The organism is Thauera butanivorans NBRC 103042, assembly GCF_001591165.1.
GTDB lineage: Bacteria > Pseudomonadota > Gammaproteobacteria > Burkholderiales > Rhodocyclaceae > Thauera > Thauera butanivorans.
The window spans coordinates 1-108286 of the sequence record NZ_BCUG01000002.1; the positions used below are offsets into that span (position 1 = coordinate 1).

General features: G+C 66.7%; 124 protein-coding genes, 2 tRNA genes and 1 pseudogene (1 of these 127 cut by a window edge). 75 read left to right on the forward strand and 52 right to left on the reverse strand.

The window, feature by feature from the left end; translation table 11 throughout:
* The 9 genes and pseudogenes from TBU01S_RS00100 to TBU01S_RS00140 form a co-directional block, all read right to left on the reverse strand.
* Nucleotides 1-215 (reverse strand): annotated as a pseudogene (locus TBU01S_RS00100) (siroheme decarboxylase subunit beta); the annotation flags it as partial.
* Entirely contained in the window at nt 215-724 is a 510-nt protein-coding gene (locus tag TBU01S_RS00105; RefSeq protein ID WP_068634611.1) for an Lrp/AsnC family transcriptional regulator, read from the reverse strand. The pseudogene TBU01S_RS00100 and the gene TBU01S_RS00105, both read right to left, overlap by 1 nt.
* Nucleotides 717-1775 (reverse strand): siroheme decarboxylase subunit beta, encoded by a 1059-nt coding sequence (gene ahbB / locus TBU01S_RS00110; protein ID WP_068634612.1) that lies wholly within the window; start codon nt 1773-1775, stop codon nt 717-719. The genes TBU01S_RS00105 and ahbB overlap by 8 nt, the downstream gene beginning before the upstream one ends.
* Nucleotides 1775-2989, reverse strand: coding sequence for a cytochrome D1 domain-containing protein (locus tag TBU01S_RS00115; protein ID WP_068634613.1), 1215 nt, complete (start codon nt 2987-2989; stop codon nt 1775-1777). The genes ahbB and TBU01S_RS00115 overlap by 1 nt, the downstream gene beginning before the upstream one ends.
* A 49-nt stretch (nt 2990-3038) precedes the next feature.
* On the reverse strand, nt 3039-3440 hold the full coding sequence (locus TBU01S_RS00120) for a c-type cytochrome (RefSeq protein WP_068634614.1): 402 nt from the start codon (nt 3438-3440) through the stop codon (nt 3039-3041).
* 106 nt (nt 3441-3546) lie between these two features.
* Nucleotides 3547-3879: a cupredoxin domain-containing protein gene (locus TBU01S_RS00125; RefSeq protein ID WP_068634615.1), complete on the reverse strand. Its 333-nt coding sequence runs from the start codon at nt 3877-3879 to the stop codon at nt 3547-3549.
* Nucleotides 3880-3985: 106 nt separating this feature from the next.
* The gene (locus TBU01S_RS00130) at nt 3986-4858 is read right to left on the reverse strand and encodes an ethylbenzene dehydrogenase-related protein (protein ID WP_068634616.1); all 873 of its coding nucleotides are present in this window, start codon (nt 4856-4858) and stop codon (nt 3986-3988) included.
* Between the two features lie 67 nt (nt 4859-4925).
* The gene (locus TBU01S_RS00135; RefSeq protein WP_068634617.1) at nt 4926-5489 is read right to left on the reverse strand and encodes a NapC/NirT family cytochrome c; all 564 of its coding nucleotides are present in this window, start codon (nt 5487-5489) and stop codon (nt 4926-4928) included.
* A gap of 107 nt (nt 5490-5596) precedes the next feature.
* Complete coding sequence (locus tag TBU01S_RS00140; RefSeq protein ID WP_068634618.1) at nt 5597-7279, reverse strand: cytochrome D1 domain-containing protein; 1683 nt, start codon at nt 7277-7279, stop codon at nt 5597-5599.
* A 339-nt stretch (nt 7280-7618) separates the two neighbouring features.
* Between TBU01S_RS00140 and cobA the strand changes: the two genes are divergently transcribed.
* Complete coding sequence (cobA, locus tag TBU01S_RS00145; RefSeq protein ID WP_245650812.1) at nt 7619-8416, forward strand: uroporphyrinogen-III C-methyltransferase; 798 nt, start codon at nt 7619-7621, stop codon at nt 8414-8416.
* A gap of 59 nt (nt 8417-8475) precedes the next feature.
* Nucleotides 8476-9918, forward strand: coding sequence for a putative nucleotidyltransferase substrate binding domain-containing protein (locus TBU01S_RS00150; RefSeq protein WP_068634620.1), 1443 nt, complete (start codon nt 8476-8478; stop codon nt 9916-9918).
* Between the two features lie 24 nt (nt 9919-9942).
* On the opposite strand, the gene TBU01S_RS00155 is transcribed toward TBU01S_RS00150, so the two are convergent.
* Entirely contained in the window at nt 9943-10860 is a 918-nt protein-coding gene (locus TBU01S_RS00155; protein ID WP_068634621.1) for a YihY/virulence factor BrkB family protein, read from the reverse strand.
* 138 nt (nt 10861-10998) lie between these two features.
* On the opposite strand from TBU01S_RS00155, the gene TBU01S_RS00160 reads away from it, so the two are divergent.
* On the forward strand, nt 10999-11436 hold the full coding sequence (locus TBU01S_RS00160; RefSeq protein ID WP_068634622.1) for a GatB/YqeY domain-containing protein: 438 nt from the start codon (nt 10999-11001) through the stop codon (nt 11434-11436).
* Between the two features lie 13 nt (nt 11437-11449).
* On the opposite strand, the gene uvrC is transcribed toward TBU01S_RS00160, so the two are convergent.
* The 17 genes from uvrC to rpoE all read right to left on the reverse strand — a co-directional run bounded on the left by uvrC (nt 11450) and on the right by rpoE (nt 26663).
* Nucleotides 11450-13270, reverse strand: coding sequence for an excinuclease ABC subunit UvrC (gene uvrC / locus TBU01S_RS00165; protein WP_068634623.1), 1821 nt, complete (start codon nt 13268-13270; stop codon nt 11450-11452).
* A 56-nt stretch (nt 13271-13326) separates the two neighbouring features.
* Entirely contained in the window at nt 13327-14472 is a 1146-nt protein-coding gene (nagZ, locus tag TBU01S_RS00170; protein WP_068634624.1) for a beta-N-acetylhexosaminidase, read from the reverse strand.
* Nucleotides 14473-14485: 13 nt separating this feature from the next.
* Nucleotides 14486-15619, reverse strand: a complete 1134-nt coding sequence (locus TBU01S_RS00175) for a Fic family protein (protein ID WP_068634625.1) — start codon at nt 15617-15619, stop codon at nt 14486-14488.
* Between the two features lie 113 nt (nt 15620-15732).
* Nucleotides 15733-16128, reverse strand: coding sequence for a holo-ACP synthase (acpS, locus tag TBU01S_RS00180; RefSeq protein WP_068634626.1), 396 nt, complete (start codon nt 16126-16128; stop codon nt 15733-15735).
* A gap of 14 nt (nt 16129-16142) precedes the next feature.
* A complete protein-coding gene (locus tag TBU01S_RS00185; RefSeq protein ID WP_068634627.1) occupies nt 16143-16895 on the reverse strand; it encodes a pyridoxine 5'-phosphate synthase in 753 nt (250 codons plus the stop codon).
* Nucleotides 16895-17665 carry a DNA repair protein RecO gene (gene recO / locus TBU01S_RS00190; protein WP_068634628.1) on the reverse strand — a complete coding sequence of 257 codons (771 nt, stop codon included), beginning with the start codon at nt 17663-17665 and terminating at the stop codon, nt 16895-16897. Before recO ends, TBU01S_RS00185 begins: the two co-directional genes overlap by 1 nt.
* A 22-nt stretch (nt 17666-17687) precedes the next feature.
* Nucleotides 17688-18617, reverse strand: coding sequence for a GTPase Era (gene era / locus TBU01S_RS00195; protein ID WP_068634629.1), 930 nt, complete (start codon nt 18615-18617; stop codon nt 17688-17690).
* On the reverse strand, nt 18614-19285 hold the full coding sequence (gene rnc, locus TBU01S_RS00200) for a ribonuclease III (protein WP_068634630.1): 672 nt from the start codon (nt 19283-19285) through the stop codon (nt 18614-18616). Before rnc ends, era begins: the two co-directional genes overlap by 4 nt.
* 4 nt (nt 19286-19289) lie before the next feature.
* Complete coding sequence (locus tag TBU01S_RS00205; RefSeq protein WP_068634631.1) at nt 19290-19652, reverse strand: DUF4845 domain-containing protein; 363 nt, start codon at nt 19650-19652, stop codon at nt 19290-19292.
* 11 nt (nt 19653-19663) lie between these two features.
* Nucleotides 19664-20452 carry a signal peptidase I gene (gene lepB, locus TBU01S_RS00210; RefSeq protein WP_068634632.1) on the reverse strand — a complete coding sequence of 263 codons (789 nt, stop codon included), beginning with the start codon at nt 20450-20452 and terminating at the stop codon, nt 19664-19666.
* Nucleotides 20453-20462: 10 nt separating this feature from the next.
* Entirely contained in the window at nt 20463-22259 is a 1797-nt protein-coding gene (gene lepA / locus TBU01S_RS00215; RefSeq protein ID WP_068634633.1) for a translation elongation factor 4, read from the reverse strand.
* Between the two features lie 52 nt (nt 22260-22311).
* The gene (locus tag TBU01S_RS00220; RefSeq protein ID WP_245650800.1) at nt 22312-22617 is read right to left on the reverse strand and encodes a glutaredoxin family protein; all 306 of its coding nucleotides are present in this window, start codon (nt 22615-22617) and stop codon (nt 22312-22314) included.
* Nucleotides 22614-24035 carry a Do family serine endopeptidase gene (locus TBU01S_RS00225; RefSeq protein WP_068634634.1) on the reverse strand — a complete coding sequence of 474 codons (1422 nt, stop codon included), beginning with the start codon at nt 24033-24035 and terminating at the stop codon, nt 22614-22616. The genes TBU01S_RS00220 and TBU01S_RS00225 overlap by 4 nt, the downstream gene beginning before the upstream one ends.
* Nucleotides 24032-24529: a SoxR reducing system RseC family protein gene (locus TBU01S_RS00230; protein ID WP_068634635.1), complete on the reverse strand. Its 498-nt coding sequence runs from the start codon at nt 24527-24529 to the stop codon at nt 24032-24034. Before TBU01S_RS00230 ends, TBU01S_RS00225 begins: the two co-directional genes overlap by 4 nt.
* Nucleotides 24529-25497 carry a MucB/RseB C-terminal domain-containing protein gene (locus tag TBU01S_RS00235; protein WP_068634636.1) on the reverse strand — a complete coding sequence of 323 codons (969 nt, stop codon included), beginning with the start codon at nt 25495-25497 and terminating at the stop codon, nt 24529-24531. Before TBU01S_RS00235 ends, TBU01S_RS00230 begins: the two co-directional genes overlap by 1 nt.
* Nucleotides 25494-26054, reverse strand: coding sequence for a sigma-E factor negative regulatory protein (locus TBU01S_RS00240; protein WP_068634637.1), 561 nt, complete (start codon nt 26052-26054; stop codon nt 25494-25496). The genes TBU01S_RS00235 and TBU01S_RS00240 overlap by 4 nt, the downstream gene beginning before the upstream one ends.
* 9 nt (nt 26055-26063) lie before the next feature.
* Nucleotides 26064-26663 carry an RNA polymerase sigma factor RpoE gene (gene rpoE, locus TBU01S_RS00245; RefSeq protein ID WP_068634638.1) on the reverse strand — a complete coding sequence of 200 codons (600 nt, stop codon included), beginning with the start codon at nt 26661-26663 and terminating at the stop codon, nt 26064-26066.
* A gap of 227 nt (nt 26664-26890) precedes the next feature.
* Between rpoE and nadB the strand changes: the two genes are divergently transcribed.
* Entirely contained in the window at nt 26891-28483 is a 1593-nt protein-coding gene (gene nadB, locus TBU01S_RS00250) for an L-aspartate oxidase (RefSeq protein ID WP_068634820.1), read from the forward strand.
* Here nadB and TBU01S_RS00255 read toward each other — a convergent pair whose 3' ends face one another.
* The 9 genes from TBU01S_RS00255 to TBU01S_RS00295 form a co-directional block, all read right to left on the reverse strand.
* On the reverse strand, nt 28484-28978 hold the full coding sequence (locus TBU01S_RS00255; RefSeq protein WP_068634639.1) for a protein YgfX: 495 nt from the start codon (nt 28976-28978) through the stop codon (nt 28484-28486).
* A gap of 23 nt (nt 28979-29001) precedes the next feature.
* Nucleotides 29002-30237 (reverse strand): beta-ketoacyl-ACP synthase II, encoded by a 1236-nt coding sequence (gene fabF / locus TBU01S_RS00260; protein WP_068634640.1) that lies wholly within the window; start codon nt 30235-30237, stop codon nt 29002-29004.
* A 92-nt stretch (nt 30238-30329) separates the two neighbouring features.
* Nucleotides 30330-30569 carry an acyl carrier protein gene (acpP, locus tag TBU01S_RS00265; protein WP_002930040.1) on the reverse strand — a complete coding sequence of 80 codons (240 nt, stop codon included), beginning with the start codon at nt 30567-30569 and terminating at the stop codon, nt 30330-30332.
* Between the two features lie 90 nt (nt 30570-30659).
* Nucleotides 30660-31409, reverse strand: a complete 750-nt coding sequence (gene fabG, locus TBU01S_RS00270) for a 3-oxoacyl-ACP reductase FabG (protein ID WP_068634641.1) — start codon at nt 31407-31409, stop codon at nt 30660-30662.
* 2 nt (nt 31410-31411) lie between these two features.
* On the reverse strand, nt 31412-32341 hold the full coding sequence (gene fabD / locus TBU01S_RS00275; RefSeq protein WP_068634642.1) for an ACP S-malonyltransferase: 930 nt from the start codon (nt 32339-32341) through the stop codon (nt 31412-31414).
* 35 nt (nt 32342-32376) lie between these two features.
* On the reverse strand, nt 32377-33342 hold the full coding sequence (locus tag TBU01S_RS00280; RefSeq protein WP_068634643.1) for a beta-ketoacyl-ACP synthase III: 966 nt from the start codon (nt 33340-33342) through the stop codon (nt 32377-32379).
* Nucleotides 33339-34355, reverse strand: coding sequence for a phosphate acyltransferase PlsX (plsX, locus tag TBU01S_RS00285; RefSeq protein ID WP_068634821.1), 1017 nt, complete (start codon nt 34353-34355; stop codon nt 33339-33341). The genes TBU01S_RS00280 and plsX overlap by 4 nt, the downstream gene beginning before the upstream one ends.
* Nucleotides 34356-34457: 102 nt before the next feature.
* Nucleotides 34458-34637, reverse strand: coding sequence for a 50S ribosomal protein L32 (gene rpmF / locus TBU01S_RS00290; protein WP_068634644.1), 180 nt, complete (start codon nt 34635-34637; stop codon nt 34458-34460).
* A gap of 29 nt (nt 34638-34666) precedes the next feature.
* The gene (locus TBU01S_RS00295; RefSeq protein WP_068634645.1) at nt 34667-35212 is read right to left on the reverse strand and encodes a YceD family protein; all 546 of its coding nucleotides are present in this window, start codon (nt 35210-35212) and stop codon (nt 34667-34669) included.
* A gap of 228 nt (nt 35213-35440) precedes the next feature.
* Between TBU01S_RS00295 and TBU01S_RS00300 the strand changes: the two genes are divergently transcribed.
* A complete protein-coding gene (locus TBU01S_RS00300; RefSeq protein ID WP_068634646.1) occupies nt 35441-36016 on the forward strand; it encodes a Maf family protein in 576 nt (191 codons plus the stop codon).
* The gene (locus TBU01S_RS00305) at nt 36013-36756 is read left to right on the forward strand and encodes an SAM-dependent methyltransferase (protein ID WP_068634647.1); all 744 of its coding nucleotides are present in this window, start codon (nt 36013-36015) and stop codon (nt 36754-36756) included. The genes TBU01S_RS00300 and TBU01S_RS00305 overlap by 4 nt, the downstream gene beginning before the upstream one ends.
* 136 nt (nt 36757-36892) lie before the next feature.
* Here TBU01S_RS00305 and TBU01S_RS00310 read toward each other — a convergent pair whose 3' ends face one another.
* Both TBU01S_RS00310 and TBU01S_RS00315 read right to left on the reverse strand, forming a co-directional pair.
* The gene (locus TBU01S_RS00310) at nt 36893-37549 is read right to left on the reverse strand and encodes an HAD-IA family hydrolase (protein ID WP_068634648.1); all 657 of its coding nucleotides are present in this window, start codon (nt 37547-37549) and stop codon (nt 36893-36895) included.
* Between the two features lie 4 nt (nt 37550-37553).
* A complete protein-coding gene (locus TBU01S_RS00315; protein ID WP_068634822.1) occupies nt 37554-38513 on the reverse strand; it encodes an RluA family pseudouridine synthase in 960 nt (319 codons plus the stop codon).
* Between TBU01S_RS00315 and TBU01S_RS22810 the strand changes: the two genes are divergently transcribed.
* Together TBU01S_RS22810 and TBU01S_RS00320 are read left to right on the forward strand one after the other, a co-directional pair.
* Nucleotides 38512-38850 carry a hypothetical protein gene (locus TBU01S_RS22810; protein ID WP_245650801.1) on the forward strand — a complete coding sequence of 113 codons (339 nt, stop codon included), beginning with the start codon at nt 38512-38514 and terminating at the stop codon, nt 38848-38850. The two genes, TBU01S_RS00315 and TBU01S_RS22810, sit on opposite strands and share 2 nt — an antisense overlap.
* A 108-nt stretch (nt 38851-38958) precedes the next feature.
* Entirely contained in the window at nt 38959-42012 is a 3054-nt protein-coding gene (locus TBU01S_RS00320) for an Rne/Rng family ribonuclease (RefSeq protein ID WP_068634649.1), read from the forward strand.
* Nucleotides 42013-42102: 90 nt separating this feature from the next.
* On the opposite strand, the gene TBU01S_RS00325 is transcribed toward TBU01S_RS00320, so the two are convergent.
* Both TBU01S_RS00325 and uvrB read right to left on the reverse strand, forming a co-directional pair.
* Nucleotides 42103-42573, reverse strand: a complete 471-nt coding sequence (locus TBU01S_RS00325) for a low molecular weight protein-tyrosine-phosphatase (protein WP_068634650.1) — start codon at nt 42571-42573, stop codon at nt 42103-42105.
* Nucleotides 42574-42590: 17 nt separating this feature from the next.
* The gene (uvrB, locus tag TBU01S_RS00330) at nt 42591-44687 is read right to left on the reverse strand and encodes an excinuclease ABC subunit UvrB (RefSeq protein ID WP_068634651.1); all 2097 of its coding nucleotides are present in this window, start codon (nt 44685-44687) and stop codon (nt 42591-42593) included.
* A gap of 144 nt (nt 44688-44831) precedes the next feature.
* On the opposite strand from uvrB, the gene TBU01S_RS00335 reads away from it, so the two are divergent.
* The 5 genes from TBU01S_RS00335 to TBU01S_RS00355 all read left to right on the forward strand — a co-directional run bounded on the left by TBU01S_RS00335 (nt 44832) and on the right by TBU01S_RS00355 (nt 48726).
* Entirely contained in the window at nt 44832-46040 is a 1209-nt protein-coding gene (locus tag TBU01S_RS00335; RefSeq protein WP_068634652.1) for an amino acid aminotransferase, read from the forward strand.
* Between the two features lie 90 nt (nt 46041-46130).
* Nucleotides 46131-46206, forward strand: a tRNA-Asn gene (locus TBU01S_RS00340).
* Nucleotides 46207-46280: 74 nt separating this feature from the next.
* Nucleotides 46281-46356: transfer RNA gene (locus tag TBU01S_RS00345), tRNA-Asn, on the forward strand.
* 288 nt (nt 46357-46644) lie between these two features.
* Entirely contained in the window at nt 46645-47493 is an 849-nt protein-coding gene (locus TBU01S_RS00350; RefSeq protein ID WP_068634653.1) for a hypothetical protein, read from the forward strand.
* A gap of 273 nt (nt 47494-47766) precedes the next feature.
* Complete coding sequence (locus TBU01S_RS00355) at nt 47767-48726, forward strand: TerC family protein (RefSeq protein ID WP_068634654.1); 960 nt, start codon at nt 47767-47769, stop codon at nt 48724-48726.
* Between the two features lie 6 nt (nt 48727-48732).
* On the opposite strand, the gene TBU01S_RS00360 is transcribed toward TBU01S_RS00355, so the two are convergent.
* On the reverse strand, nt 48733-49647 hold the full coding sequence (locus tag TBU01S_RS00360) for a LysR family transcriptional regulator (RefSeq protein WP_068634655.1): 915 nt from the start codon (nt 49645-49647) through the stop codon (nt 48733-48735).
* 172 nt (nt 49648-49819) lie between these two features.
* Between TBU01S_RS00360 and TBU01S_RS00365 the strand changes: the two genes are divergently transcribed.
* From TBU01S_RS00365 to TBU01S_RS00375, 3 genes are all read left to right on the forward strand, one after another.
* On the forward strand, nt 49820-50929 hold the full coding sequence (locus TBU01S_RS00365) for an S-(hydroxymethyl)glutathione dehydrogenase/class III alcohol dehydrogenase (protein WP_068634823.1): 1110 nt from the start codon (nt 49820-49822) through the stop codon (nt 50927-50929).
* Nucleotides 50930-50948: 19 nt separating this feature from the next.
* Complete coding sequence (fghA, locus tag TBU01S_RS00370) at nt 50949-51797, forward strand: S-formylglutathione hydrolase (RefSeq protein WP_068634656.1); 849 nt, start codon at nt 50949-50951, stop codon at nt 51795-51797.
* A gap of 142 nt (nt 51798-51939) precedes the next feature.
* Nucleotides 51940-52635 (forward strand): 2'-5' RNA ligase family protein, encoded by a 696-nt coding sequence (locus tag TBU01S_RS00375; protein ID WP_068634657.1) that lies wholly within the window; start codon nt 51940-51942, stop codon nt 52633-52635.
* A gap of 13 nt (nt 52636-52648) precedes the next feature.
* On the opposite strand, the gene TBU01S_RS00380 is transcribed toward TBU01S_RS00375, so the two are convergent.
* On the reverse strand, nt 52649-55090 hold the full coding sequence (locus TBU01S_RS00380; protein WP_068634658.1) for a Lon protease family protein: 2442 nt from the start codon (nt 55088-55090) through the stop codon (nt 52649-52651).
* A gap of 50 nt (nt 55091-55140) precedes the next feature.
* On the opposite strand from TBU01S_RS00380, the gene TBU01S_RS00385 reads away from it, so the two are divergent.
* Entirely contained in the window at nt 55141-55998 is an 858-nt protein-coding gene (locus TBU01S_RS00385; RefSeq protein WP_157659062.1) for a hypothetical protein, read from the forward strand.
* Between the two features lie 40 nt (nt 55999-56038).
* On the opposite strand, the gene TBU01S_RS00390 is transcribed toward TBU01S_RS00385, so the two are convergent.
* Nucleotides 56039-56266 carry an AbrB/MazE/SpoVT family DNA-binding domain-containing protein gene (locus tag TBU01S_RS00390; RefSeq protein WP_068634660.1) on the reverse strand — a complete coding sequence of 76 codons (228 nt, stop codon included), beginning with the start codon at nt 56264-56266 and terminating at the stop codon, nt 56039-56041.
* 220 nt (nt 56267-56486) lie between these two features.
* Here TBU01S_RS00390 and TBU01S_RS00395 point away from each other — a divergent pair, with 220 nt between their 5' ends.
* The 5 genes from TBU01S_RS00395 to TBU01S_RS00415 all read left to right on the forward strand — a co-directional run bounded on the left by TBU01S_RS00395 (nt 56487) and on the right by TBU01S_RS00415 (nt 61994).
* Complete coding sequence (locus tag TBU01S_RS00395) at nt 56487-56708, forward strand: type II toxin-antitoxin system Phd/YefM family antitoxin (RefSeq protein ID WP_068634661.1); 222 nt, start codon at nt 56487-56489, stop codon at nt 56706-56708.
* 4 nt (nt 56709-56712) lie between these two features.
* Nucleotides 56713-57111 (forward strand): PIN domain-containing protein, encoded by a 399-nt coding sequence (locus TBU01S_RS00400; protein WP_068634662.1) that lies wholly within the window; start codon nt 56713-56715, stop codon nt 57109-57111.
* Nucleotides 57112-57600: 489 nt separating this feature from the next.
* The gene (gene moaA, locus TBU01S_RS00405) at nt 57601-58689 is read left to right on the forward strand and encodes a GTP 3',8-cyclase MoaA (RefSeq protein ID WP_068634663.1); all 1089 of its coding nucleotides are present in this window, start codon (nt 57601-57603) and stop codon (nt 58687-58689) included.
* Nucleotides 58690-58870: 181 nt separating this feature from the next.
* A complete protein-coding gene (gene ribA / locus TBU01S_RS00410; protein ID WP_068634664.1) occupies nt 58871-60037 on the forward strand; it encodes a GTP cyclohydrolase II in 1167 nt (388 codons plus the stop codon).
* Nucleotides 60038-60065: 28 nt separating this feature from the next.
* Entirely contained in the window at nt 60066-61994 is a 1929-nt protein-coding gene (locus TBU01S_RS00415; protein ID WP_083953387.1) for a sensor domain-containing diguanylate cyclase, read from the forward strand.
* A 17-nt stretch (nt 61995-62011) separates the two neighbouring features.
* On the opposite strand, the gene purT is transcribed toward TBU01S_RS00415, so the two are convergent.
* From purT to TBU01S_RS00430, 3 genes are all read right to left on the reverse strand, one after another.
* Nucleotides 62012-63211, reverse strand: a complete 1200-nt coding sequence (gene purT, locus TBU01S_RS00420) for a formate-dependent phosphoribosylglycinamide formyltransferase (RefSeq protein ID WP_068634665.1) — start codon at nt 63209-63211, stop codon at nt 62012-62014.
* Between the two features lie 94 nt (nt 63212-63305).
* Nucleotides 63306-63593, reverse strand: a complete 288-nt coding sequence (locus TBU01S_RS00425) for a hypothetical protein (RefSeq protein ID WP_068634825.1) — start codon at nt 63591-63593, stop codon at nt 63306-63308.
* A 76-nt stretch (nt 63594-63669) separates the two neighbouring features.
* Nucleotides 63670-64860, reverse strand: a complete 1191-nt coding sequence (locus tag TBU01S_RS00430; RefSeq protein WP_174524490.1) for a DNA recombination protein RmuC — start codon at nt 64858-64860, stop codon at nt 63670-63672.
* 110 nt (nt 64861-64970) lie between these two features.
* Here TBU01S_RS00430 and TBU01S_RS00435 point away from each other — a divergent pair, with 110 nt between their 5' ends.
* The gene (locus tag TBU01S_RS00435; RefSeq protein ID WP_068634667.1) at nt 64971-65747 is read left to right on the forward strand and encodes a ferredoxin--NADP reductase; all 777 of its coding nucleotides are present in this window, start codon (nt 64971-64973) and stop codon (nt 65745-65747) included.
* A 100-nt stretch (nt 65748-65847) separates the two neighbouring features.
* Here TBU01S_RS00435 and TBU01S_RS00440 read toward each other — a convergent pair whose 3' ends face one another.
* Genes TBU01S_RS00440 through TBU01S_RS00450 form a run of 3 tightly spaced genes read right to left on the reverse strand, consistent with a single transcriptional unit; the run spans nt 65848 to nt 70500 of the window.
* Nucleotides 65848-68346, reverse strand: a complete 2499-nt coding sequence (locus tag TBU01S_RS00440; protein WP_068634826.1) for an ABC transporter permease — start codon at nt 68344-68346, stop codon at nt 65848-65850.
* Between the two features lie 8 nt (nt 68347-68354).
* Entirely contained in the window at nt 68355-69527 is a 1173-nt protein-coding gene (locus tag TBU01S_RS00445; RefSeq protein WP_068634668.1) for a M20 aminoacylase family protein, read from the reverse strand.
* A gap of 46 nt (nt 69528-69573) precedes the next feature.
* A complete protein-coding gene (locus TBU01S_RS00450; protein ID WP_068634669.1) occupies nt 69574-70500 on the reverse strand; it encodes a LysR family transcriptional regulator in 927 nt (308 codons plus the stop codon).
* Nucleotides 70501-70602: 102 nt separating this feature from the next.
* Here TBU01S_RS00450 and TBU01S_RS00455 point away from each other — a divergent pair, with 102 nt between their 5' ends.
* The 5 genes from TBU01S_RS00455 (at nt 70603) to ettA (ending at nt 74918) form a co-directional block, all read left to right on the forward strand.
* Complete coding sequence (locus TBU01S_RS00455) at nt 70603-71379, forward strand: ferredoxin--NADP reductase (RefSeq protein ID WP_068634670.1); 777 nt, start codon at nt 70603-70605, stop codon at nt 71377-71379.
* A 70-nt stretch (nt 71380-71449) separates the two neighbouring features.
* Entirely contained in the window at nt 71450-71932 is a 483-nt protein-coding gene (locus TBU01S_RS00460; protein ID WP_068634671.1) for a glutathione peroxidase, read from the forward strand.
* A gap of 213 nt (nt 71933-72145) precedes the next feature.
* Nucleotides 72146-72601, forward strand: coding sequence for a hypothetical protein (locus tag TBU01S_RS00465; protein ID WP_068634672.1), 456 nt, complete (start codon nt 72146-72148; stop codon nt 72599-72601).
* Nucleotides 72602-72618: 17 nt separating this feature from the next.
* Nucleotides 72619-73128, forward strand: coding sequence for an ankyrin repeat domain-containing protein (locus tag TBU01S_RS00470; protein ID WP_068634673.1), 510 nt, complete (start codon nt 72619-72621; stop codon nt 73126-73128).
* A 125-nt stretch (nt 73129-73253) separates the two neighbouring features.
* The gene (ettA, locus tag TBU01S_RS00475) at nt 73254-74918 is read left to right on the forward strand and encodes an energy-dependent translational throttle protein EttA (RefSeq protein WP_068634674.1); all 1665 of its coding nucleotides are present in this window, start codon (nt 73254-73256) and stop codon (nt 74916-74918) included.
* A gap of 278 nt (nt 74919-75196) precedes the next feature.
* Here ettA and TBU01S_RS24420 read toward each other — a convergent pair whose 3' ends face one another.
* Nucleotides 75197-75802, reverse strand: a complete 606-nt coding sequence (locus TBU01S_RS24420; protein WP_083953388.1) for a helix-turn-helix domain-containing protein — start codon at nt 75800-75802, stop codon at nt 75197-75199.
* Between the two features lie 113 nt (nt 75803-75915).
* Between TBU01S_RS24420 and TBU01S_RS00485 the strand changes: the two genes are divergently transcribed.
* The 33 genes from TBU01S_RS00485 to TBU01S_RS00640 all read left to right on the forward strand — a co-directional run bounded on the left by TBU01S_RS00485 (nt 75916) and on the right by TBU01S_RS00640 (nt 94884).
* Nucleotides 75916-76137 (forward strand): DNA-binding protein, encoded by a 222-nt coding sequence (locus TBU01S_RS00485; protein ID WP_068634676.1) that lies wholly within the window; start codon nt 75916-75918, stop codon nt 76135-76137.
* 29 nt (nt 76138-76166) lie between these two features.
* Nucleotides 76167-76952, forward strand: a complete 786-nt coding sequence (locus tag TBU01S_RS00490; RefSeq protein ID WP_068634677.1) for a hypothetical protein — start codon at nt 76167-76169, stop codon at nt 76950-76952.
* A 17-nt stretch (nt 76953-76969) separates the two neighbouring features.
* Nucleotides 76970-79123: a Mu transposase C-terminal domain-containing protein gene (locus TBU01S_RS00495; RefSeq protein WP_157659063.1), complete on the forward strand. Its 2154-nt coding sequence runs from the start codon at nt 76970-76972 to the stop codon at nt 79121-79123.
* Between the two features lie 112 nt (nt 79124-79235).
* Nucleotides 79236-79907: a TniB family NTP-binding protein gene (locus TBU01S_RS00500; RefSeq protein WP_083953390.1), complete on the forward strand. Its 672-nt coding sequence runs from the start codon at nt 79236-79238 to the stop codon at nt 79905-79907.
* Nucleotides 79907-80500 carry a hypothetical protein gene (locus tag TBU01S_RS00505; RefSeq protein ID WP_068634680.1) on the forward strand — a complete coding sequence of 198 codons (594 nt, stop codon included), beginning with the start codon at nt 79907-79909 and terminating at the stop codon, nt 80498-80500. Before TBU01S_RS00500 ends, TBU01S_RS00505 begins: the two co-directional genes overlap by 1 nt.
* Complete coding sequence (locus TBU01S_RS00510) at nt 80497-80823, forward strand: hypothetical protein (RefSeq protein WP_068634681.1); 327 nt, start codon at nt 80497-80499, stop codon at nt 80821-80823. The genes TBU01S_RS00505 and TBU01S_RS00510 overlap by 4 nt, the downstream gene beginning before the upstream one ends.
* Nucleotides 80820-81059: a hypothetical protein gene (locus TBU01S_RS00515; RefSeq protein WP_068634682.1), complete on the forward strand. Its 240-nt coding sequence runs from the start codon at nt 80820-80822 to the stop codon at nt 81057-81059. The genes TBU01S_RS00510 and TBU01S_RS00515 overlap by 4 nt, the downstream gene beginning before the upstream one ends.
* Nucleotides 81056-81250, forward strand: coding sequence for a hypothetical protein (locus TBU01S_RS23645; protein WP_068634683.1), 195 nt, complete (start codon nt 81056-81058; stop codon nt 81248-81250). The genes TBU01S_RS00515 and TBU01S_RS23645 overlap by 4 nt, the downstream gene beginning before the upstream one ends.
* Nucleotides 81247-81666 (forward strand): PEP-CTERM sorting domain-containing protein, encoded by a 420-nt coding sequence (locus TBU01S_RS23650; protein ID WP_068634684.1) that lies wholly within the window; start codon nt 81247-81249, stop codon nt 81664-81666. Before TBU01S_RS23645 ends, TBU01S_RS23650 begins: the two co-directional genes overlap by 4 nt.
* Nucleotides 81663-82076, forward strand: coding sequence for a hypothetical protein (locus TBU01S_RS00530; RefSeq protein ID WP_068634685.1), 414 nt, complete (start codon nt 81663-81665; stop codon nt 82074-82076). Before TBU01S_RS23650 ends, TBU01S_RS00530 begins: the two co-directional genes overlap by 4 nt.
* 19 nt (nt 82077-82095) lie before the next feature.
* Complete coding sequence (locus TBU01S_RS00535; RefSeq protein WP_068634686.1) at nt 82096-82692, forward strand: hypothetical protein; 597 nt, start codon at nt 82096-82098, stop codon at nt 82690-82692.
* On the forward strand, nt 82692-82979 hold the full coding sequence (locus TBU01S_RS00540; RefSeq protein ID WP_068634687.1) for a hypothetical protein: 288 nt from the start codon (nt 82692-82694) through the stop codon (nt 82977-82979). Before TBU01S_RS00535 ends, TBU01S_RS00540 begins: the two co-directional genes overlap by 1 nt.
* A 131-nt stretch (nt 82980-83110) precedes the next feature.
* Complete coding sequence (locus TBU01S_RS00545) at nt 83111-83401, forward strand: HU family DNA-binding protein (RefSeq protein ID WP_068634688.1); 291 nt, start codon at nt 83111-83113, stop codon at nt 83399-83401.
* Between the two features lie 154 nt (nt 83402-83555).
* Nucleotides 83556-83990, forward strand: a complete 435-nt coding sequence (locus TBU01S_RS00550) for a phage protein GemA/Gp16 family protein (protein ID WP_068634827.1) — start codon at nt 83556-83558, stop codon at nt 83988-83990.
* A 3-nt stretch (nt 83991-83993) separates the two neighbouring features.
* Complete coding sequence (locus tag TBU01S_RS00555) at nt 83994-84434, forward strand: Mor transcription activator family protein (protein WP_068634689.1); 441 nt, start codon at nt 83994-83996, stop codon at nt 84432-84434.
* A 23-nt stretch (nt 84435-84457) separates the two neighbouring features.
* Nucleotides 84458-84688, forward strand: a complete 231-nt coding sequence (locus TBU01S_RS00560) for a hypothetical protein (protein WP_068634690.1) — start codon at nt 84458-84460, stop codon at nt 84686-84688.
* 29 nt (nt 84689-84717) lie between these two features.
* Nucleotides 84718-85341, forward strand: coding sequence for a DUF4124 domain-containing protein (locus tag TBU01S_RS00565; protein WP_068634691.1), 624 nt, complete (start codon nt 84718-84720; stop codon nt 85339-85341).
* Between the two features lie 258 nt (nt 85342-85599).
* The gene (locus TBU01S_RS00570; RefSeq protein ID WP_083953391.1) at nt 85600-86322 is read left to right on the forward strand and encodes a BRO family protein; all 723 of its coding nucleotides are present in this window, start codon (nt 85600-85602) and stop codon (nt 86320-86322) included.
* A gap of 3 nt (nt 86323-86325) precedes the next feature.
* Nucleotides 86326-86535 carry a hypothetical protein gene (locus tag TBU01S_RS00575; RefSeq protein WP_068634693.1) on the forward strand — a complete coding sequence of 70 codons (210 nt, stop codon included), beginning with the start codon at nt 86326-86328 and terminating at the stop codon, nt 86533-86535.
* A complete protein-coding gene (locus TBU01S_RS00580; protein WP_068634694.1) occupies nt 86532-86741 on the forward strand; it encodes a hypothetical protein in 210 nt (69 codons plus the stop codon). The genes TBU01S_RS00575 and TBU01S_RS00580 overlap by 4 nt, the downstream gene beginning before the upstream one ends.
* Before the next feature lie 287 nt (nt 86742-87028).
* Nucleotides 87029-87496 carry a lysozyme gene (locus TBU01S_RS00585; protein ID WP_068634695.1) on the forward strand — a complete coding sequence of 156 codons (468 nt, stop codon included), beginning with the start codon at nt 87029-87031 and terminating at the stop codon, nt 87494-87496.
* Nucleotides 87493-88002: a hypothetical protein gene (locus TBU01S_RS00590; RefSeq protein WP_068634696.1), complete on the forward strand. Its 510-nt coding sequence runs from the start codon at nt 87493-87495 to the stop codon at nt 88000-88002. The genes TBU01S_RS00585 and TBU01S_RS00590 overlap by 4 nt, the downstream gene beginning before the upstream one ends.
* A gap of 4 nt (nt 88003-88006) precedes the next feature.
* On the forward strand, nt 88007-88282 hold the full coding sequence (locus TBU01S_RS00595; protein ID WP_068634697.1) for a hypothetical protein: 276 nt from the start codon (nt 88007-88009) through the stop codon (nt 88280-88282).
* Complete coding sequence (locus tag TBU01S_RS00600) at nt 88279-88677, forward strand: hypothetical protein (protein WP_068634698.1); 399 nt, start codon at nt 88279-88281, stop codon at nt 88675-88677. The genes TBU01S_RS00595 and TBU01S_RS00600 overlap by 4 nt, the downstream gene beginning before the upstream one ends.
* Complete coding sequence (locus TBU01S_RS00605; protein WP_068634699.1) at nt 88674-88949, forward strand: hypothetical protein; 276 nt, start codon at nt 88674-88676, stop codon at nt 88947-88949. The genes TBU01S_RS00600 and TBU01S_RS00605 overlap by 4 nt, the downstream gene beginning before the upstream one ends.
* Before the next feature lie 162 nt (nt 88950-89111).
* Nucleotides 89112-89612 (forward strand): DUF1804 family protein, encoded by a 501-nt coding sequence (locus TBU01S_RS00610; protein WP_068634700.1) that lies wholly within the window; start codon nt 89112-89114, stop codon nt 89610-89612.
* Nucleotides 89613-89699: 87 nt separating this feature from the next.
* Nucleotides 89700-91346 carry a phage terminase large subunit gene (terL, locus tag TBU01S_RS00615; RefSeq protein ID WP_068634701.1) on the forward strand — a complete coding sequence of 549 codons (1647 nt, stop codon included), beginning with the start codon at nt 89700-89702 and terminating at the stop codon, nt 91344-91346.
* On the forward strand, nt 91346-91591 hold the full coding sequence (locus TBU01S_RS00620) for a hypothetical protein (RefSeq protein WP_174524487.1): 246 nt from the start codon (nt 91346-91348) through the stop codon (nt 91589-91591). Before terL ends, TBU01S_RS00620 begins: the two co-directional genes overlap by 1 nt.
* Nucleotides 91591-91785 carry a hypothetical protein gene (locus TBU01S_RS00625; RefSeq protein WP_068634703.1) on the forward strand — a complete coding sequence of 65 codons (195 nt, stop codon included), beginning with the start codon at nt 91591-91593 and terminating at the stop codon, nt 91783-91785. The genes TBU01S_RS00620 and TBU01S_RS00625 overlap by 1 nt, the downstream gene beginning before the upstream one ends.
* Nucleotides 91782-91955 (forward strand): hypothetical protein, encoded by a 174-nt coding sequence (locus TBU01S_RS23655; protein WP_157659064.1) that lies wholly within the window; start codon nt 91782-91784, stop codon nt 91953-91955. Before TBU01S_RS00625 ends, TBU01S_RS23655 begins: the two co-directional genes overlap by 4 nt.
* On the forward strand, nt 91952-93559 hold the full coding sequence (locus TBU01S_RS00630) for a DUF935 domain-containing protein (protein WP_068634704.1): 1608 nt from the start codon (nt 91952-91954) through the stop codon (nt 93557-93559). Before TBU01S_RS23655 ends, TBU01S_RS00630 begins: the two co-directional genes overlap by 4 nt.
* Before the next feature lie 24 nt (nt 93560-93583).
* A complete protein-coding gene (locus tag TBU01S_RS00635) occupies nt 93584-94372 on the forward strand; it encodes a phage head morphogenesis protein (protein ID WP_068634705.1) in 789 nt (262 codons plus the stop codon).
* Nucleotides 94369-94884, forward strand: a complete 516-nt coding sequence (locus tag TBU01S_RS00640) for a phage virion morphogenesis protein (protein WP_068634706.1) — start codon at nt 94369-94371, stop codon at nt 94882-94884. Before TBU01S_RS00635 ends, TBU01S_RS00640 begins: the two co-directional genes overlap by 4 nt.
* Nucleotides 94885-94966: 82 nt before the next feature.
* Here TBU01S_RS00640 and TBU01S_RS00645 read toward each other — a convergent pair whose 3' ends face one another.
* On the reverse strand, nt 94967-95527 hold the full coding sequence (locus tag TBU01S_RS00645) for a hypothetical protein (protein ID WP_068634707.1): 561 nt from the start codon (nt 95525-95527) through the stop codon (nt 94967-94969).
* Complete coding sequence (locus TBU01S_RS00650) at nt 95524-95778, reverse strand: hypothetical protein (protein ID WP_068634708.1); 255 nt, start codon at nt 95776-95778, stop codon at nt 95524-95526. Before TBU01S_RS00650 ends, TBU01S_RS00645 begins: the two co-directional genes overlap by 4 nt.
* Nucleotides 95779-96186: 408 nt before the next feature.
* On the opposite strand from TBU01S_RS00650, the gene TBU01S_RS00655 reads away from it, so the two are divergent.
* From TBU01S_RS00655 to TBU01S_RS00720, 14 genes are all read left to right on the forward strand, one after another.
* Nucleotides 96187-96597, forward strand: a complete 411-nt coding sequence (locus TBU01S_RS00655; RefSeq protein ID WP_068634709.1) for a hypothetical protein — start codon at nt 96187-96189, stop codon at nt 96595-96597.
* A 66-nt stretch (nt 96598-96663) separates the two neighbouring features.
* Nucleotides 96664-97722, forward strand: a complete 1059-nt coding sequence (locus TBU01S_RS00660; protein WP_083953392.1) for a phage protease — start codon at nt 96664-96666, stop codon at nt 97720-97722.
* A 1-nt stretch (nt 97723) separates the two neighbouring features.
* The gene (locus TBU01S_RS00665) at nt 97724-98131 is read left to right on the forward strand and encodes a hypothetical protein (protein WP_068634710.1); all 408 of its coding nucleotides are present in this window, start codon (nt 97724-97726) and stop codon (nt 98129-98131) included.
* A gap of 22 nt (nt 98132-98153) precedes the next feature.
* Complete coding sequence (locus TBU01S_RS00670; protein ID WP_068634711.1) at nt 98154-99032, forward strand: Mu-like prophage major head subunit gpT family protein; 879 nt, start codon at nt 98154-98156, stop codon at nt 99030-99032.
* A gap of 159 nt (nt 99033-99191) precedes the next feature.
* The gene (locus TBU01S_RS00675; RefSeq protein ID WP_068634712.1) at nt 99192-99425 is read left to right on the forward strand and encodes an HI1506-related protein; all 234 of its coding nucleotides are present in this window, start codon (nt 99192-99194) and stop codon (nt 99423-99425) included.
* Nucleotides 99418-100398: a hypothetical protein gene (locus TBU01S_RS00680; RefSeq protein WP_068634713.1), complete on the forward strand. Its 981-nt coding sequence runs from the start codon at nt 99418-99420 to the stop codon at nt 100396-100398. The genes TBU01S_RS00675 and TBU01S_RS00680 overlap by 8 nt, the downstream gene beginning before the upstream one ends.
* A complete protein-coding gene (locus TBU01S_RS00685) occupies nt 100395-101600 on the forward strand; it encodes a M14 family zinc carboxypeptidase (protein ID WP_068634714.1) in 1206 nt (401 codons plus the stop codon). Before TBU01S_RS00680 ends, TBU01S_RS00685 begins: the two co-directional genes overlap by 4 nt.
* 66 nt (nt 101601-101666) lie before the next feature.
* Complete coding sequence (locus tag TBU01S_RS00690; RefSeq protein WP_068634715.1) at nt 101667-102083, forward strand: gp436 family protein; 417 nt, start codon at nt 101667-101669, stop codon at nt 102081-102083.
* Nucleotides 102080-102535, forward strand: coding sequence for a phage tail terminator protein (locus TBU01S_RS00695; RefSeq protein ID WP_068634716.1), 456 nt, complete (start codon nt 102080-102082; stop codon nt 102533-102535). The genes TBU01S_RS00690 and TBU01S_RS00695 overlap by 4 nt, the downstream gene beginning before the upstream one ends.
* A gap of 24 nt (nt 102536-102559) precedes the next feature.
* Nucleotides 102560-103342, forward strand: a complete 783-nt coding sequence (locus TBU01S_RS00700; RefSeq protein ID WP_068634717.1) for a phage tail tube protein — start codon at nt 102560-102562, stop codon at nt 103340-103342.
* A 3-nt stretch (nt 103343-103345) separates the two neighbouring features.
* Nucleotides 103346-103930 (forward strand): hypothetical protein, encoded by a 585-nt coding sequence (locus TBU01S_RS00705; RefSeq protein WP_068634718.1) that lies wholly within the window; start codon nt 103346-103348, stop codon nt 103928-103930.
* 30 nt (nt 103931-103960) lie between these two features.
* Nucleotides 103961-106273: a tape measure protein gene (locus TBU01S_RS00710; protein ID WP_157659065.1), complete on the forward strand. Its 2313-nt coding sequence runs from the start codon at nt 103961-103963 to the stop codon at nt 106271-106273.
* Complete coding sequence (locus TBU01S_RS00715) at nt 106270-106794, forward strand: hypothetical protein (protein WP_068634720.1); 525 nt, start codon at nt 106270-106272, stop codon at nt 106792-106794. Before TBU01S_RS00710 ends, TBU01S_RS00715 begins: the two co-directional genes overlap by 4 nt.
* Nucleotide 106795: 1 nt before the next feature.
* A protein-coding gene (locus TBU01S_RS00720; RefSeq protein ID WP_068634721.1) for a hypothetical protein crosses the window boundary here: on the forward strand, nt 106796-108286 show its 5' portion. It continues 1248 nt past the right edge of the window; 1491 of the gene's 2739 nt are visible here — the first part of the coding sequence; its start codon is at nt 106796-106798; its stop codon lies off the right edge, out of view.

Here is a 108286-nt window from a genome sequence, read left to right on the forward strand (position 1 = left end):
AAGCGCGCGCGCAGCGTTTCCTCGTCGCAGCCGAGCTGCTCGGCCAGCGCCGCATAGGGACGCGCCACCAGCGGCAGGCCGTCCTGGGTGGCGAGGACGATGCGGCGGTCGAGTTCGTCCAGCGGCGCGACATGGGCTGCAGCATCGGACGCAACAGCAACCGATGGAATGGCAGCGCGGGCGGGAGACCTGGCCTTGGATTTGGGCATCGTCATCAGGCCTCCAGCTTCATCTCGACGAAGTATTCGCGCTCCTTCGGGAACAGGCGCACCGGCAGGCCGGTGGCCGCCTCGATGCGGCGTGCCGCGTCGGCGATGCCCTCCGGCCGCTCGGTGGCGAGCACGAACCACATGTTCAGGCGGTGTTCGCGCCGGTAGTTGTGCGCGACTTCGGAGAAGGCATTGACCGCCTCGGTCGTGGCCTCCCACTGTGCTTCCGGCACCGCCATCGCCGCCAGGCAGAAGGCGCCGCCCATGCGTTCGATCTGGAACATCGGTCCGAAGCGGGTCAGCACGCGGTCGTCCAGCATGGCGCGGATGCGGTCGATGACTTCAGCCTCGTCCAGTCCGAGAGCGGCGGCAACGTCGGCGAAAGGCGTGGCGGTGAGCGGGAATTCACCCTGCAGGGCGTTGATCAGGCGCCGGTCGACCGCGTCGGGCTCGCGCGCGGCGGCGACGCCACGGCCGCCTCTGGCGCCGCCAGCGGAAGCGGGCCGTTCAGACATGGGCGTTTTCCTTTTCCGGCAGGTAGCGCGCGCCGGTCTGCTTGAAGCGGCGGCAGCTGAACAGCACGTCGTGCGGCGCCATGTCGAGACCCAGGCGGGCGGCGATGTCGTCGCGGGCGGCGAGCACTTCTTCCCGCGCGCTGCCGTGGATCATGCAGAACAGGTTGTAGGGCCAGCCGGGCAGGATGCGGCGGCGGCGGTAGCACAGCGTCACCGCCGGCTCGCGCGCCAGGCGGCGGCCCAGTTCGCCGACCTGCCCGTCCGCGATGTCCCATACGCACATGGCGTTGGCACCGAGGCCGAGTTCGTGGTGGCGCACCACGACGCCGAGGCGGCGGATGAGTCCTTCGTCCAGCCAGCGTTCGATCAGCTCGATCGCCATGCCTTCGCCCACGCCCGCTTGCTCGCCGAGTGCCGCATAGGGCCGTGCCACCAGCGGCAGACCGCCCTGCAGCACCGTGACAACCTTGCGTTCGATGTCGGGCAAGGCACAGGCACCACCCGCTGCCACAGCCGCAGCGTGCGGAACCGGGCCGGAAAGGTGGGGCGACGCCCGCTTCTGCTCGGAGCCGAGGTCGAAGCCGAGGTCGAAGCCGAGGTCGATGTGGTATTCCTCTTCCAGCGGCAGCACGATGACGGCGCAGCCGGTATCGCGCTCGATGCCTTCGACCACCTCATGCAGATGCTGCTCCGACGCGGCGGTGACGACGAACCACAGGTTGTAGTGGTGTTCGCGCTGGTAGTTGTGGTTGATCGCCGCTTCGCGGCTGACGCGGGCGGCGACCGCTTCGAGCCGTTCGGGCGGCGCAGCCAGCGCGGCCAGCGCGCTGGCACCCAGCCGGCGCGGCGCGAACACCGCACCGACGCGGCTCACCACGCCTTCGCCGATCAGGCGGCGGTAGGCGGCGATCACCTCGGCTTCGTCCAGGCCCACCGTTTCGCCGATGCGGGCGAAGGGGCGCGGTTCGCATGGAAAGCCGCGCTGCCATTCGTTGAGCAGGCGAAAGGCGGTCGCGTCGACCGCGCCGGGCAGGGTGATGGCGCGCGGCATCAGAAGCCCGTCCGCGCGGCGCGCGTGGTGAAGAAGATGCCGCTCGGGCTGGCGGATTCGAAGCCGCCTACTTGCTGCTTGGTGGCGGTGTCGTAGATGACGACCTTGTTGTCGTCGCGCGCCGACAGCCAGACCTCATGGCCCTTGGACAGGAACTCCATGTGCAGGATGCCGCGCCCCGGCTGCAGCGTGTGCGTCACCTTGCCGCTGACGGTGTCGATGACCTGCACCCAGCCGTTGTCGGGGAAGGCGAAGTTCACCCAGATCTCGCGCCCGTCGGGCCGCGCCATGACGAACACCGGCTGGCTGCGGACCGGCACGCGGGCCACTTCCTGCCATGTGCCGGTATCGACCACCAGCACCTCATGGCGGCCGATGGCCGGCAGGTAAGCCTTGCCGCCCGCCACCGACCAGCCGCGCAGGTGGGGCATCTTGAACACCGGCAGGGGCTCTTCGCCCTTGCCGTAGCCGGCGAGGATCTTGCGGCTGCCCTGCTCCGGATTCCACAGGTCGAGCATCGCCAGCCCGTCCTCGCCGAACAGGCCGGCGATGTAGTGGCGGCCACTGGGCGTGACCAGCGCGTCATAGGGCTGATTGCCGCCGGCGAAGCGCTGCGTCTGCGGCTTCTTCGGGTCGGAGAAGTCGGTGATCCAGATCTCGCCCGCCTCGAACAGCGAATAGATGAAGCGCCTGCCCGGCAGGTCGGCCAGGCCGACGACCTTGGAGCGCAGGCCGCCTTCGGTGACGGCCGGCACTTCGGCGAGCAGTTCGAGGGTGTCGGCGTCGAAGGCCTTGACCCCGCCCGGCGCGTAGTTCTGCGCGACCACGAGCCGCCCGTCGTGCGAGATCGAGCCGCCGATGGAATTGCCCGCCTGCAGCACGCGGCCGACGATCTTCGCCTGCAGCAGGTCGACCTTGGTCAGCCCGCCGTCGCGGCCGAACACGAAGGCGTAGCGCGCGTCGCGCGAGAACACCACCGAAGCGTGCGACAGGTCGCCCAGGCCCTCGACCGTGGCAAGCACCGAGCGGCCGCTGGTCTCGACGATCTTGACCCGCCCGTCGGCACGCTCGATGACCACGCCCAGGTCGCCGGTGCCACGCAGTTCGGCAGTGGGCGCGACGGAGGAGCAGGCAGACAGCAGCCAGACGATCGCCGGCAGGATCGCCGCCCACAGGAGGGGTGGCGCGAGACGTACCGTGCTTTGCGAGGACATCGGAAGACTCCGTTTGCGAGATGAATGCTGCGGTTGCAAGGCCAGTGGCTCAGCGCGCCGGCGGCAGGCCCGCGTCGGGCGGGAAGCCGCGCATCAGTTGGTCGACGATCCATTCGGCCTCGGCCTCGCTGACGATGCTGCGGAACGGCGGCATCGGCGTGCCCGGCCGGCCGCTGAAGACGGTGGCGACGAGGCCTTCGAAGGGCTTGTCGGCCAGCACCTCGGGCGTCAGCGCGGGGCCGAGTCCACCGGCCAGGGTCAGGCCATGACAGGAGCCACAGTCCTGGCGCACGATGTGGATCAGTTCGCGCGCACGCTGGGCCTCGGGCGCGGCCAGCTCGGGCGCGGCCGCGGCAGGCCGTGCTTCCTGCGCCGATGCCGACGCGAACGCGGCGACCAGCGCGGCACCGATGAAGACGGCGACATGGGCAAACAGTGGTGGGATTCTCATCACGCATTCCGTTGGCGAGGCAGTGCGTGAAAGGATGGCGCCGGAGGCGCGGCGATGCCTTGACTCGCATCAACCCTGACGCTGCCACGGTCTTGGCATGGCGGCATCAGGGCTCGACGACGATGAGGCCCTTCATTTCCGGATGCGGACCGCAGGTGTATTCGTAGCTGCCGGGCTGCTCGAACTTGCGCGACCAGCGCTCGCCGGGAAAGAAGCGCTCGGACTCCTCTCCGCTCCCCCTGAACAGCACCGAATGGCTGACGCGCTTCTCGTCGTTGATCCAGGTCACGGTGTCGCCGGCCTTGATCGTGAGTTCGGCGGGCGTGTAGGCGTATTGGACGATACGCACCTCATGCTCGGCCGCCCATGCTCCGCCCGCAGCCAGCGCTCCAGCCAGCATGCCCGCGCGCAGGCTGCGTGCAATCCATTTCGTCTTCATGCTTTTCTCCGGTCCGGGAAACGCACAACGGGAACCCGCGCACATGCACGGGTTCCCGTCCTCCTGCCGTGCGTGCGGCACCGACGCCGCACGCTGCCGTCCTGTCTTACTGCTTGGCGGCAGTGATGTCGGCCTTGGCGTCGATGCCGAGCTTGTAGCCCAGCGAAACGTGGTGGAAGCGGCCAGCCGCGCTGTCGTCATGGATGGCGAAGCCGAAGTTGTAGGTCTTGCCCGCTTCGAGGGCGACGTCGCCCTGCCCGCCACCCGCCAGCTTGCGAGTGAATACCACGGTCCAGTTGTCGCCGTCCTGCTTGCCTTCGGCGCTGACCAGCGCGCTGCCGCCTTCCATCACGCGGGTGTCGGCGACGTGGCCGTCGAAACCCTTGTTCTCGCCGCTGCGCCACTGATACAGGTCGTAGAACTTGCCACCGGCCAGCGATGCGTCCTTGACGTACTTGGTCTTGGTGTCGGCCGCACCCGGCATGGTGCGCGAATCGGTGTGGCAGGTCGCCCAGCAGCCGCTCTGATCGGCGAGTTCAACCTGGCCGGCTTCGAGCATGAACGCAATCTTGACCGGGTTCTTGTCGTCCATCTTGGCCGCGCCCGAGGCCGCGGGCTGCTTCCAGGAGAAGCGCAGATAGAGATTGTCGGCGTCATGCGCGGCCTGCACCTTCACCGGAATGAAGGCCGCCTTGCCGGCGATCGGGCTGGGTTCGATCTTCTGGCCGCTGGCGATCTTCTTGCCCATGTCGGCGGTTTCTTCATGGTGGCAGTCGGCACAGGTCTCGCCTTTTCGCAGCGCACGCGCACCGCCGTGCGCACTGCCTTTCTGGATCCATTCCAGCGGCGACACGCCCGGGTAGAACAGCGTGATGTCCTTGGCCTCGACCTTGCCCCAGTCGGGCGCCGCGGCCAGTGCCGATCCGGTGCCAAGGGCGAGAACGGTGCCGACGGCAGCTGCGATCATCGTCTTCTTCATGTTCGTTTCCTCACTGTGGATGGGTCGGGAAGAAAGCCGGGCGCCTGCAGCGCAGGCGCTCGCCGGATCATTCCTCGTCTTCGTCGGTCATGCCCTCGGGCTTGTGGTGGGCGATGCCCTTGTGGCAGTCGATGCAGGTCATGTTGTCTTCGATGGCCATCTCGTGCTGCTTGCGCGCACGCTGCTTCTGCTTTTCGGGATCCATGCTCTCGAAGCCGTGGCAATTGCGGCATTCGCGCGAATCGGCGGCCTTCATCCGTGCCCATTCGCTGCGCGCCAGCGTCAGGCGCTTGGCTTCGAACTTTTCGGGCGTGGAAATGCTGCCGGTGATCTTGCCCCACACCTCCCGCGAGGCCTGGACCTTGCGGATCATCTTGTGCGTCCACTCCTTGGGCACGTGGCAGTCCGGACAGGTCGCACGCACGCCGGTGCGGTTGTTGTAGTGGATGGTCTCTTTGTATTCCTGGTAGACGTTCTCCTCCATCTCATGGCAGGAGATGCAGAAGGTCTCGGTGTTGGTGGCTTCCAGCACGGTGTTGAAGCCGCCCCAGAAAAGCACGCCGAGCAGAATGCCGACAGACAAAAGGCCACCCAGCGAATACTTCGTGGAAGGCCGGCGCAGGCGAGCCATCAGGCCGCCGGAATCTTGTTGTTTGGAGCTGTCTCGATCTGTCATGGAAGTTCCCTCTCACCCCCGCGCCGAGGCGCGGGGGTCCGAGTCAATGATCGGCTAGGCGATCAATAGACGTCGTGCATCGTGTTATAGACGTTGAACTTGCCGGTCGGCGTGACGACTTCCGGATCGGTGATGACCTTCTTCACCTTCAGCGTCTTGTCGTCGTAGATGACGATTGCCGACTGGTCGACCTTGCCGCCCCACAGCGAGATCCACACTTCGTCGCCCGCCTGGTTGTACTCGGGCTGCACCGCACGGCGGATCGCCTTGCTCTCCGGCAGGCCGGAATCCTTGGCGACGTTGAGCTGCACCGGTGCCTTGGTGAGGTCGTTCATGTCGAACACATACACCGACTCGGCGATCTCGCGCTCGGGGTTCATCGGCGCATCGGCCCAGAAGTGCTTGGACTTCGGATGCGTCTTGACGAACAGGTTGCCCGCGCCCGGCATCTTCAGTTCCTGCACGACCTTCCAGTTGTTCTCCTTGAACTTGGCGAACTTGGGATCGTCGGACGGCGTCGAGATCAGCGACACCACTTCGTCGCCGAGGTGGCCGGTCGACCACACGGGGCCATACTGCGGATGGACGAAGTTGGCGCCGCGGCCCGGGTGCGGAATCTTGGCGGTATCGACCAGGGCCGCCAGCTTGCCGGTCTTGGTGTCGACCGCAGCGACCTTGTTCGAGGCGTTCGCCGCAACCATGAAGTAGCGGCCCGACGCATCCCAGCCGCCGTCATGCAGGAACTTGGCCGATTCGATCGTGGTGGTCTTCAGGTTCTTGATGTCGCTGTAGTCGACCAGCAGGATCATGCCGGTTTCCTTGACGTTGACCACCCACTCGGGCTTCTGCAGCGAAGCGACGATGGAGGCCACGCGCGGCTCGGGGTGGTAGTCGCCATCCACCGTCTGGCCGCGGGTCGAGACGACCTTGATCGGTTCGAGCGTCTCGCCGTCCATGATCGAGTACTGGGGCGGCCAGTAGGTGCCGCCGATCAGGTACTTGTCCTCGTAGCCCTTGAACTTCGAGGTATCGACCGAACGCGCATCCGAACCCAGGCGCACCGTGGCGACGGTGGTCGGTTCTTCGTACCACATGTCGATGATGGTGGTCAGGCCGTCGCGGCCGACGGTATACACGTAGCGGCCCGAAGCCGACAGGCGCGAGATGTGAACCGCGTAGCCGGTGTCGAGGATCTTCCAGATCTTGTGCGTGTCGCCATCGACCAGGGCCAGCTTGCCGGCGTCGCGCAGCGTGATCGCGAACACGTTGTTCAGGTTGACCTTGTTCATCTGCTTCTTCGGACGCTGATCAACCGGAACGATGAGCTTCCAGCTATCCTTCATGTCCTTGAGCGAGAACTCGGGCGGAATCGGCGGCTCGTTCTGGATGTAGCGCGCCATCAGATTGATTTCTTCCGGCGTCAGGATGTCGTCGTAGTTGACCATGCCGCCTTCGGTGCCGTAGGCGATGATCTTTTCCAGACGGTCGGTGCCCAGCTTCAGCGTGCCGCCTTCCATCTTGGTGCCATCGTCCAGCGTCTTGCTCCAGTGCGGCTCCAGGTTCTTGCCCGTGGCGCCCTTGCGCAGCACCCCGTGGCAGCCCGCACAGCGTTCGAAATAGATCTGTTTCGCCTGGTCCATCTCTTCCGGCGTCATTTGGGGCGCCGTCTGCGCCCAGGCGCTTCCCAGCGCCATCGGCAGAATCGCCAGCGCCAGGCCTTTGCCAATCCAGCTTCTGTCTTGCATTTCCCTCTCCTTAAGCACGGGACGTCGAAGTAGCACTGCGGCGCCAGTATCGAATCGCACCTGCTCCCCGATCCTTGATTTGAGTTAATTTTCCCTACGCCTTGTACGGATAAAGTGCCGTCACACGTTCAGCAGCGCCAAACCGTTGAGCGAATAAGCAAAATGGAATGTTGAGGCCGCGCATACACGCGGCTGTCGATCCCCTGCACAAGACGGAGTCGTCCCATGCACGCAGCCACTCTCGCCCCCGCGGCCACCTCCCAATCCGTTCAGGCCGCATCCGCTCGCCAGCCGGGCGGATACGAGGCACCAGGCCGGCCCGGTGCGCTGGCGCCGCAAATGGAAGACGAGCACGATGCCGCCACGTGCGGCTGTGTGTATCTGGTGGGCGCGGGTCCGGGCGACCCGGAGCTGCTGACGCTGAAGGCCGCACGCCTGATCGAGTCGGCCGAGGCGGTGGTCTACGACCATCTCGTCAGCCAGGCCGTGCTCAAGCTGATTCCGCCGACGGCGCGGCGCGTCTATGCCGGCAAGGAGGCCGGCAACCACGCCCTGCCCCAGCACGAGATCAACCGCCTGCTGGTCGAACTGGCCAGCGAAGGCCTGCGCGTAGTGCGGCTCAAGGGCGGCGACCCTTTCATCTTCGGCCGCGGCGGCGAGGAAATGCAGGCGGTACAGGCCGCCGGCCTGCACTGCGAGATCATCCCCGGCATCACCGCCGCGGCCGGCGCAGGCGCCACCAGCGGCATCCCCCTGACCCATCGCGAACATGCACAGACGCTGGTTTTCGCCACCGGGCACCTGAAGGACGACACCGTCGATCTCGACTGGGAAGCGCTCGCGCGCCCCAACCAGACCGTTGTCATCTACATGGGCCTGGGCGCGCTGGACATCATCTGCCGCGAACTGGCCGCCCACGGCCTGCCGGCCTGCACGCCCGCGGCAGTCATCCACGGCGCCACCACCGCCGAGCAGCGCAGCGTCTACAGCACGCTCGGCAAGCTGCCGGCAGCCGTGCTCGAAGCCGGCCTGCGCCCGCCGGCGCTGATCATCATCGGCGATGTCGTCACCATCGGCCGGAACGCGCTTCAGTCCGCCTGTACCCTGGCCGGCCAGGGCATTGCTGCGATGCAATGACTGCACTGCGGCCATGGGTATAATCCGCGTTTCATGACCCTGTCCCACGGATATCGCCCATGGCCGAAGAGAACCAGTTTTTCCGTCCCGTAAGAGACTTCTGCCAGCGCCAGGTCATGACCTGCGGCGCGGGCGACAGCCTGGTGTCGGCCGTCGCCGTGATGCGCGAGCGCAACATTTCCAGCATGGTGGTACTCGGCGACGGCATGCCCGAAGGCATCTTCACCGACCGCGATCTGCGCAACAAAGTCGTCGCCCCGGGGCGTTCACCGGTCGAGCTGACGGTGGGCGACGTCATGCACTCGCCGCTGGCCACGATCGGCGAGGACGACATGCTGTACGAAGCGCTGTACCGCATGTCGCGCCTGAAGATCCACCGCCTGGTGGTGGTCGATGAGCAGGGCGCGCTGGCCGGCATCATCACCGACACCGACATCCTTCGCCTGCAGGCGCACTCGCCGCACCAACTGGTGCTCGACATCGAGAAAGCCGCTTCGGTCGAAGACCTGCGCGCGCTGCACATCCGCATCCAGAACCTGGTGCTGCATCTGTCCGGCACCGGCGTGCCGATCCGCGACATGGTCAAGCTGATCGCCCACCTCAACGACCAGGTGCTGATCCGGCTCATCGCGCTGCTGCGCGCCGAGCGCTACGCCGATCTCACCGACGATTTCGCCTTCGTCGTCATGGGCAGCGAAGGCCGCGGCGAGCAGACACTGACCACCGACCAGGACAACGCCATCATCTACGCCGACGATCTGCCGGCTGCCGACGTCGCCCGCCTGGAAGCCTTCTCGCACGACCTCATCGGCGCCCTGATCTCGATCGGCGTGCCCGCCTGCAAGGGCGGCATCATGGCGCGCAATCCGGAATGGCGGCGCAGCCTGTCGGGCTGGAAAACGGAACTCAACCGCTGGCTGACGACGCCGAAGCCCGAGAACGTCATGACCGGCAGCATGTTCATGGATCTTCGCGCACTGTACGGCCGCGACGATCTGGTGCGCTCGCTCAGGGAGCACGCCTTCACCATGCTGAGCACCGATCAGGGCTTCCTGATGCGCATGGCACAGAACATGACCAACTTCCGGCCACCGCTGGGCTGGTTCGGCAAGATCAAGCTGGAAAAGAACGGCCCCCATCGCGGCAAGCTCGACATCAAGAAGGCCGGCATCTTCGCCATCACCGACGGCGTCAAGGCTCTGGCGATGGAAGCGCGCAGGCTCGAGGGCAGCACCCACGACCGCATCGAGATGCTGGTCGAGACCCAGGTTATGAATCCACAGGACGCCCGCAACCTGATCGCGAGCTTCGATTTCCTGGTCGCGACGCGCCTTCGCGGCCAGGTCGACGCCCTGCGCGCCGGCGCCGAGCCCAGCAACTACGTCGCCCTGGAAAGCCTCAACACCATGCAACAGGGCGAACTGCGGCTGGCGCTCGAGCAGGTGGCCCGCTTCCAGGACTTCATCAAGCACCACTTCCGCCTGCACCTGTTGCGCAACTGAGCGCGCCCGGCCGCGGGGCAGCGCTCAGGCCACCGGGTCGGCGTCCTGCACCGGAGCGCGCACCACGCACACCGCCGTCGCCCGCGGCACGATGCAGCGCCCGCTCGCCTCGACCGTCGCCCGGGTGAACGCGGCGCCGAGCAGCAGGATCAGCGACGAGTAATTCACCCACATCAGCAGCAGCACCAGCGAGCCCGCCGCGCCGTAGGACGACGCGGTGGCGGTGGTCGACAGGTACAGCGCGATCAGCGATCGCCCCAGCACGAACAGCAGCGCAGTCACCAGCGCCCCCAGCCAGACGTCGCGCCAGCCCAGCACCACGTCCGGCAGCACGCGGAAAATGGCGCCGAACAGCAAGGTTATGACAACGAGCGACACGATCCAGTCCGCCCCCAGCAGCACGAAGCCCGGCACCGGCAGCCAGTCCTGCGCAAAGGCCACCACCGTCCGCATCGCCACGCTCAGCGCCAGCGACACCAGCAGCACGAAGCCGATCGCCAGCACCACGGTCAGCGACAGCAGCCGTGTCTTCAGGTAATTGAGCACGCCGCTGCGCGTGGGCTGCGGCGCCACGCTCCAGATCGCGTTCAGCGCGCCCTGCATCTGCGCGAACACCGTCGTCGCGCCGAAGATCATCGCACCGAAGCCGGCGATGGTCGGCAGCAGGCCGCTGTGCTGGATGCGGCTGTTCTCCACCGCGGTCTGCACCGCGGTCGCCGCCTCGACCCCGATCGCCGCTTCGAGCTGCTGCACGATCTCGCCCTGCGCCGCACGTTCCCCCAGCACCAGGCCGACGATGCTCACCGCCACGATCATCACCGGCGCCACCGAGAACACGGTGAAGAACGCCAGCGCCGCCGCATGCACGAACACCTGCGCCTCCAGCCACACGCGCACCGTGGTTTTCGCCACAGCGACCCAATACTGCACCCAAGCCTTCATCGGGGGATTTCCATCGAGTTGAGCATGGAGTCATTTAGCGCATGACGGCGGCAGGAGGCAAGCTTTCGCTGCTCTTCCGCCAGCCGTCGACTGCGGTAAACTCCCGCGCACTGGAACACCTTACAACCGGAGCCCCCGATGAGCCTGCTGGCCCAACTGAAGAAAGATTCCCTGCTCGCGCGCAAAGCCGCCGACAGCGCGCGCGTCACCCTGCTGAGCACCCTGATCGGCGAAGCCGAGATGGTCGGCAAGAACGCAGGCAACCGTGAAAGCACCGACGACGAAGTGCAGCAGACCATCCGCAAATTCCTGAAGAACAACCAGGAAGCCCTCGGCGTGATCAAGGACGCCGAGCGCCGCGCGGCGCTCGAACAGGAGTCGACCATCCTGACCGCCTACCTGCCGCCGATGGCGAGCGAGGAAGAAGTGAAGGCCTTCATCGCCGGCACCGTGGCCGGCCTGGCCGACCGCTCACCCAAGCAGATGGGCGTGGTGATGGGCGCGCTGAAGGCAAAGTTCGGCACCAGCTTCGATGCCAAACAAGCAAATGCCTGGGTGAAGGAAGCGCTGGGCTGAACGCCTCCCCTGATCAATGCAGCGCAGCGTGGATCTGCTCGGCGAGCTTGCGGCTGACGCCGTCCACGCGGCACAAGTCTTCCACCGTGGCTTCGCGCACGCCGTCCAGGCCGCCGAAGGCGGCGAGCAGGTTGCGGCGGCGTGAGGGGCCGACGCCGGGAATGTCTTCCAGCTTCGAGCCGACACGCGCCTTGCCGCGCTTGGCGCGATGGCCGGTGATGGCGAAGCGGTGGGCCTCGTCGCGGATTTCGACGATCAAGTGCAGTGCCGCCGATTCGCCGCCCAGCGCGAGGCCTTCGCGGCCGTCGGGGAAGATCAGCGTCTCCAGGCCGGCCTTGCGGCCCTCGCCTTTCGCCACGCCGACCATCGCCACCGCCTCCAGGCCGATGTCGGCAAGAGTTTCGCACGCGGCGCCGACCTGGCCCTTGCCGCCGTCGATCAGGATCAGGTCGGGGCACACGCCCTCCCCGGCCGCGACCTTGCCGTAGCGCTTCTCCAGCGCCTGGCGCATCGCGGCGAAGTCGTCGCCGGGCGTGATGCCACTGATGTTGTAGCGGCGGTATTCGGCCCGCTTCATGGCGCCGGCCTCGCACACCACGCATGAAGCCACCGTGGCCTCGCCCATGGTGTGGCTGATGTCGAAGCATTCGATGCGCTGCGGCGCTTCGTCCATGCCGAGCGCCACCCGCAGGGCTTCGAGGCGTTGTTCGATGCGGCCGGCGTCGCGCGCCCGCGCCTGGATCGCCAGCCGGGCGTTCTTCTCGGCCATCTCCATCCAGGCCTTTTCCGCGGCGAAACGCGGCGAGACGATACCGGGCGGGCGCTCGGTGATCTCGGCCAGCGCTTCACGCACCGGCTCCGGCGGCAGGTTGACCAGGATGCGGGCCGGGATCGGATGCAGGCCATAGTGCTGTTCGACGAAGGCCAGCAGGCAGTCTGCCGCGCCCGACGACGCGCCTCCGCTGGGGAATTGCGGCCGGTCGCCGAGGTGGCGGCCGCCGCGCACCATGGCGATGTTCACACAGGTGAGGCCGTCTTCCTCGACGGCAGCGAGGATGTCGACGTCCTCGTCCTTGCGGCTGTCGACGAACTGCTTGTGCAGCACCGCCTGCAGCATGCGCACCTGGTCGCGGCAGGCGGCGGCCTCCTCGAAGGCCAGGCGCTCGGAGGCGGCGTGCATGCGCGCGGTGAGGTCGTCGATGACTTCGCTGGTCTGGCCGTCGAGAAAACCGGCGGCAAGCCTGACGTCGGCGGCATAGGCTTCGGGCTCGATCAGGCCGACACAGGGCGCGGTGCAGCGCTTGATCTGGTGCAGCAGGCAGGGGCGCGAGCGGTTGGCGAAGACGGAATTCTCGCAGGTGCGCAACTGAAAGGTCTTCTGCAGCAGATGGATGCTTTCGCGCACCGCCCAGGCGTTGGGAAAAGGCCCGAAGTAGCGCGCACCCTTGGCGAAGGCGCCGCGGTGGTAGGCCAGGCGCGGGAAGGCATCGTCGGAGAGTTCGATGTAGGGGTAGGTCTTGTCGTCGCGGAACAGGATGTTGTAGCGCGGCGCCAGGCTCTTGATGAGGTTGTTCTCGAGGAGCAGCGCCTCGGCCTCGGAGCGCGTGGCAGTGATGTCGACGCGCTGGATCTGCGCGACCATCATCGCGATGCGCGGGCTGGAAAGGGTCTTCTGGAAGTAGCTGGAGACGCGGCGCTTGAGGTTCTTGGCCTTGCCGACGTAGAGCACCTTGTCGTCCGCGCCGATCATGCGATAGACGCCCGGCTCCTCGGTGAGGGTGCGCAGGAAGGACTTGGCGTCGAAGGCGGGAGGGGTGGGTGTCGGATCGGTCATGCGGGTGGCTCAAGCGCCAGAGGTGTTCGACGGGCGACAAGAAGGGCGCTTCGGGATTATCCGTCCTTGCGCAGCATTTCGGTGCGCTGCTCGCCGATGCTGGCGGCGGTCATCGCCGGCGCAGTGCCGGCATCGTCGGCGATCGCGATCACCACCTGCCGTGCCTGGACGTAGGCGGGGTGGAGTTCGAGCCCGAAAGGGTCGGCCAGCCAGGCGGGAGACTCGGCGGCGGGGACGATCGCGGCCAGCCGGGCGAGGTTTTCCGCGTCGGGCACCGGCGCCCAGCGGTCGAGCAGTTCGGCGGCGAGGTCGGGCCGGTTGCAGACGAGCAGCATGTCGCAGCCGGCTTCATGCGCAGTACGGGCACGGCCGACGATGTCACCGGCGACGCGGGCGCCTTCCATGTTGAGATCGTCGCTGAAAATCACGCCCTGGAAGCCGAGGCGCGTGCGCAACACCTCCTTCAACCAGAACGGCGAGAAACCAGCCGGCTGCGGCGCCGGGCTGGGGTCGGCCCTGGGGTAGATGACGTGGGCGGGCATCACGCCGGCGAGCTGGCGGCCGAGGCGGTGGCGGTAGGGAGCGATGTCCTCGTTCCAGAGCGTGTCGAAGTCGCGCGTGTCTACCGGCACTTCGTGGTGCGAGTCGGCCTCGGCGAAACCGTGGCCGGGAAAGTGCTTGCCGACCGCGCCCATGCCCGCCTGTGCCATGCCGGCAACCACCGCCTGGGCCAGCGCGGCGACCGCCTGCGGATCGCGATGGAAAGCGCGGTTGCCGATGGCGCGACAGGTGCCATAGTCGAGGTCGAGCACCGGCGCAAAGCTGAGGTCGACGCCATGCACGCGCAGTTCGGCAGCCAGCACGAAGCCGGCGGCACGCGCGGCATCGAGCGCGGCGAAGTGGTCCTGCTCCCACAGCACGCCGAGGCTGCGCATCGACGGCAGGCGGGTGAAGCCATCCGAACGGAAGCGCTGCACCCTGCCGCCTTCATGATCGACCGCGATGATCAGCGCCGGATCGCGCAGCGCGCGGATGTCGGCGGTCAATGCGCGCAACTGCTCCGAGCCGGTGTAGTTGCGCGCGAACAGGATCACCCCGCCGACCAGCGGATCGAGCAGGCACTCGCGTTCTTCGTCGGTCAGCGCGGTGCCGGCGACGTCGATCATGACGGGGCCGCGGGGAAGCGAAACGGGGAAGGTCATCGAAAAAGCCTCATCAGGGCGCAAACGTGTCGTTGCGGTTCAATTCATAGGCCGTGCTGCGCCCACCGTCCGGCGTCTTGCGCAACACCCCATGTGCGATCAGTTCGTTGATGTCGCGCAATGCGGTATCCGGCGAACATTTTGCAATCGCCGCCCACTTGCGGCTGGTGAGCTTGCCGTCGAATCCATCGAGCAGACGATTGAGCAGCTTGACCTGGCGCGCGTTCATCGGCGTGTGGCTCCAGCGAAGCCAGAAACGGGCCTTGAAGAACACCGCATCGAGCGCAGCCTGCGCGTCATCGACCGCGTGCTGCAAGGCATCGAGGAACCAGCTCAGCCATTCGGTGACGTCCAGATCGCCCTTCTGCGTGCGTTCCAGCACATCGTAGTAGTCGCGCCGTGAACGCTGGATCTGCGCAGACAAGCTGTAGAAACGCTGGGGACTGGTATCGGCACGGGCAAGGAAAAGATCACCGATTGCACGGCCGATGCGGCCGTTGCCGTCATCGAAAGGATGCAGCGTGACGAACCAGAGGTGCGCCAACCCAGCCTTGACGAGCGCAGGTTCGCCACTGCCGCCGTTGGCCCACACCAGGAAACGAGCCATCTCCATCGATAAACGTGCGGCTGGCGGCGCTTCATAGTGCACCTTCTGTCGATAGGGTGGCCCGGCAACGACCTGCATCGGCCTTTTGGCATCATCCCGCCACCTGCCGACCGAAATACGGTTCAAGCCGCTGTAGCCGGTAGGAAACAGCGCAGCATGCCAGCCGAAAAGCCGTTCCTGGGTGATGGGCGCCTCGCAGTACAGCGTTGCATCGAGCACCGTCTCCACCACGCCTTCTACGTGGCGATCGACAGGGGCCAAGGCACCGATATCGACACCGAGCCGGCGCGCAATGGAAGAACGCACGGACTCGGCATTCAGGATTTCCCCTTCGATCTCGCTCGTCCGCAACACGTCTTCCGTCAGTGCGGCGAGGCTGGCCTGATCGCGCAGACCGACGCCGACATCAGCCAGGCGGCCGAGAAGGATGCCCTGGCTGCGGCTGACCGCAGCCAGCCGTTCCGCCAGCGCCGGCAAGTCGTAGCGCCATTGCGGCCAGTCGTCCGCCTGCCAGATGTAAAGCCCGTCTCCGCTCATCATGTGGCGATTGTGGAGGAGATGGCTTGCAGCAGCAAGTTATTCACCGCATGGTTTGCGGCGAACAGGACAAACAATCGCCGCATGGAACATATGGACGGGAATAAAGCGACAACTCAACCGGCACGTGTATCAGTAGTGCACTCGATCACCGCGAAAGCCACGACTGTATCGCCCTCGTCGCTGATGCTCAGGTGCGCGCTCAAGCCCTCGTCGCGCATGTGGGCGGCGAGGCGTTCGTCGTAGCGGTAACCGGGTTTGCCGAGCGCATCGTGGGCGACCGCGACCCCGTGCAGCGTGGCGGGCACGGCGACGCCGGTGCCGAGCGCCTTGCCGAAGGCTTCCTTGGCGGCGAAGCGTTTGGCGAGGAAGCGCGCCGGGTCGCGGTGGGCGCGCCAGGCATCGACTTCGGACGCGGCGAGGATGCGCAGCGCGAAGCGTTCGCCGTGGCGTTCCAGTGCGTCGCGCATGCGCTGCACATGCACGATGTCGGTGCCGATGCCGTGGATCACGCCGCCCTGCCCGTTCAGGCCGCTTGTGCGGCTTCGCGCATCAGTCGCTTCATTTCGGCCACGGCCTGGCGCAGGCCGACGAAGACCGCGCGGCTGACGATGGCATGGCCGATGTGCAGTTCGCGGATGCCGTGCAGGCGGGCGATGGGGCCGACGTTGTAGTAGTTGAGCGCATGGCCGGCATTGAAGCGCATGCCCAGCCGACGCACCGCTTCACCGGCGTCGCGGACCTTGGCGAATTCGGCCAGCACTGCCGGCGACTCGGTGTCGCGGCCAGCGGCGTGGAAGGCGTGGGCATAGGGGCCGGTATGGATTTCGCAGACGCGCGCGCCGATGCGCTCGGCGGCTTCGATCTGCTCGATCTCGGCGTCGATGAACACGCTGGTGACGATGCCGGCGTCGGCCAGGCGGGCGATGACGTCCTTCAGGCGTGCTTCCTGCGCGACGATGTCCAGCCCGCCTTCGGTAGTCACTTCGTGACGGCCTTCGGGCACCAGCATCGCCATTTCCGGCTTCGTGCGACAGGCGATGTCGACCATCTCGTCGGTCGCCGCCATTTCCAGGTTGAGCTTGACCTGGGTCAGCTCGCGCAGCCGTCGCACGTCGTCGTCGTTGATGTGGCGGCGGTCTTCGCGCAGGTGGATGGTGATGCCGTCCGCGCCGCCGAGATGGGCTTCGACGCCCGCCCATACCGGATCGGGTTCCCAGGTGCGGCGCGCCTGGCGCAGCGTGGCGACATGGTCGATGTTGACGCCGAGTTCGATCATCAAAGCTCCTGCAATTCCTTCAGCACCCGGCGCGACTGCAAGGGCTGGCCGCCCAGGGTGTGGTTGATCAGCATGCGCAGCAACTGCTTGGACTGGGCCAGCGTCTCCGCGCGGGAGAAGTCGTCGGCGGCCATGTCGAGCAGGGTCTGGCCGGACAGCAGCGGCTGCTCGCCCAGCGCTGCGGCCGCTTCACCGCCTCCGCTGTCGCGGACTTCCTCTTCGAGGACTTCCAGCCGCACCGGGCCGCGTTCGATTATATAAAGGTAGCGCCCATCGGGCCGCACCGGCTCGCCGCTGTCGGCCTCGTGCTCCAGGCCGGCCTCGTAGCCCAGATCCTGCAACAGCGCGAGTTCGAAGCGGCGCAGGATGGGCGGCTCGGGCTCGCCGCGGCCGAGCGCGCGCACCGCTTCGGCGTAGGCGGCGAACAGGCGCGGATGAGCGTCTTCACGCGCGGTCAGGCGCACCAGCAGTTCATTGAGGTAGTAGCCGCAGATCAGTGCACGCCCGGTCAGCAGCGGCTGGCCGCCCTGCCATTCGGCGCGCACCAGGGTCTTGACCTCGCCGCCGCCGGACCAATCCATCAGCAGCGGCTGGAAGGCCATCAGCACGCCCCGCAGCTGCGAGTGCGGCCGCCGTGCGCCCTTGGCGACGAGCGCGACACGGCCATGATCACGCGAAAGGATTTCGACGATCAGGCTGGTCTCGCGCCAGGGATAGGTGTGCAGCACCCAGGCCGTTTGCTGTTCGACACGCTGCTTGGGGGCTGCCATCAGCGATTCGCTGCTCTTCTACTTACTCGTAGCCGAGGCTCTTCAGCGCGCGCTCGTCGTCGGCCCAGCCGCTCTTGACCTTGACCCAGACTTCGAGGAAGACCTTGCCGTCGAACAGCTTTTCGAGTTCGACGCGGGCCTCGGACGAGATGCGCTTGAGCTTTTCGCCGCCACGGCCGATCACCATCGACTTGTGGCCCGGCTTGTCGACGATCACCGCCGCATGGATGCGGCGCAGCCTGCCTTCGACCTCGAACTTTTCGATCTCGACGGCAATGCCGTAGGGCAGTTCATCACCGAGCAGGCGGAAGAGCTTTTCGCGCAGAAACTCGGAGGCGAGGAAGCGCTCGCTGCGGTCGGTGATCTCGTCTTCCTCGTACATCGGCGCGCCGGCCGGCAGCAGCGGCGTGGCGGCCTTGACGAGTTCGTCGACGTTGCGGCCCTTCTCCGCCGACAGCGGCACGATCTCGGCGAAGTCGCGCAACTGGCGCACTTCGTCGATGAAGGGCAGCAGGCGGGCCTTGTCCTTCAACTGGTCGACCTTGTTGATGACCAGGATCACCTTCGACTCCACGGGGATCACCGACAGCACCTTGCGGTCGTCGTCGCTGAAGCGGCCCGCCTCGATGACGAAGAACACCAGGTCGACGTCGGCCAGCACCTGCGACACGGTGCGGTTCATCGAGCGGTTCAGCGCGTTGCGGTGATGGGTCTGGAAGCCCGGCGTGTCGACGAACACGAACTGCGCATCCGCTTCGGTCAGGATGCCGGTGACGCGGTGGCGGGTGGTTTGCGCCTTGCTGGAGACGATGCTGATCTTCTGCCCGACCAGGCAATTGAGCAGGGTCGACTTGCCGACGTTGGGGCGGCCGACGATGGCGACGAAGCCGGTGCGGAAACCATCCTCGGCCTGTTGGCCCCCCTCCTGCTGGTCCTGTTGCTGTTCGTTCATTTCGCCCTCAAGGCTGTCAGTGCGAGCTCGGCCGACTGCTGCTCCGCGATGCGGCGGCTGGGGCCACGGCCGAGCGTGCGGATGCCGAGCTTCGGCACTTCGCACGCCACTTCGAATTCCTGCGCATGCGCTTCGCCCAGCGCCTGCACCATCACATAGGTCGGCAGCGCAACCTTGCGCGCCTGCAGCCATTCCTGCAAGGCCGTCTTGGCGTCCTTGCTCGGCCGGCGCGGATCGACTTCGGCCAGCAGCGGCACGTACAGGCGGTCGATGACCGATCTGGCGGCGTCGAAACCGCCGTCGAGGAACACCGCGGCGAACACTGCTTCGAGCGCATCGGCCAGGATCGACGGGCGGCTGCTGCCGCCGGATTTCAGTTCGCCTTCGCCGAGGCGCAGGGCTTCGCCCAGATCGAGGTCGCGCGCGATGCGGTGCAGCGCGTCCTGCCGCACCAGCGAGGCACGCACCCGCGACAGCTCGCCTTCGCGCAGTTGCTCGAAGCGGGCGAACAGCGCCATCGACATCACGCAGTTGAGGATGCTGTCGCCCAGGAACTCGAAACGCTCGTTGTTGGGCAGGCCGAAGCTGCGGTGCGTCAACGCTTCGAGCAGCAATTTCGTGTCGGCGAAGCGGTATCCCAGCCGGTTCTGCAAGGTTTCCAGTGTCATGCCATCAACGCGCCCTGCTGCTGACGTGGAACTCGATCAGCAGGCTGACATTGGCCACCATCGGCACCACACGCTCGTAATCGACTTCGATGACGGTCTGGTTGCCTTCCCTGACGATGTCGAGATCGGTCGCGGCCACCGACGACACGTCGTCGACCTGGGCACGGCGGCTGAAGCTCTGCCTCAGTTCGGCCGGGCTCGCACCATTGTCGCCCTCGGTGGCGAGCACGCCGACGATGCGCTGGAGCGCCATGTATTCGGTGATGGCCGGTACCGTGCGGAAAACCATCAGCAGCACGAATGCGCCGATGGTCCCGAGCAGCAGCAAGCCGATCAGGCTCACGCCACGTTGATGCTTCAAGCCCATGCCTGTCTCCCTCAGTGGAAGCCGCCGATACGCTTCATGTCGTTGAAGTTGAACCAGATGAAGAAAGCCTTGCCGACGATGTTCTCTTCCGGCACGAAACCCCAGACGCGGCTGTCGGCGCTGGCGTCGCGATTGTCGCCGAGCACGAAGTAATGGCCCGGCGGCACGGTGCAGGCGACACCGCGGTTGGTGTAGGTGCAGCTCTCGCGCTGCGGGAAGTTCATCACCTGCGGGATGAAGGCCGGCGCCTCGCGCTCGATCAGCAGCGAATGCTCGACCGCGCCCAGCTTCTCGGTGAACTGCGGCGAGTAGTACAGCCGGTCCGGGTGCAGGTAGCTGCCCGCCTCGGCCAGCGGAACGGCCTCGCCGTTGATCGTCAGCCGCTTGTCGAGGTATTCGACGCGGTCGCCCGGCAGGCCGACGACGCGCTTGATGTAGTCCAGCGAGGGGTCGGCCGGATAGCGGAACACCATCACGTCGCCGCGCTGCGGCAGGCCGACATCGATGATCTTCTTGTTGATCACCGGCAGGCGGATGCCGTAGCTCCATTTCTTCACCAGGATGAAGTCGCCCACCAGCAGGGTCGGGATCATCGAGCCGGACGGAATCTTGAACGGCTCGACGACGAAGGAGCGCAACCCGAACACGACCAGGATCACCGGGAAGAAGCTGGCGCCATACTCGACCCACCACGGCGCGGGCGCGTTGGCGGCGCGCTGCTTACGGGCATGGAAACGGTCGAAGAACCACAGCACGCCGCTGGCCACCAGCAGCAGGAAAAGGATGAGGGCGAAATTCATGTGCTGACCGTCACTTGCCTTCGTCGGTGCGCAGCACCGCGAGGAAGGCCTCCTGGGGAATCTCGACGTTGCCGACCTGCTTCATGCGCTTCTTGCCTTCCTTCTGCTTCTCGAGCAGCTTCTTCTTGCGCGTGATGTCGCCGCCGTAGCACTTGGCGAGCACGTTCTTGCGCAGTGCCTTGATCGTCTCGCGGGCGATGATGTGGGCGCCGATCGCCGCCTGCACCGGCACGTCGAACATCTGGCGCGGGATCAGGCCGCGCAGCTTGGCAGCCAGTTCGCGGCCGCGGTACTGCGCGCTGGCGCGGTGCACGATCACCGACAGCGCATCGACCTTCTCGCCGCCCACCATCAGGTCGAGCTTGACCAGATCGGCCGTGCGGTATTCCTTGAAATCGTAGTCGAGCGAAGCGTAGCCGCGCGACACCGATTTCAGCTTGTCGAAGAAGTCCATCACGACTTCGTTCATCGGCAGTTCGTAGATCAGCTGCACCTGGCGGCCGTGGTAACGCATGTCGACCTGGTTGCCGCGCTTCTGGTTGCACAGCGTGATCACCGGGCCGACGTAGTCCTGCGGCAGGAAGATCGTCGCGGTGATGATCGGCTCACGGATTTCCTGGTACTTGCCCGAATCGGGCAGCTTGGCCGGGTTCTCGACGTGGATCACCGAACCGTCGTTCAGTACCACTTCGTACACCACCGTCGGCGCGGTGGTGATCAGATCCATGTCGAACTCGCGCTCCAGCCGCTCCTGCACGATGTCCATGTGCAGCAGGCCGAGGAAACCGCAGCGGAAGCCGAAGCCCAGCGCCTGCGACACTTCCGGTTCGAACTGCAGCGAAGCGTCGTTGAGCCGCAGCTTTTCGAGCGAATCGCGCAGTTGATCGTATTCGGACGACTCGACCGGATACAGCCCGGCGAACACCTGCGGCTTGATTTCCTTGAAGCCGGGCAGCGGCTCGGCGGCCTTGCGGTTCGCCAGCGTCACGGTGTCGCCGACCTTGGCGGCTTCCAGCTCCTTGATGCCGGCGATGATGAAGCCCACCTCGCCCGCGCAAAGCTGTTCGCGCGCGACCGAGCGCGGCGTGAACACGCCGACCTGGTCGCAGGGATACTGTGCGCCGGTCGACATCAGCAGGATGCGGTCCTTGGGCTTGAGCACGCCGTCGATCACCCGCACCAGCATCACCACGCCGACGTAGTTGTCGAACCAGGAATCGATGATCAGCGCCTTCAGCGGCCCGTCGATGTCGCCCTCGGGCGCAGGCACCCGTGCGACGATGGCTTCGAGCACGTCCTGCACGCCCAGACCGGTCTTGGCCGAGCACAGGATGGCTTCGGACGCATCGACGCCGATGACGTCCTCGATTTCGCTGCGTGCGTTGTCGGGGTCGGCCGCCGGCAGGTCGATCTTGTTCAGCACCGGCACCACTTCGACGTCCAGGTCGAGCGCGGTATAGCAGTTCGCCACCGTCTGCGCCTCGACGCCCTGCGAGGCGTCGACCACCAGCAGCGCGCCCTCGCAGGCGGCGAGCGAACGGCTGACCTCGTAGGAAAAGTCGACGTGCCCCGGCGTGTCGATCAGGTTCAGGTTGTAGACCTGCCCGTCCTTGGCCTTGTAGCTCAGCGCGGCCGTCTGTGCCTTGATCGTGATGCCGCGCTCGCGCTCGATGTCCATCGAGTCGAGCACCTGGGCCTCCATCTCGCGATCGGACAGGCCGCCGCAGAAGTGGATGAGTCGGTCGGCCAGGGTCGATTTGCCGTGGTCGATGTGGGCGATGATGGAGAAATTTCTGATGTGGTTCATGCGAAACGAAAAGGGTGCCTTGCAGCACCCGTTTTCGGAATGGTTGGCGTCGTCAAGCCCGCGATTCTAGCGGAAAACCAGTGCAGTAAGCGCGCACTGCCGCCTCGTCCAGATGGTAATGGCAGAGTTCCGCCCCCCCTGCCAGCAGGACCGGGACGAGTTCGTCCCAGCGTTCCTCCAGTTCGGGATGCCGATCGATGTCGATGACTTCGATCGCCCAGCCGTATTCCTTTGCGATGGGCTCCAGCGCCGCGACGAGATCGTGGCACAGGTGGCACCACTCGCGGCTGAGGACGGTGAATGTACGGGGCCGGCCGGCCATGGCTGCGCCGGCCGAATCTCCGCCGGCCACACTCATTTCCCTGCTCGCAGGCTGACGTAGGAGGTGGCTTCGCCGCGCATGACCAGCAGGGTCACTTTCTGGCCCTGCTCCACGCCGCCGATCAGGCGGTTGAATTCTTCCACCGACTCCAGCCTGATCTGGCGTCCGCCGAACACGATGGCCTGGATCACGTCGCCTTGCTGGATTTCGGCCCTGGCGGCCGCGCCCTGGACGCGATCGACGATGAGGCCGCCTTCGATGCCCCGCTCGCGCCGCTGTGCCGGCGTCGGCACCGACAGCGCAAGCCCGAGCTTGTTCGCCGCCGGAGGCGTGCGCGGCGCGGCGCTGGTAGCCGTTGCCTCCTTCGGATCCTGCCACTCCCCGACCTGCACCTCGAGCGCCACGGGCTTGCCGTCGCGATACATTTCCACCTCCACGCTCTCGCCAGGCTGGACGGCGGCGACGATGCGCGGCAGGTCGCTGGACGCATCCACCGCCTTGCCGGCAAAGCGCACGATGACGTCGCCCTGCAGCAGCCCGGCCCTGGCGGCCGGCCCGCCGGGCTCGACCGAGCTGACCAGGGCGCCCGACGCATCCGGCAGGCCGAAGCCGTCGGCAAGATCGCGCGTCACTTCCTGGATCGCCACGCCGATGCGGCCGCGCTGCACCCGCCCCTTGGTGCGCAACTGGTTCTGCACGTCCATCACGACATCGATCGGGATTGCGAACGACAGCCCCATGAAGCCGCCGGTGCGGCTGTAGATCTGCGAGTTTATGCCGACGACCTCGCCCCGGAGGTTGAACAGCGGACCACCGGAGTTGCCCGGATTGATCGCCACGTCGGTCTGGATGAAGGGCACGAAGTTCTCGTCCGGCAGCGAACGCCCCTTGGCACTGACGATACCGGCTGTCACCGACTGGTCGAAGCCGAAGGGCGAGCCGATCGCCACCACCCATTCACCCACTTTCAGCCGCTCCGGATCGCCCAGCACGACGTGCGGCAGGTCGCTCGCTTCGATCTTGATCAGCGCGACATCGCTGCGCACGTCGGCGCCGATGACCCTGGCGGTGTATTCGCGTTTGTCGGCGAGGCGGACGAGGATCTCCTCCGCCTCCTCGACGACGTGCGCGTTGGTCAGGATGTAGCCGTCATCGCTGATGATGAAGCCCGAGCCCAGCGACTGGTTGTCGGGATCGGCACCCGGATATTCGTGCCGGCGCGGGATGAACTTGCGAAAGAAGTCGAACATCGGATCCGACTCGTCGAGCCCCGGGAAAGGTATCGACGATTGCGGCCGTTCCCCGCGCACCTGGATGGCGCTGATATTGACCACGGCCGCACCCTGCTTTTCGACCAGGGCGGTGAAATCCGGCAGACTCGCTGCCGACACGAGCGGCACGAACATCAGAGCCGCGGCGAAAACCAGACTGCGGCGAAAGGCGACGAAGCTCATCGGGGTTCCTGAAGCGACTGCAGGCACACGGCCTGCGATGCGGTTTGATGGGACAGCCCTCGCCGGGGCAGCAACTCCATGCGCAGCTGTGAACGCCAGCCGCGGCTGCGAAACAGCAGGCGGTTGACGGCGAACGCCAGCACCAGGCCGGCAAGACCGCCACAGGCGGCACCGAGATCGGCGCTCCCTGGTCCGTCAGCCACGCTGCCGAGTGCCGCCCCGGCCACCAGCAGGACGGCGCCGAGCCCGTAGCTCGCCATGGCAGCCTTGAGTGGTGCGCCATCGGGGATGCTGACGAGGACGGTGTCGCCGGCTTCCAGCTTCAACCGGGTCGGCAGCACGAACTCGGCGCGGGGTCGTCCGAAGGCCTGGGTGATCTGCACCGAACGGCATCCGCCCGGCTCGTCGCAACGTCCGCAGCCGCCGCCCGCATCGGACACACGCAGCCGAACGCGCCCTGCCTCGACGCGCAGCACCTGCGCCACGGCCTGCATCACTGCCCGGAGGGTCGAATCGCGTCGCCGATGCGCTTGACCGCGCGCTCGGGCACTTCGCCGAGCACGGTGATCAAATGCCCGTCGAGCGATCGCTTGTAAACATTGATGGCACCGCTGGCCAGCGGCCCAAGGCCGATCGAAGCACCATCGGCAACCGGCTCGATGAACACCGATACCGAAGCCAGGCCATCGCTGAACACCATATGGACCGCCTGGCCGCGCTCGGGACCGAGCGGTCTGCGCATCACCGAGGTCAGCGCATAGCCGGGCACCTCTTCCGCCACTGCCCAGCCGCTGTCGGCACGCGCCAGATCGCTGCCGCGCGCATTCACGAAGCGCCAGTCATCGACATTCTGGAAACGGGGCGCAAGCAGTTCGTCGCCGATCTCGCCACCGATGCGCACGTCGCTGAAGGCGAATTGCTCGACCAGTTGTCCCTGCTCATCGACGGTGCGCGCCTTCAGCAGCAGACCCGACTGGACTTCCGCCCACAGCGTATGGCCGTAGCGCAGATCGTCTCTCGGCTCGAGGATGAGCGCCTGCGCTTCCATGCCCGCCACGCGGACGACCTCTCCCTTGCGAATGCGGTAGCTCTCGGCCAGACCGACGGGCGATGCAGGAATTCGCGCGGGGAAGGCACGCCGGCCGGCGGCCTCGTCGATGATGACGAGCTTCTGGTCCGGCAGCATGCAGCGCACTTCCATGCCTCTGCGGATCACTTCGCGCGGGCTGCCGTCCAGCGCCTCGAGGCGCTCGTACTCCACCCCGCCATCCACCCGGTGCGCGATGCGCGAAGTCTCGACATGCGTACCGGACTGGTACATGAAGGTGCCGACATAATTGAGCCGCTGCCCCGCCGACGCGATGCGCGCCATCCAGGACAGCGGGTCGCCCGGCGCTTCGGCCAGGGCAGGAAGGTGCAGCAAGGCGGCGCAGACGCCGAAGACGGCGGCCAGACGCCTCATCGGCCCGCTCCGCCCGATGCAGAGACGGTTCTCACATACTGCACGCCGGCCGGCATCGGTCCGCTGCTGACACCCTGATGGGCGAAAACGTATTCGCGCAGGGGATCGTCAGCCACGTGCTCGATGCCTGCGGCAAGCGGTGCCGCGGAAGGCGCGCCGACACTGGCAATGAGCGGTTGCGCCGCAACCCGCTGCACTTCCACGCCGGCGGGGCCGGCCGCGTCCTGCGAGTAGAGCGTCGCCGCGACCACTCCGACCGCAGCCACCCCCATCACCGAAGCCGCGATCGGCATCAGGGTCCGCACGACGCTGCGCCGGACGGCGGACGCATTGGACGCGGCAGGTGCGAAAACGACGGGTTCATCATCGAGACCAGCCATGACCCGCCCGACGAAATCCGCCGAACCGGCCTGCTCACCGCGGATGACGTCGCCGATCAGGCAGTACGCATCCCAATCCTTCCTCAGCGATGCGTCGCGTCGCAAGCCGTCGAAAACCTGGCGTATCGCGTTCTCGTCGAGGTCGCCATCGATCAGCGCCGACAATTTGTCCTTCATGCCTACACCTTACCAACGTTTGTCCGGGGCCGTGTCCAGCAACGGCCGCAGGCGTTCTGCAATCGCTTCGCGCGCACGAAAGATCCGCGAGCGCACCGTACCGATCGGACACTCCATGATGTTGGCGATCTCCTCGTAACTGAGGCCTTCGAGTTCGCGCAACATGATGGCCGTCCGCAGCTCCTCGGGGAGAGCCGCCATCGCATCTTCGACGGTTTCGCCAATCTGGCGGGTCATCATCAGCCGTTCGGGCGTGTTGATGTCGCGCAATTGCTCGCCGTCTTCAAAGGTCTCCGCCTCCTCCGAGTCGAAACTCGTCGAAGTCGGCGCCCTGCGTCCCTGCGAGACCAGCCAGTTCTTCGCGGTGTTGATACCGATGCGGTACAACCACGTGTAGAACGCACTGTCCCCGCGGAACGATCCCAGCGCACGGTAAGCCTTGATGAAGGTTTCCTGCGCCACATCTTCGACTTCGGCTGGATCGCGGATCAACCTCGACAGCAGGCGGTGCAGCTTGCGCTGGTACTTGGATACCAGCAAGCCGAAAGCCTGCTTGTCGCCGCGCTGCACGCGCTCGACGAGTTGCTGATCGATTTCGCGATCGGTCATGGAGTGTTCGTTCTTTCCGGATGTTCGAATGACAAAGCCGCCGGATTATAAGCGAGCACCCCAGCTCTCACCAAAGATCGAAGACACAGGGACAGACACGGCCCCCCGGGATTAGTTCATGCGCCGCACGGGCGATTCGGCCGGCTGCGTGCCGGGCGCCGGCACGCCCTTGAATGGCGCGCCACGTGCTATATTTTTGGCCCTTTCCCTTGAGCGCGAGCGACATCTTGCTGAAACAGTACGACGTACTCATCCTCGGCAGCGGTGCGGCAGGCCAGTCCATGGCCCTCAGGCTCGCCGACAGCCTGCGTGTCGCCCTCGTCACCAAGCGCGAACTGTCCGACAGCGCCAGCAACTGGGCCCAGGGCGGCATCGCCGCGGTACTCGACACCGCCGACAGCATCGAAGCCCACGTCCAGGATACCTTCACCGCCGGCGCCGGCCTGTGCGACCCCGAAGCCACCCGCTTCGTCGTCGAGAACGGCAAGCGCGCCATCGAATGGCTGATCGACCGTGGCGTGCCCTTCACCCGCGAAGCCGACTCCCAACTGGGCTACCACCTGACCCGCGAAGGCGGCCACTCGCACCGGCGCATCATCCACGCCGCCGACGCCACCGGCGCCGCGGTGCAATCGACGCTGTCCGCCCAGGTGCGGGCACACCCGAACATCGACATCTTCGAGCATCACATCGCCGTCGATCTGGTGCTCGGCGACAAGATCGGCCAGCCGGACGAAGGCTGCCTCGGCGCCTACGTGCTCGACATCGAAGCCGGCAGGGTGGTGACCTTCGCCGCGCGCAACACCGTGCTGGCGACCGGCGGCACCGGCAAGGTCTATCTGTTCACGACCAACCCCGACGTCGCCACCGGCGACGGCGTGGCGATGGCCTGGCGTGCCGGCTGCCGGGTGGCGAACATGGAGTTCATCCAGTTCCACCCGACCTGCCTCTACCATCCGCAGGCCAAGTCCTTCCTGATCTCCGAAGCCGTGCGCGGCGAAGGCGGCCTGCTCAAGCTGCCCGACGGCACGCGCTTCATGCCCGAGCACGATCCGCGCGAAGAACTCGCGCCGCGCGACATCGTCGCCCGTGCGATCGACTTCGAGATGAAGAAGCGCGGCCTCGACTGCGTGTATCTGGACATCAGCTACAAGCCGACCGAATGGCTGCGCTCGCACTTTCCCAACATCTACGCGCGCTGCCTGGAACTCGGCATCGACATCACCCGCGAGCCGATCCCGGTCGTGCCTGCTGCGCACTATTCCTGCGGCGGCATCGTCACCGACCTCGCGGCGCGCACCGACGTGCCCGGCCTGTATTCGGTGGGCGAATCCGCCTGCACCGGCCTGCACGGCGCCAACCGCCTGGCGAGCAATTCCCTGCTCGAATGCCTGGTGTATGGTGAAGCCGCAGCGAACGACATCCTGGCGAAACCGAAGCGCCCCGCCCCTGTGCTACCCGACTGGGACGAGAGCCGCGTCACCGATGCCGACGAGGAAGTCGTGATCTCGCACAACTGGGCGGAACTGCGCCGCGCGATGTGGGACTACGTCGGCATCGTCCGCACCACCAAGCGGCTGAAGCGGGCACAGCATCGCATTCGCCTGCTGGCACGCGAAATCCATGAGTTCTACTCGAACTTCCGCGTCACCAACGACCTCATCGAACTGCGCAACCTGGTGGTCACCGCCGACCTGATCGTCTCCTGCGCGCTCAAGCGCAAGGAAAGCCGCGGCCTGCACCACTCGCGCGACTACCCGGATCTGCTGCCGCGGGCGCGCGAAACCATCCTGCGCCCACCACGCAAGCGCCGAACCTGATCAGGCGCCGGCCAATGGCGCGGCCTTGTGCCGCAGCCACATCCGCAACAGCCGCCAATGCACCGGCGCCATGTTGGCCCGCAGCAGCATCAAACGGCGCTGGAGCCTTTCCGGGGAAGCGCCACTTTCGGCCACCGGGCCGACGAGCGGCAGCCATACCGCCCAGCCGAAATCGACCGCGCCGGGCGCGAGGCGATAGTCGTGAATGGCAGCGGCATCGCCATCGGCGCAGCATTGCACGCTCAGCCCGCCTTCGCCCCCAAGGACGAGCACCCATCCGCGCTTGGCGCGCTCCCGGGCAAGGGCATGGAACAGCGACAGCGGCAGCGCAAGCCCGAGTGCGACACCCAGCAGTTGCAACCGCGACCACGGCTCGCCGGACGGCATCAGCCCCGGCACATGAAAAAGCGCCAACCCCGCCACGGCATGCGCGGCCAGGATCGACGCCATCACGGCCCTCGAAGGGCCAAGCGGAACGCTCAGCGGAAAGTGCATGGCTTCACCATGCGCCTTCCACCTCAGACCTTGCGGAACACCAAGGTGCCGTTGGTGCCGCCGAAACCGAAGTTGTTCTTCAGCGCGACATCGATCTTCATCGGGCGGGCGACGTTCGCGCAGTAGTCGAGATCGCACTCCGGATCCTGCTCGAAGATGTTGATCGTCGGCGGCGAAATCTGGTTATGCACCGCGAGCACCGTGAACACCGACTCCAGGCCGCCTGCGCCGCCCAGCAGGTGGCCGGTCATCGACTTGGTCGAATTGACCACCAGCTTCTTCGCCGCATCGACACCGAAGGCGAGCTTGATCGCATCGGTCTCGTTCTTGTCGCCCAGCGGCGTCGAGGTACCGTGCGCATTCAGGTAATGGACCTGATCGGGCGTCACGCCGGCGTTCTTCATCGCGTTGACCATGCTGCGGCGCGGGCCGTCGGTGTCCGGCGCGGTCATGTGGTAGGCATCGCCGCTCATGCCGAAGCCGGCGAGCTCGGCGTAAATCTTCGCGCCGCGGCGCACCGCGTGCTCGTACTCCTCGAGCACCATCACGCCGGCGCCCTCACCCAGCACGAAGCCGTCGCGATCCTTGTCCCACGGGCGGCTGGCCGTCGCCGGATCGTCGTTGCGGGTCGACAAGGCCTTGGCCGAGGCGAAGCCGCCGATGGCGAGATTGGTGACCGTCGATTCCGCGCCGCCACAGACCATCACGTCGGCGTCGCCGTACTCGATCATGCGTGCGCTCATGCCGATGGCATGGAGACCGGTGGTGCAGGCGGTGACCACCGCCAGGTTCGGCCCCTTCATGCCGTACATGATCGACAGGTTGCCCGAGATCATGTTGATGATGGTGCCCGGAATGAAGAAAGGCGAAATCTTGCGCGGCCCGCCGCCGAGGAAATCGTCGTGCGTATCCTCGATCATCGGCAGGCCGCCGATGCCGGAGCCGATGTTCACGCCGATGCGATCGGCGTTGCTTTCATCGACCACGATGCCGGAGTCGCGAATGGCCTGTATGCCTGCGGCCATGCCGTAATGGATGAACACGTCCATCCGGCGCGCTTCCTTGGCGGACAGGTATTCGGTGACGTCGAAGTTCCTGACCTCGCCCGCGATCCTGGCCGAAAACGCACTCGCGTCGAAACGGGTGATCGGTCCGATGCCGCTCTTGCCGGCAAGCAGGTTTTCCCAGGCTTCGGGAACAGTATTGCCGACTGGCGAAATGGCACCCAGACCGGTGACGACGACTCTACGACGCGACACGGGCAACTCCGTTGAAATCGGTGGAATGAAGACATGCGTATCCGGACACCGCAACAGCGGCATCCGGACCGCGTTCGCTCAAGAGAAGCGAATTACTTCTTGAGGTGGGCGTTGACGTAGTCGATCGCCTGCTGGACGGTGGTGATCTTCTCGGCCTCTTCGTCCGGAATCTCGCACTCGAATTCTTCTTCGAGGGCCATGACCAGCTCCACGGTGTCCAGCGAATCCGCGCCAAGATCATCGACGAACGAAGATTCGGTCTTGATCTCCGATTCGTTCACGCCAAGTTGCTCAGCGACGATCTTCTTGACGCGCTGTTCGATGTTCTCCATGAACTAACTCCTTCCCTGAGGGTAACGGGTGTATTGAAAAAGCCGGCGTATTCTACCAAAACCCGGCCGAACCGCTATCCTGACCGATGATCAGGACATGTACATACCGCCGTTGACGTGCAGGGTGGTCCCGGTCACGTAGGCGGCAGCAGGCGAGGCAAGGAAAGAAACTGCCCCGGCGATCTCTTCCGGACGGCCCAGACGGCCCAGCGCGATGTTGCCCAGCAGCGCGTCGCGCGCAGCTTCCGGCAGCGCACGCGTCATGTCGGTGTCGATGAAGCCGGGCGCCACGCAATTGACGGTGATGTTGCGGCTGCCCAGCTCGCGCGCCAGTGCGCGCGTCATGCCGGCCACGCCGGCCTTGGCCGCAGCGTAGTTGGCCTGGCCCGGATTGCCGGCGCTGGCCACCACCGAAGTGATGTTGATGATGCGGCCCGTGCGGGCCTTCATCATGCCGCGCATGACCAGCTTGCTCATGCGGAAGACCGCGCGCAGGTTGGTGTCGAGCACCGCATCCCACTCGTCGTCCTTCATCCGCATCGCCAGGTTGTCGCGGGTGATGCCGGCATTGTTGACCAGGATGGAAATCGCGCCGAAGCGCTTCTCGACCTCGCCGACCAGCGCCTCACAGGAGGCCGCGTCGGTGACGTCGAGCGCCAGCCCGGCGCCCTTGATACCTGCATCGGCCAGCGCCTTGTCGATGTCGGCGGCACCGGCTGCGGAAGTGGCGGTACCGACGACGGTCGCGCCGAGACGGCCCAGTTCCAATGCCACGGCGCGGCCGATGCCGCGCGACGCGCCAGTGACCAGCGCGACCTGTCCTTCAAGCGAGAAACTCATATTCACCTCACCGCCGCAATCGACTGTTCGAGGCTCGCCGCATCGTGCGCCGAACCGCCTTCCACATCCTTGGCAATGCGCTTGGTCATGCCGGCCAGCACCTTGCCCGGCCCGCATTCGATGACGTGGCTCATGCCGCGCGCCGCCATCGCCTGCACCAGCTCGATCCAGCGCACCGGCGAATAGGCCTGGCGCACCAGGGCGTCGCGGATCTTCTCGGGATCGTCGTAGACGGCGACGTCGACGTTGTTGATGACGTCGATCTCCGGCCGGGCGATGACGATGTCCGCCAGGCGCTCGGCCAGGCGTTCGGCCGCAGGGCGCATCAGCGCGCAGTGGAAAGGCGCGGATACCGGCAGCAGCACGGCGCGCTTGGCACCCCTGGCCTTGGCGATCTCGCCGGCGCGCTCGACCGCGGCCTTCGCACCGGCGATGACGATCTGGCCCGGCGCATTCAGGTTGGCGGCCTCGACCACCTGCCCCTGCGCCGCTTCGGCACAGGCTTCGCGCACGGCGTCGGCCTCCAGGCCCATCACCGCGGCCATCGCGCCTTCGCCGGCGGGCACCGCTTCCTGCATCGCCTGGGCGCGGAAGCGCACCAGCGGCACGGCATCCTTGAAAGCCATCGCCCCGGCAGCGACCAGCGCCGAGTATTCGCCCAGGCTGTGCCCGGCCACCAGCGCCGGCTTGGGGCCGCCCGCGGCCAGCCAGGCGCGCCAGGCGGCAACGCCCGCCGTCAGCATCAGCGGCTGGGTGTTGACCGTCAGTGCCAGACGCTCGGCCGGGCCGTCGCACACCATCGCCCACAGATCATCGCCCAGCGCATCGGACGCTTCGGCGAAGGTTTCACGAATCACTGCGGATTCGCCGTAGGCGGCCATCATGCCGACCGATTGCGAACCCTGCCCGGGAAAAACCAGCGCAAATGCCATGCCTGCTCTCCGGTTGTCAGAAGTTGAATGAGGAATCAGAAATCGATCAGGGCCGCGCCCCAGGTGAAACCGCCGCCGACGCCCTCGACGACGATGCGATGGCCCGGACGGATCTGGCCGCCGCGCACGGCCTCGTCCAGCGCCAGCGGAATCGACGCTGCCGAGGTGTTGCCGTGGTGATCCAGCGTGGTGACGACCTTTTCCATCGACAGGCCCAGGCGCTTGGCCGTGGCCTGGATGATGCGGATGTTGGCCTGGTGCGGGATCAACCAGTCGATGCTGTCGGCGGTGACGCCCGCGATGTCTAGCACTTCGTGGGCGACTTCGCCGAGCACCTTGACCGCGAACTTGAACACCGCCTGGCCGTCCATGCGCAGGAAGGGGTCGCCGATGACCTGGCCCGAGGCGACGCCGCCCGGCACGCACAGGATCGGATGATGGCTGCCGTCGGCGTGCAGCGCCGACGCGCGGATGCCGGGCTGCGCCGAGGCTTCGAGCACCACCGCGCCGGCGCCATCGCCGAACAGTACGCAAGTGGCGCGATCGGACCAGTCGAGGATGCGCGAGAACACTTCGGTACCCACCACCAGCGCACGCTTGTGGCTGCCGGAACAGATGAACTTCTCAGCCACCGACAGCGCATAGACGAAGCCGCTGCACACCGCCTGCACGTCAAAGGCCGCGCCGCCGTTGCGGATGCCGAGCTTGGACTGCAGCAGCGTGGCCGTGCTCGGGAAGATGTAGTCCGGCGTCGAGGTGGCGACGATGATCAGGTCGATGTCCTCGGCCTCGCAGCCCGCCGCGTCGATCGCGCGCTCGGCGGCGATTCGCGCCAGATCGCTGGCGCCGACGTCGGCAGCAGCCAGATGGCGGCTGCGGATACCCGAGCGCGAGACGATCCAGTCGTCCGATGTGTCGATACCGCGTGCGACCAGATCGTCGTTGCTGACCGGTTCACCGGGCAGGTAGCTGCCCGTGCCCGCGATCCTTGCGTAGATCATGCCTTCACCTCGTTCATGCTCGCCATCCGTTCGGAAATCCGCTCAATGAGCCGGTTCGACGCCGCCTCGGCGGCGCGCGCAAGCGCAGTGCTGAAAGCGAGCACGTCGGCCGAACCATGGCTCTTGAGCACCACTCCGCGCAAGCCCAGCAGCGGCGCACCATTGTAAAGGCGATGATCGACCCGCTGCTTGAAACGCTTGAGCACCGGCAATGCCACGGCAGCCATCAGCTTGGTCAGCAGCGAGCGGCTGAACTCCTCCTTCAGCATCGCGCCCAGCATCTGCGCCAGCCCTTCCGAGGTCTTGAGCGCGACGTTGCCGACGAAGCCGTCGCACACGACGACGTCCACCGTGCCTTCGTAGATGTCGTCGCCTTCGACGTTGCCGTAGAAGTTGAGTCCGCTGGCACGCAGCAGGTCGGCCGCCTCCTTGACGACGTCGTTGCCCTTGATCGCCTCTTCACCGATGTTGAGCAGGCCGACGCTCGGACGCTCCTTGTGCTCGATGGCCGCGACCAGCGACGAACCCATGACGCCGAACTGCAGCAGGTGCTCGGCCGAACAGTCGACGTTGGCGCCGAGATCGAGCACATAGGTGTGCCCCCTCATCGACGGCAGCACGGTGGCGATCGCCGGCCGGTCGACGCCGGGCAGCGTCTTCAGCACGAAACGCGAGATCGCCATCAGCGCGCCGGTATTGCCGGCCGACACGGCGGCGTTCGCCTCGCCGGCCTTGACCAGGTCCATCACCACGCGCATCGACGAATCCTTCTTGGTGCGCATGGCGATCGCCGGCGGGTCGTCCATGGTGACGACCTCGGACGCGGGACGCAGCTTCAGGCGGGCGCCGAATTCGGATTGGGCCGTACCGAGCAGAGGCTGTATCGCCTCTTCCCGGCCGACCAGGATTACGTTTGCATCGGCATGGCTGCGCAGGAAGGACAGCGCGGCAGGCACGGTCACGGCCGGGCCGTGATCGCCACCCATGCAGTCGATCGCAATGGTGACACCCATCGGCATCTCGCGTGACTCAGGCGGAAAATGTAAAGAATGCGCGGAAAAAAAGCGGCGCAGGCGCAAAGCGCCATACGCCGCCTTCGCGTACCGGGAGCAGGATTACTCGCCCTTGGCCTTCATGACCTTCTTGCCACGGTAGACGCCGCTCGGGCTGACGTGGTGGCGCAGATGGACCTCACCGGTGGTCGGCTCGACGGCCAGCGCCGGAGCGGTCAGGAAATCGTGGGAACGGTGCATGCCACGCTTGGAGGGGGACTTCTTGTTCTGTTGGACGGCCATGAAAATACTCCTGAGACAAATTGATGCGCCTAGTCTGCGCGATGACTGCCTCGCAGCGACGCCAGCGCAGCGAAAGGCGATTCTTCGTTGGCCCCGTTGACTCCCCGGGGCGCCTCACATTGTTCGTGTCGCGGTGCAATCGGCAGGGCCAGCAGGATCTCTTCCTCGACCAGCGCCAGCACGTCGAGACCTTCCTCGATCTCGATCGCATCGACTTCGTCGTCTTCGAGTTCCTCGTCGGGAATGGGCTGCCCCGCCCTCACCGGCTGCAGCATGGTCTCGACCGCCAAGGGCCAGCCGAAACCCGCCAGGCAGCGCTGGCAACGCAGATCCAGCCGCCCTTCGAGCACCAGCCTGAGCCGGGGTTCCCGCCGGCCGGACGAGCCACCTTCGGCAAGCGTCCGTTCAGCCAGCGAGCCTTCGATCTTCCAGCCCACCACGCCCGCATCGCTGGCCAGCACATCGGCCAGGCGCGGCAATTCCGCCACCTCGACCTCGCCCGACAGGGTCCGTGCCTCGGCGGCGAAACGGAAGGGATCGGCAATCCTGCCGAGCGACGCGCCTCGTTGCGACATAGCCGTGCATGATATTATTTTTTCGGGCTTTGTGTCAAAGCCATTGAAGGGAAAGACGCCCCGCACTCTCCTCTCCCCGACCCGCAACGGGGCGCTCCGAAACCGGGCACCGCCAGCCAGGCGCCCTGATGTCGGACGCCCTCCCCGCCAGGAAGAAGAGGAGCGGAACCACACTCGGGACGACCACTCGATCGGCCCGCCATCCCCGCCCACCTGCCGAACCACGCAATGAAGCTGATCCTCGCCTCCACCTCCGCCTACCGGCGGATGCTGCTCGAACGCCTGCTCATCCCGTTCGAGACCGCACGCCCCGACACCGACGAAACCCCGTTGCCGGGCGAAGCCCCCGACGCCACTGCCGAACGCCTCGCCGCCGACAAGGCGCGCGCCGTGGCACCGGCCTGGCCGGACGCACTGATCATCGGCAGCGACCAGGTTGCCCACATCGGTGACCAGGTGTTCGGCAAACCGGGCAGCGAGGAGCGCGCCATCGCCCAACTGCAGCAGATGAGCGGCCAAACCGTGAGCTTCCACACCGCGCTCGCGCTGCTCAATACCCGCACCGGCCGCCTGCAGGTCGAAGGCGTGCCGACGCGCGTGCGTTTCCGCAGCCTGAGCGAAGACGAGATCCGCCGCTACGTCACCGCCGAGCGCCCGCTCGACTGCGCCGGCAGCGCCAAGGTGGAGGGCCTGGGCATCACCCTGCTCGAAGCGCTGTCCGGCGACGATCCCACGGCGCTGATCGGCCTGCCGCTGATCACGCTGTCGCGCATGCTGCGCGCCGAAGGCGTCGCCCTGCCATGAGCGCCGCCCACTCCCCGGCCGGCGAACGCGGCACGCTCTTCCTCGTTCCGGTCGCCCTCGGCGACACGCCCTGGCCCGGCTTCCTGCCCACCCAGGCGCAGGCGATCGCTGCCGGCCTGGAACACTTCGTCGTCGAAAACGCCCGCGCCGCGCGTGCCCACCTGAAGCGGCTCGACTACCCTCGTCCGCTGCGCGACACCGACATCCGCGAACTGCCGGCCGACCCTGCGACCGCGCAGGATGCGGCTTTCGACATGCTGCTCGCGCCGGCGCTGGAAGGCCGCGACCTGGGCCTGATGTCGGACGCCGGCTGTCCCGCCGTCGCCGATCCCGGCGCCCGCCTGGTGGCGCGCGCCCACGCGCTGGGCATCCGCGTCGCACCGCTGGTCGGGCCCTCGTCCATCCTGCTCGGCCTGATGGGCTCGGGCCTGAACGGCCAGAGCTTCGCCTTCCATGGCTATCTGCCGGTCGACGAAGCCGGCCGCGACACCGCGCTGCGCGCGCTGGAAGACGAATCGCGCAAGCTCGGCCGCACCCAGATCTTCATCGAGACACCCTACCGCAACGAACGCATGTTCGACGCGCTGCTGAAGACGCTGAAGCCGGACACCCGCGTCTGCGTCGCCCGCGAACTCAATACTGCCGAGGAGGCCATCCATACGCGCAGCGTGCGCGAATGGAAGAAAGCCATCCGCCCGGTGCTGGCGAAGCGGCCTTGTTTGTTTCTGCTGCTGGCTTAGGCTGGCGCCCATACGGTCGCCGCAGGAGCGGCCGCGAATGCAGCCGTGGAAGCATCAGCGAGGCCCTGTTCGCAGCCAGGCGTCCCGGCTGAAGCCGCTACGGGAAGAGGCCTCCCGGCACCGTGAAGGCAACAAACTAGGCACGCTCCAGCAGCCAGCGCGCCATGTCGCCCGGCGTGCGCACGCAGGCCAGCGGCCGTTCGGCCTCCAGCACTGCCAGCGGATGCGCACCGAAGCCCACCGCCAGGCCGGCTACGCCGGCGTTGCGCGCCATCTGCATGTCATGGGTGGTGTCGCCCACCATCAGCGTGCGCGCCGGATCGGCACCGAGTTCGTCCATCAACTGTTCCAGCATCGCCGGATGCGGCTTCGAGAAGCACTCGTCGGCGCAGCGCGTCGCGAGGAAATGCGCGCCCAGCCCGGTATGCGCCAGCGCCCGATCCAGGCCGACCCGGCTCTTGCCGGTGGCCACCCCCAGCATGCGGCCACGCCCGGCCAGCTCGGCGATCAACTGCGGCACGCCGTCGAACAAGCGCAGTTCGTGGTCCATGGAGAGGAAATGATGGCGATAGCGCTCGATGATGCGCGGATAGTCGGGCTCGCGCAGCGCCGGCACCGCGTGGCGCAAGGCTTCGCCCAGCCCCAGCCCGATCACGTAGCGCGCCTGCTCGTCGCTCGGCTCGGGCAGACCGAGATCACGACAGGAAGCCTGGATGGCCTGGGCGATGGCCGCCGCCGAATCGAGCAGCGTACCGTCCCAGTCGAACACGATCAGATCGAAACCCTCAACCATTCGCTCAGCCACTCGTCTTCTCCGCGACGCCCAGGGCGTCGATGAAGGATTGCAGTTCCGGCGGCAGCGCCGCCTCGAAGGACAGCGCCTCGCCAGTCAACGGGTGCTGGAACGAGAGCCGCGCCGCATGCAGGAACATGCGCTTCAGCCCCTCGCCTTCCAGCCGCTTGTTGAGGGCGAAGTCGCCGTACTTGTCGTCGCCGCACAGCGGAAAACCGAGATGCGTCAGATGCACCCGGATCTGGTGGGTGCGGCCGGTCTTCAGTTCCACTTCGAGCAGGCTGTAGTCGCGCCAGCGCTTCACCAGCCGCACGATGCTGTGCGAAGGCTTGCCCTCGTCGCCGACGCGCACGCGGCGTTCGCCTTCGGCAGTCAGGTACTTGAGCAGCGGCGCCTTCACGTGCTGCAAGGGGTTGCTCCAGCGCCCCGCCACCAGGGTCAGGTAGCGCTTCTCGACGCACCCTTCGCGCAGCAGGTCGTGCAGCGCGGTCAGCGCGGAACGCTTCTTCGCCACGATCAGCAGGCCCGAAGTCTCGCGGTCGAGCCGGTGCGCCAGTTCGAGCATGCGCACTTCAGGCCGCTGCACCCGCAACTGCTCGATGACGCCGTAGCTGACGCCGCTGCCGCCATGCACGGCCTTGCCCGCCGGCTTGTCGATGACGATCAGCGCGTCGTCCTCGTACACTACCGGCAGCGGCTTGCCCGCCGGCGCGGGCGCGCTGCGCACGGGTTCGGCGACCCGGATCGGCGGAATGCGCACTTCATCGCCTTCGGCCAGGCGGTAGGTCTGCTGCACCCGCCGGCCGTTCACCCTCACCTCGCCGCTGCGCAGGATGCGGTAGATATGGCTCTTGGGCACACCCTTGGCGATGCGCTGCAGGTAATTGTCGATGCGCTGCCCGGCCGAAGCCTCGTCGATGCGCTCGTGTCTTACCGCAATGCTTTTGCCTTCGATAGTCGTCATGAAATATACTTTCGGGCGGTCGACCCGGTCGCTGCCAGCCAAGTGCATCAGTCGAGGCTCCGTACGTCGAAACGACGGGCCTGAAGACGACGGCAAACTGCTGGCGATGAGCCCTGAAGAGCGCTCCCGGCGTCGCCGCTGCGTGCCATCCAATGCCAAAAAAGGCGCCGATGGTAACGCAATCGCCAACTTCGATACACCCGTCCAGCCCCTGGGTTGGATTTTGACGCGTTACTCGCACTTGCAGGATCAAATGTTCCGGCCCGGCAGCCCCATGACCGGCCCGCTGGCGGGAACAAGAGAATATCGACCAGCCGACCCATCACAGCCCGACTAACCCACCGGATGCAAACAGAAGCCCAAGCCAATCGCTCCTGAAGCCGGAAAGCGCGATGGTGCGCGCCGTTCGTCCTGCCCGTGCTTTTGACGCGGGAGAACGATCCAAATGAAGCGCATGCTTTTCAATGCGACGCAGGCCGAGGAACTGCGCGTCGCAATCGTGGATGGTCAGAAACTGATCGACCTCGATATCGAATCGGCCTCGAAGGAAGAACGCAAGAGCAACATCTACAAGGCGGTCATCACCCGCATCGAGCCCAGCCTCGAGGCCGCCTTCGTCGACTATGGCGCCGAGCGCCATGGCTTCCTGCCGTTCAAGGAAATTTCCCGCTCCTACTTCCAGCCCGGCGTGGACGCCGGCAAGGCCTCCATCAAGGAAGCGCTGAAGGAGGGCCAGGAACTGATCGTCCAGGTCGAGAAGGACGAGCGCGGCAACAAGGGCGCAGCGCTCACCACCTACATCTCGCTGGCCGGCCGCTACCTGGTGCTGATGCCGAACAACCCGCGCGGCGGCGGCGTGTCGCGCCGCGTCGAAGGCGACGAGCGTGCCGAACTGCGCGAAGCGATGGACCAGCTCGACGTGCCGCAGGGCATGAGCCTGATCGCCCGCACCGCCGCGATCGGCCGCAGCGCCGAAGAGCTGTCATGGGACTTGAGCTACCTGCTGCAACTGTGGCGCGCGATCGAAGGCGCGGCGCAGAGCCAGAGCGGCGCTTTCCTGATCTACCAGGAAGGCAGCCTGGTGATCCGCGCGATCCGCGACTACTTCCAGCCCGACATCGGCGAGATCCTGATCGACACCGACGACGTCTATGAACAGGCCTGCCAGTTCATGGGCCACGTCATGCCCGCCAACGTCACCCGGGTGAAGCGCTACAGCGACGACGTGCCGCTGTTCTCGCGCTTCCAGATCGAGCACCAGATCGAATCGGCCTACTCGCGCCAGGTCGGCCTGCCCTCGGGCGGCGCCGTCGTCATCGACCACACCGAGGCGCTGGTGTCGATCGACGTCAACTCCGGCCGCGCCACCAAGGGCTCGGACATCGAGGAAACCGCCTTCCGCACCAACTGCGAGGCGGCCGACGAAATCGCCCGCCAGCTCCGCCTGCGCGACCTCGGCGGCCTGATCGTCATCGACTTCATCGACATGGAGTCGGCCAAGAACCAGCGCGAAGTCGAGAACCGCCTGCGCGACGCGCTGCGCCACGACCGCGCCCGCGTGCAGACCGGCAAGATCAGCCGCTTCGGCCTGCTCGAACTGTCGCGCCAGCGCCTGCGCCCGGCCCTGGCCGAAACCAGCTACATCACCTGCCCGCGCTGCAACGGCACCGGCCACATCCGCAGCACCGAATCGTCGGCGCTGCACATCGTCCGCATCCTCGAAGAAGAAGCGATGAAGGACAACACCGGCGCGGTGCACCTGCAGGTGCCGGTCGACGTCGCCACCTTCCTGCTCAACGAGAAGCGCGTCGACATCGCCCGCATCGAGATGCGCCACAAGGTGCAGCTCATCATCGTCCCCAACCGCCACCTCGAAACGCCGGCACACGAAATCATCCGCCTGCGCCACGACCAGCTCAACGCCGAGGACATCGCGCTGGCGAGCTACCAGATGGTGCAGAAGCCCGACGAGGACGTCGCCCGCCTGCCAAGCAAGAACAACGAGCGCCCCGCCCGCCAGGAAGCCGCGGTCAAGAGCATCGCCCCGGCCCAGCCCGCGCCGGCCGCCGCCAACGCTGCACAGCCGGCCGAGCAAAGCGCCGCCGCAGCCGAGCCGAAGGGGCTGCTGGCACGCATCATGAGCTGGTTCTCCGGCGCCAAGCCGCAAACCGCCCCGGCCCCCGACCCCGCCGCCGAAACGGCGCCGAAACGCGAAACCCGTGCACGTGGCGAGCGCACTGGCGAAGGACGCCGCAACGGCGGCAACCGCGGCCGCCGTGGCGAACGCGATGGCGACGCACAGCCCGGCCGTAGCACGCGCGGCGAACGCCAGGAACGCGCCGAGGCCGCCGACAAGCCGCAGCGCGCCGAAAAGGCCGAACGCAGCAGTGAACGCACCGAAGGCCGCGGCCGTGGCCGCAGCCGTGGCGAACGCAGCAACGAACGCGCAGCCGAAACCCTGCCGGCCGGTGCCCTGGCAGCCGAGGGCAACGACGAACTGCTGAAGTCCGCCGCCGCATTGACCACCGTTGCCGCCGCCACCGCTGCTGAGGCCGCCCCGGCCGACGCCGCCAGCGGCGAAGAAGGCGCGTCCGGCGAAAAGCGCCGCCGCCGCGGCCGCGGCCGTGGCCGCCGCACGGGCGAAGCCCTGGCGGATGCCGCAGCGCAAGGCAGCACGGAAACAGGCGCAGCAGGCGAAGACGCTGCGACCGCCGAAGACGCCAGCGCCGCTCCTGCCGCTCCGGTCGAGGAAAGCCCTGCCGCGGAAGCCGCGCCCGTCGCTGCTGAAACCGCTGCAGAGGTGATCGAACAGCCGGCCCAGGCCGAAGCGCAAGCTCCGGCTGAACAGACCGAAGCCTCCGCAGCCGAAGCAACGCCGGCCGAAGCACCGGCCGTGGCTGAAGTGGATACGGCCGAAGCAGCCACTGCCCCGGCAGCAGGAGCTGTGCAGACAGCCGAAGAAGCCGCAGCGCTGCCGGTCGTCGCCGTGACAGTTGAGGCAGTCCCCACTACGCCGGTCGATACCGCGCCGGTCGATACCGCGGTGACCGAGGCGGAAGCGCTGGCCCCGGTCAAGCTCGCAAGCGAAGTCGAAGCAGAACAGCCGGCAGCAATCGAGGCAGCGGCAGACGAAGCTCCCGTAGCGCAGGCGCCGGTCGTAGAGCTCGCCGCTCAGCCGGTCGCCGAGGAGAGCACGGCAGTCGAAACCGAAGCGCCAGCCCCGGCCGACACGGTACCTTCGCTGATCGAGCGCGCAGCCATCGCCGCCCGAACCACCAATGGCGAGGCGACGAGCGCCGAAGCCGCTGCAAGCCTGGCGCCGAGCGCCCCCATCTCGGTTCCGGGAGAAAACGGCCTGGTCATGATCGAGACCGATCCGACCAAGCGCGCGGCATTCGGCACCGGCGCCCCGGAGCAGCCGGTCCGCCTCGGCCGCAAGCCGCGCCCGGCTCCCGTCATCATCGAAGAGCCGCTGCAGCAGGTCGAAACGCGCAATTGAGCGCGGGTTCGATCCGCACATGCGAAAAGGCCACTCCCTTACGGGGGTGGCCTTTTTCTCATTCAGGCGCCGATACGGCGCACGGACCGCTCAAGCCTGGGTCGTCACGCTCTCCAGCAAGCCGCGCACGCCGCTCTCGCACAGATCCAGCACGGTGTCGAAGCCCTTGGGGCCGCCGTAGTACGGATCGGGCACCTCGTCGAGCTCGCTGCCGCGTGCATAGCTCATGAACAGGCCCAGGCGCGGGAGATAGACCTCCGGGCACATGCGCTGCATGTACTCCATATGGCCGCGATCCATCGCCAGCACGAGGTCGAAGCGCTGGAAGTCGGATACGTGCAGCTTGCGCGCACGCAGGTCCGACAGATCGTAGCCGCGCTGCTGCGCCGCCTTGCGCGCGCGTGGATCGGGCGCCTCGCCGACATGGTAGCCGTGCGTGCCCGCGGAATCGACCTCGATCAGCCCGCCGAGCCCGCCTGTCTGGATGTAATGCCGGGCGATGCCCTCGGCGGTCGGCGACCGGCAGATGTTGCCGGAGCACACGAACAGGATTTTCACCATCTCTCCTCCCCTCCTCGTCAAACGCTGCCGTGCTGGTCTGCGCCAAACGCGCGCTGGCGAAGCTTGAACAGCTCGTCGCGTGCCGCAGCGGCTTTCTCGAACTCCAGGTTGCGGGCGTGTTCCTGCATCTCCTTTTCCAGGCGCTTGATCGCCCGCGCCAGTGCCTTCTCGTCCATCACCGCATAGTCGGCCTCCTTCTCGGCCACGCGCGCGGTGTCGCGCTTGGCGCCATCCGAATCATAGACCCCGTCGATGATGTCCTTGATGCGCTTCGTCACCGATTTCGGCACGATGCCGTGGGCTTCGTTGAAGGCGATCTGTTTCTGGCGGCGGCGTTCCGTCTCGCCGATCGCCGCCTTCATCGAGTCGGTCATGCGGTCGGCGTACAGGATGGCGGTGCCATGCAGGTGGCGCGCGGCGCGGCCGATGGTCTGGATCAGCGAGCGCTCGGAACGCAGGAAACCTTCCTTGTCCGCATCCAGGATCGCTACCAGCGACACTTCGGGAATGTCCAGGCCTTCGCGCAGCAGGTTGATGCCCACCAGCACGTCGAACTCGCCCAGGCGCAGGTCACGGATGATCTCGACCCGCTCCACGGTGTCGATGTCCGAATGCAGATAGCGCACGCGGATGCCGTTGTCGGCCAGGTAGTCGGTCAGGTCCTCGGCCATGCGCTTGGTCAGCACGGTGACCAGCACACGCTCATTCACCGCCAGCCGCTTCTTGATCTCGGACAGCAGGTCGTCGACCTGCGTCATCGCCGGGCGCACCTCCACCAGCGGGTCGATCAGCCCGGTGGGGCGCACCACCTGCTCCACCACCTGGCCCTGGTGCTCTTCCTCGTACTTCGCCGGCGTCGCCGAAACGAAGATGGTCTGCGGCATCAGGCGCTCGAATTCGTCGAACTTCAGCGGCCGGTTGTCCAGCGCCGAAGGCAGGCGGAAGCCGTAGCCGACCAGGTTCTCCTTGCGCGAGCGGTCGCCCTTGTACATGCCGCCGACCTGGCCGATGGCGACGTGCGATTCGTCGACGAACAGCAGCGCATCGGCCGGCAGGTAGTCGATCAGCGTCGGCGGCGGCTCGCCCTGCCCGCGGCCGGAAAGATGGCGCGAGTAGTTCTCGATGCCCTTGCAGAAGCCCATCTCGTTGAGCATCTCGAGGTCGAAGCGGGTGCGCTGCTCGATGCGCTGCGCTTCCACCAGCTTGCCTTCGCGCTGGAAGAAGGCGACGCGCTCGCGCAGTTCGTCCTTGATCGCCTCCACCGCCTTCAGCACGGTGGCGCGCGGCGTCACGTAGTGGCTGGACGGGTAGACGGTGAAGCGCGCCAGCCTGTGGCGCAGGTGGCCGGTGAGCGGGTCGAACAGCGTCAGGTGCTCGATCTCGTCGTCGAACATCTCGATGCGCACCGCCAGCTCGGCGTTTTCCGCCGGAAACACGTCGATGACGTCGCCGCGCACGCGGAAGGTGCCGCGGCGGAAGTCGATGTCGGCGCGGGTGTACTGCATCGCCACCAGGCGCTGGATCAGGTCGCGGTGCGCCATGCGCTCGCCTTCGCGCAGGTGCAGGATCATCGCGTGGTAATCGACCGGGTCGCCGATGCCGTAGATGCACGACACCGTGGCCACGATCACCACGTCGCGCCGCTCCATCAGGCTCTTGGTCGCCGACAGCCGCATCTGCTCGATGTGCTCGTTGATCGACGAGTCCTTCTCGATGAAGAGGTCGCGCGAGGGCACGTAGGCTTCGGGCTGGTAGTAGTCGTAGTAGCTGACGAAGTACTCCACCGCATTCTCGGGCAGGAACTCCTTGAACTCGGCGTACAACTGCGCCGCCAGCGTCTTGTTCGGTGCCAACACCAGCGCCGGCCGGCCCATGCGGGCGATGACGTTGGCCATCGTGTAGGTCTTGCCCGAGCCGGTCACGCCCAGCAGGGTCTGGTACATCAGCCCGTCCTCGACCCCTTCGCACAGCAGGCGGATCGCCTCGGGCTGGTCGCCGGCGGGTGGAAACGGCTGGTGCAGGCGGAAAGGACTGCCTTCGTAGCTCACCACCTGCGGTCCGTTCGCCGGGCTGCCGGACGCGGTGCTTCCTTCGCTGTTGCCATGACTCGTCATGCTAATATTTCGCCTTGCGTGTGCGGTGCACCAAGAACGGCGCGCCGGACGAAAACGCCGATTATTTCCCAAATCGCGCGACAAGGCACGGCCCATGCCGTTCCTGTTACGCGGCCTCGCCACCGTAGAACCCCTGGAGTCCTCATGTCTGCTTCGATCTTCGCCGCCGTCGAGATGGCGCCCCGTGACCCGATCCTTGGCCTGAACGAGGCCTTCGCCGCCGACACCCGCGCAGAGAAGGTCAACCTCGGCGTCGGCGTCTACTACGACGACAACGGCAAGATTCCGCTGCTGGCCGCCGTCCGCGCGGCCGAGAAGGCTCGCCTCGAAGCCCAGCCGCCGCGCGGCTACCAGCCGATCGAAGGTCCGGCCGCCTACAACGGCGCCGTGCAGAACCTACTGTTCGGCAAGGACTCCGCGCTGGCCACCAGCGGCCAGGTCGTCACCGTCGAAGCACTCGGCGGCACCGGCGCGCTGAAGGTCGGCGCCGACTACCTGAAGCGCCTGCTGCCCGGCGCCAGCGTCTACATCTCCGACCCGAGCTGGGAAAACCACCGCGCCCTGTTCGAATCGGCCGGCTTCCCGGTGCAGACCTACGCCTACTACGATGCCGCCACCCGCGGCGTGAACTTCGCCGGCATGAAGGCCAGCCTCGAAGCCGCCCCCGCCGGCTCGATCATCGTGCTGCACGCCTGCTGCCACAACCCCACCGGCGCCGACCTGTCCGACGCCCAGTGGGACGAAGTCGTTGCCGTGTGCCGCAGCCGTGGCCTGGTGCCTTTCCTCGACATGGCCTACCAGGGCTTCGCCGACGGCATCGACGCCGACGCCGTGGCCGTGCGCGCGTTCTCGGCCAGTGGCCTGCAGTTCTTCGTCTCCAGCTCGTTCTCCAAGAGCTTCTCGCTGTACGGCGAGCGTGTCGGCGCGCTGTCGATCGTCACCGCCAGCAAGGAAGAAGCCGGCCGCGTGCTGTCGCAGGTCAAGCGCGTGATCCGCACCAACTACTCCAACCCGCCGATCCACGGCGGCGCCATCGTCGCCGCGGTGCTCAACTCGCCCGAGCTGCGCCAGCAGTGGGAAGACGAACTGGCCGGCATGCGCGACCGCATCCGCGCCATGCGCACCAGCCTGGTCGAGCAGTTGAAGGCCGCAGGCGTGGCCCAGGACTTCTCCTTCGTCATCAAGCAGCGCGGCATGTTCTCCTACACCGGCCTGAGCGCCGGGCAGGTCGAGAAGCTGAAGGCCGATTTCGGCATCTACGCCGTGTCGACCGGCCGCATCTGCCTGGCCGCACTGAACTCGAAGAACATCGGCTACGTCGCCAAGGCCATCGCCCAGGTCGTCAAGGGCTGAGCAAGGATCGAGACGGAGCGGTGAAAGCAGGAAAAATCACCGCTCCACCTTGACGCGACACGACACCATTCCTATAATGCGCGCCTCTGTTCCCCGATAGCTCAGTCGGTAGAGCGCCGGACTGTTAATCCGTAGGTCCCTGGTTCGAGCCCAGGTCGGGGAGCCAAAGCTTCAGAACCTGCCGTTTCACACGGAAACGACAGGCAGCAGCAAACACCGAGTTTCAGCACAAGTTTCAATTCCCCGATAGCTCAGTCGGTAGAGCGCCGGACTGTTAATCCGTAGGTCCCTGGTTCGAGCCCAGGTCGGGGAGCCATGTTACCCCGCACTGTGAACCGCCAATGGCATTCACAATGCTTTCAGGCCAGTAATCCAGCGCCACTTCGGTGCCGCGGATACTGGCCTTTTTCATTCAATGCTTGGTCAGGAAGTTCTGCAGCATTTGCGGCTTCAATATCGAATGGAGTGGCAGCGCGGAATTCGCAGACGGGGTATCAATACCCTTGGCTCGATACGAGCTTCGTGCCAAAGAGCATCAAGGACGTTCACCTGGATTCCGGCGTATGCTAACCCCCCAAGAGATTGGCTTATCTTGAGGCATACCATGGACATCGACCTCGCCGCCTTCCGTCTCAACGCCCTCGCCCTGCTGACGCGCGCCGATGCCAGCAGCGGGGCCGCAAGCGCCGGCCAGGCCGGCCTGTTCGAGACGCTGCTGAAGCTCCAGAGCGCGCGCCTGCCCGGTGCCTCGGGCGCCGGCATGGACGGTATGCTGCCGGGCGGCACATCGGCACGGATGCAGTCAGTGCTTGCCCAGCTCGAAGCGAGCAACAGCGCCTTCCTGCGGCGCTACAACACGCGCGTCGAGTCGATCGGCAACGAAGCCGAAGTGCTGACGCGCCTGCGCGAGCGGCTGGCCGAACTGGGCAGCGCCGGCGATGGGCTGAAGCAGCTCACGGCGGCCAGCGCGGACGGTGACATCAAGGCTGCACTCAGGGATTTCATCGAGCGCTACAACCAGTGGGACAGCGAATTCGATCCCTATTTCGAGGACGGCGCGCTGCTCGACGGCAACCAGGCGGGCGAAGTCGCGCGCTTTTCGCTGCGCCGCGAAGCCGGTTCGATCTTCCATGGCGCGGGCAACGGCGGCTTCGCCCTCGGCCTCACCGACATGGGGGTGGGCTTCACGCCCGATGGCCAGCTGCAACTCGACGAACAGGCTTTCGATGCCGCGCTGCTGGCCGGGCGCGAAGGCGCGCTGCAGACGCTGCACAACGTCGCCGGCGCTTTCTCCACTGCAGCCGAGCTGCTTGCCGCCGATGGCCATCTGCTGGATCGGCGCATCGGCAACGCCGGACGTGCCGTGGCCTGGGCAGCGGAGAACCAGGGCGCGCTGATGGCCGAATTCGGCCCGAACACCGCCGCGGCAAAACTGGCGAAATGGTATCGCTGACGCCCATCGCCCGGCCTGATTCGTTCCGCTTGACTTTCCCCCTGCATCGCATACACTCGCGGCCTTCAAGGGGAGTAGCTTCTCAAGCCGCAACATCGTCATCACGGCAGCCTGTCGCCAGACATGCTCCCGGTGCTGCGGGCAACCGGATCATCGGAACATCGATTCGTTGCAAGCGAGACCTTGCCCAAGGGCAAGGTCCGTGCACGCAAAACAGCTGCAGGGTCTGTGTCCTTCGGGAACAGGCCCTTTTTGTTTTGTGCGGAGCACGCAATGGAATCGATCGGTACGTGGTGGTTGTGGGCGGTGTTTGCCGCCATCGTGGTGGTGATGCTGCTGGTGGATCTGTTCGCCTTCGGCGGCGGCAAGCAGCATCGGGTATCGCTGAAGGAAGCGGCCGGCTGGTCGGTGGCCTGGGTTACGGTGTCGCTGCTGTTCGCCGGCGGGCTGTGGTGGTATCTGGACGGCACCATGGGCCGCGCGATCGCCAACGAGCAGGCGCTGGCCTTCGTCACCGGCTATCTGGTCGAAAAATCGCTGGCGGTCGACAACGTCTTCGTCTGGATGATGATCTTCAGCTTCTTCGCCGTGCCGCTGGAACTGCAGCGCCGCGTGCTGCTGTACGGCATCGTCGGCGCGATCGTGCTGCGCACGATCATGATCTTCGCCGGCAGCTGGCTGATCGCCGAATTCCACTGGCTGCTGTACGTGTTCGGCGTCTTCCTGGTGATCACCGGCATCAAGATGGTGTGGTTCGCCGAGCACGACCCCGACCTTGACAAGAACCCCTTCGTCCGCTGGATCCGCAACCACTACCCGGTCACCGAGCGCCTGGAAGGCGAGCGCTTCTTCGTCGTCCGCAACGGCGTGCGCATGATCACCCCGCTCTTCCTCGCGCTGGTGCTGGTCGAGATCTCGGACGTGATCTTCGCGGTCGACAGCATCCCGGCGATCTTCGCGATCACCACCGACCCCTTCATCGTGCTGACCTCGAACCTGTTCGCCATCCTCGGCCTGCGCGCGATGTACTTCCTGCTCGCCGACCTGGGCGACCGCTTCGAGCTGCTCAAGTACGGCCTGGCGGCGATCCTGATCTTCATCGGCACCAAGATGCTGGTCGTCGAGTGGATCAAGATCCCGGTGCTGGTCTCGCTCGGCGTGGTCGCGGTGATCCTCGCCATCGCCGTCGGCGCGAGCCTGTGGCACAGCGCGAAGAAGAGGTCTCAGGCCTGATGCGTATCAATCGCGCAGCCAGGAGACCGCCTCGGCAGCAAAATGCTCGACGAGGCGGTCGAACACCAGCCTGATCCGCGCCGCCACCGGTCCGCGCTGGGGACGATAGACCGACAGCCCCCAGGGCTCGGGGCGGAGCTCGGGCAGCACCTCGACCAGCCGGCCGGCACGCAGGTGCGGCTGGGCCAGCGGCGCCGCCAATTGACCGAAGCCGATGCCGGCCAGCACCGCATCGGCTTCGGCGCGCGTGTCGTCGGTGGCGAAGGCCGGCGCACGCGGCAGCCATTGCTGGCCGCGCGCGAGGAACCACACCCAGGGCTTGCCGGTGTTCGGGTCGATGACGGCAGTGGCCGGCCGCTCGCCCAGCTCCTGCAAAGTCCGCGGTGTGCCGACCCGCTCGATCAGCGAGGGCGCGCCGACGATGTGGAAAGGCACCTGCGCCACTGCACGGGCGACGAAACGGCTGTCGCGCAGCGAGCCCAGCCGCACGCCGATGTCGATCTGCTCATCCACCACGTCCACGAACTGGTCGGACAGGCGCAGATCCAGCTGCAGCCCCGGATGACGGGCACACAGTTCGGCCAGCACCGGCGTCAGCCAGTCGCGCTGCAGCGCGCGCGGTGCGGTGATGCGCACCAGGCCGCTGAGGCCGCTGTCCTGCTCCTTCGCGCTTCTCTCGAACAGCTCATCCACGCCCTTGACGCTGATGCGCGCGCGGGCCGCAAGTTGTTCGCCGAACTCGGTGATGCGGGTATGGCGGGTGTTGCGGTGGAACAGCAGTTCGCCGACGTGGCCTTCGAGTTCCTTCACCGCCCGCGTCACTGCCTGAGGCGACACGCCGAGCCGGGTCGCCGCCTCCTTGAAGTTGCGTGTTTCGGCCGCGGTGCAAAAGATCCGCAGCATTTCCAGGCGGTTCAGCATCGTGTGTTTCCTGTGTGGGGCAACTCCCCTGATTATTCCATTTACCGGAATTCTGAAATCAAAAACTATTCATTCATTGGATCAATCTGTCTTGGAATACTCATGGGTTCCGACGCTTGGCCTCCTGCGGCCAGGCTGTACAGAAGAACGACAGGAGCCCGCAGCCATGACCATCAAATCCCGTGCCGCCGTTGCCTTCGCCGCCGGCGAACCGCTGAAGATCGTCGAGATCGACGTCGAACCGCCGCGCAAGGGCGAAGTGCTGGTGAAGATCACCCACACCGGCGTCTGTCACACCGACGCCTTCACGCTGTCCGGCGACGATCCGGAAGGCATCTTCCCCGCCGTGCTCGGCCATGAGGGCGCCGGCATCGTGGTCGAAGTCGGCGAGGGCGTGACCAGCGTCAAGCCGGGCGACCACGTCATCCCGCTGTACACCGCCGAATGCGGCGAATGCCTGTTCTGCAAGAGCGGCAAGACCAATCTGTGCGTGTCGGTGCGCGCCACTCAGGGCAAGGGCGTGATGCCCGACGGCAGCACCCGCTTCTCCTACAACGGCCAGCCGATCTACCACTACATGGGCTGCTCGACCTTCTCCGAATACACCGTGGTCGCCGAAGTGTCGCTGGCCAAGGTCAACCCGGAAGCCAACCCCGAGCACGTCTGCCTGCTCGGCTGCGGCGTCACCACCGGCATCGGCGCGGTGCACAACACCGCCAAGGTGCAGGAAGGCGATTCGGTGGCCGTGTTCGGCCTCGGCGGCATCGGCCTGGCGGTGATCCAGGGCGCGCGCCAGGCCAAGGCCGGCCGCATCATCGCGATCGACACCAACCCGTCCAAGTTCGAGTTGGCCAGGCAGTTCGGTGCCACCGACTGCGTGAACCCGCAGGACCACGACAAGCCGATCCAGCAGGTCATCATCGACATGACAGGCTGGGGCGTGGACCACAGCTTCGAGTGCATCGGCAACGTCAACGTGATGCGCGCGGCGCTGGAATGCGCGCACCGCGGCTGGGGCCAGTCGGTCATCATCGGCGTGGCCGGCGCGGGTCAGGAAATCTCCACCCGTCCGTTCCAGTTGGTCACCGGCCGCAAGTGGATGGGCACCGCCTTCGGCGGAGTCAAGGGCCGCAGCCAGCTGCCGGGCATGGTCGAGGATGCGATGAAGGGCGACATCGAGCTCGCACCCTTCGTCACCCACACCATGGGGCTGGAGAAGATCAACGAAGCTTTCGAGCTGATGCACGAAGGCAAGTCGATCCGCTCGGTCATTCACTTCTGATCCAGACAGGGAAGCAAGCATGCAACGCATCGAACACCGCGCCTGCTTCGGCGGCTGGCAGGACGTCCATCGCCACCGCTCCGAAGTGCTGGGCTGCGAGATGAACTTCGCCGTCTACCTGCCGCCGCAGGCGGCGGGCGGAGCGAAGCTGCCGGTGCTGTACTGGCTGTCCGGCCTGACCTGCACCGAGCAGAACTTCGTCACCAAGGCCGGCGCACAGCGCTACGCTGCCGAACACGGTCTCATCATCGTCGCGCCCGACACCAGCCCGCGCGGCGACGACGTCGCCGATGCGGACGGCTACGATCTCGGCAAGGGCGCGGGCTTCTACCTCAACGCCACCCGGCAGCCCTGGGCGAAGCATTACCGGATGTACGACTACATCGTCGACGAACTGCCGGCGCTGGTCGAAACGAACTTCCCGGCCAGCACTGCACGCGGCATCAGCGGACATTCGATGGGCGGGCACGGCGCGCTGAGCATCGCGCTGAAGAATCCCGGCCGCTACCGCAGCGTGTCGGCCTTCTCGCCGATCGTCGCGCCGACGCAGGTGCCCTGGGGCGAGAAGGCGTTCTCGAGCTACCTCGGCGGCGACCGCGAGGCATGGAAGCAGTACGACACCGTGGAACTGGTGGCCTCGGCCAGCGAGAAGCTGCCGCTGCTGGTCGATCAGGGCGACGCCGACGAATTCCTCGACAGCCAGCTCAAGCCGCAACTGCTGCAGGCCGCCTGCGAGGCCGCGGGCCATCCGCTGACGCTGCGCATGCAGCCGGGCTACGACCACAGCTACTACTTCATCGCCAGCTTCATCGGCGACCACCTGCGCCATCATGCGCAGGCGCTGCTTGGGAAGGCCGCCGCCAGGTGATTCTCATGGGAGCGGCTTGCCGCGAACAGAGCTGCAATAGCGGCCCTTCCCGATCGGGCAGGCCTGCGACCTGTATTCGCGGCTCGGCGCTCCTGCGAGGGCTTGTGCTGTTTGTTCGGAAAAATAGAGACGGCCCCCCTCCATGTCCTTCTCCCATGATCTGCCGCTGACGTCGAACACGACGATCCGTAACGTTCGCCGCGACTTCAGCGAATGGCATCTGGGCCGTCCGTACTACCTGCTGTGGGCGCTGGATGTCGATGTGGCGCCGGTACGCCGGCGCGTGGCCGCGGCCCGGCGGCACCTGTCCGGGCTGCTGCTCGACGGCTATCTGCGCCAGCCGCACATCACCGTCGGCCTGTGCGGCTTTCCGAGTCCAGAGCCGGTGCATGCCGACGATTTCGGCGCCGAACTGCTGCACAGCCAGATCGATGCGCTGAACGGATTGCGGCCCGAAGCCTTCGACATCGAAATCGGTGCGCTGGACGGCTTCACCTCCGCGCCCTACCTCGCCGTCCATGACAGCGGCCGGCACATCGAAGGTCTGCATGCCTGCCTGAACCTTGCTCCTCAGCTGCCGGCGCACACCGACTACCGCCCGCACGTCACCGTGGGGCTGTACCGCGGCGCATGGCCGCTGGATGCCGTCCATGCCCGGCTGGCGGCGTTCGCACCCGGCGGCACGCTGCCGCTGCGCATCACCCGCATCAGCCTGCTCGGCTACGCCAGCAGGGAAATCGGCGGCCGGCTGCGCCGCATCGCCGACTACGACTTCGCCCACGCCCGCTGCATCCCCGCGGCGGGCGGCGCGGAGCTGCTGCCCTTTCCCCTGCCCTGACGCGCGCCCTGCCTCAGACGCTGTGACGCCGGCGATGCTGGCGCGAGCCCACTGCGCCTTCCGCATCGGCATGGGCGTGGCGCGCGGCAGTCATCTCGGCCAGCACGGCGGCGACCTTGTGGTTCAGCGTGCCCTTGGGAATCACGCCCTTGGCGTCGGGTTCGCCCGCTTCCACGCCGGTCAGCACGGTCATCGCCTCATCGACCGTCTTCACCGCATGGATGTGGAACAGGCCCTGCTCCGCCGCCTGCACCACGTCCTCGCGCAGCATCAGGTGGCGCACGCTGGCGGCGGGGATGACGACGCCGTGGCTGCCGTCCAGCCCGCGCGCCGTGCACAGGTCGTAGAAGCCTTCGATCTTTTCGTTGACGCCGCCGATCACCTGCACTTCGCCGAACTGGTTCACCGAGCCGGTGATGGCGAAGCGCTGTTGGATCGGAATCTGCGTCAGCGCCGACAGCAGCGCGCACAGTTCGGCCAGCGAGGCCGAATCGCCTTCGACCGGCGCATACGACTGCTCGAACACCAGGCTGGCCGACAGCGACATCGGCTGGTGGCGGGCATAGCGCGCGGCGAGGAAGGCCGACAGGATCAGCACGCCCTTGGAATGGATGGCGCCGCCCAGTTCGGTCTCGCGCTCGATGTCGACCACATCGCCCTCGCCCATGCGCACGGTCGCGGTGATGCGCACCGGATGGCCGAAGCGCTCGCCCGCCAGCTCGACCACCACCAGGCCGTTGATCTGGCCGGCACGCTCGCCGTCGGTGGAGATCAGCGTCGTGCCGTCGAGGATGGATTCGCGCACACGGGACGGGTAGCGGTTGCAGCGCCGCGCGCGCGCCTCCAGCGCGGCTTCGACTTCGGCACGGCCGGTGGCGGCCAGGCCCTTCAGCCGCGCCTGGTGGTCCGCTTCGCGCATCAAGTCGGACAGCGCGCGGGTGTTCAGCGACAGCCGGCCGGCATCCTCGGCCAGGCGCGCGCCCTCCTCCACCAGCCGCGCGACGCCGCTGCGGTCGATCGGCAGCAGCTTGGCGCTGCGCACCAGCAGCGCCATCAGGCGGGCGTACTCGCATTCATTGTCGGGCGTGCGCGGCAGGTCGTCGTCGAAGTCGGCCGCGACCTTGAACAGGTCGGCGAACTCCGGGTCGTTGTCCATCAGCAGGTAGTAGATGTCGCGGTCGCCGATCAGCACCACTTTCAGCGCGCTCGGTACCGCCTCCGGCTCCAGCGTCAGCGCACCGCTCCAGCCCTGCGCCTCGGCCGGCGGCTCGATGCGGATCTCGCCCGCGCGCAGGCAGCGCTTCAGGCCTTCCCAGGCATAGGGCTGGGTCAGCAGGCGCTCGGCGTCGAGCACCAGATAGCCGCCATTGGCGCGGTGCAATGCGCCGGCGCGGATCAGATTGAAATGGGTGACCTGGTTGCCCTGCTGCACGACGTGCTCGATGCGGCCGATCAGGTTGCCGTAGCCGGGGTTGTTCTCGAACACCACCGGCGCCCCCTGCGAAGCCGAATGATCAACCAGCAGCTTGACCTGGTAGCGCTGGTAACGGGCTGCCTCCTCGGACTCGGTGGCGTCCTCGTCCATCTCGTCGAGCATCGTGCCCCGGATCGCGCTGTCGAGCACGTCCTTTTGCACCGCATCGAGAAAACCCAGCACTTCGGGCAGGTCGGCGTGCGCCTCGCGCACTTCGCGCAGCAGATGCGACACCGCCGGCCCCAGCACTTCGGCTTCGGCGCGCTCGATCGACTCGCGCACCGCCTTGCGCCAGCCGGGGAAATCGTTGAGCAGGTCTTCGAGCTTCTCGCTCCAGGCGGTGACGCGCGCCTCGATGGCCTTGCGTTCCTCCTCGGGCAGCGCCTCGAACGCTTCGGGCGACATCACCTCGCCCTCGCGGGTGGGCGCGAAGACGAAGCCTTCCGGCGTCTGCAGCAGCGAGATCGATTCGGCGCCGCAGGCTTCGCCGAGCTCGCGCAGCGCGCCGTCCTCGCGCGCCTTGTGGGCATTCTGCAGCGCCTCGACGCGCTCGCTGTGGGCCTCGCTGTCGAGCGCCGCGCCCAGTGCCGGGCCGAGCTCGCGGATGAAGGTCTGCATGTGGCTGCGCAGCGTGGCGCCGCGCCCGGCGGGCAAGGCAAGCAGCCTGGGCTTCAGCGCCTCGTCGAAGTTGTGCAGGTAGCACAGGTCCGGCGGCACCGCTTCGGTCGCCGCGCGTTCGCGCAGCAGGCGGAAGGTGGTGGCATGCTTGCCGCTGCCCGGCTCGCCCAGCACGAATACATGGTAGCCGCTGTGGCCCATGGCGAGGCCGAACCTGATGGCCTCGACGGCGCGCGCCTGGCCGAGGTCGCCGGCGTGGCCGCCGGATGGATCGTCGAGGGATTCGGTGGTGTCGAAGGTGAAGCAGGCTGGGTCGCAATAGGTACGCAGTGCCGATGCCGGCAGGGCCACGGGTTCGGCCATTGTTGTCATTCTCCAGAAGCCGGATTCGATCCGGAGCCGAATGATACACCGTGGCCACCGGCCTCCCTCCGCACCGCCGGCCAAACCCGGCCTCAGCGTCTTCCGCCGATTACGCGGCGCCTGGAACCATGACACGACCTGTCGTGCCGCCTCGCGATACTGGCTGCCCGAACAGCCTTCCTTGCCAGGAGTCGAACATGGAAACCACGCCCACCCCGATCCACGCGCCAAACCGCCATGCCACGCCGCAAGAGCACGAACACGCTCTCATGGTGCTGCGCTCCCTCGGCAGCGGTCTTGCCATCGGCCTCGTCCAGTTGTCAGCCTGCCTCGAACCGGAAGAAGACAGCCCGATCCTCGTCACGACCGATTTCGACGACATCGGTGACGCCACCATCCTGCTCGTCCCACCAGGCGAATACCCGCTTGCCCCCGACACCCTGGAGCAGGTCACACATCTCATCGGCCTGGGCGAAAATCCGGACTCGTACCCGGTACTCATCCTCGAAGGCGAGGAAAGCGAGGCCATCAACCTGGATACAGAGGACTCATCCCCCATGCGCATGTTCCAGTCGGATACCTGCTTTGCCAACGTAGCGCTGCAAGCAAGCGAACAGACCGTGCTGGAAACATGCTTCGGCATCATGGACGACAAGCAGTTTTCCGACATGTTCTTCAACGTCGAATGGCACGGCGAGATCGATGCGCTCAATACCGCCATGTTCACCTTCCTCCACGGCAGGGACTGGGCACTGGAAGCCTACGGCAGGGAAAGCTACCGGGCACGGAACAGGATCGAAAGAGGACTGGATTTCGTCCATCAAGGCATGATGAACGCCATCGACAATACCTTCCGGCCTCTTGTGCGTCTGGGCGAAAAGCTCGACAACATCCGCGGGCTGAAGTGACAGGCAGCGAGCCGCCTAGCCCACCTGTCAGGCGTTGCGATCAGGTCGGGGAACTCATCACCCATCGCCTCGCATCTTCAACATCCTGCTCGGTGATGCCGAACTGCTGCAACTTGTCGCGGACGGCCTGTGCGCGCTGGACGCGCACCGGCGTCAGCACGATTCGGCCGTTCTCGACGACCACATCGAAGTACTCGGCAGCGTCCACTGCCGACACGACGGCCTTGGGCAAGGTGATCTGGTTCTTCGAGGTCAATTTGGCAAGCATGGCAACCTCCAGGAAATCGTGAACTCACGGAAACCTTGCTTCCTTTCTTCAGCGACTGCAAGCGGCCGTGTGCGGCAACCTTGCGGCCATTGCCACACGGCCACAAAACGGGCAGGGGCGCATCACATTGGTCACGCGGCAGCCCTGATCTCAACTTTCCTGGATATTTCCCCAAGCGCCATTTAAGATGGTCATCTCGGATGACCTACTGGAGCACCCCATGCAGACCGTCAGCGTCGCCCAGGCCAAAGCCCACCTGAGCGCCTTGCTCGATGCCGTGCAGGCCGGAGAAGAGATCATCATCACCCGGCGCGGCCAAGCCGTGGCCCGCCTGCAAGCCGAACAACCGGCCAAACCCGATTTCAGCGTCTTCCGCCAATTACGCGGCGCCTGGAAAGAAGGCATGCGCATCGACCGTGACGCACTCCACGAGCGCGACTGAGCACATGACCGAACGCGCTTTTCTCGACACCAACATCGCGGTTTACCTGCTGGCCGACAACCCGGCCAAGGCTGAACGGGCCGAGGCGCTGCTCACCGCCCGGCCCTGCATCAGCACGCAGGTGGTCAATGAATTCATCAACGTCTGCACGCGCAAGCTTGGCCTCGACCGCGCTGCCGCCCACGCCAGCGCCCGCTCCCTGATGGCGCATTGCGAGGTCGTGCCGGTTTCCGCCAGCACCGTGGGCGAAGCCATGCGGCTGGGCGAACGATACGGCTTTTCCCATTGGGACTGCCTGATTCTGGCTGCCGCGCAACTCGCGGGCTGCACCATGCTGTACAGCGAGGACATGCAACACGGCCAGCAACTGGACGGCCTGCTCATCCACAACCCTTTCCGATGAGTCTCGAAGCACACGACCGAACTCGACCAAAAGCACAGCGGCGACTCGCGCAGCTTGTTGTTCCACAACATCGGTAAATGTAAATATCTACCGATAAAAAGGAACCTGACACAGTTCCCCAACTACCCATAAAGCAGGGCTGAACGTAGTCGCCCCTGCAATATTCATATTGAAGCCCTCAAGCTGAAGCCCTCAAGCGCTGCTGGTGCGGCAGCGTGCCGCCTTCGCTGCCGTACAGCGCTTCAGCAAAAGCGAGACGAGCGGACGAGCGGAATCTTTTTCATGATATTAGCATAGAAACTAATGTATTTGGATTATAGCGATTGCAAATCGTTACAACTCACCGTGGGGCCGCCTACGTGCATGAGGGCGTGACACGGTTCACAAGACTGCACACATCTCGCCGCACTGCTCTTCGTTGCGCCGCCCGTTCCTTGCGCCGCGCTGCGCCACTGCCGATAATCCGCACACTCTGAACAGCTGCCGCACATGAAAGTCATCCCGATCCACCACACCCCGACCCCGCCGCCAGCCGGCGGGCCGGCACAGGCTCCCGCCACGGGTGCGGTGCTCGACCGCCGCGGGCGCAGCATGCGCGACCTGCGCATCTCGGTCACCGACCGCTGCAACTTCCGCTGCGTCTACTGCATGCCGCGCGAAGTGTTCGGCGACGATTACGCCTTCCTGCCGCGGCGCGAGCTGCTCAGCTTCGAGGAAATCCTGCGCGTGGCGCGGCTGTTCGTCGCCCGCGGCGTGCGCAAGATCCGCATCACCGGCGGCGAGCCGCTGCTGCGCAAGCACCTGGAAAACCTCATCGAGATGCTCGCCCGGCTCGACGGCGTCGAAGTGACGCTGACGACCAATGGCGTGCTGCTGCCGAAAATGGCCCGCCGCCTCAGGGACGCCGGCCTGAACCGCGTCACCGTCAGCCTGGATGCGCTCGACGACGCCCTGTTCCGCCGCATGAACGACGCCGACTATCCGGTGGGGAAGGTGCTGGAAGGCATCGCCGCCGCCAGCGATGCCGGCCTCGGCCCGATCAAGATCAACATGGTGGTCAAGCGCGGCACCAACGACGGCGACATCGAGGCGATGGCGGCGCACTTCCGCCACAGCGGCCACATCCTGCGCTTCATCGAGTTCATGGATGTCGGCGCCTCCAACGGCTGGAAGATGGACGAAGTCCTGCCCTCGCGCGAAGTCGTCGCCCGCATCGACCGCCTCCATCCGCTGGAGCCGGTGTCGCCCAACTACAGCGGCGAAGTCGCCCAGCGCTGGCGCTACAAGGACGGCGCCGGTGAGATCGGCGTGATCTCGTCGGTGACGCAGGCCTTCTGTTCGTCCTGTACCCGCATCCGGCTGTCGACCGAAGGCAAGCTCTACACCTGCCTGTTCGCCCAGCACGGCCACGACCTGCGCGGCCTGCTGCGCGCGAATGCGGACGATGCCCAACTGGACGCCCGCCTCGACGCCGCGATCGCCCAGGTATGGCTGCAGCGCGAGGACCGCTATTCCGAGATTCGCACCGCCGAGACCGCGGCGCTGCGCAAGATCGAGATGTCCTACATCGGCGGCTGAAACATGGTTCAGCCTTCGTATCCGACATGCGGCGATGCTCTGTCCGGTTCGATCCGGCCTCGCCGGCATTGCAAAATGCGGATCTGCCCCAATCTGGAACCAGCGTGTTCTCGACACCCGCGATAGGCTTTCGAGTTCGCATGCCCGATAACGAATCTGATACCCGACCGGAGAACAACCGATGCGCCAAGCCGAACGCGCCATCTTCGACCTGCGACGCGGCCTCCCCATTCTGGTGCGCGACAATGGCAGCACCACCCTGATCCAGGCCGTCGAAGGCCTGGACGACAAGGCGCTGGCCGAACTGCAGGCGCTCGGCGGCAGCCTGCCCCGCCTCGTGCTGTCCAGCCACCGCATGGCGGCGCTCGGCTTCGGCGACACCGAACAGCCGGCCGCCGTCTCGCTGTCCCCGCTGCCCGACAGCAAGGGCTTGCACGATCTGGCGTGCATGCGCGATGCCCGCCTGCCTGACGGCGCCCGCCAGGCGCCCGCCGGCAAGGTGGACCGGGCGGCGATCCGCCTGCTGTCGCATGCGCTGCTGGTACCCGCCGCCGTCGCCTGCGACGTCGCCGCTGCCCAGGCCGGACGAGTGGAAGCCGAAGTGGCGAACGGCAACCTGCTGGTGGTCGATGCCGACATCGCGCTGAAGCTCGGCGCCGGCGGCGCCGGCGGCCCCGGCGCGCTGAACCGCATCAGCGAGGCCCGCGTGCCGCTGGCCGAAGCCGAAAACAGCCGCTTCGTGCTGTTCCGCGAAGCGGACGGCGTCCATGAACACGTCGCCGTCGTCATCGGCGACCCGGCCAAGTGGCCGGAGGACGTACCGGTGCGGCTGCATTCGTCCTGCCTCACCGGCGACCTGTTCGGCAGCCTGCGCTGCGACTGCGGCGAACAGCTGCGCCGCGGCGTAGCCGCGATCAACGCCCAGGGCGGCGGCGTGCTGCTCTACCTGTCGCAGGAAGGGCGCGGCATCGGCCTGGCCAACAAGCTGCGCGCCTACGGCCTGCAGGACGAAGGCCTGGACACCATCGACGCCGACCAGACGATCGGCTTCTCGAAGGACGAGCGCAACTTCCGCGTCGCCCACGAAATGCTGGAGCAGCTCGGCGTCTCGCGCATCCTGCTGCTGACCAACAACCCCGGCAAGGTCGAAGCCCTGCAGCGTGCCGGCATCAATGTCGTCGCCCGGCAGGCGATCTACGGCGAAGTCACGCGGCAGAACCAGCGCTATCTGGCGACCAAGGCCGCACGCCACGGACACTGGCTGCACGAGCTGCTCGACGAGCAGGACGAGCCTTCGTCGCAACAGCCCGAAAGCCTACCTGCCCCCGAGGCAGCTGCACGCAACTGAAACCGGCACATCGCCGAAGGCGCGCACGATGACCTCTACTCGGCCGCCCGACCGCGGCGATGGTGAACCTCCGCCAGCAGGCGGCCCCTCGTACAGGTGCCGCATCAGGCCACTGAATGCTGCGATCGCGGCGGCCTGCCTGCTCGCCGTCGCGGCGCTGTGGCTGATCACCCTGCAGCGGATCGCCTTCGAGCGCGACCAGGCCGTGGCGGCGGCGATGAAGTCCAACTCGAACCTCGCGATCGCCTTTGAGCAACAGGTCTTCCGCACGCTGAAAGCGGCCGAGCAGGTCGCGGTGTTCGTGCGCGACCGCTATCTGCAGCAGGGGCCGGCCCTCGACCTGCATGAGCTGATCGACCAGCAGCTCATCCGCGAATCCTTGTTCAGCATCGTCAGCGTGGTGAGCGAAGACGGCAGCATCCTCAGCAGCACCAGCCACCGGGCCAGCAGCGCCATCAGCTATGCCGACCGCGAGTTCTTCATCGCCCATCGCACGCCGGGCACGGACACACTGTACATCAGCCAGCCGGTGCTCGGCCGCGTCTCCAACCTGTGGCAGATTCCGATGTCGCTGCGCATCTCGCGTCCGGACGGCAGCTTCGGCGGCGTCGTCGTGATGTCGGTGCCGCCGACCGATTTCACCGACTTCTATCTCCAGGCCGACCTCGGGCAGCAAGGCCTGCTGGAACTGAGCAGCCTCGATGGCAGGGTGCTGAGCAGAAAGACCGGCAGCCGGAACGAATTCGGTCTGGACGCCGCCGCCCTCGCCTGGTTCCAGCATCGCCTGGCCAGGCCCGAGGGTAAATTCGTCGACGACGGCAAGGCCATCGACGGCGTGGCCCGCATCGTCAGCTACCGGACCATGGCAGGCTACCCCTTGATGGTGACCGTGGGCACGGCCTACGAAGACGAACTCGCACCGACCCGCCAACGGGAAAGCAGTTATCTGCTGATGGCGAGCGGCGCCACGCTGGCGCTGCTGATGCTCGCCTGCCTGCTGGTCCTGATGCTGGCACGCCAGCGCACCGCCGTCAGTGCCGTGCAGGCCAGCGAAGCCCTGTTCCGGGCGACCTTCCACCAGGCGGCAATGGGCATCGCCCACATCGCCACCGACGGGCGCATCATCGGCGCGAACGAAAAATTCTGCCTGATGCTCGGCTACGGCCAGGATGAGCTGCGCACACACACGATCTTCGAACTGGGCGACAAGCACGAGGAAGAACGCGTGCGGCAACAGATTCTGCAGCGCCTGTCGGCGCCGCTCGCGCCGTCCTCCCCCGAAATCGAGAAGACCTATCGGCGCAAGGACGGCTCCATTCTCTGGGTCTGCGAAGCGCTCAGCTCGGTCACCGACCCCGACGGCCGGACCAGATTCCTGGTGGCGGTCACCCAGGACATCACCGCCCGCAAGGCGCTCGAAGAACGGCTCTCGCACGCGGCCCTGCACGATCCGCTGACCGGCCTGCCCAACCGCCTGATGTTCATGGACCGCTTCGACCAGGTGCTGGAATCGGCGCGCCGCCATGGCGGGCTTGCCGGCATCCTGTACATCGATCTGGACGGTTTCAAGGAAGTCAACGACAAGCTCGGCCATGCGACTGGCGACCAGTTGCTGTGCGAAGTCGGCCGGCGCCTGCAGAGCTGCGTCCGCGCCGAGGACACCGTGGCGCGCTTCGGCGGCGACGAATTCGGCGTCGTGCTGGCCTCGCTGGGCAGGGCCGCAGACTGCGAGGCCGTGGCATGGAAGATCATCGATGCGATGGCCGCCCCCTTCGGCCTGGGCGCCGACAGCACCGTCATCCGCGTTTCGGCCAGTGTCGGCGCAGCCGTGTATCCGGTACACGGCGCCGAGGCCGCCATCCTGCTGAACCTGGCCGATACGGCGATGTACGCCGCCAAGAACGCCGGCCGGAACCAGTTCAGCTGGGCGCCGGGCAGCCTGCCGGCGCTGCCCTGAAGCCCCCCGGCCCGCGTTCAGCGCCTGACCGGCCTGACCTTGCCTGCCGCCAGCGTGGCGCGCTCGCGCGCCTCCGCGACGTCTGCGCCATTGGCGACTGCCACGCCCATGCGGCGCCTGTCGAAGGCTTCGGGCTTGCCGAACAGGCGCAGGTCGCTGCGCGGCACGGCCAGCGCCTCGGCGACGCCTTCGAAGGCGATGCCGGCCGCATCCATGCCGCCATAGATCACCGCCGACGCCCCCGGCTCGCGCAGCGCGGTATCCACCGGCAGGCCGAGGATGGCGCGCGCATGCAGCTCGAACTCGGAGAAGCGCTGCGAGCACAGCGTGACCAGGCCGGTGTCGTGCGGCCGCGGGCTGACTTCCGAGAACCACACCTGGTCGCCCTTGACGAAGAGCTCGACGCCGAACAGGCCGCGGCCGCCGAGATTGCCCGTCACCGCTTCGGCCATGCGGCGCGACTCGGCCAGCGCCGCCGCGCTCATCGGCTGCGGCTGCCAGGATTCGACATAGTCGCCCGCCACCTGCCGATGGCCGATCGGTTCGCAGAAATGCGTCCTGACTTCGCCGTCCGGGTCGCGCGCACGCACCGTCAGCAGCGTAATCTCGTAGTCGAAATCGACGAAGCCCTCGACGATCACCCGCCCCTGGTTCACGCGCCCGCCGGACACGGCGTAATCCCAGGCCTTCGCCACGTCGTCCGGGCCGCGCAGCGTCGACTGGCCCTTGCCCGACGAGGACATCACCGGCTTGACGATGCACGGATAGCCGATGCCGCCGTCGATGGCGGCCTGCAGCGCTTCGAGCGAATCGGCGAAATGGTAGGGCGACGTGGGCAGGCCCAGTTCCTCGGCGGCGAGGCGGCGGATGCCCTCGCGATTCATCGTCAGTTGCGCGGCACGCGCGGTGGGAATGACTTCGGCCAGGCCGGCGGCCTCGATCTCGGCCAGCATGTCGGTGGCGATGGCCTCGATCTCGGGCACGATCAGATGCGGACGCTCGGCCTCGACCAGCGCACGCAGCGCAGCACCGTCGGTCATCGGCATCACGTGGGCGCGATGCGCCACCTGGTGGCCCGGCGCGTCGGCGTAGCGATCGACCGCGATCACTTCGACGCCGAGGCGCTGCAGCGCAATGGCGACTTCCTTGCCCAGTTCGCCGGCACCGAGCAGCATCACGCGCAGCGCGCTGGACGACAAAGGGGTACCCAGCTTCATGCAATCACTCCTTGAAATGGGAATCACGGCGCGGAACGGGGACGGGGCCGCGGAGTGTGCATGGTAATACGGCGGACGCCGGTTTCGTTTCCGCTCAGTTCGCCTCGGCCTCCGCCGCGCGTTCGTAGCGGTAGAGCAAGGTGTTGCATGCGGTGCAGGACACGATGCGGCGCGCATCCTGCCCGGAGCCGAGGCCTTCGTCCTTCAATTCGGTCTTGCCGCAGGCATGGCAGCTCGGCTCGGCTTTGCCGTGCGTGGCGAGAAAGTCCTCGCGCAGCGGCAGGGCGCGCTTCTGCTTCTCCTTGCGCTGGTGTGCATACAGCAGCAGCCACATGAAGAAGAACAAGCCCATCAGGAACAGCATCGGCACGAATTTGGACATGGGCATCAGCCTCGCAACGCGAAAAAGCGGGAAATTCCAGTTTAGGCAGGCAGGCCGGGCCTGTACCTGTCAGGGATCAAGTGCGGGAACTGACCGCCGCTTCGGGCACGGGTTCCAGTTCGTCGAAGCGCGCCGACTCGATCTTGTGGAAATGCGCGCTGATCTTGCGGCTGGAAGTCTGCACGTCCTGCACGTCGCGGCTGGCCTGTTCGATGTGGCGCGCCAGCGCCGCCATGCGTTCGTCGAAGCGCTGGAAATCCTTCGCCAGCTTGCCCAGCGCATCCTGGATGACGTGGATCTGCTTGCGCGTCTCGACGTCCTTCAGCACCGCGCGCGCGGTGTTCAGCACCGCCATCAGCGTGGTCGGCGACACGATCCACACCCGCCTGAGCTGGGCATGGGCGACGATTTCGGGATGGTAGGCATGGACCTCGGCGAACACCGCTTCGGCCGGCAGGAACATCACCGCGCCATCCGAAGTCGTGCCGGGCAGGATGTACTTGCCGGCGATGGCATCGACGTGGCGCCTGAGATCGACGCGGAAGGCGCGCTGCGCGGCATCCCGCTCCGCCGGCCCGGCGGCGTCGAACATGCGATGGTAGTTCTCCAGCGGGAACTTGGCATCCACGGCGATGCTGCCGGTCGGCTCCGGCAGGCTCAGCAGGCAATCGACGCGCGTGCCGTTGGGCAGCACCTGCTGGAAGGAAAAGGCCTCGGGCGGCAGCATGTTGCGCACCAGGGCTTCGAGCTGCACTTCGCCGAAGGCGCCGCGTGCCCGCTTGTCGCCGAGCAGTTCCTGCAGGCTGACGACGTTGGTGGTGAGGCCGTCGATCTTCTTCTGCGCCTCGTCGATCGTCGCCAGCCGGGCCATGACATTGGCGAAAGTCTCGTTGGTCTTGCGGAAACCTTCGTCGAGCCGCTGGTTGACCTGGCCCGACAAGGTGTCCAGGCGCCCGTCCACGCTCTGCGTCAGCGCCTGCATGCCGCGCGACAGCTGCATCGACGCCGCGGTCAGGCCGCGCTGCAGCAGTTCGCGGTCGGCCCGCGCATGCTCGCCGATGCGGTCGGTCTGGCGCGCCATGCCTTCGTGCAGGTCGCGCAGAATCTCGCGATGCTGGGCGCCAAGCTGCTGTTCCATCGCCTGTTCCAGACAGTCCACCGCACGCTGCGGCAGTTCCCGCTCGATGCCGTGCAGGCGCACCAGCACCCACACCAGCAGCAGCGCGACACCGCCCAGCGCCGCCAGCAACAGTTCGGTTTCATTCATCATCGGCATATCGGCTGGCATCCCTCCGGACGATGCCGCCTATCGCCGGCAGCGGCGGTGTCCGCCGCATTGTAGAATTGCGTTTTCACCTCAAGATCCCCGCTCCCGCCATGGCAGCCTTCATCACTGAAAAAATCCTCTCGGTCCATCACTGGAACGACACCCTGTTCTCCTTCACCACGACACGGGATCGCGCACTGCGTTTCGAGAACGGGCAGTTCGTGATGATCGGCCTGGAAGTGGACGGACGACCGCTGATGCGTGCCTATTCGATCGCCAGCCCCAACTACGAGGAAACGCTCGAATTCCTCAGCATCAAGGTGCCCGACGGCCCGCTCACCTCGCGCCTGCAGCATCTGCAGCCGGGCGACAGTCTGCTGGTTTCGCGCAAGCCGACCGGCACCCTGGTGCTGCACGACCTGCACCCCGGCAAACACCTGTACCTGTTCTCCACCGGCACCGGCCTGGCGCCCTTCATGAGCGTGATCCGCGACCTCGACGTCTACGACCACTTCGAAAAGGTGGTCCTGATCCATGGCGTGCGCTACGTCAGCGAACTGGCCTACAACCACTACATCACCCACGAACTGCCCCAGCACGAATTCCTCGGCGAGGCCATCAGCGAAAAGCTGATCTACTACCCCACGGTCACCCGCGAACCCTACCGCAACCAGGGCCGCCTGACGACGCTGATCGAAAGCGGCAAGTTGTTCGAGGACATCGGCCTGCCGCCGCTGGACCCCGCGGTGGACCGCGTGATGATCTGCGGCAGCGCGGCGATGCTGAAGGACTCCCGCGACCTGCTCGACCGCCGCGGCTTCAAGGTGTCCAAGCGGATCGGCGAGCCGGGCGACTACGTGATCGAGCACGCCTTCGTCGAGAAGTGAAAGAGCTTTCCCGTAGGAGCGGTTTTAGCCGCGAACACCCACCTTTCGCGGCTAAAGCCGCTCCTACACCACAAGAGAATCTCCCAAGCCAGCATCGACGCTAGGCCAGCGCGCGCAGGCTGGCCAGCGGCGGCCGCGACAGTAGCCGGCGGGTGCCCAGCCAGCCGCCAGCGACGACACCCGTCGCGCCCAGCAGCACCGCCACCACCACCGGCAGCAGCGCCGGTACGTAGGCCATCTTGAACACCTGCTCAGCCAGCACCCAGCCGATCGCGCTGGCACCGATGCCGGCCAGCACGCCCGCCACCCCGCCGAGCACGAGGAATTCCGCCAGCAGCGCCTGCCGCACCTGGCGGTTGCGCGCCCCCAGGGTGCGCAGCATCGCCAATTCGTACTCGCGCTCGTCGTGGGTGGCCTGCAGCGCCGCGTACAGCACCACCAGGCCGGCCAGCACCGCAAAGCCGAACACGAACTGCACGATGACGATCAGCTTGTCGGTCATCGCCTGCACCTGCGCCAGCACTGCGGCGATGTCGATCACCGACAGATTGGGGAAAGCGCCGACCAGCCGGGTGGTGAAGTCGTGGTTGGCAGCCGGCAGGTGGAAGCTGGTGATGAGGCTGGCGGGATAGTTCTCCAGCAGCCCATCCGAGGCGATGAAGAAGAAGTTCACCCGCATCGAATCCCAGTCGAGCTTGCGCACGCTGGTGATCGGCGCCTCGACGCGCTCGCCGGCAATCTCGAAAGTCACGCGGTCGCCCAGCTTCAGGCCGAAGGTCTGCGCCAGCCCCGCCTCCACCGAGAACTGCGGCGTGCGCTCGCCGCCGTGCCAGCGGCCGGCCTGCACTTCGTTGCCGCCGGGGAGCCGGGCGGAATGGGACAGATTGAACTCGCGCTCGGCCAAGCGCCGGGTGCGTTCATCCTCGTAGCGTTCGAGCTCGACCGGCTCGCCGTTGATCGCCACCATGCGGCCGCGGATCATCGGCTGGATGTCGGGCACCGCCATTCCTTCGGCAGCGAACAGTTCAGCCACGCCGGCACGCTGGTCGGGCTGGATGTTGATGACGAAGCGGTTGGGCGCATCCGGCGACGCCATCGCGTGCCAGTTGTCGAGCAGATCGGCGCGCACCAGCGTCAGCAGCAGCAGCGCCGTCATGCCCAGGCCCAGCGCCGCGGCCTGGATCACGCTGCCGCCCATGCGCCGGCCAAGCGCGGCGATGCCGTAGCGCCAGCCGCCGCCGCGCAGGCTGCCCTGCCCCTTCAGGCTGCCCGCCAGCTTCAGCACCCACCAGGCCGCCAGCGCGAACACGCCCAGCGCCACCGCGAAGCCGGCCGCCACCATCGCTCCCAGCCGGACATCGGCGGCGATCCAGAAAATCAGGCCGAGCAGCGCGACCAGCCCCAGCACCCAGGCCGTGCCGGACAGCGGCTCGGCGAAGTCGAACTCGCGCCTCAGCACACGCAGGGTGCTGACCCTGCCCAGGCGCAGCAGCTGCGGCAGCACGAAGCCGGCCAGCAGCGCGATGCCGACGACCACGCCGTGCGCCAGCGGCAGCAGCGAAGGCGCCGGCAGCTCGGTGGCGAGGATCTCGCGCAGGCCGCCCGCCAGCCCCCATTGCACCGACCAGCCCAGCGCGGTGCCGGCCACCGCGGCGGCGAGGCCGAACAGCAGGAATTCGCCGACCACCACGCCCAGCACCTGCGCCTGGCTGGCGCCCAGCACCCGCATCACCGCGCAGCCGTCGAGGTGGCGGGCCATGAAGCGCCGCGCCGACAGGCCGACCGCGACTGCAGCGAGGATCACCGCCAGCAACGCGGCGAGGCGCAGGAAGCGCTGTGCCTGGTCGAGCGCCGAGCGCACTTCGGGGCGGGCGTTTTCCACCGTCTCGACGCGCTGGCCGCGGCCCAGATTGCCGTCCGCCCACTTTTCGTAGGCTTCGACTGCCTGCGGCGTGCCCGCCACGTGCAGCCGCCAGGTGGCGCGGCTGCCTTCGACGATCAGGCCGGTGGCGTCCAGGTCCTTCAGGTTGAAGAGCGCGCGCGGCAGCAGGCTGAAGAAGTTGGCGCCGCGGTCGGATTCGAACGTCACCATCGCACCGACGCGGAACTCGACTTCGCCGAGGCCGACCCTGTCGCCCACGGCGACGCCCAGCTCGGCGAACAGGCGTTCGTCGAGCCAGACTTCGCCTGCTGCCGGCACGCGCCCGGCGACTTCGTCCGGCTGGTTGGGGCCGGCTGCGATGCGGATCGCGCCACGCAGCGGGTAGCCGTCCTCGACGACCTTGACGCCGGCCAGCACCGCCGCCTCCTCGGTGCTGGCCATGCTGGTGAACAACATCGTTTCGGCGGTCTGCAGGCCGCGTGCGTGCGCTTCGCCGGCGACATCGGCCGGCCACGGCCGGTCGGCGCGCAGCAGCAGGTCGCCGCCCAGCAACTGGTTGGCCTCGCGGTCCAGCGCGCGGCCGACGCGGTCGGCCAGGAAGCCGACGCTGGTCAGGCTGGCCACGGCGATGACGATCGCCAGCCCGAGCAGGTGCAGTTCGCCCGCACGCAGGTCGCGCAGCATCATGCGAAAAGCCAGGCGCAGCGTCTTCATCATCATCCGCCTCAGCGCGCCGCCGACAACAAGGTGCGCGCCAGCTGGCACCAGTAGGCGACGCCGGTCGGCAGCACCTCGTCGTTGAAGTCGTAGTGGGGATTGTGCAGCGTGCAGCCGCCCTCGCCCGGCCCGTTGCCGATCCAGACGTAGGCGCCGGGCTTCTCCTGCAGGAAGTAGGCAAAGTCTTCCGCGCCCATGCTCGGGCGACGGTCGGTGAACACCCGCTCCGGGCCGGCCACCGCGCGCGCCGCCTCGGCGCACAGCGCGGCTTCGTCGGCGGTGTTGATCGTCGGCGGATAGCCACGCCGGTACTCGAAGGCAAGCTGCACGCCGTGGCTGGCGGCGATGCCTTCGGCGACCTGGCGCAGGCCGCGCTCCAGGCGGTCGCGCACCTCCGCCGCGAAAGTACGCACCGTGCCGCACAGCTCGGCGCGGTCGGGAATGACGTTGTAGGCCTCGCCGGCATGGAACTGGGTCACCGACACCACGCCGGCGTCGATCGGGTCGAGCGTGCGGCTGACCAGGGTCTGCGCCGCCTGCACGAAAGCTGCGCCGGCCACCACCGGGTCCACGCCCAGGTGCGGCATCGCCGCATGCGCGCCAACGCCGGTGAAGCGGATGTCGAAGCGGTCGGCGCTGGCCATCACCGGGCCGCTGTGGATGGCGAAGCTTCCCGCCTCCATGCCCGGCCAGTTGTGCATGCCGAACACGGCTTCCATCGGGAAGCGGTCGAACAGGCCATCGGCGATCATCGCCGGCGCGCCGCCCTCGCCTTCTTCGGCAGGCTGGAAGATCAGATACACCGTGCCGTCGAAGTCCTTGCGCGCGACCAGCGCCTCGGCGGCGCCGAGCAGCATCGTGGTGTGGCCGTCGTGGCCGCAGGCATGCATGCAGCCCTGGACGGTGGACCTGTGCGCGAAGCTGTTGCGCTCGGTGATCGGCAGCGCATCCATGTCGGCGCGCAAGCCGATCGCGCGCAGGCTGCGGCCGCCGCGCACGACGCCGACCACGCCGGTGCCGCCGATGCCGCGATGGGTCTCGATGCCGAGCGCTTCGAGATGGCGGGCGACGAGCTCGGCGGTGCGGTGCTCCTCGAAAGCGAGTTCGGGATGGGCGTGGATGTCGCGCCGGATGGCGGTGAGTTTGCCGTGCAGGGGACGGACGGATTCGATGACGCTCATGGCTGCACCGTACGGAATTCCATTGGGGGAGAAAGTGTATTCTGCCTCAGCGCACCGCTGGCAGCGGAATCTCGTCGCTGCGCCGGGCGCCGGCGGCAAAGGCACGGCAATCGTCGAGGAAGCGGCGGATGGCCGCGCTGTGGTACTTGCCGCGGTGCCAGGCGAAGCAGAAATGCCGTTTCAGATCCAGTTCGGGGGTTTCGAGCGGCACCAGGCTGCCACGGCGAAAGGCGTCGCGCAGCGACAGGCGCGACAGGCAGCCCAGCCCCAGCCCGCTTTCCACCGCACGCTTGACCGCCTCGGTGTGCTCCAGTTCCAGCCTCGGCAGCACGCCGCCCGGCCAATGGCGCAAGGCCTGATCGAAAGTCTCGCGCGTGCCCGAGCCGCGCTCCCGCAAAATCCAGGGTTCGCAGGCGATCTCGCTGAAATCCACCGTCTCGCGCCCGGCCAGGCGGTGGCCCGGCGCGCAGAACACCACCAGTTCGTCCTCCACCCATTGCTCGGTCTCCAGTTCGCGGTCGACCACCTGCCCTTCCATCAGCCCGAGGTCGATCTCGTAGCGCGACAGCATCCCGGTGATGGTGGCGGTATTGCGCACTTCGAGCTTGACCCGGCTTTCCGGGTGTCGTTGCAGGAACTCGGAAACGATCAGCGGCAGCAGGTAGTTGCCGATCGTCAGCGTGGCGCCGACGCGCAGGCTGCCCAAGCCGCGTTCGCCGCGCAGCAGCGCATCCATCTCCTCGGCGCGGTCGAGCAGTTCGACCGCGCGCGGCAGCAGCAGCCTGCCCTGCTCGTTGAGGCGCAGGCGCCTGCCGTGGCGGTCGAACAACTGCTGGTCGAACTGGCCTTCGAGTTCGGCCAGCGCGGCGCTGGTGGCGGACTGCGACAGGCTCAACACCTCCGCCGCGCGCGACACGTTGTCGTTGCTGGCGATGGCGACGAAGACCTGGATCTGGCGCAAGGTGAATCGCATATCTAATTTACAGGTAACTCATATGAAGATTATCCACCAAACAAGTAAGCCAGCGCATCTAGAATGCAGCCCATTTCCATTCGCCCAGCAAGAGCGCCCACCATGAGCAACCTGCTTACCGAACGTGTCATCAGCGTCCATCACTGGAACGATTCGCTGTTCAGCTTCCGCACCACCCGCGACCCGGGTCTGCGCTTCGAGAACGGCCAGTTCGTGATGATCGGGCTGGACGTCGATGGCAAGCCGCTGACCCGTGCCTACAGCATCGCCAGCCCCAACTACGAGGAGCACCTCGAGTTCTTCAGCATCAAGGTGCAGGACGGCCCGCTGACTTCGCGCCTGCAGCACCTGCGCGAAGGCGACCCGGTCATCGTCAGCAAGAAGCCCACCGGCACCCTGGTGCTGCACGACCTGAACCCCGGCAAGCATCTCTACCTGCTCGCCACCGGCACCGGCCTGGCCCCCTTCCTGAGCGTGATCCAGGATCCGGAGACCTACGAACGCTTCGAGAAAGTGGTGCTGATCCACGGCGTGCGCTTCGTCTCCGAGCTCGCCTACACCGACTTCATCACCCAGGAACTGCCGCAGAACGAGTTCTTCGGCGAACAGGTGCGCAAGCAACTGATCTACTATCCGACCGTCACCCGCGAGCCCTTCCGCAACACCGGCCGCATCACGCACGTGGTCGAGACCGGCAAGCTGTTCGCCGACATCGGCCTGCCACCGTTCGACCCGGCGCAGGACCGCGTGATGATCTGCGGCAGCCAGGCGATGAACGCGGACTGCTGCGCCATGCTGGACGCACGCGGCTTCAAGATGTCGCCGCGCATCGGCCAGCCGGGCGACTACGTGATCGAGCGCGCCTTCGTCGAGAAGTAAGCGCACAAACTTTTCCAGCATGCGGGGCTCAAAGCACCTCCAACCCTCTCTCTCCTTAAGGAGGCCCCGCATGTCTTCTTCTTTCTACGACATCGAAGTCGAACGCCTGGCAGGCGGCCGCACGACGCTGAGTGAATACGCCGGCAAGCTGCTGCTGATCGTCAATACCGCCAGCCAGTGCGGCCTCACCCCGCACTACGCCGGGCTCGAAAAGCTGTACCGGACCTACAAGGATCGCGGCCTGGTGGTGCTCGGCTTCCCGTGCAACCAGTTCGGCGCGCAGGAACCCGGCAGTGCCGAGGAAATCGGCGCCTTCTGCGAGAAGAACTACGGCGTCAGCTTTCCGATGTTCGCCAAGATCGACGTCAACGGCGACGGCACCCACCCGCTGTATGCCTGGCTGAAGCAGCACGCCAAGGGCGTCCTCGGCACCGAGGCGATCAAGTGGAACTTCACCAAGTTCCTCGTCAGCCGCGACGGCCAGCGCATCGAGCGCTACGCGCCGACCACGACGCCCGAAGAGCTGGTGAAGGACATAGAAGCCTTGCTGTAGCCAATATCGGGCCGCCCATAGGCGAAACTGCGGTGCTCCCACACAGCTTCGTGGTTCGAGTGAGCTCTCGCCAGAGCATGTCATCCGAGAACCTACGGGGGGCCTATCACTCCAGCCCCCCAAGTCCTGCTCCTGCTTGACAGGCTATGCCCCGACAATATAGCCTGCATTCCGCATAGTCATTTTGACTTTTCAAAAACCAGATCCAAGCAAATGTCAATATCGATCAAGACCTCCTTTCGGGATGATGAACTGATCTTCGACGATGAGGAAACCAGGCTGATTCTCAAATTCTTCTGGCCCGAGCAGGCCTCACGCATCAATGCCATGGTGGTCACGAACGATGCACGCAGACTCGCACAGGGCGTGTTGATGGCCTCAATTGACGCGAGCCATGCCATGGGATTCATCGCTGCCTTGTTCAAATCGACAGCAGGGCCCAGCGCCTCTCTTCAACAGATCGCGCGGAAATTCGTGCGTAGCGCGCTGCAACATCATTTCAAGCATGCCCGGGCAAAGGATCTGGAGGACATTCAGATTTACGAAAGCATCCGACGGGAAGTGTCGCGGAGCTGCAGAAGCAGGTTCGAACAGGTCGTGAACGGCATGGAGCTCAGCCTGATTCCGATACTGCTCCACCTCGGCACTCTCAACTCTGCAGCAGCATGAGTATCAGAAATAAACTCATGCTGCTCGGTGGCATTGCTGCCATCGGGCTGGCCGCCCTTGGAGCAAAGGGGTTCGACGAGATCAGCGGATACGGGGTCAACCGCCTGATCGTGTGTATTGAAAGCGCACCTGCACCCATCGATTGGTCGTGCGGCCAGATGCTCGAACACAAGCTCAAGTCAGTCGAGTTTGTGGCCGACCTCAACGCCAATGCAGGAGCGCTGTTTGCCGTGCTTGCCGATGACGCCGAGTTGGGGCGCAAGCTGCTCACATCGTTCATCGAACATGGGGTTGACATCAACGCGACCGATCGGAGCAGCGCCAGCGCTTGGTCAGCCCTGCACATCATGGCAATGGATTCGCTTCAATGGCCGGTTGAGATGCTTCTGGAGTTTGGCGCAGACCCGAGTCTCGTAGACGCCAATGGCATGACAGCGCTCGATCTAGCGCGCAAGGTACAAAACGAAGCCCCCGAACCGGGACGGCTCGGCATCATTCAGATGCTCGAGGGAAGACAGGCGCCATAAATCAAAGGCCCGCTCTTTGCGTGCACCATGCGTGAGGATATCGAAACGCCTGCAGCTCTGCGGCAGAAGCAATGACCTGATGGTATTCTTCGCGGTTCATTCCCAGTACCCAAGAAGCTAACCCGATGGCCCAGTACGTGATGTCTATGCTCCGCGTGTCCAAGATCGTTCCGCCCAAGCGGCAGATCATCAAGGACATTTCGCTTTCCTTCTTCCCCGGCGCCAAGATCGGCCTGCTCGGCCTCAACGGTTCGGGCAAATCCACCGTGCTGCGCATCATGGCCGGCGTGGACAAGGAGTACGACGGTGAAGTGCAGTGGCTGGCCGGCCAGCGCATCGGCTATCTGCCGCAGGAGCCGGAGCTCGACCCCGCGAAGACGGTGAAGGAGGAAGTCGAATCCGCGCTGGGCGAGATCATGGAAGCGCGCCAGAAGCTGGAAGAGGTCTACGCCGCCTACGCCGAGCCGGACGCCGACTTCGACAAGCTCGCCGAAGAACAGGCCAGGTACGAGAACATCCTGGCCACCGCCGGCAGCGACATCGACAATCAGATGGAGATCGCCGCCGACGCCCTGCGCCTGCCGCCCTGGGACGCCGTCATCGGCAATCTGTCGGGCGGCGAGAAGCGCCGCGTGGCGCTGTGCAAGCTGCTGCTGTCCAAGCCGGACATGCTGCTGCTGGACGAACCCACCAACCACCTCGACGCCGAATCGGTCGAATGGCTGGAACAGTTCCTGACCCGCTTCCCCGGCACCGTGGTGGCCGTCACCCACGACCGCTACTTCCTCGACAACGCCGCCGAATGGATCCTGGAACTGGACCGCGGCCACGGCATTCCGTGGAAGGGCAACTATTCGTCCTGGCTGGAGCAGAAGGGCGAACGGCTGGCGCAGGAGGCCAAGCAGGAAGCTGCGCACCAGAAGGCGATGAAGCAGGAACTGGAATGGGCGCGCTCCAACCCGAAGGCGCGCCAGGCCAAGTCCAAGGCGCGCCTGGCGCGCTACGAGGAGATGGCCAGCGTCGAATACCAGCGCCGCAACGAGACGCAGGAAATCTTCATTCCGCCCGGCGAGCGCCTGGGCGACAAGGTCATCGAATTCAAGGGCGTCAGCAAGGCTTTCGGCGACAAGCTGCTGATGGACGACGTCAGCTTCAGCATTCCGCCCGGCGCCATCGTCGGCATCATCGGCCCCAACGGCGCCGGCAAGTCGACGCTGTTCCGGATGATCGAAGGCCGCGACACGCCGGATTCCGGCACCGTGGAGATCGGCCAGACGGTGAAGATCGCCGCGGTCGACCAGAGCCGCGAAGGCCTGGCCAACGACAAGACGGTGTTCGACGCCATCGCCGACGGCGCCGACGTGCTGACCGTGGGCCGCTTCGAGATGCCGAGCCGCGCCTACATCGGCCGCTTCAACTTCAAGGGCGGCGACCAGCAGAAGATCGTCGGCAAGCTGTCCGGCGGCGAGCGCGGCCGCCTGCACCTGGCCAAGACCCTGATCCAGGGCGGCAACGTGCTGCTGCTGGACGAGCCGTCCAACGACCTCGACGTCGAGACCCTGCGCGCGCTGGAAGACGCGTTGCTGGAATTCGCCGGCTGCGCGCTGGTGATCAGCCACGACCGCTGGTTCCTGGACCGCATCTGCACCCACATCCTGGCGGCCGAAGGCGATTCGCAATGGACCTTCTTCGCCGGCAACTACCAGGAATACGAGGAAGACAAGAAGAAGCGCCTGGGCGAGGAAGGCGCCAAGCCGAAGCGCATCCGCTACAAGCCGATCGCGCGCTGATACAGGCAGTGTGGGGGGTGTGGGGGGGCATCTCATTTGACACAGAGGCCAGGGAGCCGGGAGGGTGGCGGGAGGCCGCGCGGGTGCTGGGATTCAGGCCGATTCGGGGCGGCAGCGGATTTGCGACGGATTTCGAGCAGAGTGCGCAAAAACCGGGCAGATTTGCATCGAATTTGACGTGATGGTGTTACTGGTTCGCGCAGAAACGAGCGCGGCCAGGAGCAGTAACGGGCCGTGGGTTATCCACAGGCCCGTTTTTTACGGGCGCGACTCTGCGCTCAGGCTGAGCCGCCGCGCCGAGTGGCGGGGATGGGCGCCGGAGCGCCTGCCGCCTTGAGAAACTCCAGGGTGGCCGCCATGCTGAGCAGGCGGACCGTGAGGTCGGGGTAGCCGCGAGCAGCATCGAGCCAGGCGGGGGCGCCTGCGAGCCCGGCGGCGATGGTGTCGGCATCGACTGCGCCCTGCTCGATCCGGTGCTCGGCCACGCGCAGCACGGCTTCCAGCATGGCGCGGCGGCCATCGAAGGCGCCATCGGGCGCCGGTCGGGCCTGCCCCTGCCCCTGGCTCTGCTGCGCCGCCAGATCGGCGCGCGTGCGCGGCGGGCGACCGGTGGCCAGCCAGTCAACAGTCACGCCTCCCACGTTCGCCATCGCGACCAAGTTTTCTAGGCCAGGCTGTTTCGAGCCTCTCAGGTACGCACCTAGAAGACTGTCGGAGAACCCGCACTCCTGAGCAAACCGCAACAGCGTTCGCTCCCCGATCGCCTCCCGCAAGCGGTCTTTGAACTGTTCCGATTCTTTTCCGGGAATCGGAACAGTGGCGTCTTTCGAATCGGAACAGTTCCGATTCGGGCTTCCTGTTGATTCATAAGGGGTTTTCGTCATTTTCGCTGCTCCGCTCAATAAAGCGGAATCGGAACGCTCAATAGTTATTGACTTACCGCTCTATTGAGCGAATAATCCAACGTACCAAAACCAACAAATACGAAGGTTAAGCGATGAAAGAAGGGGTTTCCAGCAAAAAACGCCTGCGCTCGCTCAAGGAAGCGAGAGCGGCCTTCCTGCGCTCGGGCAAGAGCGTGACGGGGTGGGCAAGAGAGAACGGCTTCACCCCCGCGCTGGTGTTCCTTGTGCTGGGCGGCAAGCGCCCCTGCCTGCGTGGGCAGAGTCACCGCATTGCGGTGAAGCTGGGCATCAAGGACGGCGTGATCGACGAGTGAGCGCCGGGCAATCACACAAGGAGAAGGTCATGACACGGGACGATTTGCAGGTGAATGTGGAGCGGTTCTATCGCGATGCGCTGTGGGCAGGCTGGGGTTATGCGGCCGCCCGCGCTCTCTGGGCGCTGGCTGGCAAGCCGGTGCCGACCGACCCTGGCGCGTGGGGCACGCTGCCGATGAAGACGGTGCGCTATGGCGAGCTGGCGCCGCGGCTGTGCGGCCGCCAGCGCTTGGCGGTCGTCAATGCGATCGAAGGCCTGGATGGCGTGAAAACCAGCGGGGTGGTGCTGTTGGCGATGGCGCGGCAGATTTTTCTGCCGCAGCTTGCTCGGGACCATGCATTGCGCGGAGCGGCTTCCAGGCTGCTCGACGCGCTGGCCGGCTACCTGCTGGACGGCCAACCGGCCGAGAGCTACATCGTCGAAGCGTATCGCTTTCGCACCGACCCGGCGTTCGATGGGCGCGACGGGCGCGACGCCTTCATAGCCGCGCTGCCCGCTGCCGGCCTTGATTTTGCGCTCGCGTCCGGGGGCTGGAATCTGTCGATCCGCTGGCGCTCGTTCGGCTCTTTCATGGCGAGTGGCAACCGCGCCTGGGGTGTCCTCAACGAACTGGCGGCTGATGCCGGTGAAGCGTCCTTTGTGGACGGCGACGACGCCGCAGATGCCGAAGCGCGCGCCGAGCTGGACGCCCTGATCGATGCACGCCGCGATGCACTTGCAGAAGAAGCTCTAGCGGAATTCGATGACTTCCTGGCCGATCTAGTGGACGGAATGCTGGTGACGCTGTGCAGCCCGTCGGCACGGCAGGGCTGATCGCGGGGAGCACGACCATGCTTGATCCGAGCAAAGGCTGGTACAGCGCCCAAGAACTGGCAGGACTGCCGGGGATGCCGTCGACAGATCGCGGCGTAAAAAAGGCTGCGCAAAAAAATTTGTGGTCAAGTCGCTCAAAAGAGCGAGGAAAGGGCATCGAATACGCCCTCATCGCCCTGCCTGACGAGACACAGAAACATATCCTCGGCCTGGCGATGGATGCGGCGGGCACGAGCGAGGCACTGCCCGTGCCGGCGGCACGTGCCCTGCCGGCGGTGAAAGCGCCGGGCGATGTCGTGGTCGTGCGCGGCCAGGTGCGCAAGTCGGCGGCGGTGGTGCAGATGGACGACGGTGGGCGAGCCTACCAGGACGCGGCGCTGATCCTGTGCCGTGCCGTGGAGGCGGCGATGGCGGCAGCCGACTGCTCGACGAAACGCGCCTGCGCCGAACTGGCCGAACGCCTGGTGGCGGGCGATGCGCGCCCCGAACTGCAGGATGCGGCGCTGCGCACCTACCTGAAGCCGCGCAAGGACAGCGGCCTGCTGGGCGGCGTGACGGCGCAGATCGGCCGGCTGCAGCGGATGATGGCCTTCTACGAGCAGGGCCGGCTGGCCGGCGACGTGGGGCTGTACCTGGTGCCGGGCAAGAAGGAAAAGACCGGCCACGATCCGGTGCATGTGGCGGCCTTCCTGTTCTTTTTCTGCCGCCCTACCCGCCCGCCGGTGAGCGAGGCCTATCGGAAGATGGTGCCCTATCTGGCCGAAAAGGGTCTGCAGGCGCCCAGCTACGCCACCGTGACACGCATCGAGAACAGTCTTCCGGTGACGGTGAAGTACCGCGGGCGCGTGACGGGCAGCGAATGGCGGGCGCTCAAGCCCTACATCGAACGCGATGTGTCGATGTTCCACAGTAACGACATCTGGGTAGGTGACGGCCACAGCTTCAAAGCCAAGGTGCAGCACCCGATCCACGGCCAACCCTTCGCGCCCGAGATCACAGTGATCATCGACTGGGTGAGCCGCAAGATCGTGGGTTGGAGCGTGGCGCTGGCCGAGTCGACGGTGGCGGTGTCGGACGCGTTTCGGCATGCGCAGCAGGTGACCCGCGCGCGGCCGCTGGTCTATTACAGCGACAACGGCAGCGGGCAGACCGGCAAGACGATCGACTGCCCGGTGGCGGGCACGCTGGCGCGCCAGGGCATCGCCCACGAGACGGGTATCCCTGGTAACCCGCAGGCGCGCGGAATCATCGAACGGCTGTGGCAGGTGACGCTGATCCCGCTGGCGCGCACCTACCCCACCTGCACTTGGCGCGGGGCGGACGAGAACGCCACCACCAGGATGCTGAAGCTCTTGAACCGCAAGGACCAGGGCGGCATCGCCATCCCCACCTTCCGGCAGTTGTTGGACGACGTGGCGCGGGTGGTCGATGAATACAACCTGCACCACGCCCATCGTGAGCTGGACGGCAACGCCCCCGAGGACGAATACCAGGCGCGGCTGGACCGCGACTCGATCGTGTTCGGCCCCTCGGATGCGGAGCTTGCCGCGCTGTGGATGCCCGAGGTGGTACGCACGCCGCAGCGCGGCCGGGTGAGCCTGTTCGGCAATACCTATTGCAAGGGCGAACTGGTGGGAACGCTGCCCGAGGGCGCCCGCGTGCGCGTGCGCTACGACCTGCACGACGCCGCCCGGGTGTGGCTGCTGACGATGGACGGCGTGTATCTGGGTGAAGCGCGTTGGGACGGCCACCGCGAAGCCGCCTTCCCGATCCCGAAGATGGACCAACTGCGTGCCCAACGCGCAGCGGGAAAGATCCGGCGCGGCGAAAAGATCATCGCCGAAGCACAGGCCGAACTGGGCGCAGTGCTGGATGTGGCTCCGGCCGAACCGGCGGTACCGGTGTTCGACCTGTCGATGGAGCTGCACGGCGACGCCTACGAGCGCGCCGAGGCTGCACGCATCGAGGCCGAAGCGGCGGCCCGTGCCAACCCCCTGCCGTTACCCGAACTCGATGAGCCGGCGCCGGTTACGCCCGAGGCCGAAGCCAAGGCCGAAGCCAAGCCCGAGGCCGAGCCGTTCGACCTGTCGCTGTACCTGTACGGCGACCTGGTCGACGCCGAGGACGAAGAAAACGGCCACAGGCCGTCTTTTAAACGGGCCGCCGGGTGAGTTGCCGCTCTCCCGACAGCCCTTGTGAAACACACAACACGCAGGAGTTTAGACGATGAAACGGCTTTTTGTAAAAACCGAGAACGCCCGGCGGTTCCGAACCGGCATTGCCATGCTTGAGAGCCGCGGCGCGGCTGAATCGGGCCTGATGCTCGTCTCGGGCCGGCCCGGCGAAGGCAAGACCACCACGGTGATGAACTGGGCCGCCGAGGTGGGCGCGGCTCAACTGACGGCCTACCCGAACTGGACGCCCGGCTGCGCCATGCGCGAACTCGCCGCCGCGCTGTCGGTGCCGGTCGAGCGCGGCTACGAGGCGCGCATCGGCGAACTGATCGCCGAACACGAGATCCCCATCATCGTCGATGAAGCGGGCTATGCCCTCGCCAAGAACGCCGCCGCCCTGGAGCGCCTGCGCGCCATCACCGACAAAAGCGGCACGGTGATGGTGATGGTGATGATGGAACAGCACTACGCCACGCTGTCACGCATCGGCCAGCTTGCCAGCCGCATCACCTGGTCGGTGGAGTTCAAACCCTCGGGCCTGCCGGACGTGGCCGCCGCCTGCGCCCAGCTCGCAGAAGGCGTGACCTTTGCCGACGACCTGATCGCCCGCATCCATCACGAGACGGGCGCCCGCATGCGGCTGGTGATGCAGGCAATCTCCCGCTGCGAGGCAGTGGCGCGGCACAACGGGCAGAACACCATCAGCCTGGCCGACATGAAGGGCGCCCCGCTGTGCGAGGACTTCCACGCCAGGCTGACGAAGCGCGGGGGGCGGCTCTGATGCGCGCCACAAAGCGCCCGATCGCCCAGCCGCTGCTGGCCCTGCTCGCCGCGCTGCCCGACGGCACCGGCGCCCGCGCCGAGCTGGCCGAGCGCATGGCGCGCGCGCCCAACGTCATCACCACGGCGGCGCTGATCCTGCGGCGGCGCCACCTGGTGGAGACGCCCGCGCGCGGCCTGTACCGCATCACCTCCGCCGGACGGGACTGGCTGGCATCGGGCCGGCAGCTCACCGACCGCCCCGAGCGGCGTCGCGTGGCACGCACCACCGGCCTGCGCGAGCGCGCCTGGTGGGTGATGCGCAACGCGCGCAAGTTCACCGTGGCCACACTGCTGGACACCCTGTCGGACGGCAGCGAACGCGACGCCGACGGCAACCTGAGCCGCTATCTGTGCGCGTTGGAAAAGGCCGGCGTGGTCGAGCGCACCGCGCGCCGCGTGCCTGGCGCCGCACCACAGTCGCGCGGGCATGTGGTGTGGCGCCTCAAGCGGGACCTCGGCCGGCTGGCTCCAGTATGCCGGCAGCGCCACGGCACGGTGTACGACCCCAACAGCGGCGAAGTGCTGCCGCCTCCGGCGGAGGGCGCGCAATGAGCGACTGGCTCTCCCTGCTGCGTCAGGCCGTCGACGCCGACCCGCGCGGCAAAGCCGGCGTGGCCGAACGCCTGGGCTACAGCCGCCCGGCCATCAGCCGCGTGCTCTCGGGCAGCTACGGCGACACCGGGCGGCTCGCTACCAAAGTGCTCGCCACCTATGCCCGCATCGACTGCCCGCACCTGCTTGCCAGCCTCGCGCCCGCCGAATGCGCCGCCTATGCCGGACGTGCCTATGGCGCCATTGCCGCCGCCGACGTACCGCACTGGCGGGCCTGCCGCCGCTGCCCTCACAACCCCATCAATCCGGAGTCCCCGCAATGAACGCCTTCTTCGACCGTCTCCACGACATCAGCGGCCGCATCCTGCTGCCCCTCGTCATCGCCTTCGGCCTCGGCCTGGTTGTCGCACTGGAGACCACCCAATCTGAGGTCGAGCACTGGCGCGCCGCCGCGCGCCGTGCAGGCGATGCGGTCGAGCATGTCCGCATCGCCTGCGGCCTGCAGCCCGACCCCGCTGCCGTGGCCGAAATGCTCGCCCTGCAGGAGACCCGGCCATGAACACGCCCCTTTACCCCGCCGAGGACTACATCGTGCAGGAATGCCAGTGCGACGACGGCGCCGAGCTGCGCTTCGTGCTCGACGGCACCGGCGCCCTGGTCATCATCGACGACGGCGAAATCATGCAGATCGCCCCTGCCGACGTCCGCCGCCTGGCCCGTCTGCTGGCTACGCAGGAGGTGCCGCAATGATGCGCCGCCTGCCGCCCGGCACCCTGCGCCGGCTGCGCATCAAGTGGTTCGTGCTGGGGCTGGCGCTGGGCACCGGCTCCATGGCAGCGCTGGCGATGTATGCCGCCGCCGTAATGCCGCCCGAACTGGCCTACCGCAGCCCGGCGCGCAACGTGGCGCCGCTGCCGCCCGCGCCGCTGCCCCTGGCCCCGGCCGTCGAACTGCCGCCCTGCACCGGGCAGGGCAAGGATTGCTGGGACGACGACGCCCCCGCCAGCCGCCCGCGGCGGCTTGCCCCGCCGGCAGTCATGCCGCCCGGCTACAGCCCCGTCCGCACCGTGCCGGAACCTGCGTCTGCCGCCCTGGTGTGCCTCGGCCTGGCCGCTCTTGCCCTCACCCGCAAATCCCGCAACCCCGTCACGGAATACACATCATGAACCTCGCCCCCTCCGTCATCCCCTCGCTGGCGCAGCAGGTCTATGCCGCCGCGGCCGACATCGAGCGCCGCCGCGCCGAAAAAGCGCTGGGCCAGAGCGCCGGCGACGAGGCGCGCGAACTGTTCGGGCGCCGCACCACCGCGCAACGCGCCGCGCACTGCACCTGGATGCTCGATGCCGCCCGCGCCGCCGCGCCGTGCAGTGTCCAGCAGATGCGCGACCACGCCCGCGTCTGCGGCGACGACATCATCAATCCGAGCACAGCGAAACTCATCGCAAAAGGGCTGGCCGACCGCGGCTGGATCGAGCACACGCATGAGCGAAAGGGCAGCAACGGCCCGCACCTCTACACCCTCACCCCCGCCGGGCACCGCGCCCTGGCAACCCTGCGCCGCATCGTCGGCGTGTAACCCACCGGAGCCCGCAGACATGCACATCCCCACCCTCGACGACATCCGCGCCGCGGCCGACCGCCTGGCCGTCGCGCACATGGCCACCACGGCCCGCGCCGCCCTGTGCCAGGACGAAATCAAGGCCGCCGTCCAGCCCATCTACGACCGCCACCGCGCCGGCATGGACGCCGCCGCCGAAGAAGAGGCCGCCGCCCACCGCGCGCTGCTCAACCTGCTCGACGCCGCCCCGCAGCTCTTCGACAAGCCGCGCAGCATCAACGTCAACGGCGTGCGCGCCGGCTACCGCAAGGCCGAAGACTCGCTCGATTGGGGCGACGACGCCGCCCTCATCAAGCGCATCCGCGCACTGCTGCCGGCCCAGGCCGACCTGCTCATCCGCACCGAAGAGACGCTCGTCCTCGACGCCCTGGCGCAACTGCCCGCCGCCGCGCACCAGAAGTTGGGCATCAACCGCATCACCGGCGCCGACAACCCCTTCGTCACCATCGGCGCCGCCGACGTCGAAAAGCTCGCCCAGGCACTCATCGCCGACGCCATCCGGCGGCATGGCGAAGAGGACAAGCCCGCGGTGCGCAAGGGCAAGGCCAAGGCGAAAGCGAAGGAGGCAGCGTAATGGCTTCCGCCCCCCTCGCTGTGGTCACCATTGGCTACAAAACCTACCTGCTGTCCCGTGCCAAGGCCACCAAGCTGCTCGAACTGATGAGCGAAGCCGTTGAATGCGACTGGGACTTCTCGGGTTGTGTCCGTAACTACGTCGTCGGTGAGGCACCGAACGTGGAGCTGAGGTTCATCGAACCCAGCCAGGTCGTGATGCCCGACGGCGTTTCCTCCCCCGCACCCGCCAGCCGCCGCACCGCCAAGGCGATCACACGGCAGCCGCTGCGCCTCGCCAACAAATAACCGCATTACCGCAGGAAACCGACGGGCACATATCGGAACCAGCCGGCACGGAAAAAGCAAAGGCCCGCCTTGGCGAAAGCCGCAAAGGGCGCCGGGAACCGGCAACCCCCCACGACCAACGGAGCAACACCATGAACAAAGCTGCACTGATCGACGCCATCCACGGACGGCTCGGCACCAACAAAACCACCATCGGCGCCGTGCTCGATGCGCAAGCCGCCGTCATCGGCGACCACCTGGCCGGCGGCGATGCTTACATCGAGCGCGAAGCCGTCCTCCCTGGCCTTGGCAAACTCAAAACCACCGAGCGGGCCGCACGCACGGGCCGCAACCCGCAGACCGGCGCGCCGGTGAGCATCCCCGCACGCACGGGCGTGAAGTTTTCGGCCAGCAAGGCGCTTACCGATCTGCTCAACGCTTGACCCGCCTGGCTCGATGGCCTGCCCGGTAACGCGGGCGGGCCATCCGGCGAGTCTGGTAACGACCACAGGAGACAACCATGCCACTGCTCGAACGCATCGCCGACCTGATCGCCGCCATCCTGCAATGGCTCATGCCCATCGAGGACGAATGAGCATGCCCGCCCAATCTCCCGCAGACCGCATCGCGCTGCGTCGCCGTGCCATATTCGCCGCCTGCAAGGCCGCTGGGCTGGATGACGGCGCCCGCCGCCAGCTCGTGCGCAACATCACCGGCTGCGCCAGCCTGGCCGACTGCACCATCGGCCAGCTCGGCGAGGTGCTCGACCACCTCAACCGCGGCAAGCAGGGCTACGCCGGCCGCAAGCGCAGCACACCCAGCGCCGACCGCGCCCCGCTGCTCGGCAAGATCGATGCACTGCTCGCCGAGCTGCACCGCGTCACCGGCCAGGTGCATACACTCAAGTACGCAGACGCCATCGCAAAGCGCAACGGCTGGGCCGAGTGCGTGGATTTTGCCGATGCGGCGGCGCTCAAGAACATCGTCGGCGTGCTCAACCGCACGCTGCAGTACAAGATCGCAGGCAAGTAAACCATGAAGCGCCGCGCACTCCCCATTCTGGAATCCGACCTGCCCGCCACCGCGCAAGACCTGGTGCGCCTGGTCGGCTGGGCCAAGGCCGAGGCGCTGATCCGCGAGATGGGCGGCATCCCCTTCCCGGTGCCCAAGGGCGCGGCCAACAACCCCGCCGGCGCGGCCCGCTTCGAACGCCTGTCCGAAATCGTCGGCCAGCGCGGCGCCGCGCGCATCGTCGCCGAGTACGCCGACGACATCCTCTACATCCCCAAATGCAAGCTCGCCATCGCCCGCGCCCGCATGCGCGCCATGAAGGCCCGCTGCGACGCAGGCGCCACGCTCGAAGAGATCGCGCTGGAGTTCGACTGCACCACGCGCTGGGTCAGCATGGTGATGAAGCGGCCGGACGATGCCGACGGGCAGGTGCTGGAAGCGGGTGGGCAGATGGGGCTGTTCTGAACCGACACCACAGGAGCCTTGCCATGAAACACAACGCCACCCTGCGCCAGCAGGTACTCACCCACCTGTATGCCGACCGCGAAGCCGCCCCGCGCGGCGGCTGGGTCAGCCTCTTCGACCTGCGCCAGGCGCTGGGCGAGGTCGAATTCGCCCTGTCCGTGCTCGAAGAACTCGGCCACGTCCGCCGCGACGGCAACCGCTACCGCATCACCGGCCACGGCGTGGCGGCGTGTGAAGCCGGCCACGGCGTTTGATAACGGGCCGGGCAGGCAGGAATGTTCTGATGGCAAAATCCACGGTTCATCAAAAGGGGGAAGCCATGAAATCCATCATCATCGCCTTCGTCTTCGCCGGACTGTCCGCGCCGGCAGTGGCGCAGGTGTACAAGTGCACCGAGGGCGGAAAAACGGTGTATTCGCAGATGCCGTGCCCCGTTCCCAGTCAACCAGCCGCTCGCGCGGCAAGCCGTGCAGCGGTCGAGCAGAGTCCCGAGGAAATGCGCCGCGAGGTCGAGGCGGAGTATGCGCGGCTGCGTGCGGAGGCGGAGAAAGAAGCGGAGGTCGAGGAGGATGGTGACCGCTCCCTGCCGGTCCCGCTGTCCCCAAGTGAATCACGTTATAGCGCGCGTTCGCACTACACGCGGGCCGAGCTAATGCAAATGGTTGGCAATGGGCGCTTTCCCGAGCAGGGGGCCGTCTCGACAAAGGTGGATGCCATGAGTTTTGACGCATGTATCGTTGCTGCAGATGCCGTAACGAAGCCCTTGCGCGGCGCTTATCCCGTCATCACCGTTGTAAATACGAGCGTGATGTACACGGTCAAGCTCTGGACAAACGATGCCGCAATGACAATTACGTGCAGCGCTTTCGACGGCAAAATGATCGTTACTACGGCTCCATATCTCTGAACCAGTAGTCTTGACAGCTATGCCAAATAGGGCGCAAACTCCGCAGCGGTGCTCAACACACCATCCGCTAGCGGCCTGCCCCGCGCCCGAAAGTCGTGGCTTTTTTACGTCCATAGGTTTCCTATGGCCGGGTGGCGCGCAGCCATACAACACCCGCACAAGCGGGGAAAACTGCGGGCTGTCTAGCGGCAGTGTTGAAGCACCCGGCCGCCCTCTCAACAGGGGCGGTCAACTCAACAAATCCGCTAGGAGGCCATTATGGCTGCTCAATCCCTCGCTGTTTTCCAGTTCCATACTCACGCCGTGCGCGTGTTCCCGACCGATGATGGTCAATCGTTCATCGCCGTCGCTGCTGACGTAGCCCGCGCTCTCGGATTCCAGGACGCCCGAGACATGACGCGGTGCGTTGATGACGAGGACAAAGGGTCGGCAGAAGTGCCTACCCCTGGTGGCACGCAGCGCATGCTGACCGTCAACGAGTCCGGCATCTACGCCGCGACCTTCCGCAGTCGCAAAGATTCGGCCAAGGCCTTCCGCCGCTGGATCACCGCCGAAGTCCTCCCCAGCATCCGCCGCACCGGCGCCTACGGCCAGCCCGCCATGCCTGCCAGCCTCGACCTCGCCCGCGAGATCGGCGCCCTGCGCGACGAACTGCGCACCCAAAGCGGCATGATCCTGGACCTGTACCGCAAGCTCGACGCCGCCCGGCGCGGGCACATCGCCGCGCAGCGCGGGCAGCTTGCGGCGCTACGCGAAGTGGCCGCGGTGCGCAACGCCCAGCACGCCCAGGCGGTGCAGGACGGCATCGACGCCGTGCTGCGCATGGAGGCCGAAGGCATGCCGCGCGACGAAATCGCGCGGGCCACCGGCAAGACGCGCAACTACATCCGCCAGATCGTCTTCCGCGCCCGCAACGGCCGCGGCGGCGAGCATGGCCCGGCCGACCCGGCCGGCCAGGGCGAACTGGCGCTGGAGGGCTGAGCCATGTGCGAACACGTCTCCCGCGAACAACTCTCCGGCCTGCTCGCCGAAGCGGCCCGCATCGGCGGCTGCATCCGCTCGCTCTCCACGGCTGCCGAGCTTGTGCAAACCGGCAGCGGCCTGCCTGATCAGAGGCTGGCCGATACCATCGTGTACGATATTTTCACCGTCATCGGCATGCTGGCCGGACAGGTGGAGGAGATGAGCCAATGAGCATTTCCGACGCCTATAAGAGCTGGACCGGTGTGGCGAGCGGCCTGGCCAGCGCGCGCGCCGTGGCCCAGGTGCTGATCGAGTGCACGCCCGGTCCCGGCTGCACGGTGGACGAGAGCAACCTTGCCGCCGACCTCGCGGGCGCCATCCAGTTGTGCCTGGATGCCGCCCAGCAGGCTTACAATGAGGTGCCAGCGCCAGACTAGGCGCCTCGCCACAATACGGCCGCCGCCTCTGCCCGCTGCTCAGCGGGTACGCGGCGGTTCTCATTCCCCCTCGAACTGATTCACCCTCCGGCGCGCGGTAGCCCCGCCGCATCATGCGGCCATGAAATCCGGCCGCCCATGCTCCCGCTGCATCCACTTCACCCGCCCGCCCGATGACCGCATGGTCGCCCTGGGCTGGGGGCGGTGCGCGCATCAGCCCGTCGGGCACTACACGTCGCCGCACGCGGCGTGCCGCTTCGACCCGCCGCGCTGGCGCGAGGCCCGCCATGCGTAAGCCGGCCATCGGTCTCGTCGCCAGCGCGGCACTGGTCGCCAGCCTGGCGGGCTACGAGGGCTACCGTGCTGCCGCCTACCGCGACAGCGTGGGCGTTCCCACCATCGGATTCGGCGCCACCGCCGGCGTGGCCATGTCCGACCGCACCGACCCCGTCCGCGCCGTGCAGCGCCTGGCGGCGGACGCCCAGGCGCACGCGCGCGACGCCGCGCGCTGCATCGGCGACGTGCCGCTGTACCAGCACGAGTTTGACGCCTACGCCAGCCTGGCCTACAACATTGGCACCGGCGCATTCTGCGGCTCCACGCTCGTCAAAAAGCTGCGCGCCGCGCCGCCCGACTACCCCGGCGCCTGCGCCGAAATCCTGCGCTGGACCTACGCCGGCGGCCAGCGCCTGCCGGGCCTGGTCAAGCGCCGGGCGCAGGAATACCGCCTGTGCATGGACGGCTACCCACAATGAAGCCCGAATACCTCGCCGATCTCGCAGGTTTGCTCGCGCTGATCCTCGGCGCCGCCCTGTGCGCCTGGCTGGGCTACCAGGTTGGCCAGCGCGACGTCGACGCCCTGCGCGCGCAGTACGCCCGCGGTCTCGCAACAGCGGCCGAGCACGCCAGCCGGAAACTGCTCGACGCGGTCGAGCGCGGCGACTTGCTCACGCTGGAGCTTGCCGCCGCCCGGCTGGCGGCCGAATCCCACTCGCAGGAACTGCACCATGACATCCCCCGCGTTACCGACGGCCGCGCTTGCCTGCGCGAGCCTGCTCTGCGCCTGCTCGACCGCGCCCCCGGTCTATCAGTGCATGTGCCCGCGCCCGCCAGCGGCGCTGCTGCTGCCGATGCCGGCCGCGTTGCCACCGATGCCGACGTCTCACACTGGGCCATCGACGCCGGCGCACAGTACGCCGAGTGCGCCCGCCGCCTCGACGCCCTGATCCGCTGGCACGCCCAGCCCGCCGATAGCGAGTAACGCCATGGCCCTGCACATTGCCCTCGACCCCGTTCTGTATGTCGGCCGCGGCTACACCCAGCCCGACGGCTGGGCGCAGCAGGCGCCGTTCGAGCTGGTGTTCAGCGTGTTCATGCTTGGCGACGGCCGCGCGCGCGTGTTCGGCGCGCACGGCACGCTCGACAAACCCACGTTGCTCAACCTGGCCGCCGAACTGCGCAGGCTAGGGGTGCACACCGTGCTGATGCAGCGCCACGGCGTCGAGCGCGAAATCGACATCGCCACCCCGGAAACCGCATGATCATCGAAATCAACTACCTCACCATGATGCTGATCGCCGCCGTGCTGTCGGCACTGGGCGGCGTGCTGTGGGCCATGGGCCGCAGCCTGCTGCAGCAGTACGGCAACATGCTGCGCGACCAGCTCGCCGCCCACCGCGCAGACAGCCACGCGCGCCAGACCGACATCACCGACCGGCTCGACAAGATCGAGCACACCCTGGCCGACCACGCCACGCGCCTGGGCCGCGTCGACGCCGACCTGGCGCGCGTGCCCACGGACGAGGACCTGGAAAAAATCTACGCCCGCATCAACACCACGGCCAACGACCTGGCCGAGGTCAAGGGCAGCCTGCGCGGCATCGACCAGACGCTGCGCACGCTGATGAGCCGCATCACCGAAAGGGGGCTGCAATGAGCACCATCGCCCAGCGCGAAGCCGAGCGCATCCGCCGCCGCGCCATCCTGGCCCTGCTGTATTTCGCCGCCGGCCAGACCCTGAGCGCCCGCCGCCTGCGCGACGAGCTTGAAGCCACCCACGGCCAGGTCGCCACTGTCGACAAAGTGCGCGGCGACATCCTGTGGCTCGACGACGTCGGCCTGCTCGCCCGCGCCGGCGATGCCGCCACGCTGACCGAGCGCGGGCGGGATGTGGTCATGGATCGGGCGGCGATGCCGGGGGAGGCGTGATGTGGTTGCCGACATGGACCAACATACGGCGCACGCCTGGTGTGCTGCTCGTGCGCGCGCCGCTGCTCATGCTGCTGTGGAGTCTCCGCGGCATGGGTGAGTGGGCCGAGGGGGCATCTCACACCGTGGCTGCGGCCATCCCTGGCTGGGAGCGGGATGACGATGGCGCACCCTGACGAAACCCGCCGCGCCGTGCGCGCCGCGTTTGTCTTCGACCAGCTCGGGCTGGAAATCGCCGCCGTCAAGCACGACGTGCCCGTCGCCACCGCCCGCCGCTGGAAGAGCGAAGCCAAGCGCGCGGGCGATGACTGGGACAAGGCGCGCGGCGCCCAGATGATCGCCGGGGGCGGCATCGAGGACGTGGTGCGTCAGACGCTGGCTGTGGTGGTGCAGCAGGTGCAGGCCACGGTGGAAAGCATCCAGGCCGCCGAGGACATGGACCCGGCCACCAAGGTGCAGCTGCTCGCCAGCCTGGCCGACGCCTACAACAAGCTGATGGCCGTCTCCAAGCGGCTGATGCCCGAAACCGACAAGCTCGCCGTGGCCATGGACGTGATCCAGCGCCTGGGCGAATACGTCGCCAAGCGCAAGCCGGCGCTGGCGGGGGAGTTTGTCGAGCTGCTGGAGCCGTTCGGAGATGAGATTGCGAGGGCGTATGGATAAGCGCCGCCGCGCCGCGCTGCGCCGCCACATGGCGGAGTGCCCGTTTACGTCTGCACTTGGGCGCGCCCTGTGGCGTGCGTTGTTCTGATGACCACCAGCACCCGTAAATCCTTCCTCGCCGACCTCGCCAACCTCGCCGCCACCCTGCGCACGCGCATCGAGGCCGAGGTCACCGGCTTCGACCCGGACCCGGCGCAGTGCCAAAAGCGTCGCAAACAGGCGTGGGACGATTTCGAGTTTTTCATCGGCGCCTACTTCCCGCACTACGTGCGCAGCCCGCACAAGAGCGAGCTGCACCGTTACCTGTTCACCCGCCTGCCGGAGATCGTCGCCAGCCCCAAGGGTGAGACGGACGCGATTGCCGCGCCCCGCGGCGAGGCCAAATCCACGCTGGTGTCTCAGCTCTTTGTGCTGTGGTGCCTGGTCACTGCCCGCAAGCGCTACCCGGTTGTCGTCATGGACAGCATCGACCAGGCGTACCCGATGCTCGAAGCCATCAAGGCCGAGCTGGAATTCAACCCGCGCCTGCAGATGGACTTCCCCGAAGCCACCGGCCAGGGCCGCGTGTGGCAGGCCGGCACCATCGTCACCGCCAACAACGCCAAGGTGCAGGTGGCCGGCTCCGGCAAAAAGCTGCGCGGCCTGCGCCACGGCCCCTACCGGCCCGACTTGTGCGTGCTCGACGACATCGAGAACGATGAACAGGTGCGGAACCCCGACCAGCGCGACAAGCTGCATGGCTGGCTCACGAAGACGGTGCTGCCGCTGGGCGGTGCGGATGCCAAGTTCGACGTGGTGTATATCGGCACCATCCTGCACTACGACTCGGTGCTCTCGCGCACGCTGGCGAACACCATGTGGCGCACGGCGCGCTTCAAGGCGCTGCTGCAGTGGCCGGACAACATGACGCTGTGGGACCGCTGGGAAGAAATCCTGCGCAACCAGGGCATGGATGAAGCCGACGCCTTCTACCAGGCGCACGCCGCCGACATGGAACGCGGCGCCCGGGTGAGCTGGGCCGCGCGCCAGCTGCTGGCGCTGATGAAGATCCGCGCCCGCGACGGCCACGACACGTTCGACAGCGAGTACCAGAACGACCCCGTCGCCGGCGACAACGCCCCCTTCGCCGGCATCATCCAGTTCTGGGTCAATCGGCTGGCCGAGTGGGTCTTCTTCGGCGCCTGCGATCCCTCGCTCGGCAAGGCCGGCGCCAGCCGCGACCCGTCCGCGCTGCTGGTGGGCGGCCTCAACCGCCAGACCGGCGTGCTCGACGTGGTCGAGGCCGCCATCAAGAAGCGCCTGCCGGACCGCATCATCGAAGACGTGATCGCCTACCAGGCGGAATACCGCTGCCTGCTGTGGGTCATCGAAACGGTGCAGTTCCAGGCTTTCCTGTACAGCGAGCTGGTCAAGCGCGCCGCCGCGCGCGGCATCCCCGTGCCGGCGCGCGGCGTGCAGCCCATCAGCGACAAGCTGCTGCGCATCGAGTCTATCCAGCCCCACGTCAAGAACGGCCTGATCCGCCTGCACCCCAGCCAGACCACGCTGATCGACCAGCTCCGTCACTTCCCCAAGGCCGACCACGACGACGGCCCGGATGCGCTGCAGATGCTGTGGATGGCCGCTACCACCATGTGCGGCGGCGTGGAAGGCTTCCGCAGCCTGGGCCGGCACGGCGCCAGCCGGGGCAGCGGCGATGACTGGGGCGGGCGGGATTCGAGGAGGATGTTTTGATGAGCAGGGAAGTAACCGAGCGCGACTTCCGCATGCCCGAATTCCGGGATGCGGACCCGAAAGACTACGAGTTCCGGCGCGACGGGAAGGTCGTCCGCAAGGATCGGTGGGAGCGAGGCGTCCACAGCATCAGGTATGCCATTGGCGATGACCGCAATGAATTCGAGATTGAGGACATCGTGAATGCGGTCCGCGCGCTTGTCGCGGCTATTGCCCCGCCTCCCGAAGAAGAGGAAGAGATTTGATGCTCTATCGCAACCTGAAAACCGGCGCCGCCGTCCGCCTGCTGGCGCACGGTACCGACACCACCCCCGGCCGCGGCGCGGCGCTGGTTGCCATCTACTGCCCGGCCGACGATGAGCACACCGTCCACGTATGCGACCTCGACGCCTTTGAGGCCGGCTTCATCCCACTGCCCGCCGGGGAACTGTCGATATGAGCACCCCCGCCAGCCCGGCGCCGGCGTGCTGCCAGCGCTGCGTCCATCTCGTCACCCTGCACACCGCTGACACTGCCCGCACCGCCTGCCTGCGCGCGCTGCCGCTATCCGCTGCCTGCGGCTGGTGGCGGCCGCGCCAACCGAGCTTTGCCGATACCCGCCGCCCATGAAAATCCTCGACCAACACGGCAACCACATCGACACCGGCCTGCTGCGCGAGCCGCAGACCGCGCGTGTCGCCACGCTGGCGCATACCGTCATCCAGAGCCAGCTCGACGGCCTCACCCCGGCGCGCGCGGCGCGCATCCTGCGCCAGGCCGACGAGGGCGACATCATCGCCCAGCACCAGCTGTTCGACGACATGTACGACCGCGACGCGCACCTGCGCTGCGAGTTCGACAAGCGCGCCAGCGCGGCGGTGGGGCTGGACTGGAGCATCGAGCCGCCCAGTAACGCCAGCCGTGCCGAAAAAAAGGCCGCGGCGCGGGTCGAGGTCATGCTGCGCGATACCGTCGACGACCTGGAAGACGTCATCCTCAACATGATGGATGGCGTGGGCCACGGCTTTGCCGCCATCGAGCTGCAGTGGGAGCGCTGGGGCGACGACTGGATCCCCGCGTTTCACCCGCGCCCGCAGACCTGGTTCCGGCTGTCGCAGGACCGGCGCGCGCTGCGGCTCAACGACGGCAGCCCGGACGGCAGCGAGCCGCTCAGCATGGGCTGGATCATGCACCAGCACACCAAGGTCAAGACGGGCTACCTGGGCCGCATGGGGCTACACCGCGTGCTGGTGTGGCCGTTTTTGTACAAAGCGTATTCGATCGGCGATTTTGCCGAGTTCCTGGAAACCTACGGCCTGCCCATCATCGTCGGCAAATACATGGCCGGCGCCAGCGCGGAGGAAAAGTCCAGCCTGATGCGGGCGGTGTCGGCCCTGGGCCACGACGCCCGCGCCATCATGCCCGACGGCATGAGCCTGGAGATCCAGAAGATCACCGGCGGCGGCGAGGGCAGCCACCACTTGAACATGGTGCAGTGGGCCGACGGCGCGCAGAGCAAGGCCATCCTGGGCCAAGTGCTCAGCGCCGAGGCCAAGGCTACCGGCCTGGGTAGCGGCGTGGCCGACCTGCATGCCGATGTGCGGCGCGACATCCTGTTGTCCGACGCGCGCCAGCTCGCCGGCACGCTGACGCGCGACCTGGTGTATCCGCTGCTCGTGCTCAACGGCGGCGGCATCGACAGCTACCGCCGCTGCCCGCGCTTTGTGTTCGACCTGGGCCAGGCCGAGGACATGGCCGCCTACGCCACCGCGCTACCCGCGCTGGCGCGCGGCGGCGCCCGCATCCCGGTGAGCTGGGTGCACGAAAAACTGCGCATCCCCGAAGCGGCCGAGGGCGAGCCGGTGTTTACCGACAGCGCCCCGGCCGCCCCGCCGGCAGACCCGGCCGGCCCCGACGTGCCGCCCGCCCCCGCGGCCGCATTGCGCGGCGCGTGGCGCCAGGTGGCCGCACTGGCCGCGGGCACCGCGCGCCCCACGCCCGACGCCGCGGACCTCGCCACGCCCGCGCTGGGCGCCCAGGCCGAGGCCAGCATCCTGGCCTGGCTTGAGCAGATCCAGGCCATGCTCGACCAGGCGGAGAGCCTGGAGGCGTTCCGCGAGCAGCTGCTGGCCCGCTACGCGGACCTGCCGCAGGTCGATCTGGTGCAGGTGCTGGCCTCGGCCCTGGCCGTCGCCGAACTGGCCGGGCGCAGCGAGGTTGAAGATGGCCGCTGACGCTCGGCCAGCGAGGGCTTGACGATGGACCGCACGCGCTTCGAGGCCGCTTTCGCGCTGCCCTTCGTCGAGCAGATCGCGTTTTTCCGCGCCAAGCTCAACCTGCCCACAGGCCGCTGGGACGACATCTGGCAAGCGGCGCACGACCGCGCGTTTGTCGTGGCCGGCGCCACCGCGGCCGACTTGCTCGATGACCTGCGCACGGCCATCGACAAGGCCATCGCCACCGGCACCAGCCTGGAGACGTTCCGCAAGGATTTCCGCCGCATCGTTGCCGAGCGCGGCTGGACTGGCTGGACCGGCGAGGGCACCCGCGCCGGCCAGGCCTGGCGCACCCGCGTCATCTACGAGACCAACCTGCGCACCAGCTACGCCGCCGGCCGCTGGGCGCAACTGACCAACCACCAGTTGCTCGCCGTGCGCCCGTACTGGCGCTATGTACACAGCGACAGCGTCGCCAACCCGCGCCCGCTGCACAAACTGTGGGGCGACCGCCGGCTGACGCTGCACCACACGCACCCGTTTTGGCGGCAGTTTTTCCCGCCAAACGGCTGGGGCTGCCGCTGCTATGTCGTGGCCGTGGCCGCACCGCGCCCGGGCGACATGACCGACCTTGGCGATGGCTGGGAGCTGGTCTTGCCCGCCACCGGCGCCCCGGCCGGCATCGACAAGGGCTGGGCCTACGCGCCCGGCGCCAGCGCGGCCGACGCGCTGCGCCAGCTCATCGACACCAAGGCCGCGGCGCTGCCCGCACCGCTGGCCGACGCCTTCCGCCAGGCCGTGGTCACGCTGCCGCCGGCGCCGCAGTCATGACCGACCGCATCACCGTCGAGCTGGACATCGCCCCGGTCGTCGCCCGGCTCGATGCGCTGCTGCGGCAACTCGGCCCCGGCGGGCTGGACGCGCCGCTGCGCGAGATGGGCGAAGACCTGGTGGAATCCATCAAGCGCCGCTTCGAGACCAGCACCGGCCCCGACGGCACGCGCTGGGCGCCCAACAGCATGGCGACGATCATGGGCTACCTGGAGCAGACCAGCGGCAACTACCGCAAGGATGGCCGGCTGTCGAAAAAGGGCGCCGGCCGGGCGATGAGTAAAAAGCCATTGGTCGCCAGCGGCATCCTGCAGGGCACCATTCGTTACGAGGTTGCCGGCGACAGCCTGTTCGTCGGCACCAACCGCTTTGCGGGCGACTGGGATGGCGGCGCGGCCGTGCTGCACTTCGGTAGCAAAGACGGCAGCATCCCGGGGCGGCCGTTCCTGGGCGCGGACGAAGAGGACGTGCAGCGGATGCTGGATGTGTTGGAGCGGTATTTTTCCGGGTGATGTAAAAAAGGCCCGTAGCGGGCCTTTTGATGTGCGGGTAGGGGTAGGTATCACCTTGAGGGTGTTTTCCTCTCCTGCCGCGTTACTGGGAGTTACTGTTTGACTTCTGCGCGGGAGTGTCGGCGGTAAAGAACTGGTACGGGTCTGCAAACCCATACGCACCGAGCGCGAGCACTTGGCGCATGACCGTCGTTTCCTGGTTGTGGGTGCCGGCAGTCATGATCGGCCCGAATAGCACCTCTTTCTCCCAGACCGTCTTCGCAATACCGAGAGACAGCATCCATTCATGATCCAGCCGGGACGAAGTTACAGGCGCAGGGGTGCGGCCTGGATTCTTCGGCCGCCAGCTGTTGCCGGCGCCCCACAGGTTGCGCGTATCCCCCAAGTCGCGGCCGAGCACCAGCGAGACAGCCGTTTCCGCCAGCAGCCGCTGCGGCCGGGTCAGCGACTTCACCGGCACGCCGACCATCAGTCGCAAGGGCATGTCGGTAGTGATGTTGAGCGCGCTCATGAATTGCGGTTTTTTGCCCTCCCCCGCGTAGATCGCAGCCCCGAACGCTCTGATGAACCGGGGGATGTCAGGATGGTTGTGGTCGCCATCGAAGAGCGCGGCAACGGAGAGGCAGGCGATTCGTTCGCTCACGGCAGCGCTCCTTTACGGTCGCAATGGGGGTAAAGCGCGTCGAGGTGCCGGCGGGCATCGTCCAGGCAGACAGCCACGGCACCGATCAGGTCGCCCAGGTGATCGATCTGCTTATTGAGCACGGGGTCGCGTGTGCATGGCAAGAAATCGGTCAGCGCCGAAGCCACCGCGCGGGCAGCGCTGATGCTGGCGCACGTGTCGTACCAGATGTTTGAAGGGAGAAGGGGCGTTGCAGGCGCGCTTTGGCTCATGATGAACCTCCGTAGGATGCGGTTGTATTCCCGCCACCCCCTGCCAAGAGGGCGGACGGAACCGGGCGAGGTTGGCAGACCGGCCCTACGGAGCCGGCACGCCCGAAGGCGTCCCCGCTCGGCCCGCCCATTGACATCATAATCAGGCGTGCGAGCGCTGCGCACAAAAAAGCCGCTTCCTGATGAAAAGGATTGCGGCGTTCATGCGCCGTAGAGTTCCGAGCTGCCAAGCTCGTGCTGCCGTTGGTGCGGCAGCGATTGGATTTTGCGCGCTATTTGGCACAAGAGCAAGCCGTCGAATAAAATTGAATCCCAGAGTCATTTTGCATCTCGCTCGGCTCGGGTCTGCCGTCGCCTGCCGTCAGGCTGCTGGCAACAAAATCACATGCCTTGATATTTGGAGGAAGGATGGCAGCGCAGCCCATTAAATGCATAGGCGGAGACTACATCGGCAATGGAAGTATCCATTTTGGCGTTCTGTGGCTTGGCCCCAAAGCGGACAAGTTCCAGGGCTTCAGCTTCTCCATGCCCAAGCAAAGATACGCTCCATCTGATGTCGTGAAGCTCACCGAGATGGGGCAAGAGCAGGTCAAGTCTTTTCTCGGGGCATCTGTTGCAGCCGGTGCAGGCGCTTTGCTGCTCGGTGGCATTGGCCTGGTCGCCGGCGCGCTTGCCGGTGGAAATAAGCATAATGCGCTCGTAGCGGTCGAGTTCGCTGACGGCAAGAAGGCCGCGTTCTCAATTGACCCAGGCAATAAGCCTTATATCTGCTTCAAACTGTACGCGCTTGAGAGGGGGCTGGTGGAGCATGAATTCTAGGCTGTCATCGCCCTCCGAATAGTTTCACCCCCCGCCTGACCCCGCCCGGCGCCGATCATCGGCGCCATGGATCACACAGTCCGCGTCGCCCTCTCTGCTGCCTCCCATCCCGCCTTGGCCGTTTGCACGCTGCGCGTGTATCCGGGGCAGGAATACATCCGCCTGATTCCGGACGGTGAATTCCACGCCCCGCGCGGGGCGATGGAAGGCGCCGGGCCGTGGCGGCTTACGCCGCAGTCTGCGGCGCGTGTCATTGCCGCAAACCGCAACCGGTCGGCGGACATCCTCATCGACTTCGAGCACCAGGCGCTGCTCAGCGAGCGCAACGGCCAGCGCGTGATCGCCGCGGGCTGGGTCGATCCGCGCTCGCTGGAATACCGCCCCGATGGCGCCGAGCCCGGCCTGTACGGCCGCGTCAAGTGGGTGGGCGACACGGCCGAGCTGCTCGAAGCGGACCTGTTGCGTTACCTCTCCCCGGTTTTTCCTGCGGACCCCGACACCGGGGAGCCGCTCGATCTGTACCACGCTGCGCTGACCAATGTGCCCGCCATCGACGAGCCCATCAGCGCGGCGCTGTCCGCGCGTTATCGCCCCCACACCACACAGGAGGATCCCCAGATGGACCTGCTCAAAAAGCTGCTTGCCGCGCTCGGTCTGCCCGAAGCGACGAGCGAAACCGATGCCCTGGCCGGCGTCGCCGCACTGAAGGCCAAGGCCGACACCGGCCAGGCCGAACTTGCGGCGCTGAAGGCCGCCCCGCCGGCCACGCCGGACCCGGCCAAGTTCGTGCCGGTCGAAACCATGCAGGCCATGCAGTTGCAGATCGCCGCGCTGTCGGCGCGCGTCAATGACGACGAGTCCGGCCGGCTGATCGACGGGGCCATGGCCGAAGGCAAGCTCACCGAGGCCCAGCGCCAGTGGGCGGCGGACCTGGGCAAGAAGGACATCGCCGCGCTGCGCGCCTACGTTGCCAGCGCGCCCGCCATTGCGGCGCTGAAGGGCATGCAGACCGACGGCAAGGACATGGGCAAGCCGGTGGCCGGCAAGCTGACTGACAGCGAGCTGGCCGTGTGCAAGGCCATGGGCATCTCTGCCGATGAATTCCTGAAGCACAAGGGAGCGTGACATGGCCGCGCAGACTGCAGACCGCAACACTCCGTACCGCACGGCGGAGGACTTCGAATTCCCCGTCGCGGCGGCAACCAAAATTTTCGGCGGCGCGCTGGTGTGCATCAACGCCAGCAGCCTGGCCACCAAGGGCGCCACCGCAACCGGGCTCAAGTGCGTGGGCATCGCCCGCGACGTGGCCGACAACTCGGCCGGCGCGGCCGGCGCCATCCGCGTCAAGGTGCGCCGCGGATGCTTCCGCTTTGCAAACAGTGCGGCGGCGGACCTGGTCGCGCTGGCCGACATCGGTGCCGATTGCTACGTCGTCGATGACCAGACCGTGGCGAAGACCAGCGCCAGCAACACTCGATCCATCGCCGGCAAGGTGCGCGACGTCGACGCCGACGGCGTGTGGGTCGAAATCTGATTCCTCCATTGGAGATACGTTAATGATCGTCAACCGCGAAAACCTCAATTCCGTCTACACCGGGTTCAAAACGGCGTTCTCTCAGGCGTTTTCTGGTGTGGCGCCGTCCTGGGGGAAGATCGCCACGCTGGTGCCCAGCGCCACCAAAACGGAGGATTACGCCTGGCTGGGCCAGTGGCCCCAGTTGCGCGAATGGATCGGCGACCGGCACATCAAGAACCTGCAGGCGTCCGGCTACCAGCTGACGAACAGGAAGTTCGAGAGCTCGGTGGGCGTGCCGCGTGACGACATCGAGGACGACACCTACGGCGTGCTGACGCCGCTGTTTGCCGAGATGGGCTATGCCGCAGCCTCTCACCCGGACGAGCTGGTCTTCGCGCTGCTGGCCGCGGGCCACACCACGCCATGCTACGACGGCCAGTACTTCTTCGACACCGACCATCCGGTTGGCAGTGGCGTCGTCAGCAACAACCTGGGCGGCTCCGGCACGCCATGGTTCCTGCTCGACAACAGCCGGCCGCTGAAGCCGCTGATCTTCCAGCGCCGCCGCGACTATGCGCTGAAGGCCATGACGGACGAGAAGGACGAGGCCGTCTTCATGCGCGACGAATACCGCTACGGCGTTGATGCGCGCTGCAATGTGGGGTTCGGCTTTTGGCAGATGGCAATGCGCAGCGCGCAGACGCTGGACGAGACAAACTACGCCGCCGCCCGCGTTGCGCTCATGAACATGAAGAGCGACGAGGGGCGCCCGCTGGGCGTCAAACCCGCGCTGCTGATCGTGCCGCCCAGCCTGGAGGGCGCTGCGCTGAAGTTGGTGCAGGCCGAAGCCAACGCCGCCGGCGCCAGCAACATCTACCGCAACACCGCCCAGGTGCTGGTCTGCCCCTGGTTGTCGTAACGCATACCTCCCCCCCCCCTGGGGCGTTGATCGCGGGCGGCTGGCAGCCGCTGCCCGCCGGGAGCCCAGTGACTGCCTTCGGCCGGAAACCTCGGGCAAGGGGTTGGATAACCGGCGACCTGGTTGGTTTAGCCCCTTGCACCAGACATGGAGCCCACGATGAGCAAGAAAGCCGTTACTGCCGTAGCCGAGATCGCCGTGCCCGAGCCGGCGCCCGAGGCAGCGGCGCCGGTCATGACGGTACGCTGCACGCGCCTGCGCGGGGTGTGGCGTGCCGGGCGGTTCTGGCCGCCGGAGGTTGTCCGGGTGTTTGCCGGCGATCTGAGCGATGAGCAGCTCGCGGCCGTGCGTGCAGAGCCGCTGCTGAGCGTGCGCGAGGTGGAGCATGAGTGAGGCGTTCCGGCGCAAACATCAGGCGCGGCAGTCGGCGGACTGGGCGCTGGATAACGATGGGTCGGTGATGGGGTTGATCGGGCCGGGCGAGCAGCTGCTGGTGCCGGTCGTTATGCCTGGCGAGGGCGGCGGCGGCGGCATCAGCTCGGACTCGGCCCTTGCGCTGCCGTTTGCGCTGCGGCAGGAGCCCAATAAAGGGTGGCCCATCGAGCGGCCGAATCACCCGGGGCCGTTGATCCTGATCGGCTGGGATGATCCCCCCGCGTGGACAGGGTCGCAGTACGACCAGTGGATCAAAATTCCCCGCGTGCATGTCCCCCTGGTCGAAACATTTGCGTCGCAACCCCTTGGCCCCGTGCCTGCAGATGAGTTTGCGCAATATTGGGCGGCTGCGTATGCGCCGGTGGAGATCGCCGAGCACCCCCTCTCCTCGGGGCGTGTCCTGCGGTTTGTCGGGCCGGGAGGTACTGCGCGCGGGGTGATTGTATTCGAGCGGCTCGGGGCTGAAACAGACCAGGATATGCTGGCGCGCGTCATCCGCCCGGCCCCCGCGAACCTGAACCAAAACGCAATCGGACTGATCGTCCGCGCCAGCAAAATAGGCACATCACGGGCAGGGTATTTACTCAATGTGCGTAGCACGAGCCCGGCTGAGATCACTCTCACGAAATTCCAGGGCAACGTCAGTACCACCCTGGCAACCCTCGTGCTCCCGTCTGAGCTGTCGTCTGCGGTCAAAGCGGCGGCGGCGGTCGTCATGATGCGCCTGCGGGCGGTTGGCTCCGAAATCACGGGGTCAATCTGGCTTGCTGGCGCGGACGAGAGTACAGCGTCGGTGCTCACAGCAACTGATAACGGTGTCGTGAGTGGGTATGCTGGTGTGACATCTGCCTCGGGAAATTATGAGGGGCTCGTGGACTATGTTGCCATTGCATACGGGGGTAATGTCGCACCCATTGGGGCCGGGGCATGAGCCTGCAAACTGCATTCGAGCTGGGGGGGTACGCCGAGTGGACGCCGCTGGCGGAGGAGATGGCGTATCTCGACGCTGTGGTCGCACTCGGCCCCCGGGTGCGCCTGCATACTGCGCAACTCAGTGCGGGGGGGCTCCCGGTGCGCGTTTTCGAGGTGTCGACGTCGCAGGACGCACCCAAGGGGGCCATGCTGCTAGTCGGTCAGCAGCATGGCCCAGAGGTTGCGGGGCGCGAGGCGTTGTTGGTGTTGTTGCGAGAGTGGGCAACGACCAGCGACCCGGCGGTGCTGGCATATCTCGACCAGCACCGCATCTACGTCATCCCGACCGCTAATCCAGACGGGCTCCCGAAGCCGGGTCTGCCCAACGGTACTCGGGGTAATGCAGATGGGGTGGATATAAACCGGGATCACTGCGCGCTGCTGTCCCCCGAGGGGCGTCTGATACAGCGGATGATTACGGAGCATCGCCCAGGAATCGTGATCGATTCGCACGAGCAGGCAGGTACCGCAGGAACCCGTATTGAGTACCTGCGCGGAGTTCACCCGATGGTGGCCCCTGAAATCGAGCGACTGCAAGCGCGGTTGGAGCAGGAATTGATTGCGATGGCAAACACATACCCCGGGTGGTCTGGGCGTCAATTTACACTGGCCCCCGACCCCAACCCTACCCTTGCCCGGACGGCTGTGCTGCGAAACGCTCTTGGGATTTTGATTGAGTCGTGCGGCCTGGACCCCACGCCCCGCGTGGATCGCTATCGGCTACAAAAAATGAGCTTTGAGCTTGTGCAGAGGTTTCATGCGCAGCATTCCGCCAGGATTGCTGCGGCATGTGATGCTGGCCGAGTGCGGGGAGTCGTACGAGCGGCCGATCCCGCCCGCATCTACGACTGGTGGACAGCGCAATCCCCTGCAACGCCCGGCGGTTACTTTGTAACGTCCGCACAATACGCCGATCATGGTTATGTATGGGACGCGTTCGGCATCGCCCCCGTGACAGTTGCCGGAGGCTACGAAATCGGCATTGACAGCGAATTCCCGCTGTTAGCGACGCTGCTCGACAGCCGATCGTACTCTCCGGCGTTTGTCGCCACTCCGCTTGCCGGTGCCACTTCCGATCTGCGTCTGATCAACCCCGGCACCGGCTGGGTGCCGTGCACTGCTCATGCGTTGATTGCCGGAGCCTGGCAGGCCCCAGAATAATTTCATCCCCCTGCCTCCACCGCCGCGCACCGATGATGACGCTATTCCGTCATCGGTGCGCGCGCCATGCCTTATTCGTCTCAATCAGATCTGATTGACCATTTCGGCCTCGACGAACTCGTCGAGCTGACCGACCGCGCCACGCCGCCGGCCGGGGTCATCGACGTTGATGTGCTCGCCCACGCCCAGGCGACGGCCGATGCCGAAATCGACGGCTACATCGGCCTGCGCTATCCGCTGCCGTTTGTCGTGATCCCGCCGCGCCTGCGGGATCTGGCGTGCGACATCACGCGCTACCACCTGTACATCCACGCAGCGCCCGAGCTGGTCATCGAGCGCTACAAGCGCGCCATCGCATTCCTGATTCTGGTTTCCGATGGCCGCGCCACGCTGGGCCTGGCCGAAGAAAGCGGCAGCGCCGGCATGGGGCTGGCTGAGATCAGCACCGGGCGGCGCCTGTTCGCGCGCGGAGACCGCCGGTGACCACGCTGCTGGACGACTGGCTGGCGCCGGGCGACCGCATCGTTACGCGCCTGGTTGAACAGGTGCCGGCGCTGCGCATGGTGGAAACCATGAGCACGCTGGCCGCCGATGCGATCGAGCAGCGCATCAAGGCGCAGGCGCCAGCCGCCATCGTCGTCTACATGGGCGATCGCATCGCCCCCGACCCCCGCGCCCCCCGTGTGAGCGCCGGCGCGCAGCGCTGGTGCGTGGTGCTGGCCGTGCGCAATGCGCGCGCGGGCGGCAATAACGCGGCGCTGTCCGGCGAGGCCGGCCCGCTGCTGCCGCTGATCCGCCACGCGCTGGCCGGCTGGATGCCGCTGGACGATGGCCGTCCGCTGCGCCCCACGGCCGGCATGGCGCCGGGCTTCGGCGTGGCGTTCGGCTACTACCCGCAGATGTTCGAGCTGGATTTTGTCACCGTGCCGCGCTGACGGCCGAACCCTGGAGTAAGCAAAATGGATGTTCTCGAGTATTTCTCCGGCCAGGCGAAAATCTTCGCCGGCCAGCGGCGCAGCAACGGCCTGCCGGGCCAGATGCGATGGGTCGGCGACGCGCTGATGGAGTTCGGCTTCACGCCCAACGAGACCAAGTTCAAAGAGAATTGGACCGGCCAGCGCGGCGACGGCCTGGTGCTGCCGGGCGACACCGAGGCGAACCTGACGATCACGTTCCTGCAGTTCAACAACGAGAATTTCGCCTTGGCTTCGCGCGGCGAGGAAGTCACGCAGTCGGTGACGGCGGTTACGGATCTCGTTGTTGCCGAGACGTTGCCGGCCGTTGGCGACATTCTGTCGCTGCAGCATTTCAACGTGTCGTCCGTCACGCTGGAAGACTCGACGACGCCGTCGGCCAAGACGCTGACGCCGGACGTCAACTACCGGCTGAACCCCAAAACGGGCAGCGCGGAGATCCTCGACGTAACGACGGGCGGGCCGTTTGTGGCGCCGATCACGGCCGACCTGACGCCCGGCGCGGCCAGCTTCATCCGCATGATGAGCGGCACGGCGCGCGAGTACTGGATCCGAATGGAAGGCGTTAATACCGTGCCCGGCGCCACATTCAAGAATTTCGTCGCCGAGTTCTACCGCTGGTCGCCCCCGCCGTCCGAGTCGTTCTCGCTGATCCACGACGGCCAGAGCCGGCTGGAATCGCCCATCGCCGGCGCAGTGCTGGCGGACACGACCAAGGCGGCGGATGGCCCGTTCGGCTATTACGGCCGTCTCGTGATGCTGCCGTAAGCCATGACGCACGACCCCGTAGCCGCACAGCTCGACGCGCTGTTCGCCGCCCCGGTGCATGTCACCGTGGGCGGCCGGTGCGTTGCGGTGCGCGGCGTGTGGCTGGGCGAGCTGGCTGAGTTCCTGCGGCTGTATCAGTCCAACCCGGGCGACAACGCCGACCAGGTCGAGCCCGAGGATGCGCGGGTCTGGATGGGCAGCGTCACCGCGATGCTCGCCCGCCTGTGCGGCGAGCGGGCGGAGTGGATCGACACCCTGCCCGAGGCTGACCTGGACGCGTTGTTCGGCGCAATGTGGGAGGCCAACCGCATTCTGTTCGACGCTCGCGGCCGCAGCGGCCCGCGCAGCGGCGAAAAGATCAGCTGGGCCACGGCCGCGGCGGTGCTGGTTGAGGCCGGCCACCGCCCCGCCGACATCGAGCGCTACACCCTGGTGCAGGTCGAGCACTACATGGCCGCGCATGCGCGCCTCGAGGCCGACCGCAAGATTTCCGCGCTGTCGATCGCCCGTGCGGCGCGCGCCAGCGAAAAGGGCTATCGCTCGTTCGCGCGCGCGCTGGAGTCGGCGCGCACAAAGCTGGGGAGGTAAGCCGTGGCGGACAGGTCGCTGGACTTTTCGATGCGGGTGTCGGCGGACACGCGCGAAGGGCGTGCCGCGCTGGCTGCGCTCAGGCAGAGCCTGAGGGAGGTTGGCGCAGGCAGTGGCACAACGCTCGATCCTTTCACCGCATCGGTGGCGCGCGCCACGGGCGGCATTCGTGATCTGAACACGAGCCTCGGGCCGCTGAAATCTGCGCTGGCTGGCGTGACTGCGGCGATCAGCGTCGGCAAAATCCTGTCGATGGCCGAGGAGTACCAGCAGTACACGGCCCGCCTGCGCCTGGCGACGCAATACACAGGCGCCTTCGTCGAGATGCAGGCCGCGCTGCGCGACGTGGCGCGCGATACGCGGGCGCCGATCGCGGAAACGGTGGATCTGTACACCAAGCTGGCGCCGGCGCTGACGGGGATGGGGCGCACCGGCCAGGCGGCGGCGGACATCATCGGCACGGTGAACAAGGCGATCGCGCTGTCGGGGGCGTCGGCGGGTGCATCCCAGGCGTCGCTTGTCCAGTTCGGGCAAGCGTTGGGTTCGGGCGTGCTGCGCGGGGATGAACTGAATTCGATTCTGGAGCAGACGCCAGCGCTGGCCGACGCGATTGCCGAAGGCCTGGGCCGCACGCGCGGCGAGTTGCGCAAGATGGGCCAGGACGGTCAGCTGACGGCCGAGGTTGTGGTTGCCGCGCTCGAAAAGGTCAAGGACCGCGTCGACAGGGACTTTGCGACTACGGCGAAAACCAGAAGCCAGGCGATGAATCAGCTACGCAATGAAGTTGTCGAGCTGATCGGTGGCATGGATCGCGCGTTCGGTGCGACCAAGGTTGTCGTCAACGGCCTGGTGCTGATCGCCGACAACATCGAGGCCGTGGTCCAGTACGGCGTGCCGTTGCTTGTCGCCGCGCTAGTGCCGATGATCTATCGGCTTGGGCTGACAGCAGCGGCAGCAACGCGGGCGGCGATCGCGCTAGCAGTATTCAATCCGGCTGGGATCGCCATCGGCGTCGCAGCCGCTGCGGGGGCGTACTACGCGCTCAACAAGGCGTTGGAAGAGGTTGCCGAAAACCAGGGCAAGCTCAACGCCGAAGAGCAGGCGGCCAAGGTCAAGCAGGACGCCAATGCCCGGCTCAAGCTCGAAGAAGACCTCACCGCTGCTACCGTGCGGCTGCACAAGCTGCGCGCCGTTGCTGCAGGTAAGGCCAATGCGTCGATCCTGCTGACGACGAAAGAGGCTATCGAGAAAGGCGCCGAGATCCAGCGCAAGGCCATCGAAGCCCAGATCAAGGGCTATGAGTCGCTGGGCGACACACTCAACAAAGTGTGGGGCGATGCCATCGAAAAGGCCCGCTCGCTGCGCGCCGAAGCGGTCAAACTGCAGCAGGACGCCGCTGCCGCGCGCACCGCCGGCGCCGACAAGGCGCAGGACCGCCGCATGCGCGGCTGGACCGACGAGGAAAAGGACAGCTACGCCCGCCGCCAGGCGCGCGACCTGCGCGACCAGGCGAGCCGCAGCGCGACGTTTGCCCAGAATGCCGCGCTGCGCGGTGACCTGGAGCGCGCTGCCCAGCTTGCGGCCGAGGCGGCGAAGTACGCCGAGCGCGCCGAGAAGTACGGCGACATGATCCAGGACGATGATGTCGCCGCGAACCTGTTCGAGGAGCTGGGCCGCATCCGCGAAGACGCGCTGAAGGCGCAGTCGCAGATCAAGCAAGCCGAAGCGAAGGCGCAAGAAGACCTTGCCGCCGCAGTCACCGAGCAGATCGCGCAGAACGAAGAACGTCTGAAGGCGTTGCGCGCCGAGCTGGAAAAGCCCGCGACGCTCCAAGCCGACATCACTCAGGCCGAGGCGCAGATCAAGCAGCTGCAGGCCCAGCTCGACGCGCTGAAAGACAAGACGATCACCGTGACGGTGAACACCGTCAGCACCGCGCCCGCAGACACGCGCGGCATGTCGCGCGAAGAGCTGATCGAAGCGATTCCGGGCCGCGCCTACGGTGGCCCGCTGCCCGGCCGTGCCCCGCACGACCGCGCCGACAACGTGCTCTACCGCGGCACCCCCGGCGAATGGGTCATCCAGCGCCCGGCCGTGCGTTACTGGGGCGCCAGCTTTTTGCGGGCGATCAACGAAATGCGCATGCCGCGCTTCGCCTACGGCGGCGAGATCGGCGCCGAGCAGCGCGCACCACTGGCTGCGGCCGGCAGCAGCGAGAGCCGCACGCCCGTCGTGCTGCAATGGCCCGACGGCAGCCGCTCGCCGCTGTCGGCACGTGACGACGTGGCCGATGAGATCGTGCGCGTCTTTCAACGTGCCGCGCTGCAGCGGGGGCGCCGATGAGCCGCCGTCAGCCGGACCTGACCATCAACGGCCTGCGCCTGCCGCTGCGCATCGGCGGAGAGATCCAGCAGAGCTACGAGGACATCGGCGGTTTCACCCTGCTGCGCCTGGGCGCCGGCGCGGCCGTGCCGCAGCAGAGCTGGCGCAAGCTGCGCACCACGCTGTCCGCACAGGGCATCGCCCCGCCCGGCCTGGCTGCCGTCGACTGGACGCAGCCGGTAACGCTCGGCTGCATCGCCGCGCGCTCGATCCAGTCTGCGAGCAACATCATCAACATCCCAGCCGGCCGCCGCACCGATGCGCCGCCCTACGGCTGGGCCGTGATGCCGGACGGCCTGCTGCGGCCCACGGCCGTGGCTGTGGCCGGTAACGTCGCCACGCTGACGGCCATCGCTGGCGCGGCAGGTTACCAGGTGCTGTGGTATCCGCTGCTCAGTGTGTATGCCATCGCTGGCGTGCAGGCGAGCTATGACGCGGCCGGGGCGGTGGCGGGCTGGGAACTGGTGGCCGAGGAGGTATAGCGTGGCCGGATCGATATCGTTTTCTGTTCTGCCGGCCTGGCGGGATGATGTCATCGTCACCATCACCAAGGTGGAGGCGCGCATCGGCGGCGCATGGGTCGATTACACGGGCGCGAGCGTCACAGAGGGCGGCGAGAGCAATTTCGCGTCGTATGCGCCAGGCGTTGGGTATGTGAGCGCGCCGGGTGAATGGTGGTGCAATGTCCATCTTGATGCGCTGCCGCCGGCGACGCCCCTGCCGACGCAGATTCGCATCACTGTTCGCGTGTCGGAGGCCGTGTCGTCGGCCGAGGTGTACGCAAACATTTATGGCGAAGAGGGTGCGGCGGGGGGTGGTACAGAGCTCGATCTGGACACATCGCCCGCAGTCGTCACGTTCGATGTTGAGCGCGACTTTGTTGGCGCCCCGTGGCAACCCTCCGTCGAGTTGCCAATCGAGGTGACGGTGACGCGGCCGGTCATGGATTTTGTCCAGATTCATGCCATCGTGCCCGCCGGGTCGATCATCGTCACAAAGATCGAAACCGAGCAAGCAGGGGAGTGGACGGACAGAACCGGCGAACCTGTCGTGCCCGCGCCCTGGCTTGGGGGGCTGGTCGAATACGGCCCCGATGGCTACGTTTTCGGCGACGGTACCATTTCCGGCGTCCCTGGGATTACCACGCTGTCCCCCTCGCATATCACGGGGTTGCGGGTAACGTGGTATCGCCCCGGCCCAGGCGTGACTATCGGGTTCGGCGTCGTTGCACGCAGCGGCGCGCATTACAGTGTCGGCCTCGTAGAAGAGTTCGTGAGCAGCGCAGGGAGTAGCGCCGCTGCGCCGATCGTCACTATGATAACCGGCCTGGATTTCACCGGGCTCGCAGTGTCGGACGACGAGCCGATCGATGGCTATATCGCGCTACCCGTATCTGTGTCGGTGTCTGCGCCGCTGGCGTCACGTGTCGAGTTGCCCATCCGGCTGCAGGTGGCCGCGCCGGCGCTGATCGAGCTGCCCGTCCAGCTGCAGGTGGCCGCGCACATTGCTCCACCGGGGGCAGCGCCCTGGCCTGCCGCGCCCGGCGGCGCCTGGCGGGCTGTAGTGGTTCTGGGCAGCGCGGACATCAGCGCGCAGCTGTCGGGCCGGGTCAGTGTGTCGCATGGCGACAATCAGGCTGCGATCGCGGAGTTTTCCATGCTGCCCACCGCGGCGCCCGACCTCGATCTGCTGGTCGGTCGGCCGGTGCGCATTGCGTTCGCTGCTCAAGCCAATCCTGTGGCGCACACGATCTACACCGGCGTGGTCGACGTGGCAGCGATCGACATCAACACGGGCATCGTCACGTGCCGATGCCACGATCAGTTGCAAGAGCGGGCATCAAACCTGTCGCGCGCCTGGATCGATGCTGAGGTCGGCGGCAGCTGGCACGTGGCGATCGACGGCGAGCCGGAAAACAGCCGGGACTACCTGGAGCAATGCATCCAGAGCGTGCCTGCATCGTACGCGATCGAC

Coding starts and splice junctions, on each gene's coding strand:
- TBU01S_RS00315 (WP_068634822.1), bottom strand. CDS start 38,513: ATGACGACTATCGAAGGCAAAAGCATTGCGGTAAGACACGAGCGCATC.
- uvrB (WP_068634651.1), bottom strand. CDS start 44,687: ATGACGAGTCATGGCAACAGCGAAGGAAGCACCGCGTCCGGCAGCCCG.
- TBU01S_RS00240 (WP_068634637.1), bottom strand. CDS start 26,054: ATGAAGGACAAATTGTCGGCGCTGATCGATGGCGACCTCGACGAGAAC.
- TBU01S_RS00565 (WP_068634691.1), top strand. CDS start 84,718: ATGGCAAAATCCACGGTTCATCAAAAGGGGGAAGCCATGAAATCCATC.
- TBU01S_RS00390 (WP_068634660.1), bottom strand. CDS start 56,266: ATGCTTGCCAAATTGACCTCGAAGAACCAGATCACCTTGCCCAAGGCC.
- TBU01S_RS23650 (WP_068634684.1), top strand. CDS start 81,247: ATGATGCGCCGCCTGCCGCCCGGCACCCTGCGCCGGCTGCGCATCAAG.
- fabG (WP_068634641.1), bottom strand. CDS start 31,409: ATGAGTTTCTCGCTTGAAGGACAGGTCGCGCTGGTCACTGGCGCGTCG.
- TBU01S_RS00625 (WP_068634703.1), top strand. CDS start 91,591: ATGCTCTATCGCAACCTGAAAACCGGCGCCGCCGTCCGCCTGCTGGCG.
- TBU01S_RS00160 (WP_068634622.1), top strand. CDS start 10,999: ATGAGCCTGCTGGCCCAACTGAAGAAAGATTCCCTGCTCGCGCGCAAA.
- TBU01S_RS00495 (WP_157659063.1), top strand. CDS start 76,970: ATGCTTGATCCGAGCAAAGGCTGGTACAGCGCCCAAGAACTGGCAGGA.
- TBU01S_RS00175 (WP_068634625.1), bottom strand. CDS start 15,619: ATGATGAGCGGAGACGGGCTTTACATCTGGCAGGCGGACGACTGGCCG.
- TBU01S_RS00205 (WP_068634631.1), bottom strand. CDS start 19,652: ATGGGCTTGAAGCATCAACGTGGCGTGAGCCTGATCGGCTTGCTGCTG.
- ribA (WP_068634664.1), top strand. CDS start 58,871: ATGCGCCAAGCCGAACGCGCCATCTTCGACCTGCGACGCGGCCTCCCC.
- fabD (WP_068634642.1), bottom strand. CDS start 32,341: ATGGCATTTGCGCTGGTTTTTCCCGGGCAGGGTTCGCAATCGGTCGGC.
- TBU01S_RS00575 (WP_068634693.1), top strand. CDS start 86,326: ATGTGCGAACACGTCTCCCGCGAACAACTCTCCGGCCTGCTCGCCGAA.
- TBU01S_RS00305 (WP_068634647.1), top strand. CDS start 36,013: ATGAGCGCCGCCCACTCCCCGGCCGGCGAACGCGGCACGCTCTTCCTC.
- TBU01S_RS00360 (WP_068634655.1), bottom strand. CDS start 49,647: ATGCTGAACCGCCTGGAAATGCTGCGGATCTTTTGCACCGCGGCCGAA.
- TBU01S_RS00505 (WP_068634680.1), top strand. CDS start 79,907: ATGCGCGCCACAAAGCGCCCGATCGCCCAGCCGCTGCTGGCCCTGCTC.
- TBU01S_RS00665 (WP_068634710.1), top strand. CDS start 97,724: ATGGCCGCGCAGACTGCAGACCGCAACACTCCGTACCGCACGGCGGAG.
- TBU01S_RS00435 (WP_068634667.1), top strand. CDS start 64,971: ATGGCAGCCTTCATCACTGAAAAAATCCTCTCGGTCCATCACTGGAAC.
- TBU01S_RS00105 (WP_068634611.1), bottom strand. CDS start 724: ATGTCTGAACGGCCCGCTTCCGCTGGCGGCGCCAGAGGCGGCCGTGGC.
- TBU01S_RS00235 (WP_068634636.1), bottom strand. CDS start 25,497: ATGAGGCGTCTGGCCGCCGTCTTCGGCGTCTGCGCCGCCTTGCTGCAC.
- TBU01S_RS00450 (WP_068634669.1), bottom strand. CDS start 70,500: ATGCGATTCACCTTGCGCCAGATCCAGGTCTTCGTCGCCATCGCCAGC.
- TBU01S_RS00185 (WP_068634627.1), bottom strand. CDS start 16,895: ATGATCGAACTCGGCGTCAACATCGACCATGTCGCCACGCTGCGCCAG.
- TBU01S_RS00460 (WP_068634671.1), top strand. CDS start 71,450: ATGTCTTCTTCTTTCTACGACATCGAAGTCGAACGCCTGGCAGGCGGC.
- TBU01S_RS00225 (WP_068634634.1), bottom strand. CDS start 24,035: ATGAGCTTCGTCGCCTTTCGCCGCAGTCTGGTTTTCGCCGCGGCTCTG.
- TBU01S_RS24420 (WP_083953388.1), bottom strand. CDS start 75,802: ATGACGAAAACCCCTTATGAATCAACAGGAAGCCCGAATCGGAACTGT.
- TBU01S_RS00395 (WP_068634661.1), top strand. CDS start 56,487: ATGCAGACCGTCAGCGTCGCCCAGGCCAAAGCCCACCTGAGCGCCTTG.
- TBU01S_RS00485 (WP_068634676.1), top strand. CDS start 75,916: ATGAAAGAAGGGGTTTCCAGCAAAAAACGCCTGCGCTCGCTCAAGGAA.
- TBU01S_RS00135 (WP_068634617.1), bottom strand. CDS start 5,489: ATGGCTCGCCTGCGCCGGCCTTCCACGAAGTATTCGCTGGGTGGCCTT.
- TBU01S_RS00325 (WP_068634650.1), bottom strand. CDS start 42,573: ATGGTGAAAATCCTGTTCGTGTGCTCCGGCAACATCTGCCGGTCGCCG.
- TBU01S_RS00415 (WP_083953387.1), top strand. CDS start 60,066: ATGACCTCTACTCGGCCGCCCGACCGCGGCGATGGTGAACCTCCGCCA.
- TBU01S_RS00455 (WP_068634670.1), top strand. CDS start 70,603: ATGAGCAACCTGCTTACCGAACGTGTCATCAGCGTCCATCACTGGAAC.
- TBU01S_RS00230 (WP_068634635.1), bottom strand. CDS start 24,529: ATGCAGGCCGTGGCGCAGGTGCTGCGCGTCGAGGCAGGGCGCGTTCGG.
- TBU01S_RS00600 (WP_068634698.1), top strand. CDS start 88,279: ATGATCATCGAAATCAACTACCTCACCATGATGCTGATCGCCGCCGTG.
- TBU01S_RS00650 (WP_068634708.1), bottom strand. CDS start 95,778: ATGAGCCAAAGCGCGCCTGCAACGCCCCTTCTCCCTTCAAACATCTGG.
- ettA (WP_068634674.1), top strand. CDS start 73,254: ATGGCCCAGTACGTGATGTCTATGCTCCGCGTGTCCAAGATCGTTCCG.
- TBU01S_RS00310 (WP_068634648.1), bottom strand. CDS start 37,549: ATGGTTGAGGGTTTCGATCTGATCGTGTTCGACTGGGACGGTACGCTG.
- TBU01S_RS00535 (WP_068634686.1), top strand. CDS start 82,096: ATGCACATCCCCACCCTCGACGACATCCGCGCCGCGGCCGACCGCCTG.
- TBU01S_RS00590 (WP_068634696.1), top strand. CDS start 87,493: ATGAAGCCCGAATACCTCGCCGATCTCGCAGGTTTGCTCGCGCTGATC.
- TBU01S_RS00320 (WP_068634649.1), top strand. CDS start 38,959: ATGAAGCGCATGCTTTTCAATGCGACGCAGGCCGAGGAACTGCGCGTC.
- TBU01S_RS00605 (WP_068634699.1), top strand. CDS start 88,674: ATGAGCACCATCGCCCAGCGCGAAGCCGAGCGCATCCGCCGCCGCGCC.
- TBU01S_RS00375 (WP_068634657.1), top strand. CDS start 51,940: ATGTCCTTCTCCCATGATCTGCCGCTGACGTCGAACACGACGATCCGT.
- TBU01S_RS00570 (WP_083953391.1), top strand. CDS start 85,600: ATGGCTGCTCAATCCCTCGCTGTTTTCCAGTTCCATACTCACGCCGTG.
- TBU01S_RS00335 (WP_068634652.1), top strand. CDS start 44,832: ATGTCTGCTTCGATCTTCGCCGCCGTCGAGATGGCGCCCCGTGACCCG.
- TBU01S_RS00150 (WP_068634620.1), top strand. CDS start 8,476: ATGGCCGAAGAGAACCAGTTTTTCCGTCCCGTAAGAGACTTCTGCCAG.
- TBU01S_RS00355 (WP_068634654.1), top strand. CDS start 47,767: ATGGAATCGATCGGTACGTGGTGGTTGTGGGCGGTGTTTGCCGCCATC.
- TBU01S_RS00155 (WP_068634621.1), bottom strand. CDS start 10,860: ATGAAGGCTTGGGTGCAGTATTGGGTCGCTGTGGCGAAAACCACGGTG.
- TBU01S_RS23655 (WP_157659064.1), top strand. CDS start 91,782: ATGAGCACCCCCGCCAGCCCGGCGCCGGCGTGCTGCCAGCGCTGCGTC.
- TBU01S_RS00470 (WP_068634673.1), top strand. CDS start 72,619: ATGCTGCTCGGTGGCATTGCTGCCATCGGGCTGGCCGCCCTTGGAGCA.
- recO (WP_068634628.1), bottom strand. CDS start 17,665: ATGGCAGCCCCCAAGCAGCGTGTCGAACAGCAAACGGCCTGGGTGCTG.
- TBU01S_RS00680 (WP_068634713.1), top strand. CDS start 99,418: ATGAGTGAGGCGTTCCGGCGCAAACATCAGGCGCGGCAGTCGGCGGAC.
- TBU01S_RS00350 (WP_068634653.1), top strand. CDS start 46,645: ATGGACATCGACCTCGCCGCCTTCCGTCTCAACGCCCTCGCCCTGCTG.
- TBU01S_RS00550 (WP_068634827.1), top strand. CDS start 83,556: ATGCCCGCCCAATCTCCCGCAGACCGCATCGCGCTGCGTCGCCGTGCC.
- TBU01S_RS00555 (WP_068634689.1), top strand. CDS start 83,994: ATGAAGCGCCGCGCACTCCCCATTCTGGAATCCGACCTGCCCGCCACC.
- rnc (WP_068634630.1), bottom strand. CDS start 19,285: ATGACACTGGAAACCTTGCAGAACCGGCTGGGATACCGCTTCGCCGAC.
- TBU01S_RS00280 (WP_068634643.1), bottom strand. CDS start 33,342: ATGATCTACGCAAGGATCGCGGGCACGGGCAGCTACCTGCCCGGTGAA.
- TBU01S_RS00660 (WP_083953392.1), top strand. CDS start 96,664: ATGGATCACACAGTCCGCGTCGCCCTCTCTGCTGCCTCCCATCCCGCC.
- moaA (WP_068634663.1), top strand. CDS start 57,601: ATGAAAGTCATCCCGATCCACCACACCCCGACCCCGCCGCCAGCCGGC.
- fghA (WP_068634656.1), top strand. CDS start 50,949: ATGCAACGCATCGAACACCGCGCCTGCTTCGGCGGCTGGCAGGACGTC.
- nagZ (WP_068634624.1), bottom strand. CDS start 14,472: ATGACCTTCCCCGTTTCGCTTCCCCGCGGCCCCGTCATGATCGACGTC.
- TBU01S_RS00120 (WP_068634614.1), bottom strand. CDS start 3,440: ATGAGAATCCCACCACTGTTTGCCCATGTCGCCGTCTTCATCGGTGCC.
- TBU01S_RS00545 (WP_068634688.1), top strand. CDS start 83,111: ATGAACAAAGCTGCACTGATCGACGCCATCCACGGACGGCTCGGCACC.
- TBU01S_RS00500 (WP_083953390.1), top strand. CDS start 79,236: ATGCTTGAGAGCCGCGGCGCGGCTGAATCGGGCCTGATGCTCGTCTCG.
- TBU01S_RS00685 (WP_068634714.1), top strand. CDS start 100,395: ATGAGCCTGCAAACTGCATTCGAGCTGGGGGGGTACGCCGAGTGGACG.
- purT (WP_068634665.1), bottom strand. CDS start 63,211: ATGAAGCTGGGTACCCCTTTGTCGTCCAGCGCGCTGCGCGTGATGCTG.
- TBU01S_RS00465 (WP_068634672.1), top strand. CDS start 72,146: ATGTCAATATCGATCAAGACCTCCTTTCGGGATGATGAACTGATCTTC.
- TBU01S_RS00670 (WP_068634711.1), top strand. CDS start 98,154: ATGATCGTCAACCGCGAAAACCTCAATTCCGTCTACACCGGGTTCAAA.
- TBU01S_RS00700 (WP_068634717.1), top strand. CDS start 102,560: ATGGATGTTCTCGAGTATTTCTCCGGCCAGGCGAAAATCTTCGCCGGC.
- cobA (WP_245650812.1), top strand. CDS start 7,619: ATGGAAGACGAGCACGATGCCGCCACGTGCGGCTGTGTGTATCTGGTG.
- acpP (WP_002930040.1), bottom strand. CDS start 30,569: ATGGAGAACATCGAACAGCGCGTCAAGAAGATCGTCGCTGAGCAACTT.
- TBU01S_RS00675 (WP_068634712.1), top strand. CDS start 99,192: ATGAGCAAGAAAGCCGTTACTGCCGTAGCCGAGATCGCCGTGCCCGAG.
- TBU01S_RS00580 (WP_068634694.1), top strand. CDS start 86,532: ATGAGCATTTCCGACGCCTATAAGAGCTGGACCGGTGTGGCGAGCGGC.
- TBU01S_RS00710 (WP_157659065.1), top strand. CDS start 103,961: ATGCGGGTGTCGGCGGACACGCGCGAAGGGCGTGCCGCGCTGGCTGCG.
- TBU01S_RS00130 (WP_068634616.1), bottom strand. CDS start 4,858: ATGAAGAAGACGATGATCGCAGCTGCCGTCGGCACCGTTCTCGCCCTT.
- TBU01S_RS00635 (WP_068634705.1), top strand. CDS start 93,584: ATGGACCGCACGCGCTTCGAGGCCGCTTTCGCGCTGCCCTTCGTCGAG.
- TBU01S_RS22810 (WP_245650801.1), top strand. CDS start 38,512: ATGAAATATACTTTCGGGCGGTCGACCCGGTCGCTGCCAGCCAAGTGC.
- TBU01S_RS00445 (WP_068634668.1), bottom strand. CDS start 69,527: ATGAGCGTCATCGAATCCGTCCGTCCCCTGCACGGCAAACTCACCGCC.
- TBU01S_RS00560 (WP_068634690.1), top strand. CDS start 84,458: ATGAAACACAACGCCACCCTGCGCCAGCAGGTACTCACCCACCTGTAT.
- TBU01S_RS00620 (WP_174524487.1), top strand. CDS start 91,346: ATGAGCAGGGAAGTAACCGAGCGCGACTTCCGCATGCCCGAATTCCGG.
- TBU01S_RS00530 (WP_068634685.1), top strand. CDS start 81,663: ATGAACCTCGCCCCCTCCGTCATCCCCTCGCTGGCGCAGCAGGTCTAT.
- TBU01S_RS00380 (WP_068634658.1), bottom strand. CDS start 55,090: ATGGCCGAACCCGTGGCCCTGCCGGCATCGGCACTGCGTACCTATTGC.
- TBU01S_RS00440 (WP_068634826.1), bottom strand. CDS start 68,346: ATGATGAAGACGCTGCGCCTGGCTTTTCGCATGATGCTGCGCGACCTG.
- TBU01S_RS00540 (WP_068634687.1), top strand. CDS start 82,692: ATGGCTTCCGCCCCCCTCGCTGTGGTCACCATTGGCTACAAAACCTAC.
- TBU01S_RS00400 (WP_068634662.1), top strand. CDS start 56,713: ATGACCGAACGCGCTTTTCTCGACACCAACATCGCGGTTTACCTGCTG.
- TBU01S_RS00510 (WP_068634681.1), top strand. CDS start 80,497: ATGAGCGACTGGCTCTCCCTGCTGCGTCAGGCCGTCGACGCCGACCCG.
- uvrC (WP_068634623.1), bottom strand. CDS start 13,270: ATGACCGATCCGACACCCACCCCTCCCGCCTTCGACGCCAAGTCCTTC.
- TBU01S_RS00490 (WP_068634677.1), top strand. CDS start 76,167: ATGACACGGGACGATTTGCAGGTGAATGTGGAGCGGTTCTATCGCGAT.
- TBU01S_RS00300 (WP_068634646.1), top strand. CDS start 35,441: ATGAAGCTGATCCTCGCCTCCACCTCCGCCTACCGGCGGATGCTGCTC.
- TBU01S_RS23645 (WP_068634683.1), top strand. CDS start 81,056: ATGAACACGCCCCTTTACCCCGCCGAGGACTACATCGTGCAGGAATGC.
- ahbB (WP_068634612.1), bottom strand. CDS start 1,775: ATGCCGCGCGCCATCACCCTGCCCGGCGCGGTCGACGCGACCGCCTTT.
- TBU01S_RS00115 (WP_068634613.1), bottom strand. CDS start 2,989: ATGTCCTCGCAAAGCACGGTACGTCTCGCGCCACCCCTCCTGTGGGCG.
- TBU01S_RS00585 (WP_068634695.1), top strand. CDS start 87,029: ATGCGTAAGCCGGCCATCGGTCTCGTCGCCAGCGCGGCACTGGTCGCC.
- TBU01S_RS00295 (WP_068634645.1), bottom strand. CDS start 35,212: ATGTCGCAACGAGGCGCGTCGCTCGGCAGGATTGCCGATCCCTTCCGT.
- TBU01S_RS00430 (WP_174524490.1), bottom strand. CDS start 64,860: ATGAATGAAACCGAACTGTTGCTGGCGGCGCTGGGCGGTGTCGCGCTG.
- TBU01S_RS00515 (WP_068634682.1), top strand. CDS start 80,820: ATGAACGCCTTCTTCGACCGTCTCCACGACATCAGCGGCCGCATCCTG.
- plsX (WP_068634821.1), bottom strand. CDS start 34,355: ATGGGTGTCACCATTGCGATCGACTGCATGGGTGGCGATCACGGCCCG.
- TBU01S_RS00425 (WP_068634825.1), bottom strand. CDS start 63,593: ATGTCCAAATTCGTGCCGATGCTGTTCCTGATGGGCTTGTTCTTCTTC.
- TBU01S_RS00655 (WP_068634709.1), top strand. CDS start 96,187: ATGGCAGCGCAGCCCATTAAATGCATAGGCGGAGACTACATCGGCAAT.
- TBU01S_RS00690 (WP_068634715.1), top strand. CDS start 101,667: ATGCCTTATTCGTCTCAATCAGATCTGATTGACCATTTCGGCCTCGAC.
- TBU01S_RS00125 (WP_068634615.1), bottom strand. CDS start 3,879: ATGAAGACGAAATGGATTGCACGCAGCCTGCGCGCGGGCATGCTGGCT.
- TBU01S_RS00610 (WP_068634700.1), top strand. CDS start 89,112: ATGGCGCACCCTGACGAAACCCGCCGCGCCGTGCGCGCCGCGTTTGTC.
- TBU01S_RS00705 (WP_068634718.1), top strand. CDS start 103,346: ATGACGCACGACCCCGTAGCCGCACAGCTCGACGCGCTGTTCGCCGCC.
- rpmF (WP_068634644.1), bottom strand. CDS start 34,637: ATGGCCGTCCAACAGAACAAGAAGTCCCCCTCCAAGCGTGGCATGCAC.
- TBU01S_RS00630 (WP_068634704.1), top strand. CDS start 91,952: ATGAAAATCCTCGACCAACACGGCAACCACATCGACACCGGCCTGCTG.
- lepB (WP_068634632.1), bottom strand. CDS start 20,452: ATGAATTTCGCCCTCATCCTTTTCCTGCTGCTGGTGGCCAGCGGCGTG.
- TBU01S_RS00220 (WP_245650800.1), bottom strand. CDS start 22,617: ATGAGTGTGGCCGGCGGAGATTCGGCCGGCGCAGCCATGGCCGGCCGG.
- era (WP_068634629.1), bottom strand. CDS start 18,617: ATGAACGAACAGCAACAGGACCAGCAGGAGGGGGGCCAACAGGCCGAG.
- TBU01S_RS00715 (WP_068634720.1), top strand. CDS start 106,270: ATGAGCCGCCGTCAGCCGGACCTGACCATCAACGGCCTGCGCCTGCCG.
- terL (WP_068634701.1), top strand. CDS start 89,700: ATGACCACCAGCACCCGTAAATCCTTCCTCGCCGACCTCGCCAACCTC.
- TBU01S_RS00140 (WP_068634618.1), bottom strand. CDS start 7,279: ATGCAAGACAGAAGCTGGATTGGCAAAGGCCTGGCGCTGGCGATTCTG.
- lepA (WP_068634633.1), bottom strand. CDS start 22,259: ATGAACCACATCAGAAATTTCTCCATCATCGCCCACATCGACCACGGC.
- rpoE (WP_068634638.1), bottom strand. CDS start 26,663: ATGACCGATCGCGAAATCGATCAGCAACTCGTCGAGCGCGTGCAGCGC.
- TBU01S_RS00255 (WP_068634639.1), bottom strand. CDS start 28,978: ATGCACTTTCCGCTGAGCGTTCCGCTTGGCCCTTCGAGGGCCGTGATG.
- TBU01S_RS00595 (WP_068634697.1), top strand. CDS start 88,007: ATGGCCCTGCACATTGCCCTCGACCCCGTTCTGTATGTCGGCCGCGGC.
- TBU01S_RS00640 (WP_068634706.1), top strand. CDS start 94,369: ATGACCGACCGCATCACCGTCGAGCTGGACATCGCCCCGGTCGTCGCC.